Annotated in this window: 108 protein-coding genes, 1 tRNA gene and 2 riboswitches (2 of these 111 cut by a window edge); of the genes, 46 read left to right on the top strand and 63 right to left on the bottom strand. The window is 41.6% G+C overall.

The features are described from left to right. The 4 genes from NPE20_RS18820 to NPE20_RS18805 all read left to right on the top strand — a co-directional run. Positions 1-111, top strand: partial view of a UDP-glucuronic acid decarboxylase family protein gene (locus NPE20_RS18820; RefSeq protein ID WP_256540244.1) — the 3' portion only. It extends 876 nt beyond the left edge of the window; 111 of the gene's 987 nt are visible here — the last part of the coding sequence; its start codon lies beyond the left edge, outside the window; it ends in the stop codon at positions 109-111. A 77-nt stretch (positions 112-188) separates the two neighbouring features. Then, complete coding sequence (galE, locus tag NPE20_RS18815) at positions 189-1,208, top strand: UDP-glucose 4-epimerase GalE (protein WP_256540243.1); 1,020 nt, start codon at positions 189-191, stop codon at positions 1,206-1,208. Positions 1,209-1,222: 14 nt separating this feature from the next. Further along, positions 1,223-2,275 (top strand): dTDP-glucose 4,6-dehydratase, encoded by a 1,053-nt coding sequence (gene rfbB, locus NPE20_RS18810; RefSeq protein ID WP_256540242.1) that lies wholly within the window; start codon positions 1,223-1,225, stop codon positions 2,273-2,275. Positions 2,276-2,278: 3 nt separating this feature from the next. After that, positions 2,279-3,016, top strand: a complete 738-nt coding sequence (locus NPE20_RS18805) for a tyrosine-protein phosphatase (protein ID WP_256540241.1) — start codon at positions 2,279-2,281, stop codon at positions 3,014-3,016. Between the two features lie 80 nt (positions 3,017-3,096). Here NPE20_RS18805 and NPE20_RS18800 read toward each other — a convergent pair whose 3' ends face one another. Beyond that, positions 3,097-4,335, bottom strand: a complete 1,239-nt coding sequence (locus tag NPE20_RS18800; protein ID WP_256540240.1) for an ABC transporter permease — start codon at positions 4,333-4,335, stop codon at positions 3,097-3,099. A 261-nt stretch (positions 4,336-4,596) separates the two neighbouring features. Here NPE20_RS18800 and NPE20_RS18795 point away from each other — a divergent pair, with 261 nt between their 5' ends. Continuing rightward, positions 4,597-5,382, top strand: a complete 786-nt coding sequence (locus NPE20_RS18795) for a hypothetical protein (RefSeq protein WP_256540239.1) — start codon at positions 4,597-4,599, stop codon at positions 5,380-5,382. A 77-nt stretch (positions 5,383-5,459) separates the two neighbouring features. Here NPE20_RS18795 and NPE20_RS18790 read toward each other — a convergent pair whose 3' ends face one another. Next, the gene (locus NPE20_RS18790; protein ID WP_256540238.1) at positions 5,460-5,813 is read right to left on the bottom strand and encodes a HesB/IscA family protein; all 354 of its coding nucleotides are present in this window, start codon (positions 5,811-5,813) and stop codon (positions 5,460-5,462) included. A 91-nt stretch (positions 5,814-5,904) separates the two neighbouring features. Between NPE20_RS18790 and NPE20_RS18785 the strand changes: the two genes are divergently transcribed. The 5 genes from NPE20_RS18785 (at position 5,905) to NPE20_RS18765 (ending at position 11,621) form a co-directional block, all read left to right on the top strand. After that, entirely contained in the window at positions 5,905-6,435 is a 531-nt protein-coding gene (locus tag NPE20_RS18785) for a DUF7935 family protein (RefSeq protein ID WP_256540237.1), read from the top strand. A gap of 5 nt (positions 6,436-6,440) precedes the next feature. Beyond that, positions 6,441-7,988: an acyl-CoA mutase large subunit family protein gene (locus NPE20_RS18780; RefSeq protein ID WP_256540236.1), complete on the top strand. Its 1,548-nt coding sequence runs from the start codon at positions 6,441-6,443 to the stop codon at positions 7,986-7,988. 319 nt (positions 7,989-8,307) lie between these two features. Next, positions 8,308-9,732: a chromosomal replication initiator protein DnaA gene (gene dnaA / locus NPE20_RS18775; protein WP_256540235.1), complete on the top strand. Its 1,425-nt coding sequence runs from the start codon at positions 8,308-8,310 to the stop codon at positions 9,730-9,732. Positions 9,733-10,083: 351 nt separating this feature from the next. Further along, the gene (locus NPE20_RS18770; protein ID WP_256540234.1) at positions 10,084-10,539 is read left to right on the top strand and encodes a nuclear transport factor 2 family protein; all 456 of its coding nucleotides are present in this window, start codon (positions 10,084-10,086) and stop codon (positions 10,537-10,539) included. Between the two features lie 212 nt (positions 10,540-10,751). Then, a complete protein-coding gene (locus tag NPE20_RS18765) occupies positions 10,752-11,621 on the top strand; it encodes a DUF4349 domain-containing protein (protein WP_256540233.1) in 870 nt (289 codons plus the stop codon). Positions 11,622-11,856: 235 nt separating this feature from the next. Here NPE20_RS18765 and ettA read toward each other — a convergent pair whose 3' ends face one another. After that, on the bottom strand, positions 11,857-13,539 hold the full coding sequence (ettA, locus tag NPE20_RS18760) for an energy-dependent translational throttle protein EttA (RefSeq protein WP_256540232.1): 1,683 nt from the start codon (positions 13,537-13,539) through the stop codon (positions 11,857-11,859). A gap of 477 nt (positions 13,540-14,016) precedes the next feature. Here ettA and NPE20_RS18755 point away from each other — a divergent pair, with 477 nt between their 5' ends. From NPE20_RS18755 to NPE20_RS18740, 4 genes are all read left to right on the top strand, one after another. After that, positions 14,017-16,548: an ATP-dependent Clp protease ATP-binding subunit gene (locus NPE20_RS18755; protein WP_256540231.1), complete on the top strand. Its 2,532-nt coding sequence runs from the start codon at positions 14,017-14,019 to the stop codon at positions 16,546-16,548. Positions 16,549-16,685: 137 nt separating this feature from the next. Next, a complete protein-coding gene (locus NPE20_RS18750; RefSeq protein WP_256540230.1) occupies positions 16,686-16,955 on the top strand; it encodes a hypothetical protein in 270 nt (89 codons plus the stop codon). 43 nt (positions 16,956-16,998) lie between these two features. Next, on the top strand, positions 16,999-18,231 hold the full coding sequence (locus NPE20_RS18745) for a hypothetical protein (protein ID WP_256540229.1): 1,233 nt from the start codon (positions 16,999-17,001) through the stop codon (positions 18,229-18,231). Positions 18,232-18,233: 2 nt separating this feature from the next. Beyond that, positions 18,234-18,824, top strand: coding sequence for a hypothetical protein (locus NPE20_RS18740; RefSeq protein WP_256540228.1), 591 nt, complete (start codon positions 18,234-18,236; stop codon positions 18,822-18,824). Between the two features lie 32 nt (positions 18,825-18,856). Here NPE20_RS18740 and NPE20_RS18735 read toward each other — a convergent pair whose 3' ends face one another. Beyond that, the gene (locus NPE20_RS18735) at positions 18,857-19,951 is read right to left on the bottom strand and encodes a carboxypeptidase-like regulatory domain-containing protein (RefSeq protein ID WP_256540227.1); all 1,095 of its coding nucleotides are present in this window, start codon (positions 19,949-19,951) and stop codon (positions 18,857-18,859) included. Positions 19,952-20,096: 145 nt separating this feature from the next. On the opposite strand from NPE20_RS18735, the gene NPE20_RS18730 reads away from it, so the two are divergent. After that, on the top strand, positions 20,097-20,495 hold the full coding sequence (locus NPE20_RS18730) for a hypothetical protein (RefSeq protein WP_256540226.1): 399 nt from the start codon (positions 20,097-20,099) through the stop codon (positions 20,493-20,495). A 110-nt stretch (positions 20,496-20,605) separates the two neighbouring features. Here NPE20_RS18730 and NPE20_RS18725 read toward each other — a convergent pair whose 3' ends face one another. The 4 genes from NPE20_RS18725 to NPE20_RS18710 form a co-directional block, all read right to left on the bottom strand. Continuing rightward, a complete protein-coding gene (locus tag NPE20_RS18725; RefSeq protein WP_256540225.1) occupies positions 20,606-21,418 on the bottom strand; it encodes an enoyl-ACP reductase FabI in 813 nt (270 codons plus the stop codon). Positions 21,419-21,522: 104 nt separating this feature from the next. Then, positions 21,523-23,178, bottom strand: a complete 1,656-nt coding sequence (recN, locus tag NPE20_RS18720; protein WP_256540224.1) for a DNA repair protein RecN — start codon at positions 23,176-23,178, stop codon at positions 21,523-21,525. 120 nt (positions 23,179-23,298) lie between these two features. Next, positions 23,299-25,386, bottom strand: coding sequence for a M56 family metallopeptidase (locus tag NPE20_RS18715; protein ID WP_256540223.1), 2,088 nt, complete (start codon positions 25,384-25,386; stop codon positions 23,299-23,301). A gap of 60 nt (positions 25,387-25,446) precedes the next feature. Next, on the bottom strand, positions 25,447-25,821 hold the full coding sequence (locus NPE20_RS18710) for a BlaI/MecI/CopY family transcriptional regulator (RefSeq protein WP_256540222.1): 375 nt from the start codon (positions 25,819-25,821) through the stop codon (positions 25,447-25,449). 264 nt (positions 25,822-26,085) lie between these two features. On the opposite strand from NPE20_RS18710, the gene NPE20_RS18705 reads away from it, so the two are divergent. Next, positions 26,086-28,071, top strand: a complete 1,986-nt coding sequence (locus tag NPE20_RS18705) for a right-handed parallel beta-helix repeat-containing protein (protein WP_256540221.1) — start codon at positions 26,086-26,088, stop codon at positions 28,069-28,071. A gap of 88 nt (positions 28,072-28,159) precedes the next feature. Next, positions 28,160-28,930: an MBL fold metallo-hydrolase gene (locus NPE20_RS18700; protein WP_256540220.1), complete on the top strand. Its 771-nt coding sequence runs from the start codon at positions 28,160-28,162 to the stop codon at positions 28,928-28,930. Here NPE20_RS18700 and NPE20_RS18695 read toward each other — a convergent pair. Both NPE20_RS18695 and gcvP read right to left on the bottom strand, forming a co-directional pair. Then, positions 28,927-29,346 carry a response regulator gene (locus NPE20_RS18695; RefSeq protein ID WP_256540219.1) on the bottom strand — a complete coding sequence of 140 codons (420 nt, stop codon included), beginning with the start codon at positions 29,344-29,346 and terminating at the stop codon, positions 28,927-28,929. The two genes, NPE20_RS18700 and NPE20_RS18695, sit on opposite strands and share 4 nt — an antisense overlap. A 353-nt stretch (positions 29,347-29,699) precedes the next feature. Next, a complete protein-coding gene (gene gcvP, locus NPE20_RS18690) occupies positions 29,700-32,609 on the bottom strand; it encodes an aminomethyl-transferring glycine dehydrogenase (protein WP_256540218.1) in 2,910 nt (969 codons plus the stop codon). Positions 32,610-32,770: 161 nt separating this feature from the next. On the opposite strand from gcvP, the gene NPE20_RS18685 reads away from it, so the two are divergent. Next, entirely contained in the window at positions 32,771-33,229 is a 459-nt protein-coding gene (locus tag NPE20_RS18685) for an Lrp/AsnC family transcriptional regulator (protein ID WP_256540217.1), read from the top strand. An 11-nt stretch (positions 33,230-33,240) separates the two neighbouring features. Here the strand turns inward: NPE20_RS18685 and NPE20_RS18680 are convergent, their stop codons facing one another. Further along, positions 33,241-33,957, bottom strand: a complete 717-nt coding sequence (locus tag NPE20_RS18680; RefSeq protein ID WP_256540216.1) for a pyridoxine 5'-phosphate synthase — start codon at positions 33,955-33,957, stop codon at positions 33,241-33,243. Positions 33,958-34,347: 390 nt separating this feature from the next. Beyond that, positions 34,348-35,952, bottom strand: coding sequence for an aminopeptidase P N-terminal domain-containing protein (locus tag NPE20_RS18675; protein ID WP_256540215.1), 1,605 nt, complete (start codon positions 35,950-35,952; stop codon positions 34,348-34,350). Positions 35,953-36,090: 138 nt separating this feature from the next. On the opposite strand from NPE20_RS18675, the gene NPE20_RS18670 reads away from it, so the two are divergent. Then, positions 36,091-36,492, top strand: coding sequence for a DUF5655 domain-containing protein (locus tag NPE20_RS18670; protein WP_256540214.1), 402 nt, complete (start codon positions 36,091-36,093; stop codon positions 36,490-36,492). Between the two features lie 18 nt (positions 36,493-36,510). Here the strand turns inward: NPE20_RS18670 and NPE20_RS18665 are convergent, their stop codons facing one another. The 5 genes from NPE20_RS18665 to NPE20_RS18645 form a co-directional block, all read right to left on the bottom strand. After that, positions 36,511-37,131, bottom strand: a complete 621-nt coding sequence (locus tag NPE20_RS18665; RefSeq protein WP_256540213.1) for a hypothetical protein — start codon at positions 37,129-37,131, stop codon at positions 36,511-36,513. Between the two features lie 168 nt (positions 37,132-37,299). Then, a complete protein-coding gene (gene ahcY / locus NPE20_RS18660) occupies positions 37,300-38,616 on the bottom strand; it encodes an adenosylhomocysteinase (protein WP_256540212.1) in 1,317 nt (438 codons plus the stop codon). Between the two features lie 118 nt (positions 38,617-38,734). Continuing rightward, on the bottom strand, positions 38,735-39,019 hold the full coding sequence (locus NPE20_RS18655; RefSeq protein WP_256540211.1) for a hypothetical protein: 285 nt from the start codon (positions 39,017-39,019) through the stop codon (positions 38,735-38,737). Between the two features lie 95 nt (positions 39,020-39,114). Next, the gene (locus NPE20_RS18650; protein ID WP_256540210.1) at positions 39,115-39,291 is read right to left on the bottom strand and encodes a hypothetical protein; all 177 of its coding nucleotides are present in this window, start codon (positions 39,289-39,291) and stop codon (positions 39,115-39,117) included. 113 nt (positions 39,292-39,404) lie between these two features. After that, positions 39,405-40,256: a M23 family metallopeptidase gene (locus tag NPE20_RS18645; RefSeq protein WP_256540209.1), complete on the bottom strand. Its 852-nt coding sequence runs from the start codon at positions 40,254-40,256 to the stop codon at positions 39,405-39,407. A 204-nt stretch (positions 40,257-40,460) separates the two neighbouring features. On the opposite strand from NPE20_RS18645, the gene NPE20_RS18640 reads away from it, so the two are divergent. After that, positions 40,461-40,871 (top strand): BrxA/BrxB family bacilliredoxin, encoded by a 411-nt coding sequence (locus tag NPE20_RS18640; RefSeq protein WP_129876119.1) that lies wholly within the window; start codon positions 40,461-40,463, stop codon positions 40,869-40,871. 93 nt (positions 40,872-40,964) lie between these two features. Here NPE20_RS18640 and NPE20_RS18635 read toward each other — a convergent pair whose 3' ends face one another. The 7 genes from NPE20_RS18635 to NPE20_RS18605 all read right to left on the bottom strand — a co-directional run bounded on the left by NPE20_RS18635 (position 40,965) and on the right by NPE20_RS18605 (position 52,548). Beyond that, positions 40,965-42,401 carry a toll/interleukin-1 receptor domain-containing protein gene (locus NPE20_RS18635; RefSeq protein ID WP_256540208.1) on the bottom strand — a complete coding sequence of 479 codons (1,437 nt, stop codon included), beginning with the start codon at positions 42,399-42,401 and terminating at the stop codon, positions 40,965-40,967. Between the two features lie 107 nt (positions 42,402-42,508). Next, the gene (locus NPE20_RS18630; protein ID WP_256540207.1) at positions 42,509-43,141 is read right to left on the bottom strand and encodes a 3-keto-alpha-glucoside-1,2-lyase-like domain-containing protein; all 633 of its coding nucleotides are present in this window, start codon (positions 43,139-43,141) and stop codon (positions 42,509-42,511) included. A gap of 42 nt (positions 43,142-43,183) precedes the next feature. Next, complete coding sequence (locus NPE20_RS18625; protein ID WP_256540206.1) at positions 43,184-44,641, bottom strand: serine hydrolase; 1,458 nt, start codon at positions 44,639-44,641, stop codon at positions 43,184-43,186. Between the two features lie 20 nt (positions 44,642-44,661). Continuing rightward, on the bottom strand, positions 44,662-47,130 hold the full coding sequence (locus NPE20_RS18620; protein WP_256540205.1) for an ABC transporter permease: 2,469 nt from the start codon (positions 47,128-47,130) through the stop codon (positions 44,662-44,664). 25 nt (positions 47,131-47,155) lie between these two features. Then, positions 47,156-49,555, bottom strand: a complete 2,400-nt coding sequence (locus tag NPE20_RS18615; RefSeq protein ID WP_256540204.1) for an ABC transporter permease — start codon at positions 49,553-49,555, stop codon at positions 47,156-47,158. A 271-nt stretch (positions 49,556-49,826) separates the two neighbouring features. Continuing rightward, entirely contained in the window at positions 49,827-51,200 is a 1,374-nt protein-coding gene (locus NPE20_RS18610) for a 3-keto-disaccharide hydrolase (protein WP_256540203.1), read from the bottom strand. 22 nt (positions 51,201-51,222) lie between these two features. Next, positions 51,223-52,548 carry a Gfo/Idh/MocA family protein gene (locus NPE20_RS18605; RefSeq protein ID WP_256540202.1) on the bottom strand — a complete coding sequence of 442 codons (1,326 nt, stop codon included), beginning with the start codon at positions 52,546-52,548 and terminating at the stop codon, positions 51,223-51,225. A 271-nt stretch (positions 52,549-52,819) separates the two neighbouring features. Between NPE20_RS18605 and NPE20_RS18600 the strand changes: the two genes are divergently transcribed. The 3 genes from NPE20_RS18600 (at position 52,820) to NPE20_RS18590 (ending at position 56,338) form a co-directional block, all read left to right on the top strand. Beyond that, positions 52,820-55,306: a M1 family metallopeptidase gene (locus NPE20_RS18600; protein WP_256540201.1), complete on the top strand. Its 2,487-nt coding sequence runs from the start codon at positions 52,820-52,822 to the stop codon at positions 55,304-55,306. A gap of 109 nt (positions 55,307-55,415) precedes the next feature. After that, entirely contained in the window at positions 55,416-55,874 is a 459-nt protein-coding gene (locus tag NPE20_RS18595; protein WP_256540200.1) for a hypothetical protein, read from the top strand. A gap of 80 nt (positions 55,875-55,954) precedes the next feature. Beyond that, on the top strand, positions 55,955-56,338 hold the full coding sequence (locus NPE20_RS18590; protein ID WP_256540199.1) for a hypothetical protein: 384 nt from the start codon (positions 55,955-55,957) through the stop codon (positions 56,336-56,338). Positions 56,339-56,340: 2 nt separating this feature from the next. On the opposite strand, the gene cdaA is transcribed toward NPE20_RS18590, so the two are convergent. Beyond that, positions 56,341-57,132 carry a diadenylate cyclase CdaA gene (gene cdaA / locus NPE20_RS18585; protein WP_256540198.1) on the bottom strand — a complete coding sequence of 264 codons (792 nt, stop codon included), beginning with the start codon at positions 57,130-57,132 and terminating at the stop codon, positions 56,341-56,343. Between the two features lie 292 nt (positions 57,133-57,424). Next, positions 57,425-58,396 (bottom strand): polyprenyl synthetase family protein, encoded by a 972-nt coding sequence (locus tag NPE20_RS18580; RefSeq protein WP_256540197.1) that lies wholly within the window; start codon positions 58,394-58,396, stop codon positions 57,425-57,427. A 439-nt stretch (positions 58,397-58,835) separates the two neighbouring features. Here NPE20_RS18580 and NPE20_RS18575 point away from each other — a divergent pair. Then, a tRNA-Ser gene (locus NPE20_RS18575) sits at positions 58,836-58,923 on the top strand. 190 nt (positions 58,924-59,113) lie between these two features. Here the strand turns inward: NPE20_RS18575 and NPE20_RS18570 are convergent. The 12 genes from NPE20_RS18570 to NPE20_RS18515 form a co-directional block, all read right to left on the bottom strand. Next, on the bottom strand, positions 59,114-59,851 hold the full coding sequence (locus NPE20_RS18570; RefSeq protein ID WP_256540196.1) for a superoxide dismutase: 738 nt from the start codon (positions 59,849-59,851) through the stop codon (positions 59,114-59,116). Between the two features lie 32 nt (positions 59,852-59,883). After that, the gene (locus NPE20_RS18565; RefSeq protein WP_256540195.1) at positions 59,884-60,792 is read right to left on the bottom strand and encodes a DUF4397 domain-containing protein; all 909 of its coding nucleotides are present in this window, start codon (positions 60,790-60,792) and stop codon (positions 59,884-59,886) included. A gap of 20 nt (positions 60,793-60,812) precedes the next feature. After that, positions 60,813-63,584, bottom strand: a complete 2,772-nt coding sequence (locus tag NPE20_RS18560; protein WP_256540194.1) for a TonB-dependent receptor — start codon at positions 63,582-63,584, stop codon at positions 60,813-60,815. Positions 63,585-63,679: 95 nt separating this feature from the next. Next, positions 63,680-64,645 (bottom strand): cytochrome-c peroxidase, encoded by a 966-nt coding sequence (locus tag NPE20_RS18555; RefSeq protein ID WP_256540193.1) that lies wholly within the window; start codon positions 64,643-64,645, stop codon positions 63,680-63,682. Positions 64,646-64,789: 144 nt separating this feature from the next. Continuing rightward, entirely contained in the window at positions 64,790-65,455 is a 666-nt protein-coding gene (locus NPE20_RS18550; RefSeq protein ID WP_256540192.1) for a YceI family protein, read from the bottom strand. Positions 65,456-65,554: 99 nt separating this feature from the next. Beyond that, a complete protein-coding gene (locus tag NPE20_RS18545) occupies positions 65,555-66,853 on the bottom strand; it encodes a peroxiredoxin family protein (protein ID WP_256540191.1) in 1,299 nt (432 codons plus the stop codon). A 30-nt stretch (positions 66,854-66,883) separates the two neighbouring features. Next, positions 66,884-68,200 carry a peroxiredoxin family protein gene (locus tag NPE20_RS18540; RefSeq protein WP_256540190.1) on the bottom strand — a complete coding sequence of 439 codons (1,317 nt, stop codon included), beginning with the start codon at positions 68,198-68,200 and terminating at the stop codon, positions 66,884-66,886. A gap of 249 nt (positions 68,201-68,449) precedes the next feature. Continuing rightward, a riboswitch (SAM riboswitch) is annotated at positions 68,450-68,562 on the bottom strand. 465 nt (positions 68,563-69,027) lie between these two features. Continuing rightward, positions 69,028-69,474 (bottom strand): protein-disulfide reductase DsbD domain-containing protein, encoded by a 447-nt coding sequence (locus tag NPE20_RS18535; RefSeq protein ID WP_256540189.1) that lies wholly within the window; start codon positions 69,472-69,474, stop codon positions 69,028-69,030. 12 nt (positions 69,475-69,486) lie between these two features. Further along, positions 69,487-70,623: a cysteine desulfurase family protein gene (locus tag NPE20_RS18530; protein ID WP_256540188.1), complete on the bottom strand. Its 1,137-nt coding sequence runs from the start codon at positions 70,621-70,623 to the stop codon at positions 69,487-69,489. A 96-nt stretch (positions 70,624-70,719) separates the two neighbouring features. Next, positions 70,720-70,835, bottom strand: a riboswitch (SAM riboswitch). 256 nt (positions 70,836-71,091) lie between these two features. Then, positions 71,092-71,970 (bottom strand): sugar phosphate isomerase/epimerase family protein, encoded by an 879-nt coding sequence (locus NPE20_RS18525; RefSeq protein WP_256540187.1) that lies wholly within the window; start codon positions 71,968-71,970, stop codon positions 71,092-71,094. 11 nt (positions 71,971-71,981) lie between these two features. Beyond that, positions 71,982-73,709, bottom strand: coding sequence for a GMC oxidoreductase (locus NPE20_RS18520; RefSeq protein ID WP_256540186.1), 1,728 nt, complete (start codon positions 73,707-73,709; stop codon positions 71,982-71,984). Positions 73,710-73,860: 151 nt separating this feature from the next. Then, complete coding sequence (locus NPE20_RS18515) at positions 73,861-74,331, bottom strand: carboxymuconolactone decarboxylase family protein (protein ID WP_256540185.1); 471 nt, start codon at positions 74,329-74,331, stop codon at positions 73,861-73,863. 219 nt (positions 74,332-74,550) lie between these two features. Here NPE20_RS18515 and NPE20_RS18510 point away from each other — a divergent pair, with 219 nt between their 5' ends. From NPE20_RS18510 to NPE20_RS18495, 4 genes are all read left to right on the top strand, one after another. Continuing rightward, on the top strand, positions 74,551-75,039 hold the full coding sequence (locus tag NPE20_RS18510) for an anthrone oxygenase family protein (RefSeq protein ID WP_256540184.1): 489 nt from the start codon (positions 74,551-74,553) through the stop codon (positions 75,037-75,039). 137 nt (positions 75,040-75,176) lie between these two features. Then, positions 75,177-77,504, top strand: a complete 2,328-nt coding sequence (locus NPE20_RS18505) for a S9 family peptidase (protein ID WP_256540183.1) — start codon at positions 75,177-75,179, stop codon at positions 77,502-77,504. A 130-nt stretch (positions 77,505-77,634) separates the two neighbouring features. Further along, positions 77,635-78,207 carry a hypothetical protein gene (locus tag NPE20_RS18500; protein WP_256540182.1) on the top strand — a complete coding sequence of 191 codons (573 nt, stop codon included), beginning with the start codon at positions 77,635-77,637 and terminating at the stop codon, positions 78,205-78,207. Then, positions 78,204-78,557, top strand: coding sequence for a DUF1801 domain-containing protein (locus tag NPE20_RS18495; protein WP_256540181.1), 354 nt, complete (start codon positions 78,204-78,206; stop codon positions 78,555-78,557). The genes NPE20_RS18500 and NPE20_RS18495 overlap by 4 nt, the downstream gene beginning before the upstream one ends. 50 nt (positions 78,558-78,607) lie before the next feature. Here NPE20_RS18495 and NPE20_RS18490 read toward each other — a convergent pair whose 3' ends face one another. Genes NPE20_RS18490 through NPE20_RS18460 form a run of 7 tightly spaced genes read right to left on the bottom strand, consistent with a single transcriptional unit; the run spans position 78,608 to position 83,252 of the window. Next, complete coding sequence (locus tag NPE20_RS18490; RefSeq protein WP_256540180.1) at positions 78,608-79,006, bottom strand: GlcG/HbpS family heme-binding protein; 399 nt, start codon at positions 79,004-79,006, stop codon at positions 78,608-78,610. Positions 79,007-79,056: 50 nt separating this feature from the next. Next, a complete protein-coding gene (locus tag NPE20_RS18485; protein WP_256540179.1) occupies positions 79,057-79,503 on the bottom strand; it encodes a luciferase domain-containing protein in 447 nt (148 codons plus the stop codon). 1 nt (position 79,504) lies between these two features. After that, positions 79,505-80,416, bottom strand: a complete 912-nt coding sequence (locus NPE20_RS18480; RefSeq protein WP_256540178.1) for an SRPBCC family protein — start codon at positions 80,414-80,416, stop codon at positions 79,505-79,507. A 12-nt stretch (positions 80,417-80,428) separates the two neighbouring features. Continuing rightward, positions 80,429-80,926, bottom strand: a complete 498-nt coding sequence (locus NPE20_RS18475; protein WP_256540177.1) for a hypothetical protein — start codon at positions 80,924-80,926, stop codon at positions 80,429-80,431. An 11-nt stretch (positions 80,927-80,937) separates the two neighbouring features. Further along, positions 80,938-81,864, bottom strand: coding sequence for a TIGR01777 family oxidoreductase (locus NPE20_RS18470; protein WP_256540176.1), 927 nt, complete (start codon positions 81,862-81,864; stop codon positions 80,938-80,940). Between the two features lie 11 nt (positions 81,865-81,875). Continuing rightward, positions 81,876-82,691 carry a thiol-disulfide oxidoreductase DCC family protein gene (locus NPE20_RS18465; RefSeq protein ID WP_256540175.1) on the bottom strand — a complete coding sequence of 272 codons (816 nt, stop codon included), beginning with the start codon at positions 82,689-82,691 and terminating at the stop codon, positions 81,876-81,878. A 54-nt stretch (positions 82,692-82,745) separates the two neighbouring features. Then, positions 82,746-83,252: a GbsR/MarR family transcriptional regulator gene (locus tag NPE20_RS18460; protein WP_256540174.1), complete on the bottom strand. Its 507-nt coding sequence runs from the start codon at positions 83,250-83,252 to the stop codon at positions 82,746-82,748. A 181-nt stretch (positions 83,253-83,433) separates the two neighbouring features. Here NPE20_RS18460 and NPE20_RS18455 point away from each other — a divergent pair, with 181 nt between their 5' ends. Further along, positions 83,434-84,414 carry an NAD-dependent epimerase/dehydratase family protein gene (locus NPE20_RS18455; protein WP_256540173.1) on the top strand — a complete coding sequence of 327 codons (981 nt, stop codon included), beginning with the start codon at positions 83,434-83,436 and terminating at the stop codon, positions 84,412-84,414. Position 84,415: 1 nt separating this feature from the next. Then, positions 84,416-85,204: an SDR family NAD(P)-dependent oxidoreductase gene (locus NPE20_RS18450; protein WP_256540172.1), complete on the top strand. Its 789-nt coding sequence runs from the start codon at positions 84,416-84,418 to the stop codon at positions 85,202-85,204. A 110-nt stretch (positions 85,205-85,314) separates the two neighbouring features. On the opposite strand, the gene NPE20_RS18445 is transcribed toward NPE20_RS18450, so the two are convergent. Beyond that, on the bottom strand, positions 85,315-86,130 hold the full coding sequence (locus NPE20_RS18445; RefSeq protein ID WP_256540171.1) for a DUF3108 domain-containing protein: 816 nt from the start codon (positions 86,128-86,130) through the stop codon (positions 85,315-85,317). Between the two features lie 246 nt (positions 86,131-86,376). Between NPE20_RS18445 and NPE20_RS18440 the strand changes: the two genes are divergently transcribed. Both NPE20_RS18440 and NPE20_RS18435 read left to right on the top strand, forming a co-directional pair. Beyond that, positions 86,377-87,396 (top strand): sensor histidine kinase, encoded by a 1,020-nt coding sequence (locus NPE20_RS18440; RefSeq protein ID WP_256540170.1) that lies wholly within the window; start codon positions 86,377-86,379, stop codon positions 87,394-87,396. Further along, on the top strand, positions 87,393-88,103 hold the full coding sequence (locus NPE20_RS18435) for a LytR/AlgR family response regulator transcription factor (RefSeq protein ID WP_256540169.1): 711 nt from the start codon (positions 87,393-87,395) through the stop codon (positions 88,101-88,103). Before NPE20_RS18440 ends, NPE20_RS18435 begins: the two co-directional genes overlap by 4 nt. Before the next feature lie 257 nt (positions 88,104-88,360). On the opposite strand, the gene NPE20_RS18430 is transcribed toward NPE20_RS18435, so the two are convergent. The 5 genes from NPE20_RS18430 to NPE20_RS18410 all read right to left on the bottom strand — a co-directional run bounded on the left by NPE20_RS18430 (position 88,361) and on the right by NPE20_RS18410 (position 93,337). After that, on the bottom strand, positions 88,361-89,380 hold the full coding sequence (locus tag NPE20_RS18430) for an asparaginase (protein ID WP_256540168.1): 1,020 nt from the start codon (positions 89,378-89,380) through the stop codon (positions 88,361-88,363). Positions 89,381-89,412: 32 nt separating this feature from the next. Further along, entirely contained in the window at positions 89,413-90,180 is a 768-nt protein-coding gene (locus tag NPE20_RS18425; protein ID WP_256540167.1) for a TatD family hydrolase, read from the bottom strand. 47 nt (positions 90,181-90,227) lie between these two features. Beyond that, the gene (locus NPE20_RS18420; protein ID WP_256540166.1) at positions 90,228-91,223 is read right to left on the bottom strand and encodes an FKBP-type peptidyl-prolyl cis-trans isomerase; all 996 of its coding nucleotides are present in this window, start codon (positions 91,221-91,223) and stop codon (positions 90,228-90,230) included. Positions 91,224-91,337: 114 nt separating this feature from the next. Beyond that, on the bottom strand, positions 91,338-92,300 hold the full coding sequence (locus NPE20_RS18415) for an FKBP-type peptidyl-prolyl cis-trans isomerase (protein ID WP_256540165.1): 963 nt from the start codon (positions 92,298-92,300) through the stop codon (positions 91,338-91,340). A 26-nt stretch (positions 92,301-92,326) separates the two neighbouring features. Further along, positions 92,327-93,337 carry a DHH family phosphoesterase gene (locus NPE20_RS18410; protein WP_256540164.1) on the bottom strand — a complete coding sequence of 337 codons (1,011 nt, stop codon included), beginning with the start codon at positions 93,335-93,337 and terminating at the stop codon, positions 92,327-92,329. Between the two features lie 130 nt (positions 93,338-93,467). On the opposite strand from NPE20_RS18410, the gene NPE20_RS18405 reads away from it, so the two are divergent. Further along, positions 93,468-93,887 carry a nucleoside-diphosphate kinase gene (locus NPE20_RS18405; protein ID WP_256540163.1) on the top strand — a complete coding sequence of 140 codons (420 nt, stop codon included), beginning with the start codon at positions 93,468-93,470 and terminating at the stop codon, positions 93,885-93,887. Positions 93,888-94,024: 137 nt separating this feature from the next. Further along, positions 94,025-94,225 (top strand): hypothetical protein, encoded by a 201-nt coding sequence (locus tag NPE20_RS18400; RefSeq protein WP_256540162.1) that lies wholly within the window; start codon positions 94,025-94,027, stop codon positions 94,223-94,225. 2 nt (positions 94,226-94,227) lie between these two features. On the opposite strand, the gene NPE20_RS18395 is transcribed toward NPE20_RS18400, so the two are convergent. Both NPE20_RS18395 and recF read right to left on the bottom strand, forming a co-directional pair. Further along, positions 94,228-94,518 (bottom strand): DciA family protein, encoded by a 291-nt coding sequence (locus NPE20_RS18395; RefSeq protein ID WP_256540161.1) that lies wholly within the window; start codon positions 94,516-94,518, stop codon positions 94,228-94,230. After that, positions 94,511-95,611 (bottom strand): DNA replication/repair protein RecF, encoded by a 1,101-nt coding sequence (gene recF / locus NPE20_RS18390; protein WP_256540160.1) that lies wholly within the window; start codon positions 95,609-95,611, stop codon positions 94,511-94,513. The genes NPE20_RS18395 and recF overlap by 8 nt, the downstream gene beginning before the upstream one ends. Before the next feature lie 372 nt (positions 95,612-95,983). Between recF and NPE20_RS18385 the strand changes: the two genes are divergently transcribed. The 6 genes from NPE20_RS18385 to NPE20_RS18360 all read left to right on the top strand — a co-directional run bounded on the left by NPE20_RS18385 (position 95,984) and on the right by NPE20_RS18360 (position 100,421). Then, positions 95,984-96,658, top strand: coding sequence for a tetratricopeptide repeat protein (locus NPE20_RS18385; RefSeq protein ID WP_256540159.1), 675 nt, complete (start codon positions 95,984-95,986; stop codon positions 96,656-96,658). Between the two features lie 143 nt (positions 96,659-96,801). After that, the gene (gene ribH / locus NPE20_RS18380) at positions 96,802-97,299 is read left to right on the top strand and encodes a 6,7-dimethyl-8-ribityllumazine synthase (RefSeq protein WP_256540158.1); all 498 of its coding nucleotides are present in this window, start codon (positions 96,802-96,804) and stop codon (positions 97,297-97,299) included. A gap of 235 nt (positions 97,300-97,534) precedes the next feature. After that, positions 97,535-97,864: a bacillithiol system redox-active protein YtxJ gene (gene ytxJ / locus NPE20_RS18375; RefSeq protein ID WP_256540157.1), complete on the top strand. Its 330-nt coding sequence runs from the start codon at positions 97,535-97,537 to the stop codon at positions 97,862-97,864. A gap of 272 nt (positions 97,865-98,136) precedes the next feature. Next, the gene (gene lipA / locus NPE20_RS18370; RefSeq protein WP_256540156.1) at positions 98,137-99,015 is read left to right on the top strand and encodes a lipoyl synthase; all 879 of its coding nucleotides are present in this window, start codon (positions 98,137-98,139) and stop codon (positions 99,013-99,015) included. A gap of 24 nt (positions 99,016-99,039) precedes the next feature. Next, the gene (locus tag NPE20_RS18365; RefSeq protein WP_256540155.1) at positions 99,040-99,591 is read left to right on the top strand and encodes an RNA polymerase sigma factor; all 552 of its coding nucleotides are present in this window, start codon (positions 99,040-99,042) and stop codon (positions 99,589-99,591) included. Positions 99,592-99,593: 2 nt separating this feature from the next. Then, positions 99,594-100,421 (top strand): anti-sigma factor, encoded by an 828-nt coding sequence (locus NPE20_RS18360; RefSeq protein WP_256540154.1) that lies wholly within the window; start codon positions 99,594-99,596, stop codon positions 100,419-100,421. Positions 100,422-100,659: 238 nt separating this feature from the next. Here NPE20_RS18360 and NPE20_RS18355 read toward each other — a convergent pair whose 3' ends face one another. The 4 genes from NPE20_RS18355 to uvrA form a co-directional block, all read right to left on the bottom strand. Next, the gene (locus NPE20_RS18355; protein ID WP_256540152.1) at positions 100,660-102,165 is read right to left on the bottom strand and encodes an NAD(P)H-hydrate dehydratase; all 1,506 of its coding nucleotides are present in this window, start codon (positions 102,163-102,165) and stop codon (positions 100,660-100,662) included. 43 nt (positions 102,166-102,208) lie between these two features. Next, a complete protein-coding gene (locus tag NPE20_RS18350) occupies positions 102,209-102,463 on the bottom strand; it encodes a Txe/YoeB family addiction module toxin (protein ID WP_256540151.1) in 255 nt (84 codons plus the stop codon). Continuing rightward, the gene (locus NPE20_RS18345; RefSeq protein WP_256540150.1) at positions 102,460-102,711 is read right to left on the bottom strand and encodes a type II toxin-antitoxin system Phd/YefM family antitoxin; all 252 of its coding nucleotides are present in this window, start codon (positions 102,709-102,711) and stop codon (positions 102,460-102,462) included. Before NPE20_RS18345 ends, NPE20_RS18350 begins: the two co-directional genes overlap by 4 nt. A gap of 65 nt (positions 102,712-102,776) precedes the next feature. After that, positions 102,777-105,623: an excinuclease ABC subunit UvrA gene (gene uvrA / locus NPE20_RS18340; RefSeq protein WP_256540149.1), complete on the bottom strand. Its 2,847-nt coding sequence runs from the start codon at positions 105,621-105,623 to the stop codon at positions 102,777-102,779. A 514-nt stretch (positions 105,624-106,137) separates the two neighbouring features. On the opposite strand from uvrA, the gene NPE20_RS18335 reads away from it, so the two are divergent. Then, complete coding sequence (locus NPE20_RS18335) at positions 106,138-106,317, top strand: hypothetical protein (protein ID WP_256540148.1); 180 nt, start codon at positions 106,138-106,140, stop codon at positions 106,315-106,317. A 12-nt stretch (positions 106,318-106,329) separates the two neighbouring features. Here NPE20_RS18335 and NPE20_RS18330 read toward each other — a convergent pair whose 3' ends face one another. Next, the gene (locus NPE20_RS18330; protein WP_256540147.1) at positions 106,330-107,115 is read right to left on the bottom strand and encodes a lytic transglycosylase domain-containing protein; all 786 of its coding nucleotides are present in this window, start codon (positions 107,113-107,115) and stop codon (positions 106,330-106,332) included. Positions 107,116-107,336: 221 nt separating this feature from the next. On the opposite strand from NPE20_RS18330, the gene NPE20_RS18325 reads away from it, so the two are divergent. The 5 genes from NPE20_RS18325 to NPE20_RS18305 all read left to right on the top strand — a co-directional run bounded on the left by NPE20_RS18325 (position 107,337) and on the right by NPE20_RS18305 (position 112,298). Beyond that, positions 107,337-108,752, top strand: coding sequence for a pseudouridine synthase (locus NPE20_RS18325; protein ID WP_256540146.1), 1,416 nt, complete (start codon positions 107,337-107,339; stop codon positions 108,750-108,752). A 426-nt stretch (positions 108,753-109,178) separates the two neighbouring features. Next, positions 109,179-110,030 carry a 4-hydroxy-3-methylbut-2-enyl diphosphate reductase gene (locus tag NPE20_RS18320; protein ID WP_256540145.1) on the top strand — a complete coding sequence of 284 codons (852 nt, stop codon included), beginning with the start codon at positions 109,179-109,181 and terminating at the stop codon, positions 110,028-110,030. Positions 110,031-110,095: 65 nt separating this feature from the next. After that, complete coding sequence (locus NPE20_RS18315; RefSeq protein ID WP_256540144.1) at positions 110,096-110,770, top strand: fatty acid desaturase; 675 nt, start codon at positions 110,096-110,098, stop codon at positions 110,768-110,770. A 131-nt stretch (positions 110,771-110,901) separates the two neighbouring features. After that, positions 110,902-111,054, top strand: a complete 153-nt coding sequence (locus tag NPE20_RS18310) for a hypothetical protein (RefSeq protein ID WP_256540143.1) — start codon at positions 110,902-110,904, stop codon at positions 111,052-111,054. A gap of 110 nt (positions 111,055-111,164) precedes the next feature. Then, on the top strand, positions 111,165-112,298 hold the full coding sequence (locus NPE20_RS18305) for a lactonase family protein (RefSeq protein WP_256540142.1): 1,134 nt from the start codon (positions 111,165-111,167) through the stop codon (positions 112,296-112,298). 91 nt (positions 112,299-112,389) lie between these two features. On the opposite strand, the gene NPE20_RS18300 is transcribed toward NPE20_RS18305, so the two are convergent. The 5 genes from NPE20_RS18300 to NPE20_RS18280 all read right to left on the bottom strand — a co-directional run. Continuing rightward, the gene (locus tag NPE20_RS18300; protein WP_256540141.1) at positions 112,390-112,884 is read right to left on the bottom strand and encodes a lipocalin family protein; all 495 of its coding nucleotides are present in this window, start codon (positions 112,882-112,884) and stop codon (positions 112,390-112,392) included. 70 nt (positions 112,885-112,954) lie between these two features. After that, positions 112,955-114,091 carry an N-acetyl-alpha-D-glucosaminyl L-malate synthase BshA gene (gene bshA, locus NPE20_RS18295; RefSeq protein WP_256540140.1) on the bottom strand — a complete coding sequence of 379 codons (1,137 nt, stop codon included), beginning with the start codon at positions 114,089-114,091 and terminating at the stop codon, positions 112,955-112,957. 197 nt (positions 114,092-114,288) lie between these two features. After that, positions 114,289-114,699, bottom strand: coding sequence for a hypothetical protein (locus tag NPE20_RS18290; protein WP_256540139.1), 411 nt, complete (start codon positions 114,697-114,699; stop codon positions 114,289-114,291). Positions 114,700-114,797: 98 nt separating this feature from the next. Next, the gene (locus NPE20_RS18285) at positions 114,798-115,040 is read right to left on the bottom strand and encodes a hypothetical protein (protein ID WP_256540138.1); all 243 of its coding nucleotides are present in this window, start codon (positions 115,038-115,040) and stop codon (positions 114,798-114,800) included. 113 nt (positions 115,041-115,153) lie between these two features. After that, positions 115,154-115,343: the end of an SIMPL domain-containing protein gene (locus NPE20_RS18280; protein ID WP_256540137.1), read on the bottom strand. 497 nt of this gene lie beyond the right edge of the window; 190 of the gene's 687 nt are visible here — the last part of the coding sequence; its start codon lies beyond the right edge, outside the window; its stop codon occupies positions 115,154-115,156.

Here is a 115,343-nt window from a genome sequence, read left to right as displayed (position 1 = left end):
GAGCCAAAAGTACCCAGGAGCGAAGGTTTAAAGATCACATACGAATACTTTAAATCCCTGCCCGAGAAGGAAATATTACACAAGGATTTTACTTACTTTAATAAGCAATAGTAACATCCGGCACCTGTAAAGCGTTTGCTATATAGGTAGACATAAGGGCATTGTCTCTTTTAATTAACATCGTTTACATGAAGATATTAGTAACAGGCGGGTTAGGTTTTATAGGTTCGCACACAGTAGTTGAGTTAGTTAATGCCGGCTACGACCCGGTAATTATTGATGACCTATCTAACTCAAACATTAAAATATTAGACCAACTGGCCAAGATCATTGGTTATAAACCAGATTTTTACCAAATAGACCTGTGCAATGAAAAGGCTGTTAAAGATTTCGCAGCAAAAGAAACAGATATTGCCGGCATTATACATTTTGCGGCATCAAAGGCGGTTGGCGAATCGGTAAAACAACCGCTTAAATATTACCGTAATAATTTTTACTCGCTTATAAATATTTTGGGCGCGTATAATGGCAAGGCATTAAACTTTGTTTTCTCATCAAGCTGCACGGTTTACGGGCAACCCGATATTTTGCCGGTAACCGAAGATGCACCTGTTAAACCTGCCGAATCTCCTTACGGCAATACCAAGCAAATAGCCGAGGAAATATTGAAGGATGTTGTAGCAGCCGGTACTAAATACAAAGTGATAGCATTACGCTACTTTAACCCGGTAGGCGCTCATGACAGCGCTTTAATTGGCGAGCTGCCCAATGGCGTTCCGCAAAACCTGGTACCCTTTATCACGCAAACTGCAATAGGTAAGCGCGAAAAAATAACCGTTTTTGGCGATACTTACAACACCCCCGATGGCAGCTGCATCCGCGACTATATCCACGTGGTTGATTTGGCCAAGGCGCACGTTGCGGCTATTAAATTAATGGAAAGAGAAAGCTTTAACGGATACGATGTATTTAATATAGGTACCGGTACCGGCAGTTCGGTGTTAGAAGTGATAAAAGCTTTTGAAAAAGTTACAGGCGTTACGCTGAATTACGAAATAGGCCCCGCCCGTGATGGCGATGTTGAACAGGTTTGGGGCGATGTAACCAAGTCAACAAAAAAATTAAACTGGAAAGCCGATCTTGACATCAACACAATGATGGCATCGGCATGGGAATGGGAAAAATATATCGCCCAAAATCCGTTATAATTAAACCCCTGCTCATGAAAAAGATAATTATTACAGGTGGTGCCGGCTTTATTGGGTCGCACGTGGTGCGCCGTTTTGTAAAAAACTATCCCGATTATACCATTATTAACCTGGATAAACTTACTTACGCAGGTAACCTGGCCAATCTTAAAGATATTGAGAATGAATCTAACTATCGCTTTGTAAAAGGCGATATTGTTGATCTGGATTTTATAAACAACCTATTTGAGACGGAACAGCCCGATGCAATAATACACCTGGCTGCAGAATCGCACGTTGACCGCTCTATTACTAACCCGCTGGAGTTTGTAATGACCAACGTAGTGGGCACCGTTAATTTATTAAACGCCGCCAAAAACCTATGGAAAGGCCAGTACGATAAAAAACGTTTCTATCATGTATCAACCGATGAAGTGTATGGTTCTTTAGGCGATACAGATATGTTTACCGAGCATACCGCTTATGATCCGCATTCACCCTACTCGGCCTCTAAAGCAAGTTCAGATCATTTTGTAAGGGCTTACTTTGATACGTATGGTTTGGGTACCGTTATTTCTAATTGCTCAAACAATTATGGGTCCTACCACTTCCCCGAAAAACTGATCCCTCTTGCTATAAATAATATTAAACAAGGCAAAGCAGTACCCGTTTACGGCAAAGGCGAGAACGTGCGCGACTGGCTTTGGGTAGAAGACCATGCAAGGGCTATTGATGTTATATTCCACAAAGCTAAGGCCGGTACTACCTACAACATTGGCGGCCACAACGAGTGGAAAAACATCGACCTGATTAAGTTGTTATGTACAATACTGGATAAAAAACTGGGACGCAAGGAAGGTGAATCGGCAAAATTGATAACCTATGTAACAGACAGGGCCGGCCACGATCTAAGATACGCCATAGATGCTACCAAACTAAAAAATGAGCTGGGTTGGGAACCATCTATTACCTTTGAAGAAGGCCTGGAAAAAACGGTTGACTGGTATCTTGCTAACGAGCAATGGCTGAATGATGTTACAACCGGCCATTACCAGGACTATTATGATGGCCAATATACCAATCGCTAAGAAATGTTCGGATTATTTAAGAAGAGAGAAAATAAAAAAACTGTGAGCTTTGATTACAGCACAGTTGTTACAGATATGCACTCGCACGTTTTGCCCGGTATTGATGATGGGGCACAAAATGTTGAAGAATCTATATTCCTGATAAAGAAAATGATGGCGCTGGGTATTAAAAAAATAATTGCTACCCCGCACGTAATGATAGATTATTACCGAAATGATGCCGAAAGCATAGGCAACGCGCTTGCTATTCTTAAAGCTGAATTGGAAAATCAAAAAATAGACATAGATATCTCTGCAGCGGCAGAGCACTATCTTGATGAAACTTTTGAAAAACGCATTGAAGACCGTAAGGTTTTTACAATGGGCGATAACTACGTGTTGTTTGAGATCTCGTTCATCAACCAGCCACCTAATGTTATACACACTATACAAAAGTTGCATGACTCGGGCTATAAACCAATATTGGCACACCCCGAAAGATATGGTTATATGAACATTGAGCAGTTAAAAACCATCCGTAACTGGGGCTGCGATCTGCAATTAAATACAATTTCGTTAACCGGTTATTATGGTAAGCAGGCCAAAAAAATTGCGGAAGAAATGATAGATAACGAGATGGTTGATTTTATATCAAGCGATATGCACCACCCACGCCATGCCGCGGCTTTTGAAAATGCCTTAACCATGCCTTATCTGGAAAAATTACTATTTGATTATCCGTTAAAGAATGTAATGCTATAGAAGATGTGCAAATTTCAGATGTGCAGATATGCAGATGATAGGAATTTGCACATCTGCACATTCGCATATCTGCACATCCCTTATTCGTATCTCAACGCCTCCACCGGGTCAAGTTTGGCTGCTTTTTTAGCCGGATAAAACCCTGACGATAAGCCAATAAATGTACACAAGCCTATTGCCGAAAACAGCCATATCCATGGCACTATAAATGTGCCACTAATTTGCACGGCGATAAGGTTACCTATAGCCATGCCTAATATGATCCCGGCAAAACCACCTATCAGGCATATAACAATAGCTTCAATTAAAAACTGCTTACGTATTACCGATGGCGTTGCACCAATAGCTTTGCGCAAGCCAATTTCTCGGGTACGTTCTGTTACCGATACCAGCATAATATTCATTAAGCCAATAGCAGCACCAATAAGGGTTATAGCACCAATGGCAAAACCGGCTACAGTTATGCCTGTCAATTGCCCGGATAGTTGCTGTTGAATAGCATCGCTTCTTGAAAATTCAAAATTTTCGTTCTGTCCAATCCGGATACCACGGATATTCCTCATCAATGAGGTGGCCTCGCCAATGCTGGCATCAAGTACATCAGGGCTGTTAACATTTACAGTAACCCCAAAAGATGGCTTTGAAGTTGCTGCAATTTGCCTGGCCTTTTGCACCGGTATGATACAAAACTTATCGCCGCCAAAGCTATTACTCCCCTTGGGCGCCACAACACCAATTATCCTGAATTTACTGCTACCTAACAGTATCGACTTATTAATAGGGTCTTCGTTCTTAAACAGCTTTAATTTTAACTCATCGCCAATTATAACAACGTTGGCCCCATGTTCTAATTCGGACGCCGAAAAATTACGGCCCAGGGCCAACTTATGCCCTTTTATTGCCAGGTAGTTTTCGTTACTACCCGTTACCGAAATATTAGGATTGGTTTTAATACTATTATATTTGGCTATAGCAGTACCTGTTACGCTAAGATCTATACTAATGCGCGCCGGCAATTTGTAAAGCTTCGCAAACCGCTCTGCCTGGTCATAACTAATGGCCGGGTATATTTTACGGTGCCCGCCATTACCAAAGTTAAGGCCGCTACCACGGTTTTGAATAGTAAAAGAGTTTGCGCCCAAACCCGCGAATGCATCGTTTGTGAACTGCTTGATCCCTTCAATTGCTGTTAAAATACCCACCAGCGCCATAATTCCTATGGCAATAATTAAAGCGGTAAGCGAGGTACGCAACCTATTACCACTAATAGATTGTAACGCAATAGATATATTCTCTTTATAGGTGGTTTTTACCGGCATGCCATAAATATAAAAAAACTTGACGGTATGACTAAAACGCGTTACTATTTGTTACACCCGCTAAGTCAATTTATTTTATCATCGTATAAAAACATAGCTACTCCAATTCATATTAAATTTGCGGGTTATTTACATTATTCTTTTTATTTTTTATATTGCTTTATTGCAGGGCCTCCCCTAATTAAGTGCTTAATAGCTATTACAACAAGAGCAAAAGACTGCTCTACATCAATAATACTTCAGATATCTAATTCAAAAGGGATGAAAAGTTTTATATACGTTTTAATAGCAGTTGCCCTAATTGCCGCGGGATGTAAAAAAGGTAAGGTTAAGCCAGATGACAATAAGCCCCCGGTTGATGAAATTGCCGAACTAAACAAAAAAATTACCGGCAAATGGTTGTACCCCACCTTACAATCAAAAGTAGTTGATAACACAGGAACAGTTTTAGTACCCAATTTTTATATAGGCCATGCTTCGGCATTTGAATTTGATGGCAACAATACCTTCAAAGAGCACGCAAGTGTACAGATCACTAATACCAGCACCTATCTTATTCATAAAAAAAATGGATTAAACTATCTGGACTTCGGCCCCGGTAATAGTTTCAGGATACAAACCTTAAATGATACCACCCTTGAGCTAACCGATACTGTACCTGCCAACGGCATACCAAATGCTAAGCAAATATATTATTACAAGCATACTAAAATGAAAACGGCAGATACTGCTGCTAATTTTAGGGTATGGGTAAAGAGTGATTCTATTAATAGCATTTTCACTTACATTACCAATGCTGTACGCCCGGATGCCCCACTATCCATCCACAAGATAGTTGATTATAAATTTGGATTAGCGGGGCAAAGCCCCTTCTATTACGTGTATAACCATGCAATACTGCCTGGCGATAGGGTAACCTTATCGATGGATTGTTTACAACCAAAAACCTTCTGTTATATTTACTATAAGGGTGTTGTAATTTACGATTTCAGATTTACGCAAAATGGCTTGTGGAAAATAGTGAGCAATCCCATTCCACCTAATTGATCAGGATATAAAAATGCAAAAAAAAGCCCCTTGCATAAGGGGCCCTTTCAATATCTAAAAAGTGTTCTATCTAATTTTTATACCGAAAACGAGGTACCGCAACCGCAGGTACTTGCAGCATTAGGGTTGTTAAAAGTAAACCCGCGTGCATTCAGTCCGTCCTGGAAATCAATCTGCATACCGGCAAGATACAGGCCATGTGCTTTGTGCATATAGGTTTTAATACCGTCTATCAAAAATTCCTGGTCACCATCCTTCTTTTGGTCAAAGCCCAATACGTAGCTCATACCAGAACAACCGCCACCTTCAACGCCAATACGCAAACCAAAATCATCGCTCAGTTCTTGCTGGTCTTTTAATTTAAAAAGTTCTTTTACGGCACCGGGTGTAAATGTTACTGGTGCAGTTAGGGTATCAACAATCGCGCTCATCTTATTTTTAATTAACTATACAAATATAAGGTAAAATGCGGATTTTTGCAGCGACCGGTTTATTTATGACCTCTGCCTAACATTAGCAAAAATGATACTATATAATTATCTGCTCGATATTTTAAAATACACCGTTGCCGGCATTGGCATTATATATATAGCGTTTTATCTGTTTAAACCCTATCTGGATAAAGGCCAGAACTTACAGGCGCTCGAACTTAAAAAGGCTATCAGCGGCCAAACGTTGCCACTTCGTTTACAGGCGTATGAGCGTTTAATATTATTTATAGACAGAATAAACCCATCCAACCTGCTCATCCGTTTAAACGGTAACGGCTACTCGGCTGCCGAACTGCATAGTATTATAATAACTGAAGTACGCACCGAATATCAACACAATGTTACCCAGCAAATTTATGTAAGCAGCCAGGCCTGGGCCGTTGTAAAGCGTACAAAAGATGATACCATAAACCTGGTTAATAATGCTATAAAGGCTATGCCCGAAAATGCTACGGGCCTTGATTTTGGCAGGGTGCTGTTAACACATTTAAGTAAACTGGAAGAAGACCCGTACGATATAGCAACCAACCTGGTACGTAAAGATCTTGAACACATATTTTAAGCATTATGGCCGATAAAAAATTTAAAACCATTTCGGGCATCGAGCTTAAGGAGGTTTACACCGAACCATCCGGCATGAATGAACTGCCCGGGCGGTTCCCCTATACGCGCGGTATCCAAAAAGATATGTACCGGGGTAAACCCTGGACCATGCGCCAGTATGCAGGTTTTTCAACTGCCGAAGAATCAAACAAACGTTACCACTACTTATTAAGCCAGGGCACCATGGGTCTATCGGTAGCATTTGACCTGCCTACACAAATAGGGTATGACAGCGACCATGAGCTTGCCGAAGGCGAAGTTGGTAAAGTTGGTGTAGCTATAGATTCATTAAAGGATATTGAGATACTATTCGACGGCATCGAGCTAAAGAACATCACCACCTCTATGACCATTAACGCTACTGCGGCTATATTATTAGCAATGTACATCGCGTTAGCAAAAAAACAAGGGGCGGATCTTAAGCAGATCTCGGGCACTATACAAAACGACATATTAAAGGAGTACGCGGCAAGGGGTACCTATATTTATCCGCCCACGCCATCCATGCGCCTGATAACCGACATTTTTGAATATTGCAGCAAGGAAGTGCCCAAGTGGAACACTATATCTATATCCGGCTATCACATCCGCGAAGCAGGTTCAACCGCTGTGCAGGAACTGGCCTTTACTTTGGCCAATGGTAAAACTTATTTAAAAGCCGCATTAGAAAAAGGGTTGGATATAAACATATTTGCCAAACGCCTTTCCTTCTTTTTTAACTGCCATAATAACTTTTTTGAGGAGATAGCCAAGTTTCGTGCCGCGCGCCGTATGTGGGCACATATCACCAAAGAACTGGGCGCTACAGATGCGGGCGCTCAAAAACTGCGTTTCCACACCCAAACGGGGGGCTCTACACTAACGGCCCAGCAACCCATGAACAACATAGTGCGGGTAAGCATGCAGGCACTTGCCGCTGTGCTGGGCGGCACACAATCGCTTCATACAAATGGATACGACGAGGCCTTGTCGTTGCCTACCGAGGCCGCGGCCAAAATTGCCCTGCGTACCCAACAGATAATTGCGTTTGAAAGTGGCGTTACCGATACGGTTGACCCATTGGCAGGCTCCTATTTTATTGAGGCTTTAACTGATGAACTGGAAGCAGCCGCTCAAATATATATAGATAAGATAGATGCCATGGGCGGATCTGTTAAAGCTATTGAGCAGGATTATATACAACAGGAAATTGCCGCCGCTGCCTACCAGTATCAAAACGACATTGAAAGTGGCGACCAGGTACTGGTTGGCGTTAATAAGTTTACCCAACAGGAAGAAGTTGCCCAAAATGTTTTTAGGGTTGATGATGCTATCCGCAGGCAACAAATGGATAAACTTGTACGTTTAAAACAGGAACGGAATAATGTTGAAGTAAACCGGGCATTGCAAAATTTGGCAGATGCAGCAAGGGGAAAAGACAACCTTATGCCTTACATTTTAACAGCTGTTGAATGCTACGCAACACTGGGTGAAATTGCCGATACGCTGCGAAATATTTTTGGTGAACATTAACGATAATTTGTCGCTACAGTTAATAACTTAAAGGACTTTTCCGCCGAAAATTAATCCACAAAATTGATTAAAACAATGTTTGAACTTTTAAAAGCGCCATACAACAAAACTGGTGCATAAAAACACCGCCTGCATGCGAAATATAATGTTAATAACTTTAATATCCGCAATAAATAGGCCGTTTTTTTGTAAATATATTTATAAAAAAAGTTCAAATATTATTTTTTAATCCGCTTTTTTTTAGAATATTCGATGTTCCGTAGCGAGCTCAAAAACAGTGTTCGTGAAGGCTGGAAATCAAGATATTACTAATAACTATATGGAAAAAACTTGTACTAACGTTTGGAATTGCTGCCTTCAGATAATAAAAGACAACATACCTGCACAAAGCTTTAAAACTTGGTTTGAACCAATAAAAGCTTTGCGTATGGAGGGTAGCGTTTTAACGATACAGGTACCAAGTTTATTCTTTTATGAGTGGTTAGAAGAACACTATGTGGGCTTGTTGCGCAAAACAATAAAAAAACAATTAGGCGATGAAGGTCGTTTAGAGTATAACATTGTTGTAGAGCAGTCATCAAGCAAGCCATATACTACTAATATGCCCTCGAATGGAAATGGTGCTGAATCTAAAAATCAGTCTATGCCAATACCTATTTCGATAAATAAAGATATTAAAAACCCATTTGTAATACCGGGCCTTAAGAAGCTGAACGTAGATCCGCAGCTGAACCGCAATTACACCTTCGAAAACTTTGTTGAAGGCGATTGTAACCGTTTGGCGCGCTCTGCTGGTTATGCTGTTGCAGCAAAACCGGGCGGCACATCATTTAACCCCTTAATGATATATGGTGGTGTTGGTTTAGGTAAAACCCACTTAGCGCAAGCTATTGGTAACGAAATTAAACGCACCCTGCCAGATAAGCTGGTGTTGTATGTAAGCTGCGAAAAATTCACCCAACAATTTGTTGATGCCCTTAAGCATAATAACATAAATGATTTTGTGAATTTTTACCAGGCTATTGATGTGCTGATCATGGATGATGTACACAACTTTGCCGGTAAAGAAAAAACACAGGATTTCTTCTTCCATATTTTCAACCACCTGCATCAAAGCGGTAAACAATTAATTATCACATCAGATAAAGCGCCTAAAGACCTTGCGGGTTTAGAAGAACGTTTGCTATCACGTTTCAAGTGGGGCCTATCTGCCGATTTGCAGATCCCTGATCTGGAAACCCGTATGGCTATCCTAAAAAACAAGATCTATCAGGATGGTATCGAGCTATCAAACGATGTGGTGGAGTATGTGGCCCACAACATTGATAATAATGTACGTGAGCTGGAAGGCGCAATGGTATCATTACTGGCGCAATCAACCCTAAACCGTAAAGAGATTGACTTGAACCTGGCCAAGCAAATGCTGAAGAATTTTGTAAAAAATTCTGCCAAGGAAATTTCGATGGAATATATTCAAAGCCTTGTTTGCGAATACTTTGAAGTACCTATCGAGATGGTAAAATCTCAAACCCGCAAACGCGAAATTGTACAAGCCCGCCAGATCTCGATGTACCTGGCCAAAGCACATACCAAAAGCTCATTAAAATCAATAGGTAACTTCTTCGGCGGCCGCGACCACTCTACCGTTATCTACGCCTGCCAAACCGTTGAAGATTTGATTGATACCGATAAAAAATTCAAAGGCTATGTGGCCGATATCCAAAAGAAATTAAAAATGTCTTAATTGACATCTTAGATATATTTGAAAGCCCTGCAGTAAATGTGGGGCTTTTTTGGTACTAAAATTGTCGTTATGAGTGCTATAATTAGCATTTTTCTGCATATTAAATGTCATGAATAATTTGGTGACGATATTTTGTCAGTAGCTTAATTTTAAAACTCCTTATTATCAGCTATTTATGTGTTCACGATGGTGTTCACGGCCGTGAACGTGAACACTTCTCATGCCATTTACTAACAATTGCCATGAGTAGCGGTAGCGAAGGGCCTACTCGCCGATAGATGTTTCAAACGTTCAGTATGACATTTTTTTTGATTGTTTTTCGTTAAATTGCCTCAACAAATCAGCACAATTATGAAAAAATTATTCCTCGCAACTTTACTTATGGCTTTAGCCGCACCCGCCTTTTGCCAAACCGATAAAGACGATATCAAGAAAACCATCACCACTATGTTTGATGCCATGCGCAAAGGCGATAGTACCCTAATGAGGTCAACATTTGCAGATGGGATAGTTTTTCAGGGTATTAGCAGTAAAAAGGATGGCACTGTAGTGTTAAAGAACGAAAATCCCGATGCATTTATAAAAACAGTAGGTACGCCCCATAAAGAGATCTATGATGAACGCATTACCTGGGGCGATATTAAAATTGACGGCCCGCTGGCAAGTGCCTGGACGCCTTATAAATTTTACGTAGGTACAAAATTCAGCCATTGTGGTGTAGATTTTTACCAGCTTATGAAAACCAAAACAGGCTGGAAGATCATCTACATTGTTGACACCCGCCGCGCGGATAACTGCCCTGAGTAGGTAGTTTCCCACAAATCCCTTTTTACCACACAATGACGCGTTTGAGGATAAAAAGCCCGGTTGTTAACACATCCGGGCTTTCTTATATCTTGATTCTAACATCTTGGCTCTCGCCCTCTCCCCCTTTGTAACATTTTGATTATCAAAAATTAACCGGGTTACTATTGCTTTACAGTTGGTATCAATACTAAACCAATTAAATCAACTAAAGCATGAAAACAAAGATCTTTATCGCGATAGCAGGCATAGCCCTGTTCGCAGCTTGCAAAGGCAGAAATGGCCGTTACGAAATCGCCAACAATAGTAGCAGCGCAGATACAGTTGGGGTTAGCACAGCAAGCGACACAGTGGCAGATGCCAAACCCAAACTGGTAAAAACTGCCGACATAAGTTTCAAAGTTAAAAACGTGCAGCAAACCGGCGACTCTATTTCCCATATCACAGCAAAATTTAACGGCATGGTAGTACATCACCAAATGGGTTCATCAGTTGAGCGCAGCGAAGACATCAGATTAAGCAACGATTCTGTTATGCGGGTATCAGCATTTAACACCACCGCCGATATGACGGTGAAGATACCATCAGAAAAGCTGGAAAATTTCATGAACCACGTAAGCCACATGGGTATCTATGTTACCTCACGCAAAATGGATATTGAAGATAAATCGCTGGATTATCTTTCGGCGAAGCTTAAATTAAAAAATCGCCGCGAAATGGTTGCCCAGCAAAAAACGGGTAAAATTAAAATCAAAGATCCTGAAGCCGTACTTTGGTTAAAGGATGATATGATAGACGGACAAATCAACAACCAAAAAATTGACGAAGCAGTTAACTTTAGTGTGGTAAGCCTTAACTTTTACCAAAGCAATACCATTTATAAAGAACGAATAGCTAACGACGACCCATCGGCATATAAAATGCCTTTCTTTAACAGGTTGCTGATGGCACTGAGCAATGGCTGGTACTTATTTATTGAATTGATTATCGGTCTTGCCAACCTTTGGGTACTGATACTGGCGGGGATTGGTATATGGATGGCCTTTAAAGTTTATAAAAGGAAATATCCGGCGTTGAAGGTTTAATAAATTGTCATTTCGAACGAGGTACGAGGAGAACCGAACGAGGTGAGCTCATCAAAGCCTTAAAAACATAAACACTTGATAAATCTTGTTCGAATGACAGGTGGCTAACTTTACCAATTGAACAAGATTTCTCTCTGTCGTTCGAAATGACAAGATTAAACAAAGAAAAGCCCGGATATGTACACATACACATACGGGCTTTTCTTGTATCTTGATTCTTATCTCTTGACTCTATCTACACCGTCAGCTTTTTATATCTGATCCTCTTGGGTGTTACATCGCCAACACGTTTTTTATGGTTTTCTTCGTAATCACTATAGTTACCTTCAAAGAAGTAAACCTGCGAGTTACCTTCAAACGCCAGGATGTGGGTACAAACCCTATCCAGGAACCAGCGGTCGTGACTAATGATAACAGCGCAGCCACCAAAGTTTTCCAGGGCTTCCTCTAACGAACGTAAGGTGTTTACGTCGATATCATTGGTAGGCTCATCCAGCAGTAAAACATTCGAACCTTTTTTTAGGGTAATAGCCAGGTGGACACGGTTACGCTCACCACCCGATAGTACGCCAACTTTTTTCTGCTGATCGGCACCATTAAAGTTGAATTTGGATACGTAGGCACGCGAGTTTAGCGGGCGGTTACCCACCATAATGTTATCAAGGCCATCGGTAACGTTTTCCCAAACAGATTTGTTAGGGTCAAGATCATCGTGCAACTGGTCAACATAACCTAATGCAACAGTATCACCCACACGGAAGGTACCTGCATCTGGCTGATCCTGACCGGTTATCAGGCGGAACAGTGTGGTTTTACCTGCACCATTGGGGCCAATAATACCCACAATACCCGCAGGTGGTAACGAAAAGTTAAGGTTCTCGAACAATACTTTATCGCCGTAGGCTTTGGTAACATTATTAGCTTCTATAACGATATTACCCAAACGAGGGCCCGGCGGAATAAACAGCTCCAGCTTTTCTTCCCTTTCCTTTGTTTCTTCGGATGCTAATTTGTCATAGTTTGATAAACGCGCCTTTGATTTAGCATGGCGCCCCTTAGCCCCCATCCGCACCCATTCCAGCTCGCGCTCCAATGTCTTCTGGCGTTTGCTTTCGCTTTTTTCTTCCTGCGCTAAACGTTTTGATTTTTGATCCAGCCATGAAGAGTAATTTCCTTTCCACGGTAACCCTTCGCCACGGTCAAGTTCCAGGATCCAGCCGGCAACGTTATCAAGGAAATACCTATCGTGTGTTACGGCAATAACGGTCCCTTTATATTGTTTAAGGTGCTGTTCCAGCCAGTCTATTGATTCGGCATCCAGGTGGTTGGTAGGCTCATCCAGCAATAAAACATCGGGTTCCTGTAAAAGCAGGCGGCATAAAGCCACACGGCGGCGCTCACCACCCGATAGTACCGAGATTTTAGTATCCGGCTCGGGGCAACGCAGTGCATCCATAGCGCGCTCTAACTTTACGTCGAGCTCCCAGGCGTTAACCGCGTCTATTTTATCCTGCAATTCGCCCTGGCGCGCCATCAGCTTATCCATTTTATCGGCATCGCTATAATACTCTTCCAAGCCAAATTTTTCGTTTATCTCTTCGTATTCTTTTAAAAGCGCGGTGGTTTCGGCAACGCCTTCTTCTACGATCTCTTTAACTGTTTTATTAGGGTCAAGCTCGGGTTCCTGGCTAAGGTAGCCAACGGTGTAACCCGGCGAAAACACAACCTCGCCTATATTTGTCTTATCGATACCGGCAATAATTTTCAACAAGGAAGATTTACCCGAACCGTTTAAACCGATAACGCCAATTTTAGCGCCGTAAAAAAAGGACAGGTAAATATTCTTTAGTACTGTTTTTTGTGGTGGGTAAACTTTGCTTACCCCTGCCATTGAAAATATGATCTTCTCGTCTGCCATAGTATTTGTTTTTGGAGGAGACAAATATAGGATTGAAAACCAGATGGTGAATAAGTTTTCATCACAAATTCATCTTATAATTTGTATCTTTCAATGTAAATCGTTTGGTTTGCTATAGATGTATTTATATACGGCAAACCTTTCCACCCGGTATGCCGTATTGTCATAAACAATGACTATTTGCCTTGCTTGCAATAATAGATATATATAATTCGTATTTGGTTTAAACTATTTGGTGACCATTGTATCAAATAATAAAGTTTTTACCGTTTAAATATTAACAATCAGGCGTTTTGTATGTTTTAAACACATAATTCCACCTATTTGAATTTTATTTTGGCAGGCGATATATCATTAAATTGTCTGTTTCTTATAAAGCTAAAAAGTTGGCAATATTGTTGATAAATGTTCTAACAATCGTCTTGACAGATAAAAACAAATTTATAGATTAGGACGATCATAATCAGAAAGGTATATATGGAAGCTAAATTTTCGCCGCGGGTTAAGGATGTTATACAATATAGCAGGGAAGAGGCGTTACGCCTTGGGCATGATTATATTGGTACAGAGCACCTTTTACTTGGCCTGATCCGAGACGGTGATGGAGTGGCAATTAAATTATTAAAGGGGCTAACCGTTGATACCGCTAAACTACGCCGTGCTGTTGAGGATGCTGTAAAAGGAACAATTGGCACTAATGTACACATTGGCAGTATCCCGTTAACCAAACAAGCCGAAAAGGTTTTGAAGATAACTTACCTTGAAGCTAAGATTTTTAAAAGCGATGTGATAGGCACCGAGCACTTGCTGCTGTCTATTCTTCGTGACGAAGATAATATTGCTTCGCAGATACTGATGCAGTTTAATGTAAACTACGAAGTATTTAAAAGCGAGGTAGAATCGAACAAAAATGATGTTACCGACGAGATGCCGGGATCATCAACAGGTGGCGATGACGACTTTAAAGAGGAAGATTCTTTCACCCAGCCTAAAAAGGTTTCGGATATTAAATCAAAAACACCGGTACTTGACAATTTTGGCCGCGACCTTACAAAAGCTGCCGAAGAAGGAAAGCTTGACCCAATTGTAGGCCGCGAAAAAGAAATTGAACGTGTATCGCAAATATTATCGCGCCGTAAAAAAAACAACCCTATACTTATAGGTGAACCGGGCGTTGGTAAAAGTGCCATTGCCGAAGGTTTGGCATTGCGCATTGTTCAACGTAAAGTATCGCGTGTATTGTTCAACAAACGCGTGGTTACCCTTGATCTTGCTTCATTAGTGGCGGGTACAAAATACCGCGGGCAGTTTGAAGAACGGATGAAAGCCGTAATGAACGAGCTGGAAAAATCACCTGATGTTATTTTATTTATTGATGAGATCCATACTATAGTTGGTGCGGGTGGTGCTTCGGGATCGCTTGATGCATCAAACATGTTTAAGCCGGCCTTAGCGCGTGGCGAAATACAATGCATTGGCGCGACAACTTTAGATGAATATCGCCAGTATATAGAAAAAGATGGCGCTTTAGACCGTCGTTTTCAAAAGGTAATGGTTGAACCGGCTACGCCAGATGAAACCGTTGAGATACTGAACCGTATTAAAGAGAAATACGAAGAGCACCACGGTGTAACTTATACAGACGAGGCTATTAATGCTTGCGTTAGCTTAACTACCCGTTATATTACCGACAGGTTTTTACCAGACAAGGCTATTGATGCTTTGGACGAATCTGGCTCACGTGTGCACCTGACCAATATCCATGTTCCGCAGGAAATTTTGGATATCGAAGCCAAGATCGAGCAGATAAAGATCGAAAAGAACAAAGTGGTTCGCAGCCAAAAATATGAGGAAGCGGCTAAATTGCGCGATACCGAAAAACATTTGCTGGAAGAACTTGACCAGGCTAAATCTGTTTGGGAAGCCGAAACAAAATCAAAACGTTACACTGTAACTGAAGATAACGTTGCCGAAGTAGTAAGCATGATGACCGGTATACCGGTTCAACGTGTTGGCCAGGCAGATAGCGCTAAGCTATTGGCTATGTCTGATACTATTGCCAGCAAAATTATTGGCCAGGAAGAAGCTATTAAAAAGCTTACCCGTGCCATTCAGCGTACACGTGCCGGGTTAAAAGACCCTAAGAAGCCTATCGGCTCATTCATATTCCTGGGCCCTACAGGCGTAGGTAAAACCGAGTTAGCCAAAGAGCTTGCACGCTTTATGTTTGATACTGAAGACGCGCTGATACAAATTGATATGAGCGAGTACATGGAGAAATTCGCGGTATCCCGTTTAGTGGGTGCGCCTCCGGGTTATGTAGGTTATGAAGAAGGCGGACAGCTGACCGAGAAAGTACGCCGCAAACCATATGCTGTAGTATTGCTGGATGAGATCGAGAAAGCCCACCCGGATGTGTTTAACATATTACTGCAGGTATTGGATGAAGGCCAGTTAACCGACTCATTGGGACGTAAAGTTGATTTCAGGAACACCATTATCATCATGACATCTAACATTGGCGCACGCCAGTTGAAAGATTTTGGTCAGGGTGTAGGTTTCAGTACCAGCGCTAAAACAACACAGGCAGACGCGCACTCTCGTGGTGTGATAGAGAACGCTTTAAAACGCGCTTTTGCTCCTGAGTTTTTGAACCGTATTGATGATGTTATCGTATTTAACTCACTGGGTAAAGACGAGATCTTCAAAATCATTGATATCGAACTGGGCTTCCTGTTTGGCAGGGTTAACAGCCTTGGTTATAAAATTGAGCTTACTTTGGCTGCCAAAGAGTTTATTGCCGAAAAAGGTTACGACTCGCAGTTTGGTGCAAGGCCGCTTAAACGCGCCATCCAGAAATACCTGGAAGACCCAATTGCCGAAGAGATACTTAAAGGTGAACTTACTGAAGGCGATACCCTGATGGTAGACTACGACAAAGAAGCCAACGAAATAAAGGTTATCGACAAAAAGAAAGAAGCCAAACCTGAAGAAGAAGAACAAAAGTAAATTCTTATAAAGACTAATAGTTAAAGCCCGCTTGTTATGCAAGCGGGCTTTTTTTGTGTGGAAGCTATGGTAAAAAAATAAACAGAAATATATAAAGGTTATTTTTTATATTGGCATAACCTTATCTCAATCTTACCATGAAACTTTCCAATCTACAAAAACCTGTAGCTTTACTGTTATTAATTTTAACTTTCTTTATTGGCAATTCGTGTAAAAAGGTCTTAAACGACCCTTCAGCCAAGGAAGAAATTAATAGAAACTTAAATCTAAAACAATACGCCGGCGAACCCAAGGCCAGCAAAATAACATTTCAACAATTCCTTGAAGAAACCAAAGGAATAAATACTACGATACTTCAAAAACTTTCTCAAAAGAATATTAATAGCAGCAGGCAAATTTGTTTTTAGCGAACCAGATAATTTAGTTCTGTTTATTGATAGCCTAAAAAAGATGAATTTAAACGGGCATACTACATATACCTTTCCGGTTATGCGGGATGATGCTGATAATACAACATTTAAAAATGTAGTGATAGATTTATTTGAAAATAAGACAGAAGTTTTTTTATTAACCTACACACCAGATGAGTTGTTCTTATACAATTTTTCGCAAAAAATTCCTGGCGGATTTAGCGGAACGATAAAGGCCGAAACAGTAGAGCCGGCTACAAATTCTATTCAGATACAAAAGTTAAAAGATAATTTACAACAGCTATGTTCGTCGGTAGTAGTGTACACCGGCACAGTAGAAGTACTTTGTGGTTGCGAACAGCACCATGTAGGGGACATGTGTACTTGCCAGAGCAGAGCGTACTCTTATGATAATTATACCACATTAACAACCTGCTGGACAGTAGATGTGGGAGGCGGTGGAAGCGGTGGTGGCGGAACAGGTGGTGGCGGAGGTGGCACCTCTCCAATAGTACCGCCAAATTATGACCCTTGCCAACCCGGTACAGCCCCCACTTCTGTTGATGGTAAAAAAATCAATCTACTGCCTGGTGGGTGCCCGGTGACAGTACCTCCAATTATACCGCCGGATAATATTCAAATTTTAGTAAAGCCACACACCGATGAAAATGTAGGTAATGATAATATAGTTATTTTTGACCCAACGTCTTCCGTTGTATATCAAGAATATCAAAATCAACAACCGTGGCCAACAATTAATAGGATAATTCCATTTGAGACATTTGTTCCCATGCGTTTTAAATCTGATGGTAAAGCTGAGAGTTGTTTGGTTTTATCACGTGAACAATTAGCTAAAGCGGGGTATAAATGTTCAGGATATTTGCCAAACACACAAACATTTCAAATTTATACACTTGCAAATGGCGTTAATCTATCAAAAACTAAGCAAGCTATAACTTATATGATTGATGCTCTTAGCCATGGAACCCCTGTTTTAGTAGGAATTGATAGTCATCTTGGATCAGTAAATTATGATGATGCCACAGATCATTTTATTGTTATTAATGGAATGGGGACCGATGCCAATGGAAAGTATTTTCAATTTATAGATAATTCTACAAGCGATAGGGCGGCAGGTGCCAATTATGCAAACAGATTGTATTATGATTCCGTTAGTGGTAAAATTAAAGGTTCCACTCAATCGACTTATGGACATTATCCTGGATATCATGATTATATTGTAACCCAAGTCAGAAAGAGTATAAAAAATTAACAATGAAAAATTTAACTGTCATTCTGCTTCTGTTAACATTCATTACAGCCCCCGCTTTTTCACAGCAGAGGAAAGATGCTAACAAAGCCAACATTAAACAGGTTTGTATAAACTTCCTTAAGTGGTATAAAACAAACAATGAAAAACTGGCTACTACCCCTTTAGTGGTTGGTTTTAACCCTGATTCGGTAAAAAAAGATAGTATCCTCAAAATAGATATGAATTCGGTAGAAACTTACCTGGCCAATTTCAAAAAATCAGGCTATGTTTCAGATGTGTTTCTCAACAACCTTAGGCTGATTTATAAACGAGTTTCGGATACACTCGTGTTACATCCGGTTAAAGATTATTTTGGTCCTGTTCCATATCTTGAGTCTGATTTGATTTTTGGTTTCGGGAAAGACGAAATATTAGACCACATTAAAAACGCTAAGATCAGGCACTTTATGTGTATCTATAATAAGGCATTAATAGCCCTAAGATTGTCATCCACTACAGAATTGGTCTTTACACTTACAAGGGAAGGGGCTCGTTGGCAAATAGACTATATTGGATTTAATGGTGATAATAAATACAATATTGGTAGCCAGTAATTTATTATTGAGCTTCAAGTTTAAATATACAACTACTTTTCTTCGGGTGTATAATCAACCGGTAACATTTCGGCGACACGGTTTTTACCCCAATTACCCTCAAAATTAACCGCCGATGGGGTTAGTATCACGCCATTAGTATCAAACAAAGCATAAGGTTCGGTAAAAGATAATATGGTTGTTAAATAATTGGGCATGGTTAAAGACCTGTATACACCATTATCATTATCGCGTTTTTTGGTGTACATCACATACAGGCAATCGGTAAATTTTAATGCATATATGCCTTTCTTATCTGTTAGTGTAGTAAAATCTTCTACCGTTAAAGGTACATTCACCAGGGTTTGAAAGTACTTCTCGTTTAATCCGTTATAGGCCGGGTTCGGCTTCCTTATCAACCGTAATGCTTTAAAACCATAGCTACTTATATCATTCCCCACCAGCCCGCGCAAAAACTGCATAGACGAACCTTCGTAAGCCAGCTTACGATTTTTTAACCATCGCTTTTTGTCCTTTGCGCTACCTTTCATCTCTTCAAACAGGGTTGATCCCTCATAATAGAGCATATTTAGTTTTGAGTCTTTAACAAACCGGGTTAAAAGGTATTTAATGCGATAGCCCAGGGCCTTGTTCTCTATCTCTAAAAAATCAAATGATGAGCCGGTTAATTTTCGCGTAGCTTTATCAAAGTCTAGGTCAACCATTTGGGGGTTAAGTATTTTGCATTGTTTGGCTAAAGCAGACGAGCCTAAGAATTCCAGCTTAAACGTGTCATACTTCCATTCCCAGTCCGGGTCGGGTCGTATGCTCACCTCTTTTAGCTCGGTTGTTTTAGGCGTCAATAAAATATCAGGCAAACTTATGTTATCCGTACCGGCCATTACCGTTTGCCGGTAGGTTTCGTAGCCAATAACGGTTACCACCAGTTCGTACTGCCCCTGCTTTACATTACGAAGTACATAGGCGCCATCATCGTTGGTTTTATCGCCCACTGTGGCATTACTTAAAAACACACTGGCATTAGGCACCGGCTTTTTATCAGCAGTGTTCACAATTTTACCGGTGATATTTATCTGGCCAAAACAAGCTATAGGAAGTATAAAAAAGATGAATAAAAAATATTTCATTAAAATAAAGATAACTAATTTCTTAGTTAGTTAAACCTTTTCTGATAATTTTGTTCTTATAATATATTAACAGCATTATAGAAACGTTATATAGAATACTTGTAGCAGTTTTTATGATTACAAAAAACAATTTATCACATTATTTATGAAAAAATTATTATCTATTTTATGCATCGCGGTAGTTGTATTTACTGCTTCATCATGTAAAAAGGAGACTGTTGTTGCACCAAACAACAATGTTACAATTGTTAAAACTGTAAGATCATCTGATTGGGCCGTGTATAACAGTACCAGCAACACTGTTGATTTGAACATACCAGAACTGGATGAGTATACCAATGAGCATGGTGCTGTATTGGTTTATATAGCTTTTGGCGATAACGCCCCATGGGAGCAGGTGCCTGAAGTTTTTGATGGCAGTGCTTATAGCTTTACCCACAACACCGGGCATGTAACATTATATGTGCAAAATGCAAGTGGCACTGGTACTCCAATTATTCCGGACCAGGCTTATGTTAAAATTGTATTGGTAGATTCTAACTAAAATTACCAGCATTTAAACAGAAAAGGCCTGCGAATATCGCGGGCCTTTTCTGTTTATAAGGGATATTTGGGGTGTTCCATTTCCCAAAAAGTGGAACATCAAAACAGTTACTATTTTTCCATTTGCTCAATCACCGCAGCGGTTACACCCGTGAAAGAGAAACCACCATCGTGAAACAGGTTTTGCATGGTAACCATTTTGGTTAGGTCGCTAAACAAGCTTACGCAGTAATCGGCACACTGGTTAGCATCTGCATTACCCAGCGGACTCATTTTCTCGGCGTAGTTAATAAAGCCATCAAAGCCTTTAACACCGCTACCTGCAGTAGTACGTGTTGGCGATTGTGATACCGTATTGATACGCACGTGCTTTTTAACACCATACTGGTAACCAAAGTTACGTGCTATGCTTTCCAGATAAGCCTTGTTATCGGCCATATCATTATAGTCAGGAAACACACGCTGCGATGCAATGTAAGTTAACGCCAGTACAGATCCCCACTCGTTTATAGCATCCATTTTCATGGCAGTTTGCAATACACGGTGAAAACTTAATGCAGATATATCTAATCCCTTATGGGTAAATTCATAGTTGTTATCGGTGTAAGCAATGCCTTTACGCACGTTAATGCTCATACCAATCGAGTGTAATATAAAATCTACACCGCCGCCAAAATGTTCCATGCTTTTGGTGAACAAGTTGGTGATATCGTCATTACTGGTTACATCCGCCGGGATAACAGGGGCATTACATTCCTCTGCAAGTTTATTTAATTCGCCCATGCGTAATGCCAGCGGCGAATTGGTTAAAACTATTTCGGCACCTTCTTCGTGGCAGCGTTGCGCCACTTTCCAGGCTATTGATTGCTCGTTAAGCGCACCAAAAATAATTCCTTTTTTACCTTTTAATAAATTGTAAGCCATTGTTTTTAGTTTTATAAGTGGCGCAAAGTTATATTTTTTATTTACGATTGAAGAATTACGATTTTAGATTGAATACTCAAATCGTAATCCTAAAATCTAAAATCTTAAATACTCAAAAGTTCCCGTGCATTTTGCAATGCGCTTTCGCCGGGGTTATCGCCGCTTAGCATCTTGGCAATTTCTAAAACGCGTTCTTTATCATCCAGTTTTTTCATGCGGGTATAAGTGGTACTGCCGGTATCATCCTTATAAACAAAATAGTGGCTTTTACCCTTACCGGCAATTTGCGGCAGGTGGGTTATGGTAATAACCTGCAGGTTTTGCGATAGGCGCTCCATTACCTGCCCTACCTTATTGGCTACCTCGCCACTTACACCTGTATCAATCTCATCAAAAATAATGGTTGGCAGAGCAGTATACTCGGCTATAATAGATTTTATGCTGAGCATTAACCGGCTCAACTCACCACCCGATGCAACTTTGCTCATATCTGCCAATGCGTGCCCTTTGTTGGCCGAAAACATAAAGCGGATAGCGTCGGCCCCGTTCCGGGCCAGGTCTTGTAACGAGGTTTGCTCTATCTGCAATACCGAATTTGGCATTCCCATTTCGCTCAGGTTTGCCAATACTTTCTCCTGTATAAGGGGGATAGCCTTTTTGCGGTTGGCAGATAACCCTGCGGCTATACCTTCCAGTTCCTGCTTATCAGCTGCAATCTGCTTCTGCAGTTTTTCTACCGCTTCATCGCCAAAAACGGCCTGCTGTATCTTGTCCGACAGATCATTTTGGATCTCCAGCAATTCGGTATTGCTATTAACACGATGCTTTTTTTGCAGGTTATATAAAAGACTCAAGCGGGTATTCACTTCTTCTGCACGCGCCTCATTGGTGAAAGTGCGTTGCTCTATATTTTCCAGCTCGGCTGCAATATCCTTTAGCTCGATAAGGGTGCTTTTTAGGCGCTCGTGCAGGTCTTCTACATCGGGGTTATATTGTTCTATGGTTGATAGTTGCTGGCCCGCCTCGCGCAACTGTATAATGGCCGATGTTTCGCCCTCATGCATCAGGTAATGCGCCCCTAATAAGTTACGTTTAATTTCTTCGGCATTATTTAATGTGGCTAATTCCCTCTCAAGCGATTCCTGTTCATCGGCAGCAATGCCCGCTTTTTCCAGCTCATCAAACTGAAACTGGTAATAATCAAGGTCGGCCTTGGCTTTGTCGTTTTGTTCTATCAATTGCTGTACAGCAGCAAGCGATTTTTTGTATGCCCGGTATTTGGTTTGATAACCACTCAATAAATCATGGTGACCGGCAACACCATCTATCACCAGCAATTGAAATTCGGGGTCGTTTATTTCATAAGTGGCGTGCTGCGAATGAATATCTATCAGCTTTTCGCCAAGCTGTTTTAACGTGGTTAAATTAACAGGCGTATCATTCACAAACGCGCGCGATTTACCATCGGCCGAGATCTCGCGGCGCAATACGGTCTCGCCTTCATAATCCAGGTCGTTATCCTCAAAAAATGTATTCAAATGAAAATTGGCGATCCTGAAAGAGCCTTCTATCACACATTTTTTTTGCTGATTAAAAAAGTAACGGCTCTCGGCACGCTGACCTAAAATTAACGACAATGCACCTAAAATGATGGATTTACCCGCACCGGTTTCGCCGGTAAGTATGTTTAGCCCCTTATCAAAATTGATCTCGAGGTTATCAATAAGCGCGTAATTTTGTATAGTTAGCTTTTGAAGCATAAAAAAAGTATCCTCTTTTTTGAGGATACTAAATTACTAATTTTAATAGGAAATTGTTTGTGAGGATTGAATGAGTTGGTCAGATTTTTAATAAACCTAACCAAGCACATTCGGGCTTAATCAATACTTTAATTTATTAATTGGTTCAGAAGTTTCCGGTTTTTCGGGTGCCTCGGGTTTTTCCGGAGCTTCAGGCTTTTGTACATCCTCGCTATCTTTCCAACGGAAATTATTCTCCGGATGCGCTTTCCTAAACTCCGCTACTTTCTTCTTAAACTCCGGCGATTGTGTATACGCCCTTAATTTTGCAGACGCTTCACGTAATAGTTTCTGCTCCTGTTTCACATTAGCGTCACCCTGAAAATTCCGCATATTTTCACCCAGTTTGCGCATTTTTTCTTGCTTTTGTTTTATATCCGGGTTGTTAAAAGCCTCGCGCATATCAGCACCGGCCGCGCGCATTTCTTCCCGTGCTTTGCGCATGTCGGGGTTATCAAAGCGGGCGCGCATTTGTTCGCCCAGTTCGCGCATTTGTTTGGTAGTTTGTTTTATTTCCGGCGTCAGGGTCTGGTCTAATTCTGCCTGATATTTTTTGTAGTTTTCGTCCCTGTCGTCGTGGTAATCGCGATTGCTAATACCATACTTTTTCATTAATTTATCGTTCGTAGCTTTAAAATCGGCCGAGTTAAAGTATTTCTCAATTTTTTTACCCAAAGCTTCCATCTGTTTGCTTATTTGTTCGGTACCACCCTCTTTACCGGCATACAGCTTGTTAAATTGGGCGGCAGCTTTTTCCTGGGCTGCAGTTGCCTGCTTAACTTTATCGCTATCATAAAAAGCGCTTACTTCGTCACCCAGTTTACTTATTTGCTCACTTTGTGCTTTAAATTCCGGGGTATCGTAGTGTTTGCTAACGGCGTCTGCGTGTTTTTCAACTTCTTTGCTTAAGCGTTCTAACTCCGGGTCGTCCATACCTATATTGTAACGGTACGCATAATTTTTGTTGTTGTTATAATTGAACTTTGTTGCCTTTTCCTCTTTAATTTTAGCTTTTATCCTTTCGTTAGTGGCATAAATCTCTGCTTTGGTTTTAGCCTTAGCTGCTTTTTGGGCTTTTGCCGCCTTTTTAGCAGGGATAGTATCGGTTGCAATTAAATTTTTTATTATCGGGTCTATTGCTTTTACAGATATTTTGCCTTGCGCAATTTCGGGGTTAAACAGGGCTAAGCCGCAAATACTTAAGGTTAATATAAGCATAGCCACTAATGTTGGCCGTACGCTTGGGATTTGTTTTTTAGTTTTCATGATTCTTTCAATTCGGTTTAATAAATGGTACTTCTTGCCTGTTACAGCCAGCGCTAACCGTAACTCATTTTGGCGATTTTGCTCTAATTTGAATAGAGCTTTGGCATACATAACAGGGTTTTGCGTGGCATCTACAACTAAATCGTCGCAGCTATTCTCACGCTCCTCGCCTATTATTTTATTAATAAGTAACACGCACGGATTAAAAAATAACAACGTGGTTATAACTTGCTGCAGCAGGTTAATTATATAATCGTTACGTTTAATATGAGCCAGTTCGTGCATCAATATGGCTTCAATTTCTTCGGACCCCAAGTAGGTTGATAGCGTAAAAGGTAAGAGGATAACAGGCTTAAAATAGCCCACAATACATGGCACATCAACCATGTGGCTAAAGCCAACTTTTACTTTTTTGGTGATGTTAAGCTTTTTGGCAAAGTTCCCTATTTGCTGTTGTAACTGAACACCTAAACTCATGGTGCGTTTTATAGCCTGGATCTTTCTGTGAGCTAATACTACCCTTGCCACGTTCAATAGCAGGCCTAAAACGTAAACAGCGGTAACATAAGGCAAATATTCCTGTACGCTATAATAATAACGGATAGTTGAGTTGCTAAACTGTTGGATGTTTGTTGGCAGATTGAGCATCATTGGCATATTGGCCAGGTTGGCAGGTTTGGCCAACCAATTGTATAGTTGTATTTGGTTAATCAACGTGTAAGCAAACCACCCGGTAATGGCCAGCAGACTGCTTACTGCAAGCAAATATTTTTTTGACGCGGAAAGTCCTCCTGCTAACAGTAGCACTACCCTTAACAGAAAATAAATAAGCAAGCCCTGCCATAACGAATGGATAATAGTGATACCCAAAACCTGGCTGATGTTATACAATATGTTTTCCATTGTCTTAACTGTTAAATCCTAAAAATCAAATTCTAAAAACTATTCTCTATTCTCTAATCACTAATCCCTATCCTCAAACTGATCTAAAAAATTCTTTATCGCATCTATCTCATCTTTTGATGCCCGGTGCTGACCTAAAGCCTGTATCACCAGATCGGATGTTGAGCCTTTAAATACCGTCGAAATAATTTTATCTAATGCCCCCTGTTGCGCCTGCTCGCGGGTTATCACCGCCTTGTACAAATGCGTTTTGGCATTTGTATCGCGTTCAACCAATCCTTTCTCGTGCATTATCTGCATCAATTTAAGAGTGGTTGTATAGCCCGAGTCTTTATTCTTTGATAGTTCCTCGTGCACATCGCGTACGCTGCATTGTCCTTTTTTCCAAATCACCTGCAATATTTCCAGCTCGCTTTCTGTCGGTTTCAAATCCATGTTATAAAAGTTATACGAATTTCTTCGTACAAATATGTACGATAGTTTTCGTATATCAAAATTTTATTTAAAATAATTTTTTATTAGGTATAAATAATAGACGTGGCGGGTTAAGAAACGTTACAATTGGTTTAAAAATTATAATTTGTGGCTTATAAAGCCAACTGTATTATCAAGCAATCACATTTTAAAAACTATGTTTGTACAAAATGTTTGAACCTACCAGAGATGTTCATCGTATTAAACCATAAACCTACCATCTTAATGAAATTCTTATTAACCCTTTTATTATTTACGTTTTTTACAACCCTTAGCATAGCGGCTGAAAAGCCTGCCACCGATAGCCTGGTTATTAGTGTTACTTCAATTGCAGATATGCAAGCTTATGCGGGGCAATCAAAATCTGTTATTGTAAAGGATATATATAAAGGCGGGATCTTCAACAAACTACCTAAAGGCGCAATAGTACCGGACGATATAGTAACTTATTCGTCGGCCCAGGCAGATAGTATCTGGTACAGGCATTATGATAAATATAACGGCATTATGCCGCAATGGTATACCGCTATGCCAACAGATAGTACAGTAAGTGCATCCGCAGCTCTTAATTATGTTTTTAGCAAGTATAATACCGGGCTAATAAGGTTTAACCCTAATATTGTTTATTTAATTGATAGCGCGGTTAACATTGCGAATGCATCAAACCTTATTATTAATGGCAACGGCGTTAAAATAAAGGAAACGTATAATAACAAGGGTACTTTTTACTTTACAGCTCCACAAAACGTAACTATAAAAGACTTTATATTCCTGGGAAGTGAAACGTATGCATCTTTTATGATAAATAGCCCAACCCAAACACGGGCATTTATTTATATGGTAAATGGCAGCAACTGTAACATACAAAATATAACCAGCAGTGCTAAACGCACTGCTATTTATTTAGGTAAAACTACTTACAGTAACATTGAAGGATTTTTGCATACCGGCTTTTTAGACGATACCCACAAAACCAATGCTAATTATTGCCCTGCTATATCAGTTGCTAATGACAATCTGGTTAATCCGGTTACATCAGAGAACGGATATTTAAAGATCAGGAACGGGCATGCAATTAATACTGGTACAGCAATTACACTGGGAGATGTTTCAAAACATTTTTCAATTAGCGATATAACAGGGTACAATTTGTTTGATAATTGCATTTATGTTTCGTCAGGCATGTATGGCTCTGTAAGTAACTGCCATTTTAAAAAAGCTAACCAGGGAATTAAGGTACGCGGGCGCGGAATAACCATAAACGGAAATAGTATTGTAAACGCCATAGTAGGGATTGTTGCAACAGGTAACGGTAACGCCAGCAGCACTGACCCTTATGACGGTGGCCCCTACCCAGATGAAGCGGGCGGTAATGGTTTTGCCCTGGTAATTAGTAACAATATCGTAGATAGTGTAAGCCAGCGGGGTATACAAATAGCTGAGCAAGATGGGTTAGGCACGCACGGTGTTCGGTGTTATTCCAACACAGTATCGCACCACACAGCGCCTACAGATTATGCTTTCTATTTCATTGGCGTGTCAAATTTTGATGTTGAAAATAATACGGTGTTTAAATCGGCCGCAAACATTGCCATACTAATGTCTAATGGCACTAATGATAGTTTAAGGCACAGCTCTTTTATAAACAATCATTTTAAACTATGCCCCGGCATTGGCATACGGTTTTCAAAAGTTATGTTTAGTAATATATCAAATAATGATGCTGACGGGGTAACAGGCACTTTTCTTGATTTTAGAACTTGCAATAACAACACAATAGCTTTAAACAGAAGCTCGGGAGGTTTAGTTGTACAGGCAGGAGCAACGTACACCAATAAAAACAACCTGGTTATTTTTAATACCGGGCCTACAATGAATATTGATGCTACTAATAACTTTTCGTTATTTAATTCAACAAGCTTCACATTACCCATAAAATACGGTGGCACAGGTACAAAATTAATAATTGCAGCTTCATTAGATTTTTTACCAACAGCAGCCGGTACAAGTTCTGAATTAACAATTACCGTTGCAGGTGCTGCGGATGGGGATATTGTTAATCTGGGAATACCAAATGCCGCATCAAATGCAAATTCGTGTTATACGGCAAGGGTTAGCGCTGCAAATATGGTTAAAATACAGTTTAATAATTACTCATCGGCATTGATAGACCCTGCCGTTGGGACATTTAAAGTTTTAGTTTTTAAATAACATTGGACACCAACCGTATTAATGTCATTTATCACCCAACGTTCCCTTCTCAATTTTCTGCACCTTATATTTGCAGAAACATATAACTATGGAAATTTTTGCTTTGGGAGAAGGGTCGTATTCGGTTGATGCTACTAAAAAATTCATTCCCTTTAACCCCGAAACTGATAGTAAACGAGACCGCCCGGGTTCGCTATTCATACATGTTAACCCGTTTCTTATAAAAACTAATGACGACCTTATTTTACTGGATGCCGGCCTTGGTTATAAAGACACCCGCGATGAATTACTGCTTCACCAGCACATTCGCAATGCAGGTTTCGACCCGGACGACGTGACCCTGGTGTTAATGTCGCACCTGCACTATGATCACTCTGGTGGATTAGTAGTTGAGCGTAACGGCAAATTAGAGCCAAGCTTCCCGCATGCAAAACATGTTATACAACGCCAGGAATTTGAATTTGGATTGACCGGTAAATCATCATCGTACCATACAGATATTTTTGAAGCATTAAAAGATACCGCTGATATTGATTTTGTTGATGGCGACGGCGAATATAAACCAGGCATAAAATACGAGCTATCTGCAGGGCACAGCAAATTCCACCAGGTATTTTGGATAGATATAGAAGGGCAAAAAGTTTTTTATGGAGGAGATGAATTACCCGAACCCGAGCAACTAATTAGAAAGTTTGTGGCCAAATATGATTACGATGGACACAGGGCCGCAGAGCTACGCATTCAGTATGGTAAAAAAGCTGCCGCAGAGGGGGACATTTGCCTGTTTTACCATGCAAGGGCAACAGCAATTGGCAAAGTGAGTTACCAGGACGAGCAGTTTGTGGTTACACCTGTTTAGTTCTGAGATACTCCAAAAAGCTCCTTAATTTTTTCTACGTTAAGCGGTTTTGATATAAAATCTTTCACTAAGGGGTATGAGCGTGCCTTGTTAATATCATTACTAAAAACCGAGGACGATATAATATAGATCTTGCTTTTACCAAGGGGATCAAGGTTTAAACGCTTATATTCATCCAAAAATTCCCAGCCATTCATAATAGGCATATTAATATCCAGCAGAATATAATCAGGCAACTTTTCAGGATCTTTGCGCTGAATTTCAGAGAGTTGATCAATCGCATACTTTCCATTAAGGCATGCCATAATATCAGAATTGGTCAAAGCCTTCTTTATCAATTTTATAGAGATAAAGTTGTTTATTTCATCGTCGTCAACCAATAAAACACTTACTGTTTTGTCGTTACTAGGGCTCATACTTTCTTATACGGAAATGCAAATTAAAAGGTTATATTCCTATAGGTTGTAAACGTTAAACTTTTGATAAAGTTATATAATACAGCAGTTAAAATTATACTCCTGCTCAATTTAATAGCCCTTTTTTATCGTTTTTCATCTCCTTCCTGGTAGCCAGGATCTTGCACACGCAATAATTATCAGTACGGGCGTGCCGAAGTAAAGTTTAACGGTGAAGAGTTATCATAAAATTTTACCTACACGTTATTTGAATATACGCAAAAACATCAATGGACGAAACATAAGATTCGTCCATTGATGTTAAAATTATTGATATGTACATTTTTGCCTACCCGCAAATCTGCACTTTATTTTCAAGTTCCGTACTCTGGTGTGGTTACTTCACTTTCTTCAAACTCGTAATCTGTTAGTGGGGGGCATGAGCAGATGAGCGTTCTATCGCCATAAGTATCATTTACACGACCAACCGACGGCCAGAATTTATATGCCGCAACATAAGGTAGCGGATAAGCCGCTTTTTGACGGGTATACGTGTGCTCCCACTCGTTGCCTGTAATTACAGCCGCGGTGTGCGGCGCGTTTTTTAATGGGTTATCTGTTTTGTCTGAAACACCGTTCTCTACATCTTCAATTTCGTGGCGTATAGATATCATGGCATCACAGAAACGGTCAAGCTCATGCTTTGGTTCAGATTCGGTAGGCTCTATCATTACTGTACCCGCAACCGGGAAAGATACTGTTGGCGCATGGAAACCGTAATCCATTAAACGTTTGGCTATATCCGTAACTTCAACACCAAATGCTTTAAACGAACGGCAATCCAATATCATCTCATGTGCGCAACGGCCTTTGGCGCCGGTATACAACACATTGTAGTGATCTTTTAAACGCGTTTTAATGTAGTTGGCATTCAATATAGCATAACGGGTTGCATTGGTTAAACCATCAGCCCCCATCATAGCGATGTAAGCATGTGATATGATCAATATAGATGCAGAACCCCATGGAGCTGCAGATACCGCGTGAATAGCCTTACCGTTATCAATATCAACCACAGCATGGCCTGGTAAGTAGGGCACCAGGTGCTTAGCTACACCAATTGGGCCCATACCCGGGCCGCCACCACCATGTGGTATACAGAAGGTTTTATGCAGGTTAAGGTGGCAAACATCGGCACCTATATTAGCCGGACTTGTTAAGCCTACCTGTGCGTTCATATTAGCGCCATCCATGTAAACCTGTCCGCCGTTTTGGTGGATGATCTCGCAGATCTCGATGATAGACTCTTCGAATACACCATGTGTTGATGGATAAGTTACCATCAAACAAGATAATTCGTTTTTATATTGCTCGGCTTTGGCTTTCATGTCGGCAACATCAATGTTACCATTGTCATCGCATTTAACAACTACGATCTTCATGCCCGCCATAGCTGCAGATGCAGGGTTTGTACCATGTGCAGATGAGGGGATCAAAGCAATATTACGATGATGATCTCCCCTATCGTTATGATAAGCGCGGATAACCATTAAACCGGCATATTCGCCTTGCGCGCCTGCATTTGGCTGTAAGCTCATGGCTGCAAAACCAGTGATCTCGCTCAGCCATTTATTCAATTCATCAAATAACTGCATATAGCCGCCAACCTGGTCGGTTGGTGCAAAGGGGTGCATTTTACTAAACTCTGCCCAGGTAACCGGTACCATTTCGGTAGTAGCATTCAGTTTCATGGTACATGAGCCTAAGGCTATCATGGAGTGGCAAAGCGAAAGATCTTTTGCTTCTAACGATTTTATGTAGCGCAGCATTTCGTGTTCCGAGTGATGCGAGTTAAATAAACCGTGTGTTAAGTATGCGGATGTACGTTGTAATTCTGTTGGGATAATCCCTTCAACATTAGTTTTAAAATCTTCGAAATTAGAATCAGTCAAATTTTTCCCTTTAACCTTCGCAAAGAAACGTACTATCGTTTTAATATCCTCTGATGATGTAGTTTCATCAATAGAGATGGTAGCTACAGTACCTTTATAGTTAAGGTTAGCCTCGTTATTTAATGCCTCTGATTTCACCGGGCCGGCCAATACGCCAAGCTCAATTTTTAGGGTATCAAAATAGGTTTCGTTCAGTTGTTCGTAACCCAGTTCTTTTAACGAGTTAGCTAAAAGAACGGTTAACCCGTGGATCATTTCCGCAATCAGTTTTAACCCTTGCGGGCCATGGTAAACGGCATACATACCAGCCATAATAGCCAGTAATGCCTGCGCGGTACAAATATTTGAAGTTGCTTTATCCCTGCGGATATGCTGCTCGCGGGTTTGTAGGGCCATACGCAAAGCATAGTTGCCTGCGCTATCAATAGTTACACCAATGATACGGCCGGGGATAGAGCGTTTATACTCTTCTTTAGTAGCAAAAAACGCTGCATGCGGGCCACCAAAGCCCATTGGTACACCAAAACGCTGGGTAGATCCTACAACAATATCAGCACCCCATTCACCCGGAGGGGTTAACAGGATAAGGCTCATGATATCGGCAACAACGGTTAACTTAATATCTTTTCCGTGTAGCGCCGATGCAAAATCGGTATAGTTATAAACCGCGCCATTACCTGCGGGATACTGCACAATGGCACCAAACATTTCGTCGGTTAGTTCCACATTGCGGTGGTCGCCAATTTGCAGTTTTATACCATAAGGTTCGCTGCGGGTTTTTAAAATATCAATGGTTTGAGGGAATACTTCTTCAGATACAAAAAACACATTGGCTTTTTGATTTTTGCGCAGGCTATATTGCATAAACATAGCTTCGGCAGCAGCAGTACCCTCGTCAAGTAACGATGCATTTGCAATTTCCATACCGGTTAAATCAATAACCATTGTTTGGAAGTTTAACAATGCCTGTAAACGGCCTTGTGCAATTTCGGCCTGGTAAGGCGTGTATTGCGTGTACCAGCCGGGATTTTCTAAAATATTACGCTGTATAACGCCCGGAACAATTACATCATAGTATCCCTGGCCTATATATGATTTGAATACTTTATTTTTTGAAGCTGTTTGTTTAAGCGTATTCAGATAATCAAACTCGCTTTTGGCAGCGGGTAAATTCAGCGGATTTTTCAATCTTATTTTTGCAGGTACGGTCTCATCTATTAATTCATCAAGTGAATTTACACCGATGGTTTTTAACATTTTTTCGGTGTCTGCCTGGTTAGGTGCGATGTGCCTATGCTCGAATTTTTCCTGGTACTGTGTATCTAATTTCATGCTTTACTGCTTAAATATTATCCCGCCCAAATTTACGCAATAAAGAATTTTTATTTTATAAGCTTAAGTATATTGGTAAATTTTTCTGCAGAAGATGTTATTTTTATAAAAAAAATCTTAATTACACGATATTCGCCCATTTATTAAGAAAAATTATCCTAATGGAACCCATAGACGAGATTGACAAAAGCATTTTGCGTGAACTGCAAAAAAACGCCAAGATCACTACTAAAGAACTGGCCTCAAAACTAAACCTTACTATCTCACCAGTTTATGAGAGAATAAAGCGCCTGGAAAACATGGGCTTTATTAAGGAGTATGTTGCTATTCTGAATAAAGAGATGATTAGCAAGGCCTTTACCAGCTACTGCCAGGTATCCATGCGCTATCACGAAGAGTATATCGATAAATTTGAAGAAGAGATCTTAAAGCTCGATGAGGTGCAGGAATGCTATCATATAGCCGGACAAATAGATTTTTTGTTAAAAATAAATGTGGGCAGCATTGATGAATATCATGATTTCATCAGGTATAAGCTGTCAAAAATTAACAATATTGGGATCTTAAATAGCGCTTTTGTTTTAAAAGAGATTAAAAAGACCTATGCCTATAATATTTAGGCATGAAATACTTAGGCTAATTGGCGCAGGTACATTTGAATAGTATTCTCCAAACCATAATACAAAGCATCGCTGATAAGGGCATGGCCTATGCTAACTTCATCCAGTGCTGGGATATTTTGGGTAAAATACTGAAGGTTGTGCAAGTCAAGATCATGACCGGCATTAATGCCAAGTCCAAGCTTTTGGGCTACTTCTGCCGCTTTTACGTATGGGGCAATCGCCGTTTCTTTATCGGCAGCATAGTTATGGGCGTAGGCTTCGGTATATAGTTCAATACGATCGGTGCCAGTGGTTGCGGCAGCCTCTACCATGTCTACAACAGGGTCAACAAATATGGATACGCGGATACCGGCATTTTTAAACACCTTTATTATATCTTTTAAATACTGCTGATTAGCTATGGTATCCCAACCGTGATTTGAAGTTATCTGCCCTAAAACATCAGGCACCAAAGTTACCTGCTCGGGCTTGTTGGCCAGTACCAGATCAATAAACTTTTGCTCCTGGCAATTGCCTTCAATGTTAAACTCGGTAGTTACTATTTTCTTTAATGCGAAAACATCGTCATAACGAATATGCCTCTCATCCGGTCGCGGGTGCACTGTGATGCCCTGCGCGCCAAAACGTTCACAATCTTTGGCTACTTGTATCAGATCGGGGTTGTTACCACCACGCGAATTACGCAGGGTAGCTATTTTATTGATATTGACAGATAATCGCGTCATAACTTGTAGGATAATGTTGCGCAAATATCACTATTACATTAATAACTATTAAAACATTTTTATGATTGCGCTTATTTGCAAGTATTATGAAGTCCCTTCTACATTTATTGTTTTCTTTTTGTTCTGGTGAGCCTGTCGAACTAATACAAGTGTTCACGTTCACTGCCGTGAACACCCGTGAATATTCATAAATAGATGATATTAAACACTTTAAAAAATAAGCTCCTGACAAAATATCGTCACCATTATAATCACTTCTTTTTTTATTGATCAAAAAATACTTTCGTACGCCTAAAGCATAGAGGCCTCCCGCACATTAAAACTCAAATCAAAACGCTATAAAAAGAAAGCCCCAATTTGCATCGGGGCTTTCTAATATAATAAGTAATCCTATTTAAGCGGCGGGAATTTCGCACCGTCAAATATACTTTTTTCGGCGGCCATTTTTTCAACATCCTGCCATTTTCTTGGCGCATCTATTGATAAATTAGTGCCTTTTTCTTTACCAATCACTATATCATCCTCTATACGTACGCCTATGTTCCACCATTTTTTATCGCATTTGCTGCCTGCCGGGATGTAAATGCCCGGCTCAACGGTAATTACCATGTTTTCTTCCAGGTTACCTGCATACGAACCTTTATCGTGCACATCTAAACCCATGTGGTGTGATACACCGTGCGGATAGTAGGTACGCAGTTCTTTTGCATCTTTTATTATCCCCAGTTTAATAAGGCCCGCGGCTAACACTTCACCTGTTTTTGCCTCCAGCGATGCATACGGGACGCCCGCTTTGCACATCTTAAACACTTCTTCCTGCGCATCGTAAACTATCTGGTAAATAGATTTCTGCTCCTCGGTAAATTTGCCGGTTGGCGGTACGGTACGTGTAACATCAGCCGAGTAACCATGATACTCCGAACCCACGTCCAACAATACCAATTGGTTGTTAAGCACCAGATCGTTATTTTCTTCGTAGTGCAGGATACAGGCATTCGCCCCTACTCCAACTATCGGCGGATAGCCTTCACCCTCCGCACCATATTTTTTGTGCACATACATTAAAATACCTTCCAGTTCACGTTCGCTCATATTTGGTTTTACGGCACGCATCACCTCGGCATGGGCAATGCTGGATAGCTGTACCGATTTGCTTAGCAGTGCCAACTCTTCCGGTTGTTTAATTCCGCGCAGGGCTGTAGTGTATTCTGTAAATAGCGCGGTATTACCATACTCGGCTTTAATTTTTGCCTTAACACTTATTAACGTAACCGAGTCTGGTTTGGCCACCAACTCTTGTATGATAGCGCTGTTCTTGTGCGCATCATCGCTAAGGCGAGGTTTCAGAAAATTCATTATCTGCGAAATGTTTTTAGCAGTTGCGTATTTGTCAATTACATTAAAATCATTCATTAATTGTTTATCCACATCAGGCACAGCCGCCTTCGTTTTAAATATAGATATCAACCCTTTAAGATCGCCGCTGGCATCTTCAGATAAGTCATCATATATAACGGTTGTAAATTTCTTAAAGTCGATAGGGAATTTGGCAAATTCGCTGCTGTTGTAAACCCTTTTGAACCCCAATTGCCCTTTTGCGCCTTCAACGCCCAGGCGCCTGCCTGTCCATTGTTCGCGTTGTGCATCGCGTTTGCGCACAAACAGCACTTCGTTATAGCTGGTATCGCCCGAGCCTTGCACATCTTTAAATATCAATAAAGCCGCGTCCGGTTCTTTATATCCCGAGAAATAATACAGATCGGGATTAGGATGATAAACATAGTTTACATCATTTGAAAAAACCTGCTCGGGGTAAGCAAATATTACCGCTACCGAATTGGCGGGCATTAAATTACGCAATGCCTGCCTGCGGCCTGCATGAAATTCCTTGCTGAGATAATCTTTGGGGGTGTTTTGGCTTTCTTGCGAAAAAGCTATTACCGTGCCCAGGCACATAGCCACGGCCGCAATAAATGTTTTGTTGAATAGTTTCATTATTAATGAGGGTGTTAAAAACTGCATCAAGGTACAAATTAAATAAAATATATTAACACAACTAAACAAGCAGTTGTCTGCTGCCAAACACTCAAACTATAATTTAATATATTCGTTATGCCAAACTAATTAAAAGCAATGCCTTATACCTGCCCAAAATGCGACCGCGAATTGACAAGCGAAAGCCAAAGCCATTATTGTGCACGGGTGAGCCTCGACGACCTGTTTAAAGGCAAACCCGATGAACTGCTTTTACTATTTGATAAACTGCTAGCAGAAGTTGCCGACTGGCCCGATGTTTTAGTAGGCACTACCCCCAACTGCATTACGTTTGTGCATAAACAAACCTTTTTTGTTATCCGCCCCATGCAAAAAGTACTCGACCTAAAATTTTACTCGGCAACGCAATTAATAGAACCGCCCGTAATAAAAAGTATCGCTACTGCGGGTAAATTTGAGAACCACATCAGGTTAAGCAACACCATTGAGCTAAGGCCGCAATTGTTTAGCTGGATAAGGGAATCGTATGAGTTGTTGTAAGAAACGCAAGATCTGTTATCATCTTCCCAGCCAAATTTCGATATAACCGGGTTTGGCTTTTGCATCTTTGTACAAGATTGCAGCATATCCCTTATCATATTTAAATCGCATAAACTCTGCAAGTTTTTCTGCTTGTTGCTCATCCTCGGGATTAAAGTATCTTATCTCCGGGTTATTGGGTCGGCCGGGGTCTACAATAGTGCGGGCATTCATAATTTTAAACCCTGCAGAATTAAGCTGTAGTTTAAGATCATTAAAGGCAGATGTTTTATTTGCATTGCCGGCTAATATATAGATGCGGGCATTACTTATGATAGGTGCCTCGAGGGTTTGTGACGCAGCGGCCTTTACCTGCGGTATAGTTTCCGGATCCTTTTGTTTTTCGAGTATGTAATTGGTAACACTATCTCTAACATCTGATTGCTTTATTAAATTGGTATGTACCAGCAATTTTAAAGATTGCAACCGTTCATCGGGCGAGCTTGATTCCAGTGCTTTTAGTATCAGGTCCGACTGATACTTCTGCTCGGCAAGTTTAACATTCCAGTATCCCTGCACAACGCCGCCTACCACCGTGCCAAGTATGGCAAAAAATCCGGAAAGTATTAACGCCTTTACAGCCGAGCCTTTGTCTTCCATAAGATCCGATAGATTGCTATAAATATATTATTTGATTTTTCGGCTTACTATAGCTACTCATAGCTATTTAAGGAACAGCGGCCAGCTGGCACAAAAAAAGGGACATGGCTCACACCATATCCCTTTTCCTTATCTTGATTCCTGACTCTAAAAGTCTTGAATATTTTTTTAGTATCTGTAGTACTCCGGTTTAAACGGACCTTCAACAGTTACGCCAATGTACTCGGCCTGGTCCTGATCTAAAACTTCCAGTTCAACACCAATTTTTTCTAAGTGTAAACGGGCAACTTTTTCGTCAAGGTGTTTTGGCAAGGTGTAAACTTTGTTTTCGTAAGCATCACGGTTTGTCCAAAGCTCAATCTGAGCAAGGGTTTGGTTGGTGAACGAGTTACTCATTACAAAGCTTGGGTGGCCTGTAGCGCAACCTAAGTTTACCAAACGGCCTTCGGCTAATACAATAACATCTTTACCGTCGATAGTATATTTATCAACCTGTGGTTTAATTTCAATTTTCGAGCTGCCATAAGCGCCGTTTAACCAGGCCATGTCAATCTCGTTATCAAAGTGGCCAATGTTACAAACAATAGCTTTATCCTTAAGGGCACGGAAGTGCTCTTCGCGAACGATGTTTTTGTTACCCGTTGCAGTAACTACGATATCAGCTTCTTTAATAGCAGTGCCTAATTTCTTAACCTCAAAACCTTCCATAGCTGCCTGTAATGCGCAGATAGGGTCAATTTCAGTTACAATTACACGCACACCAGAGTTACGCAATGAATCTGCAGAACCTTTACCAACATCACCATAACCGCAAACAACAGCCACTTTACCGGCCATCATTACATCGGTAGCACGGCGAATAGCATCAACCAATGATTCGCGGCAACCGTATTTGTTATCAAATTTTGATTTGGTTACAGAATCGTTCACGTTAATAGCAGGCATTGGTAATGTACCGGCTTTCATACGCTCGTATAAACGATGTACACCTGTGGTGGTTTCTTCAGATAAACCTTTAATGCCATCAATCAGTTCGGGGTAGCGGTCTAAAACCATATTGGTTAAATCACCGCCATCATCCAATATCATGTTTAATGGTTTGCGGTCTTCACCAAAGAAAAGCGTTTGCTCTATACACCAATCAAACTCCTGCTCGTTCATACCTTTCCAGGCATAAACAGAGGTACCAGCGGCAGCAATAGCGGCAGCAGCATGATCTTGCGTTGAGAATATATTACAAGACGACCAGGTAACTTCGGCACCCAGCTCGATCAAGGTTTCAATCAATACCGCGGTTTGAATAGTCATGTGTAAACAACCTGCAATACGTGCGCCTTTTAATATCTTAGCAGGGCCATATTCTTTACGCAGAGCCATTAAACCGGGCATTTCTGCTTCGGCCAATTCTATTTCCTTGCGGCCCCAGGCGGCCAGCGAAGTATCCTTCACTTTACTTTTAACGTATGCAGTTTCTACTGATGACATATTATTCAATTTTGAAATGCAAAAATAGTGAATATAAATATTTTAATGAAATTGATTGCATATCATTACCATCCTATTGCATAACAGGTGTAACTTCACTGCCCTGGATGGTTGCAACTCAAGCACTTTTTATTGAGAAGTTATCGGAAGCAAATACTAAATACAAAAACATAGCTGCTACCGCATAGGCCCAAAATGCGTTATAAGCAAGTAAAAACGATTCGCTAATAACCCTTAAATCGCTGCTCATAAAAGGGTATAACATGATACACGTAAAGGATAAACAGTATACAATTGCAAAAATAATTACACGCTTTATTTTAATGGGTAATTGCCTGTCATAGTATAGAAACAGGAAAACAGCAATGGCTAAAAACTGACTGATATCTTTTAAATTACTCATTTGTATATAATACAGCCCCGGGTGGGTACCCTGTATTAAAAAGTAATAACCAATGCGAGTTAAAATAACCCAAAAACAAAGTATAACTATTTTCATTATGCACAGGCAGTAAAAGTACCGTCGTCATCGCAGGCGCCGCATCTTCCAACATGATCAGCTTCGCATCGTTCTTTGGGTGTTAGATCCGATTTCTCTTTTGCCAGGGCTGCTTCTGACACAACAATTACCTGTCCTTTTTTCTTAGACTCTTCATTTTTTAGGTTTTCTTTCATTTTGATAAAGGTTAAATTATTCGGCTAATATAATATTTATTATCACTCAAAATGCTTAGCAATCTTACCCTTAATTTTCTAAAAATAAGGTGATAAAGAACGCCGGGTAAAGCTTACATATTTAAACTCAAATACTGTTTTGGATTTACCGGGTGGCCATTCTTACGGATCTCGTAATGCAGGTGCGGGCCGGTTGAGCGCCCGGTTGAACCTACCTTACCAATCATATCCCCTACAGTTACACGCTGGCCTTCTTTAACATTTATTTTTGACAGGTGGCCATACCATGTTTCCAGGTTATTGGCATGGCGTATTTTAATGCAGTTGCCATAACCGCCTGCCCTGCCTGCAAATATAACCCTGCCGCTGGCTGTGCATTTAACGGGGTCGCCACGGTGGCCGGCAAAATCAATACCGGGATGAAATTCACTTCCGCCGAAATCAAACGGGTTGCCGCGCGAGCCAAAGAAGGACGTGAAAGAACTTAACCTTGGATACCCCATTGGGGTAAAGGCGATGTTGTTTACCAACCTATCCAGATAATTGCTAAAATCGGCATATAGCTTGGTATCGCTTTTGGGTTTATCGCCAACATTTAGCTTTCTAAATGATATTCCGCGTAAACCACGCTTGCTCATGAAATTATTTATGGTTTTTAGTTTAGCCTGAATATCTTGTATATAAGATACAGCCTTGCTGCGGTTGCCTTCTTTTTCGGCATTAACCAGCAATTCATCTTGCGATTCTTTATCTATTTGGCCTTGTAGTGCAGCCACCTGAGATTGTAGCCTGCTGTTTTCCTGCCTTTGCTGTACCGATTGCGTACTTAAGCGCACTATGGCGGTCATCAGTATCATTACTACTATTAATACAGCCGCAACAGCAAATTTAAGCGAATTAAAATGTCTTGCTTTTACCTGTACTATCCTTGGCTGGTCGTTATTTTTTTTTGTAATAATTCCCATACCTAAATCTTAAATTTTAAGTTCATTCTATAGTTTAATTAGGGGGTTAACAAACTAACGATGCAATATAATAAAAATTTCACCCTCTTCTATTCCCTCTGTTGTATTATAACCGAAACGTCAATTAATACGCATTATTCTGATGTGGGGTTGTTTTTATTTTGAATTTGGTATTTTTGTATTGAATTTAAGCGAATTAAAATTATGTACCCAGAATATTTAGTTGCCCCAATGAGGGAAGAATTAACCAAAGTTGGTTTTGAAGAGTTAAAGGATGCCCAATCTGTTGAGCAGGCTATTAAAAGTGAAGGCACTGTATTTGTTATGGTAAATTCGGTTTGTGGTTGCGCGGCAGCTAATGCACGCCCTGCAGCACGTTTTGCAGCAGCTAACGAAAAACACCCGGATCGTTTGGTAACCGTTTTTGCAGGCATGGAAACTGAAGCTGTTAACGCTGCACGTAACCTGATGCTGCCTTATCCTCCATCGTCACCATCAATGGCTTTGTTTAAAGATGGCAAACTGGTTCACATTATAGAGCGCCACCAGATAGAAGGCCGCCCGGCACAAATGATTGCCGATAATCTGATAGGTGCGTTTGAACAATACTGCTAATAAGATTCAAGACTGAAAGAGTCAAGAATCAAGAGTCAAGATACAAGACAGAAAAGCCCGACGTGAATGCATCGGGCTTTTTATTTATTTATTTTAACGACTCGATCCAATTGAATCAATATCAACCAGATTATAAATTGGTGTAACAAGGTCAAAGGAGTTACTATACCCATAATTTCTATTCACTTCTTTTAATTTAAAATCATTCAACATAATCTTAAGCTCTTCGACATTTTTGACACCAAATAACCCCTTTGTTTTTTCAAAATGTCGTTGTGAATTCAACCTACGAAATAATTCAGGTTTTCTGTCCTTTTTATAAACGTATGTTAAGGGAAACCACCTTTTACCATTTAACACCGCAACATAATGACATAATAAATCTGCATCAATGAATAAGTTTTTATCAATACTTTCAGGTATACGTTTTACGATTAAATCCGCCATTGAACTAAAAAAGTTTTTTGAAAATGTCTGTTTATAATATTCATCAAACACATCCGTGGCATTGTAAAGTTTCTCGAAACCGACAGGCTCCTTATATCTTTCATATTTATCTTGCAAGAAATATTGCGAATAGAATAAATCATCTAAAAGCAGATAATTTTCAGCTTCCAAAGACAAAGCCACCACATATAGAAATAGCTCATGTATAATAAAATGAAAAATAGCAAATTCTCTTGGCGCCCAACTTCCCCTATCATCTAACGGATCTTTCAATAAGTTAAGTCGCTCAAAAAATTTAATAACTATGTCACTATTTATCTTTAATTCTGGTTGAACTATTTTAGAGAAAAAGTAAATGAAGTCGTTCCTCAAATCGGTATACTCATTTAAATTTTCCACTACTTGTCTGCCGATATCAATCGAGTTATTTGATAGATCTTTAAGTGAAAATAACTTTAATGCTTGATAATACTCATTAAAGAAATCTTTACTAATTGTGTTAACTCTCTCTGGGTGTTTATCTAAAACATGCATCAAAGATTTATTTAAAGCAGATATTCTTGGAGTAGTAATTTTACTTTCAAAAAGATAAGTTGGCGCTGTCCCTATTTTGGGCTTTGTGTATGCCGGTCGTTGAAAAATATTTCGTAATAGTTTTTCATAATTTTCTTCAAAAAAATCTAATGACGATAAGTCTATATAAATTCGACCTTCTAAATAAGTTGGTAAAAATGGTTCGCCAATTGAGTCACGTTCAGAAACGATTGGAATAAATTTTTCCTGAGATACGTTTGAGTAAATTTGGGGACTGATAATTTGTGTCTCGGTTCCAACTCCCCCATTTCTACCATTAGCTTTTTCTGCGTACTTTTCATCTAAAATAATCAAAACCCTACTTATATCAGGCGATGTCACCATCGATTCCATAAACGAGTATTTATCTTGACCTTCTTTCAAATTCCATTTGTCAATTGTAACATCAACTCCATCTGACATTAGCCGTTCAGATAAATTAATAACCCAATCTTCATGAGTGGGTGTCGTCCAACTGTAAGAAATAAAAACTTTAGGGGAAATATCCATTTTATCAATTTATTAAACAGGGTAAATTTAATAAATGACACCGACAATTACTAATATATTTAGCTTTATGCTTTAATTTAGACTGTAATTTAAAGATATTAGAGCTTTCAATTCGCATTGGTTATTTTTAAGTTCTTCCAATCGCCGGGCGAACCGTTGCCAACCCAGTAACCAATTTTTGTGCCGCCTGTGTTTGTGAGCGGCTCAACCTCCAACATTGCTTTTTGCACTCCATTCACATACACACTTATCTTTTTTGGGGTAACAGTAATACGAGCGTGAAACCATGCATTAGGATCGGGCGCCGGAACAACCGCCTGTTCATACTTATTCGGGTATTTCTCCCTCAGCATTGGCCAGTCATATTTAGGAACGGCAATGTATTGTACCCCATGGCTTTTTCTCACAGGATCGGCCGCCAAAAAGTTAAACGGTCTAAAATACACACATTCGTAAGTGGTATCATTTAGCCCATGATAAGCTATCCCTACAAAACTACCCTGCGGTTTATCGTTGCCCTTAACATCAAACTCTATAGTGCCATATTTGAATCGCGTGTTATTCAACCATGCAATACCCGCGTTATCTACCTCATTAAGGTGCAGGCTTCCATCACCACCAAAACTTAACTGCCGGTTAACTACAGTAAAATCTGCCGCCTTTTGATGACGCTCCTGTGCAAAGCAATTCATACCGAATAAACAAGCTACCGCGAAAAATAATGCCTTATATATTTTCATGATTTTTATTGCGTTAAGACAGTTTCAATCCCTTGATAAAAATTATTCTATCCTTTTTGCATCGTTAACACCACCCTGGTATACTCTGCATGTTACAACTTTCCCCTTATCATCCTTAATAAACTCTATTTCGATAGGGGCAATTTTCAGGAAAAACTTATTCTGCGCTTCAGCAAACAGATCAAGTTTGCCCTGCCCGGTTGCCTGCCCATATAATTTATTTCCTTCACGCGTTATGGATAGGTTAAAGCCCGGCCTCATTTCATATTTCCCTACATAGCTTTGTAGAACCGCGCTATCCACAGCAACTTCTTTATAAACCTTTGAGCGGTATAACCCTTTAAAGTTGTAAACTTTAGCTACGCTGTTTATAATTTCGTTCATAATAGACCCATCATCAGAGTTTACCATAACAACTACACCGTTGCCGCCCTCAAGGCTGCCAAAATACTGGCATCTGAAACCCTCATTAGCACCGCCATGCTGAAAGTATTTTGTACCTTCAAGATCATCAATAAAAACACCCAGGGCAGCAGCTTTATCCAGGTAAGGTGTAAGCCTCAATTTTGTAGTAGCCTGATTAAGCACCTTACTTGATTTGCCCTGATAAGCCAGTTGCGTTTCAATAATATATTTAGAAAGATCGGTAGGGTTAGTCCATAGCCCGGCGGCAGCTTGTTCCGGATAAATGTTGTATTTGCCCTCTATCTCGTTGCCGTTATCACGATATGCCGTAGCCAATAGCTCAGGTTTTATATTAACCGGGGGTTGTGTGTAAGTACTGCTGGTCATCCCCATGGGCTTTAGTACCTGCTCATACATAAACTTGTCATAAGGCTGATGTGTAATATCCGTCAGTATCAATTGTGAAATGGTAATACCACCACCCGAATATTCGGACCGTAAGCCTGGCGCAAACATAGAGCGGACTGGATCTGAGTTGGCAGGTTTAGCTCCGTTAAGGATCTGTACAATGGTAGGTATGGTATCTTTATGACTATAACCACCAAAGCCATGCACGGTTAACCCCGCGGTATGGCTAAGCAGGTTTTTGGTAGTGATTATTTTATTTTTTGCTACAGTATCGTACGGGAATTTCCAGGTGGTGAGGTATTGGTTAATATCTTTATCCGGGTCAAGCTTACCATCTTGCACAAGCTTTAAAACACCAACCCCGTTTAACGATTTGCTTATAGACGCCGCCTGAAAAAGCGTTTTTTCGGTTACCGGTATTTTTTTAGCAGCATCAGCCCAGCCATAACCTTTAGCCCACTCCATTTTATAATTATGGATAACCGCTACACTAACGCCGTTTAGCCTATAATGCTTCATGCGTTCCTCAATGGTCCATAACGGCTGCCCTTCTGTTTGGATTATACCAACCAGGCTTTTCTCTACTAATTGTATTTTCTTTTGCAGGGTATCACCGGCAGATTGTGCTGTTGCATCAAACCTGCTTAGTAAAAATACTGCAAACAGGATGTATATCGTTTTCTTCATAAATTATATAAGGTTGCTTACTATTCGGCCCGCAAACTTTTTACCGGGTTTGCCACCGCCGCTTTTAGTGCCCTAAAGCTTATTGTTGTTAAAGCTATTAATAATACCGCCAACATGGGCAGCACGAAGAACCATACGCTAAACTGGATTCTAAATTGATAGTTCTGTAGCCATTGGTAGCTGCCCCAATAAGCCAATGGTAAGGCAATAACGTTTGCAATAATTATTAATCCCACAAAATCTTTTGCTATCAGTGCTAATATATTGGTGATAGATGCACCCAGTATCTTGCGGATACCAATCTCTTTTATGCGTTGTGATATGGTGATAAGTGTTAAACCAAACAGCCCCAAACAAGCCACAAAAATGGCAAAGCCCGAGAAGAGACTAAACACCTGCCCAAAATTTTGCTCCGTTTTGTATTGCTGATCAAAAAACTCATCCAGGAAGAAGTAATCGAAAGCAGCATCTGTAAAAACGCCTTTATATGTTTTTTGAACCTGTGCAATAGTGGCGGCCATATCCGCGCTGTTCACCTTCAGCTCGTAGTGGGTAATGCTCGATGGATCTATCTGCCTGAAAACGATAGGCGTAAAGGCGTCTTTCAATGATGTTTGATGGAAATTCTTTATTACCCCCACAATTTCATTCTCGAACACCCTACCTCTTCCATTTTTTGTTTGGATTATCTTCCCTACAGCGTCTTTGGCGTTCTTAAAGCCTAACGATACAACCGCGGCCTCGTTCAACATCATGGGTTGCCTGCGGGCAAAATTATCAAACTTAAAATTATCGCCGGCAATTATCTTCACCTTAAACTGATCAATAAACTTTCCGCCAATTTCAAATGTAGGTAACCGAACAGCCTTTTCTCCGGCACCTGTTGAGGGGCGACTGTACGACATCACATAATCAATATTTTGCCCCGGAATGCTTGACGATGATGTAGCGCTTTGGATGCGTGGGTTACGTAAAAGCTCAGTCTGAAAAACACTATCCTTAAGGGCGTAATTTATTGCCGCAGCATCATCGGCCCTTACACTTTGCGGTGCCAGTACAATTAGGGTTTGTTTCATATCCATGCCCTGATTAGAACTTTTCATGAAATTAACCTGCCGGTATACGATCAGTGTGCCGATCATAAATGTTATAGTAGCAGCAAATTGGAAAACTACTAATGATTTACGGAGGGTGATATTACTACCCATATTTGGGAACTTGCCTTTTAAGATCTGCACCGGTTTATAATTGGAAAGCACCAGTGCAGGGTACAATGCCGATAGTAGTATACCTGCCATTACCACACCGGTAAAGCCAATCAGAAAAACAGGATCTTTCCAAAGTATAAACTGCATTTGTACGCCACATAAAGCGCTAAACCACGGCATTGACATAATCACCACAAATACCGCTACCATAATACTGAATACATTGATCAGCATCGACTCGAACAAAAACTGTGTAACCAGCTGGATCCGTTCCGAACCCAATACCTTACGAATGCCTACCTCTTTGGCCCTTTCTATCACCTTGGCAGTAGAAAGGTTTATATAATTAATGTAAGCAATGAGCAGGATAAGCGCGGCTATTAAACCCAGGTACCACACCATTTTGCCATTGCCACCCGTGCTTATTTCTTGTGTAAGGTTTGAGTATAAATGGATGTCTTTTAGGGGCTGTAGCGTTAACCGGATATTGCCAATATTGGTTTTCCCTAAAGTAAAGCTGGAGCTTGGGTTACCATCGCTGATACGCTTATGCATAAAAGCAGGCAAACGTGCCTCAAAGGCCTGCTGGCTTGTATGTGGCGATAATAAAACGTAGGTGTAAAAATCCGGGTATAACCAGTCGCCGGCTTTCAGATCTTGCGATACCAGGAAATCAAACTGCAGGTGCGAATTGGCAGGCACATCGCGGCAGATCCCTGTAACAGCTGCGGTGATATTTGTGCCCGAGATTTGCTGCTGTATTTTAATTGTTTTGCCTACAGCATCCTGATTAGGGAAGTATTTTTTTGCTGTCGATTCTGTAATAACAACCGAGTTAGGATTATTTAAAGCAGCCGCTGCCCCCTTAACCATTGGAAAAGAAAACACTTTAAGGAACGATGCATCTACCATATACAAGCGGCGTTCATTAAAAGCGGTGATCTCACCATCTGGCTGCTGCGTACTTACCTGCCCTTCCAGTTTGGCTACCCGGGTCATCTCCCGCACATTCGGAAATTCGGCTTTTAAAGCCGGGCCAACAGCCGAATATGTTTTAGGCAGGTTTTCTGTTAAGTTACCTTCTGTATATGTTTGGTGCTTAATACGATATATGGCGGCCCCATTCTTCTGGAAATTATCGTAGCTTAACTCAAAGCTAATGTACTGTACAATAAGCAGACATGCCACCAACCCTATAGCCAGGCCTAATATATTAATCAGCGAAAATACCTTCTGATGAAGCAGTATACGCCAGGCTATCTTTAAATGATTTTTGATCATAATGTTTTTATAATCGTGTCTTATCTTATTCCGTTTTTAAACTCTTTACCGGATTTGTAAGGGCGGCCTTTATACTTTGGTAACTTACAGTAAGCACCGTGATACCAATTGCACCTACAGCAGTAAACGCGAAGATCCACCAGGAAAGCTCGGTACGGTACTTGTAATCCTGCAGCCAGCCATGCATAAAGTAATATGCAGTTGGTATAGCAATTAACAATGATATACTTACCAGGATAATAAAATCAGTCGACATTAGGCGCCACAAGCTAAATACCGATGCACCCAATACTTTACGAACACCGATCTCTTTAATGCGCTGCTCGGCCATAAACGATGCCATGCCAAAAAGACCCATACAACTGATGAAGATTGCCAATAGGGTAAAGAAACCGGCCAGCTTGCCTACACGTTCTTCATTAGCGAATTTTTTATTATACTCATCATCTGTAAACTTATAATCGAACGGGCTACCCGGGTCGTATTGTTTAAATACGGCTTCAATTTTATTTAAGGCTTCGCGGGTGCTCTTTTTGGGGTTCAGGCGAATATCCACCATATCACCGGCTCCCTTATCCAAAACAAATATGCTTGGTTTAACCGGCTCGTATGGCGATGACATCACCATATCTTTTATTACAGCGATCACTTTAAATTTATAATTCTCGCCCCACTCTATAATTTCGCCTACCGGGTGTTTAAAATTCATGAACTTTGCAGCAGACTCGTTCAATATCATAGCACTTGAATCGCTTATGTATTCACGTGAAAAATCACGCCCTTCAATAATTTTCCAATTAGCTACTTTACCAAACTCCGGTGTTAAACGGATGGTCCCAAAATCGTCCTGCAGGTCTGGCGCTTTGCCTCTCCAATTTAAACCACTGTTGTTAGAATAAACGTCTGTTAACGGACTGCCCGATTCTGCCATTTCAATTATAGCACCGCTTTGCAGCAGATCGTTACGTACGGCAGCAAAATTTTTGTGGATCTCTTCAGATTTCATGCCCATTTGCACCAAGCCAGTACGTTCGTACCCAACAGGCCGGTCTTTGGTATGCTCTACCTGCCTGAAAACGATAATAGTGCCGATAATAAGCGTGGCCGAGGTCCAAAATTGTAATACCACCAGTATCTTACGCGGCAAAGCGGCATATCTGCCTGCTTTAAACGTACCCTTTAATACCTTAACCGGTTGAAACGATGACAGGTAAAACGCCGGATAGCTGCCTGCAATTAAACCGGTAAGCAGACTAAAGCCTAAACCCATGATCCAGAAAACAGGATTGGCCCATAGCACACTCATGGTTTTATCGGCCACCTGGTTAAACCATGGCAGTATCAGTAATACAATAACTATCGAGAGCAGGAAAGCAAAGGCAGTTACCATTAACGATTCGCTGAAGAACTGGCCAATGAGTTGGCTGCGCAGCGAACCTACTGTTTTGCGGATCCCTACTTCCTTTGCCCGCTTTTCGGACCGGGCTGTACTCAAATTCATGAAATTAATGCAGGCGAGCATCAGTACAAACATGCCTATAATACCAAACATCCATACAAATTGTATAGCCCCGCCGGTATTAACGCCATCCTTAAACTCCGAATACAGGTGCCACTTATCCATAGGGTGTAAAAACACTACCGGTTTAAATGATGCACCTACTTTGTCACCCGCCAAGGCTATATTTTTCTCTTTAAGCGCTTTTATACGGGCGTTAACTTTATTAATATTGGTGTTGTCGTTTAACTGCGCGAAAATCTGGAAAGAGTTATTTCCCCATTGCGTTTGCGCGCGTTTTACCCAGGGTTGACTAACCGGGTATAAATCCCATGGTAGGATAAAGGTCAGATCCCTAAAAGATGTATTATGCGGAAGGTCTTCATATATCCCTGCAACTTTAACCAAATGTTGGTTATCCAGCTTTATGGTTTTATCCATAGGGTTTTCGCTGCCGAAAATAATTTTCGCTACATTCTGTGAAAGTAGAATGGATGAAGGATCTGTTAATGCCTTTCTACTTCCTTTTAACATTTTGAGGGAAAGCATATCCGGCGCTTCGGGTTGCATAAAACTGCCTTGCTTTGTTATCTTTTTATCGCCAAAAGCCAATATGTGTTCATAATTCCAACTGGAAAGCACCACGTATTTAAAATCGCTGCGGTAATCCTTATCAAGCATGGTACCTAAAGGGATGGGCATTGATATCTGACTACCTACTTTACCGTTAAAGGTTTGATGCTGCCATACCTGTACTATCTTTTCGTGATTTTTAAAGTATCTATCGTACGATAATTCGTCCCAAATCCAAAGACCTATAAGCATAGCTACCGCCATGCCAACCGATAAGCCGGTTACATTTATAAAAGTGTGTACCTTATTTTTTACAAGGTTACGCCATGATATTTTAAGATAATTTCTGAACATGATAAATTGTTTAATTGGCAATTAGCAAGCAAGCTTGCTATGGGATATTATATAAGATATGTGCCAATTTTATAAACAATTAATTATCAATTATTTACATTTATGTAAGTTTCACTAACCGTTCGTAAACGGACAATACAGTGTTCGGTTATAAACAGTTAATTATGTGATTGTTACAACTTGTCATCCTGAGCGATAGCGAAGGATCTGATCGCAGATATATCGCTTTGCTAATAGATGCTTCGCTATCGCTCAGCATGACAAGAGACCTCTACAAAGTTTTTATCTTGATATTCCTGTAATTCACATCAAAGCCATGGTCCTGCAACAGGATATGTCCTTGCTGCGCTTCGCCAAAATCTTTCCAAACCTTGTATTTACTTATGGCTACCAGGTCGCGGTATTCTTTTGAGCCACGATCATACTCCAGCACCTTGATACCGTTAAGATAATGTGTTACATGATTATTGGGAGATACCACAATACGCCCGGTGTTCCATGCTCCTATCGGGTGTACAAAACGTTTTTGTTTTTTGGCAGGAATAAGGTCATACAACGATGCCAGCGTACGGTTACCATCACGGCCGAGTTTGGCATCAGGGTGTACGGCATCATCCAAAACCTGGTACTCCAGCCCGATAGCCGAGCCTACAGTTTTTTCGGACAAGGTCACAAAATATTTAACTCCACTATTAGCCCCTTTAGACATTCTGAACTCAAACGACATATCAAAGGCCTTGTATTGCCCATCAGTAATAATATCACCGCCATTAGCGGCCTCGCCGCCTGCTGAACCAAGCACAGATAGTAAGCCGTTCTTCACTTCCCAGCCTTTTGCAGGGAAGGCCATTGAGTTAGCGCTTCGCCAGCCGGTATTGGTTTTACCATCAAATAACAGCTTCCAGCCATCTTGTTTTTCGTAAGCCGATAAGGTGTTTGGCTGCAGGTTTACCACGTAAACATCTTTAGCAAATGGCTGTGGTTTTAGGTTGGTGGTTTTGATGAGGATGTTTTTAAAAAACACTTTTTTACCGGCCTGCCCGGCATCATTTATAGCATGTACCTGCAAACCTATAAAACCTTTGGCATCAATAGTATCTACCACATAGGCTGTGGCAATACCGTTTATCCATGTTTTAGTGGTGTTACCAATACATTCAATTTTTATATGATTAAACTCCCCGTTCTTCCAGGCCGATTGTGCTTTGGCGTTTAGGTCCATTGGGTATAGCCAATCGCGCCGGCCTTCGTCATAAATGCCGCCTGTCCAAGCGCGCGCGCTTGGGTCTATTTCACATTGGCGGCCATAAACCAATCCCTTACCTTCGTGCCCGGCAGGGTTATAATGGCTGCGCAATTGCACGCCCGAATTGGTTATGGTGCTTTCGGTTTTGGCATCCAGCTCCAGTATAAAATCGCCGTATTCCTTTTCGGTCACTAAAAAGGTGTTGCCGCTGTTTAATACGGCGGTACCGGTTATGCCGCCGTTCTCTACTTTGTATTCGGCTTTGCCGGCCAGTATTTTCCAACCGTTTAAATCTTTGCCGTTAAACAAATTGGTGTAACCGGTTTTAGTTTGTGCCGATGCGGATTGCATACCCACGGCAATTGCTGTAGCCAGCAAATAAGTTTTTAAATTCTTCATAATATATATTCAGGCTGATGTGTTAAACTTTTAAATTCCATCCGGGTTGATATTCCCTGCCCCAAAGCTTGGCGGCCTCGGTATCGTTAAGGATGTGGCCATTGCTACTATCCAGGTTAAGTACCCGCCCTACCCGCTGGGCGATATTGCCCAATTGCGGTATCACGGTAGATTTATGCCCGTTGATGATAGTCTGGTTAAGTTTTTCGGTACCCTGTATGGCGCTGATAAAGTTTTGCAAATGCACACGATCCAGCAATTCTGTAGGGCTTACTTTGTTCCCGGCATCTACTGGTGTTTCGTCTTTAATTTCTTTTACCAGCTTATTTTCGGCATCAAACACCTGGTAGCCATTGCCGCCGCCGTAGTTAATGGTTCCATGGTCGCCATAAAATACAACGCCGCGGCCAACCCCTTCCGAGTTGTAGCCATTGCAACTGCGGCCTTCCCATGACATGGCTGTATTATTAGGGAAATTAGCCAGTATAGTTTGCGTATCGGGGGTTTCCCAATCATCTTTAAAGGCAAAACGCCCGCCAGATGAGGTAACCCTGTTTGGGAAATCTACACCCAGCCCCCAGCGCATTACATCAATTTCGTGTGTTCCATTATTGAGCGCTTCACCGGTGCCCCAGTTCCAATGCCAGTGCCAGTTATAATGTATCAGGTTATCTTTATAAGACCTGCGCGGGGCATACCCCTGCCATAGATCGTAATTTAAATTTGAGGGCACAGGCACCACTTTACCTACACCAATTGATTTTCGGTTATTTACATACCAGCCTCTTGCAAAATATGCCCGGCCAATAATGCCGCTGTGCAGCTCTGCCACCATTTTTTGTACATTATCAAACGAGCGGCGTTGGCTCCCCATTTGTACCAACCTGTTGTATTTGGCAGCGGCGGCTATAGCCATTTCTCCTTCGTGCGGGTTATGGCTGCAGGGTTTTTCTACATATACATGTTTACCTGCCTGGCAGGCCAGTATGGTTGCAGGTGCATGCCAATGATCGGGCGCGGCTATTACTAACGCGTCCAGATCTTTTTTCTCCAGCAGCTGGCGTATATCGGCAATTCCGGTTGGTTTTTTGCCGGTTCGCTTTTCAATACTGGCAATGCATTTGGCCATAGCAATGCTATCCACATCACATATATAACCTATTTCTACATCGGGCAGTGCAGCCAGTTTTTCTGCCAGAAAAGCACCCCGACTGTTAACACCCATTATACCGATCACCACTTTTTTATTGGGCGAACCTTTATAAATAGCGGCATTTGCAATACTTGAGCCTATTAAAAAACTGGTGCCTGTAACAGCCACACTTTGAATAAATTTTCTGCGTTGCATAATATATTTAGGTAGTAGTGATGTATTAGTGCAATAATTGGCAAAGGCTAATTTAGTATTTAATAGCTAAAAACCTTTTTGATAGCAATTTTATTACATAACGTTTTTAGTTAGTTCTTATAAAAGAAGTTATAAGCCCGGTAATAATAATCGCTTAAAATAAGGGTTACCTACCTGTAACATAAATATTATTTAGCCGTCTTAAATCAAATAAAAACTAATAATTTAGCTTTTATTATGCACGCATATCAAAATCCAAACTGAAATATATATGAAAACTATTTACGCTGCCGTACTGATAGGCAGCATTAGCGCCTGTGCCCTAAGCACTGCTGTAGCGCAAACCACCCCGCCGGAAGATCCTGCTTTTAAGATCTATAGGGAAACCCCAACAAAAATAAATGACCTTGTACACACTAAGCTTGATGTACGTTTCGATTATAAGAAACGCTATATGTATGGTAAGGAATGGGTTACTTTAAAGCCACATTTCTACGCTACCGATTCGTTACGTTTAGATGCGCAGGGTATGGATATAAAAAATGTATCTATTGTAAAGGCCGGCAAAAACACACCGCTTAAATTTACATACGATAGCCTTACTATTAACATTAAATTGGACAGGGTTTATCGTAACAATGAAAACTATACCGTTTATATTGATTATACATCAAAACCAAATGAGCTTAAGGCAACCGGCAGCGCTGCTATAACCGATGCCAAAGGTTTATACTTTATTAACCCCGACGGCACCGAAAAAGATAAGCCTACCCAGATCTGGACACAGGGCGAAACCCAAAGTTCATCGGCATGGTTCCCTACTATTGATAAGCCTAACCAAAAAACTACCGACGAGATCATCATGACCGTTCCTAAGAAGTATGTTACGCTATCAAACGGCCGTTTAGCTTCGCAAAAAGTTAATGCCGATGGTACCCGTACCGATACCTGGAAAATGGAACTGCCACACTCGCCATACCTGTTTATGATGGCTGTTGGTGATTTTAAAATAATTAAAGACACCTGGAAAGGTAAAGAGGTAAGCTATTACCTGGAGCCTAAATATGCCCCTTACGCTAAGGATATATTCGGTTTCACGCCAGAGGTTATTGATTTTTACTCTAAAACCTTAGGTGTTGATTATCCATGGAATAAATACTCACAAATTGTTGTTCGCGATTACGTGAGCGGTGCTATGGAAAATACCAGCGCTACCCTGCATGGCGAATATGTACAAGCTACAAAACGTGAGCTTATTGATGCTTACTTCAGCCAGGGCCGCAGCACTATTGTACACGAGCTTTTCCACCAGTGGTTTGGCGATTATGTTACTGCCGAAAGCTGGAGCAACTTAACTGTTAACGAATCATTTGCTGATTTTAGCGAAACCCTTTGGGCCGAACATAAATATGGTAAAGATGCCGGTGATGCACACATTTATGATGATAGGCAAAACTACCTGAGCCAGCCGGAGCTTAAAACTAAAGACCTGGTACGTTTCCATTATAAAGATAAAGAAGATGTGTTTGATGCAGTAACTTACCAAAAAGGTGGCAGCATATTATACATGCTGCGCAACTACCTTGGTAACGCTGCTTTCTACAAAGGCTTAAATATTTATCTAAAAGCAAACGCGCTTAAAAACGGCGAAGCACACCAATTGCGTTTAGCAATGGAAGAGGCCAGTGGCCGCGATTTAAATTGGTTCTTCAACCAATGGTATTTTGGCGCAGGTCACCCAATATTGAACATTACTTACAAATGGGATGACGCTACCAAAACCCAAACCGTTTATATGAACCAAACACAAGATGGTAATGCCTTTGTTTTACCGTTAGCAATTGATGTTTACGCTAATGGCAAAATGGATCGTCGCCAATTTTGGGTGCGTAGTAAAACAGACAGCCTGGTATTCCATTCGGCAACAAAACCAAGCCTTGTAAACGTTGATGGTGATAAAATGCTGTTAACTAAAAAAACAGATAATAAATCAATTGACGAATTTACGTTCCAATACTTTAACGCTCCATTATTCCTTGACCGTTTTGAGGCTATTACCGCTGCTGCAAAACAGCAAACAAATGCCGGTGCACGTAAGGTGATTATTGCCGCGTTAAAGGATAAATATTATGAGTTACGTATCAAGGCTATTAAAGCTGCAGATATGACCAATGATGATGTACGCAACGCTGCTGTACCTGTATTAGTTAGCCTGGCACAAACTGACGAGAACACGTTAGTAAGGGCTGCTGCTATTACTGCTTTAGGCAAACTAAAAGCAGCCGGCAATAGTAATATATTTAAGGATGCATTAAAGAGCCAATCGTACGCTATACAGGGTGCTGCTTTAACCGCGCTGGGTTTACTTAACCCTGCCGATGCATTAGCCTTAGCTAAAACCTACGAGAAAGACAGCGAAGGCGCTTTAACCCAAGCTATTTTAAATGTATACGCTACAAGTGGTGCTGACGAGCAGTACGATTATGTATACAAAGAATTTAGCGCCGGCCAGCCACAAACTCAGTTTAATATCATGAAGAAATTTGCTGATTTTACCGGCCGTATTAAAAGCTCTGAGCAAGCGCAAAAAGGTATAAAAGCAATTGCCGACTTTGGTACCAAGTACAAAAAATATGGTGTTGCCCCACAGATAATAACTATATTGGCCGGCATAAAAACCGAGCGTGCTAAACTAAACGATACAGCATCAATTGCTGCTATTGATAAAGCTACTGCCGAGCTTCAAAAAGCGGAGTAATCTATCAAAAATACAATTGGAGCCGCTCTGGTTGGAGCGGCTTTTTTTTGTCTATAAAGCCGGATATTGAATAAACAAATTACATATTTGTATTTATAAACCTTCTGATATGAGTTTGTTAGTTGATACCGCTAACCGAAAAAATCTACACGAATTATTGCTGACCCTAAACCCTGCGGCTGTACCACTTTGGGGTAAAATGACGCCTCAGCAAATGGTTGAGCATTTAATAGAGAATGTGCAATACGCCAACGGAACATTGATACCCACTTGCCGCAGAACTGCTGAGGAAGCTTATAAAGCAAAACAGGTTAGTATTTACACCGACGTGCAGATCCCCAAAAACTTATTTTTAGGTCCGCTACCCGATGAATATTGTTATGCTGACCTGCAAACAGCCATTAAACAGTTAATGACAGATCTGGAAATTTTTGACCAATACTTTAAAACTCCCGGCACCACTGCCATACACGGCGGTTTTGGCCCAATGGATTATCAGGAATGGGTTATTTGGCATAGTAAACATTTCACTCATCATTTTAAGCAGTTCGGCTTGCTTGAGGGCTAAATGTTAAATTAAACAATTTAACATTTGCGGTATTCATCGTAAATGCAATTTATTGTAACTTAGTATTAACCAAAACACTTATGAAAAAGTTACTGTTATTTATAGCCCTGTTTATTAGCGCCGGCCAATTAATGGCACAGAAAGCAACCGTAGCACCATTTGATAACACACTTGGCGGTAAATTAACTCAGCCTTTTAAAGCAGACAGCGCATGGCGCACCATCCCACCAACTATATCAACAGATAAACTTTTTAAACAACCGGATATAGATATCAATAAAATTGAATTGGATAAGAGATTCCAGGATATGTTAACTATCAATAGCGGCGGTTACAATATGCCTGTTATAAAAACAGAGGGTTACTCTAAGATGCCGGTGATAAAATTGGAAGGTAATTCAAAGATGCCTATTGTAGGCAAAAACCCCGGCAAAGACAAAACAGATGTTAAGGTGATCCCTTAGCCCTAAAAATCCTTATTCAATAATTTCTCTAACTCTGCAAAGCTGATATCCATTTTGATACGGCCTTGTTTGGCGTACGAGATCTCGCCTGTTTCTTCTGATACAATGATGGCTGTGGCATCGTTGGCTTCGGTAACACCAATACCTGCGCGGTGGCGCAAGCCGAATTGAGCGGGCAGGTCGGCCTTTTCGGTAACGGGCAGTATGCAGCTGGCCGATTTAATTTTATTCTCGGATATCACCACCGCCCCATCATGCAGCGGGCTGTTCTTTTGGAAGATGCTTTCCAGTACCCGTTTAGAGATCTTGGCATCCAGCACTTCGCAGCTGTTCTGGTAAAATTGCTCGTCGTAATATTTTGCGAAAACTATTAAAGCCCCGGTACGGGTCTGTTTCATGCTTTTGCAGGCATCTATAATAGGTTTAATACGGGCAAAGTTATTCTTCTCAGCCTCGGCTTTGCCAAAGAAATATTTCCACCAGGCCTTATTACGCTGCAAGGATGCATTCTTCCCTACCAGCAGCAAAAATCGCCTTACCTCCTGCTGAAAAACAATGATAATAGCGATAATACCAACATCAGCAAATTTACCCAGTATGCCGGTAAGCAATTGCATATGCAAGGCTTTTACCACCATATAAAGCAGGTAAATGGTTATTAACCCAATAAAGATATTAGCAGCGATTGTACCCCTGATAAGATTATATAGCTGGTAAATAATAAAAGCTACCAGCAGCACATCCAGTATATCAAATACGCCGAGTTTTAAGAAGCTGAAATCAAAGGAATGCATGTTACGAAGTTAATAAGTTTTAGGAAACATTTATTTAGCCTCTCCTAAATCCTCTCTACAAGAGAGGACTTTATTTTTTAAGTTGCTTTAGCACCTCTGCTTTTGAAGGGCCGCGATGAGGCTTTCGGCCTCCCAGAGTCTTCTGACAGGGACACTGCTACGACAGATATGGTGGCGTTGTTTTGTCACCTATGATATTATTATACATCTGATTATAAGCTATTTACGTTTTATTCACAACGTTCACGGCGGTGAACGTGAACACCTGGAGAATTTTGGAGGATGGTAAGGCCTATTTATTACGCTCGGTAGTAAAGCGCACTAATTGCTCCAGCCCGGTTTTAGCCTCACCGGCAGGGAAGGTATCCAGTATGGCAAATGCCTCTTCCTGGTATTTCTTCATTTGGGTTTCAGAATATTCAAGTCCGCCTTTTTGCTTAACAAAGTTGATGATCTCGGTTATCTTTTTAGGATCATCGTTATGGTTTTTCACCAATTGTATCATCCGTTTTTTCTCGCTGCTCTCGCTATTGTTCAATGCGTATATCAGCGGCAGCGTAACCTTCTTTTCTTTGATATCGATGCCAAGTGGCTTACCTACATCATCGGTGCCAAAATCAAACATATCATCTTTTATCTGGAAGGCTATACCTATTTTCTCGCCAAACAGTCGCATTTTTTCGATGGTTTCTTCATCCGCATTGGCCGATGCCGCGCCACATGCACAGCAGGAAGCAATTAATGAAGCTGTTTTTTGACGGATAACTTCGTAGTAAACGGTTTCGCTGATATCCATCCTGCGCACCTTTTCTATCTGCAGCAATTCGCCTTCGCTCATTTGCTTTACAGCTTCCGATACTATTTTTAGCAGCTTAAAATCGCCATTATCTATGGAAAGCAGCAAGCCTTTGCTCAGCAGGTAATCGCCCACTAAAACGGCTATTTTATTTTTCCATAAAGCGTTGATAGAGAAAAAGCCCCGGCGCTGATAAGAATTATCTACCACATCATCATGGACAAGCGTGGCGGTATGCAGCAGCTCAACAAGGGCGGCCCCACGATGGGTAGATTCGTTTATCCCCCCACAAATGGTGGCCGAAAAAAATACAAACATAGGCCTTATCTGCTTGCCTTTACGTTTTACAATATAGTGTGTAATACGATCAAGCAAGGGTACTGAGCTTTGCATAGAAGTTTTGAACTTCTCTTCAAAAACATCAATTTCTGCAGCAATAGGTCTTTTAATTTCGTTGATGTTCAGCATCTAAAACAAACCGCCATTTTATGCAATTGCCTTACCTGGCAATCAGCAGCAAACATAAGCTTTAAAAAATATATATGCATAAACACCTAATATTTTTACCGTGATTAAACCTTTGCTGCATTTTACACTCTATTATAATAAGTTAGTGATAACTGTATATAAGTTTAGTTTTTGTGAGTTAAAGTTTTCGTTTTAAAGCGGAGCCCCAAAAGGTTCCGCTTTTTTTTGCAAAAACCCTCCTAATTGCTTAATGGTTTAATTTATTCTAACAGTTGTTGAAATGATAACCCGCTCGTCTTATTTTTAGGGCTTAATCAATTCAAATCTATTTTGCTTTACCGGGAGGCGGTTATTTTACTAAATCACTTATTTAATGTAAAATGCGTTAAGCCTTCAGTAATAAAGGTTATTATTTTACATTTGCAATCCTAAAATACCCGGAGAGGTGTCTGAGTGGTCGAAAGAGCACGCCTGGAAAGTGTGTATACGCCAAAAGTGTATCGAGGGTTCGAATCCCTCCCTCTCCGCAAGAAGCGAAAAAGTGTTATTTATAAAACACCTTTTCGCTTTTTTTGTAAATACCCTTAAGTAAATTATTCAACATAAACTTGAAGTTCCATTTCGAAGAATTCCACCACTCTTTCACAAAATAATCGTCGATTAAACAAAAAATCCTAATAATTGAATAGGATTTGATACCATTAGGCAAAGATCTTTTTACCCTAACCGTTTAGCTACATTTTCCCAATTAACTACATTCCAAAAATTTGCAACGTAATCGGCTCGTTTGTTTTGGTATTTCAAATAGTAAGCATGTTCCCAAACATCAAGGCCTAAAAACGGTATCCCCTTCAGTTCCGAATTATCAAACCATGGGTTGTCCTGGTTGGCTGTTGAGCCTATTTTAAGCTTACCGCCATCATTAACCAACCACGCCCATCCCGAACCAAACCGACCAAGTGCTGCCTTGCCAAACTCCTCCTTAAACTTATCAACCGAACCAAATGCCGATGTTAGCGCATCTTTTAATTTACCATCCGGCCCGGTTGTGCCCGGCGCTTTCAGGCTTTCCCAAAAAAAGTTGTGGTTCCAGGCGCCGCCTGCATTGTTACGGGCTTTGGCAGATAGCTTTGATGCATTGGCAAAAAACTCCTTTTCTGTTGTATAGGGAATCTTTTCGGCTATAATTGCGTCGTTTACATTTTTGATATAAGCCGTATGGTGTTTTGTGTAATGGATCTCGTTAGTAAGCGCATCTATATTTGGCTCCAGGTCGGCATATTTAAATGGCAGTGGTACCTGCGTAAATTTAAAAGGCTCGGCAATGTTAAAAATTGTGTTGCCGGTTGCTGCTGATGCAGGGCTAGCATTTAATATTAATGGCGCACCTACCGCAACCGCTACGGTTGCAGTTAAGGTATTACTAATAAATTTTCTTCTGCTATTATTTTCCATGGTGATGTTTTTGTAAATGTACTCTACTATAACTAATTATGGGTTATAATTGTTGCACTAAGCGTACCCGCTGTTACCGTTCCGTTAATAAATATGGTGTAAATTTTACCGGCCTCAAATGTTACGCCATTTAAAGTGGTGCCAGCTATAGGGACAACCCCGTTTGTAGTGGAGTTTCGGATCTCGAAAGCCGCTGCCGACGTGGCATTTATCTCTTTAAACGGCCCTAAGGTTTTCCAGCTTAAACCCGGGATGGTTGCAGGGCCTTTACCTGCAGCATCATATGTCAGTACGGTTTGGTCGCCGAAGCTACCGTAGCCTACATTGGTGAATATAGCAGTGCCACCCGCCGCACTAAAATTTACATTTGGTGCATCGGGAGAGAAATTTGCAAAACGCACCTTGGCTTTGCCCGATGCAGGGGTAGTCAGATCATCATAAACTAAGATCAAGCTGTCGCGGTTACCTGGGTTTATCTTGCTGGGTTTACGTTTAGCTACCGCGAATAACGTATGGTAGAAATCGGCTATCGGTCCGTTAGGACCCGAAAATGATGATTTATCATTCTCCTGAACAAAGTTGGCGCTCCCGCCAAACACATATGATGATTTGTAGCTGGTATTGCTGCCTTCTGTTGTATTAAACTGCACTTTGCCAAATTGGGTGTCTAAATAATCGGTAGCGGCATTGTGCGTAACCAAAGCGGTATTTATTTGCCGCGTAAAATCTAAAAAGTTTAATGGCGGGGTTATGCTTAGTGCGTTTACCAGTTTTACCTTAGCGCTTAAAGGCGGCCTTTGCGAATTATCTGTATCCAGGTAATCTGTTTTTTTGCAGGACGCCGAAAGCAATACTAATCCGCTTAATGCATACGTGTACTTAAGGCGGGGTAAACTTTTTAGCCTCGCTAATTTCTTTATGATATGATCGATGATTTTCATGTGTTCTATTCTTAATTGATCTAAAATTTTGCTGATAATCTTACAAATGGTTGTATGCCTGTATTGGTTCCCGCCTGTGTTGCACCTGGGCCGGGGTTCCTGGTGATGTTACTGCCCGGTGCAGGGATGGTATAATCGCCCAGGACGTTGAACAGGTTGTTAGCGCCAATAGTGGCCGACAGGTTTTTAGATACCGCATAACTGGCCGACAGGTCGGTTATCCAAACCGGACTAAACGATTGATAGTAATAATCGGGCTTAGGAAAGTTGGCATTAAGCTGGGTAACCGAAACTACCGATCCAAAATACACCGTGCGTAACAGGAAATTCAACCTGTTAATGCCATAGGTTCCCTGTAGGGTGATCTTCTTGGATGGGATATTACTTGTTACCCGCGCTTTTTCCGATTCATCAAATATGATATAGCGGTAGGCTTCCAGGCCTTTTGGGGTATTTACTTTAGTTAGCTTGGTTTCCAGGAAGTTTGCGCCTACTAATAACGTAGCTTTCGCACCGTTTGCGAATGTGTACTTATAACTACCTGTAAGCTCTACGCCTTTGGTGCTGGTACTAAACGAATTGTAGAAAAACTTGGCTTGGACTGTGCCCGTTTGCACAAACAGTGCCCTAACATCCGCAGGTAAGTTGGTATCCGTTGCCGAGAAACGCCCGGTGTTCCCCACTCTATCGCGGATATCAATTTTATAGGCATCAACCGTTAATTCAAAGTTTGGTATAGGCGATGAGGTGATACCGGCGGTATATCCTTTAGAGCGTTCGGGTGTTAGGGTTGGGATGCCCAATGCCTTGGTAGCCGGGTTCTCGTTATTGGCGGTAACCTGGTCAATGGCCACACCGTTTTGGAAGGTAGTTGAAGTTTCCGTATAATAGAACTGCGCCAGGTCCGGCGCCCTAAAGCCTGTATTGATGGATCCCCGGACACTTAAAAAGTCGGCGAATTTGTAACGGGTTGCAGCTTTGTAGGTAAATACACTCCCAAAATCCGAGTAGTTCTCCACCCGCAATGCACCCGATAATAACCATGCAGTGGTGGCATTTACCTCAACATCGGCATAAGCTGCAGAAATGGAACGGTTTACGTTCACCTCATTGCTCGGCCTAAAACCGGCGTGTACCTGCGAGCCCGGCGACAATCCGTTTAGTGGCGTAAGGCCTAACGAAGTGGTATAAGGAATCCCGCCGGATGTGGTATCCACACCGTAGATCTGCCTAAGATCGGCTTTGGAGTAAGAGGCTTCCTCGCCTGCGGTTATCTGATAAGTTTCTACCCGATACTGGCCACCAAATGCCACGTTAACCCCCTTAAGGGCTTTATCAAAATAGCGGCTAAAATCAATACTCCCGGTATTTTGGCTGGCACTATAACTGCCTGCATCAAACTTGCGTGGTGTGCGCAAACCATAACTTGCGTTTAACGAGTTGCTGATTACGTTACCAAAACTATTGATACCATAAACGTTTGAGATATCTACATTCCAGCCGCGTACTTTGGCTTTTACCCCCACCGCAAATGATTTATCTGAAATGACGTTATCCATTGCAGGTAAAAACCCATCCGGATATATAAAAGTGTTGTTACGCTCTGTCCAGCCCGGTAAGCGGTACACGGCCGTAAATTGCGAATTACGCTGGCTTATCCCACCAAACGAGTACAGTTCAACATCCTGTTTTAAAGGCACAGCCGCATTAAAGAAAAGCAAACCATCAATAGCTTTATTGGTGCTACCGCGCTGGTCAAAATAATGACGGTCTATCCCTCTGGATTTGATAATGGCATCATCTATCTCTTTAGTATAGATCTGGTCGAAGCCACGGGTGTTAGCGCCGCCACCATATGCAGGGCCAATGTATAATCCGGATTCATCCTTCCCTACCGGTAAGGAAACCGCCTGGGTCGCGAATTCGCCCGTTATATTCAGAAAACCGCCTTTATCACCGAGCTTAACGCCGTAATTACTGCTGGTACGCGTAGTAATACCGTCCCCCCGGCGGCGACTACTGGCAGTAGAATTAAGCGTTAGCTGATCGGTGGTTTTCTTTAGTACGATATTAATCACACCTGCAATGGCATCAGAACCATATTGGGCAGCCGCACCATCGCGTAAAATTTCTATGCGTTCAATAGAACCTGTTGGGATAGAGTTTAAATCGTAACCTGTAGCACCATTCCCCAGGCCTCCCCAGCTAATGTTTGAGCTTTTGTGGCGGCGCTTACCGTTTATCAGCACAAGCAATTGGTCTACACCCAAACCACGTAGTTGCGCGGTTGAAGTTGCCGATGCCGCATCGCCCCCGCCTGATACAGATGAATGGAAGGAAGGCGATACATACTGCAGTAATTGTGTAACGCTTACCTGCGGACTGCTCTCCTGCAGGGCTTTTATATCGATAACATCAACCGGGTTGGCCGAGTTTAGCTTGGTACGGTTGGCATTACGCGAGCCGATGATCTGTACATCGCCTAACTGGTTGCCCTTTGGTTTAAGAGCTACCTCAAACTTACGGATCCCATCGATGTAGATCTCCTGCGTTTCGTACCCAACAAATGAGAATACAAGGTATTTGCCTGTGCTGATATTCAGCTCAAACGTACCATCTGTTTTGGTTACGACGCCCTCGCCGGTACCTTTTACCAGCACAGATACACCCGGCAATGGCTGGCTGTCATCCGCAGAGGTAACCACACCGGTTACCCGCCTGCCCTGCTGGGCAAACGCATGCTGCCCGTAAATGAGGCTTAAAAATAATATATAGAGTATAGATCGTTTCATGTTTTGTGAGTTAAGTTTAGACAAAGGGGTATTGCGTACAAGCTTTTTAGCCTGCATTACACTTATTAATTAAAGTTTTAGATTTTGTTACCGGGTTAGTTTTTGCTTATGTTTTTCGCGAATCTGTCATCGGTCAGTGCTTTCAGGAATTCAACTACGTCGTCAATATCCTGCGATGAAAGGTTCAATGGTTTATCTAAAGACAGGTCTCGGTTTATACCGTCGCTCACCACAGCCGATGGGTTGTTGTAATACTCCACCACGCTGCGCAGGGTTTTAAATTTACCGTTGTGCATGTATGGCGCGGTTACGGCTACGTTGCGCAGGCCCGGTATTTTAAATTCGCCCAGTACGGTACTGTCTTTTGTTATTTTGAACCTGCCGGCATCGTTCAGGTCCTTACCATTATATAAGCCAATGCTTTTAAAGCGATCTGCTGTAAAATCCTCGCCCGAGTGGCAGTTATTACAGTTGCCCTTGCCAATAAATATATTGCGGCCACGTACCGCTGCGGCAGGTAATGCATTATCGTCACCGTTTATATAGCGGTCGTAAGGGCTATTGGTTGTTTCCAGCGTCCGTTCAAAAGCAGCAAGTGCTTTCAACAAATTATCTTTATTCGGCGCTGCTTTAAATATTTTTTGAAAAGCATTTGCATAAAATTCGTTCTTGTTAAGTCGTTCAACTGCCTCCTCAATGGATAAGCCCATCTCATCAGGCGATGTAATTGGCCCAAGGGCCTGCTCCTCTAACGAGGTTGCACGGCCATCCCAAAAAAAGTGGGTACGGCCCGATAAATTTGTAAGCCCCGGCGAGTTGCGTGCGGTTAGCTTGCCACCAATGCCTTTGCTAAAAACAGCGGTATCGGCAAAAGCAAACTCCGGGTTATGGCACGATGAGCAATTGAGGGTACGGTCCTTTGATAATATATTATCAAAAAACAGTTTGCTGCCAAGCTGCTCCCTGGTCTGCACCTCGTCGTTACCCGGCATGAAGCTTACCTGCGTTATCAGTAAGAAAACAAAACCTATTAATGTAAGTATGGTGTATACCTTTTTCATGACCTTTTCTCGCTTAGCTAAATCAGCTATTGTACAATTATTTTATATGGGATGGAAAAAATTAGACAATAAAGTCCCTGTCCACCCCGAACAGGGAACTTTATTTTTCAACCTAAACCTTTATGAAAAAGGTACCTTGAGATATTATTGCGCGTTTGCTACCAACGCAACATCAATATCAAAATCGTCATAGATCACCTTGTCGCCCAGGTTTTCGAAGAAGTTTTTTGAGCGAAACTTGATATCGTACTTGGTACGGTCAATAGTAATTTTGGCATTGGCGGTCAGCTTTTTGCCGCTTACCGCAACCGTGGCCGGGAAGCTTACTTCGTTAGTAATGCCCTTAATGGTTAAGTTACCTTTTACATTGTAAGTACTGCCTGCTGCTTTGGTAGCGCTGGTTAATACAAAGTTTGCTTTAGGGTGCTTTTCCACGCTAAAAAAATCGGGGCTTTTTAAGTGAGTAACCAGTTTGCCATTTGCACCTTCATCGGCAATATCGGTATCGGTAATGCTGCGGGTGTCAATATCAAAGGAACCGGCTTTAAGCGTGTTACCCTCAACCGTAAAGCTACCGTCGCTAACTTCTACCGTACCACTGTGTTCGCCTGTTGCTTTTTTGGCCAGCCAGGTAAGTTTGCTGGTTTTGTTATCTACCTTAAATACTACGGGCTTTGCAAACTTGTTGCTTACCGTTACAATTTTGGCAGGTGCTGATTTTATTTTGTTTGATTTTGCCGGCGGAACTATGCCCGTAAACGCGGTAATTGATGCTAATGTTATTACCGATAGGCCTAATGTTAATTTCATTTTCGTTTTTGATTTAAGTTGATTAAAAACCCGGCGCGGAACCACCCGCGCCGGGGTACTGTGATTAGTTTAGTTAATTATTATATAGTCAGTTAATCTTTATCTTCCTTGTGTTGCCCTATCATCAGTGTTTACTGCTGCAGTTGCGGGTGCTTCTTCTGCTAATAGTTTATCCAGCAAGGCATTGAATTTCTTTTCGTAATCCTTATAATATTTGCCGGTTACGGTGCCGGTGTAGCCTGTGTAGATCTCGCGTACTTCGCCTTTTCTATCAATAATGATAGTTGTTGGGAACGCAACGAATTTGTTAAGCGCAGGCAATTTTTGCGATACCAGTTTTTTATCGGCCAGGCCGCCAAACAGTATGTCGTATTTAACATTGTATTTATCGCGCAGCTTACCTAAGGTGTACCGGGCATATTCAAGACTGTCCTTTTGTTCAAAGCCAATGGCCTCTACCCCACGCTGATGGTTTTTATTGAACCATGGTGACAGGAATACCGTTTGATCTGTACAGTTAGGGCACCAGGTGCCAATTATCTCTACAATAACAACTTTACCTTTGTACTTATCATCGCTTAACGATACCGGTTTGCCGTTAAGATCAGGAAAGGTAAAGTCAAGCTTCTTATAACCCTCTTTTAAAAAGGTTAGCTTGTACGGGTCTGGCAGTTCGGCTTTATCATCTTTCACCGCGTCAAACTTGGTGTTATCATAAATACCGGAACCAATTTCGCCACTTAATGTACCATCGGCATTTATTTTACCACGGTAGATCTTTGGGCTTGGGCCGGTAAAACCCGATAGTTCAAACTGGTCGCCTTGTACGGTGCCTTCCAGTTCGCGGCTGTCGCCGGTTACCTGCATAATTACACCAGTAAGTTTGTTGCCAGTTTGTTTAAGAACGGCAATCTTGTTGGGCACCTGCTCTTTCGAGTATACTTTCAGCTCCCATTTACCGGTAAGATTTGCCGCAGGGGCAACATCCTTTCCGGGCTCAACAAAACGGTAACTTTTGCCATACTCGGCAGTAAAGGGCAAGGAGTTTCCTCTAAAGCCCGGTACAAGACTGCGGTATTCCCCGCTTAGGGTGCCATTATCTTCAATTTTGGCAACCAGTGCAGCATCGTAGGTATTCATTTTTATGAACACCGAATCTTTGCCAATTTTTTGTACATGGAAATTATCGCGGCGGCTTCCGTTCAGTAAGGTAAAAACAGCATGCTCAGCATCCTTTCCCTTAAATTCAAAATTGAACGGCACCTGCGATTCGCTTACGCGGAACACCCCGCGCCATACGCCTTCTTTAATAAATTTAACCGGTTCTTTATCGCCTGCAAAGGCTGCACCGCTAAATAACAGGCCTATTAAAAGACCTTTTAAGTTGTTGTTTTTCATTTTTATAATGTCTATAAGTCAGTTTATAAATTAATTGCCCTGGCGGGTGTCGGTATCAATAACCTGTGCGGTCTCCGGCGCGGGCTCTGCTATCAGTTCATCCAGCAGTTTGTTAAATTTCTTTTCGTAATCATTGTGGTATTTGCCGGTTACCGTACCCGTGTAGCCTGTATAGATCTCGCGTACATCACCTTTCCTGTCGACAATAATGGTAGTTGGGAAAGCCACAAATTTGTTAAGCGCAGGCAGTTTTTGCGATACCAGTTTTTTATCGGCAAGGCCACCAAAGGCTATATCGTAATTGATATTGTATTTTTGTTTAAGCTTGCCTAATGTGTATTTAGCGTATTCCAGGCTATCTTTCTGTTCAAAACCAATGGCAATTGCCTCTACCCCACGCTGGCGGTTTTTGTTAAACCAAGGCGACAGGAACACGGTTTGATCGGTGCAATTTGGGCACCAGGTACCAATTACTTCAATGATAACAACCTTGCCTTTATATTTTTGATCACTTAATGAGATCTGTTTGCCATCAATCCCCGGGAAAGAGAAATCGAGTTTCTTGTAGCCCTCTTTCAGGAAGGTAAGCTTATATGGATCAGGCAGTTCAACATTGGCATTTTTAGTGGCATCAAACTTTAGGTTTTTATAGATCCCGAAGCCCTGCTCACCACTAATAGTACCATCGGCGTTAACCTTTCCTTTTACAATAAAAGGGCTTGGACCGGTAAAGCCGCTTAGCGCGAATTCATCGCCCTGTATGGTGCCTTCCAGTTCGCGGGTATCGCCCACAACAGTCATAATAACACCGGTAAGTTTATTTCCTTTTTGTTTAATAATGGCGATAGATGCAGGGACGGCTTCTTTACTATATGTTTTTATCTCCCACTTTCCGGATAGATCAGCTGCGGGTGCAACATCTTTACCTGGCTCAACAAAGCGGTAGCTTTTACCATATTCGGCCGTAAATGGCAGGGCGTTACCTCTAAAACCCGGTACCAGGCTGCGGTATTCGCCACTTATTTTTCCGTCGTCTTGTATTTTGGCGACAAGGGCGGCATCGTAAGTATTCATTTTTATATATACCGAATCTTTACCCAGGCGCTGCACATGGAAATCGTCCCGGCGGCTACCGTTGATCAGGGTAAAAACGGCATGTTCAGGATCTTTCCCCTTAAACTCGAAGTTGAACGGCACCTGCGATTCGCTTACCGTAAATACCCCTCGCCACACACCTTCTTTAATGAATTTTGCACCGGGCACTTTGTCGCCGGCCAACGCTGCACCACTCAATAAAACACCCAGCGTAAGGTATTTTGCTTTTGATAGATAGTTTTTGAAGTTCATGTTTGTAGAAATTAATTTTGTTAATGATTTTTTGCTTGCTTAATGGATATTAAGGAAGTGTAATAGAAATTTTGAGGCATAACAGTTCCATGCGCATCAACGGCGAAGCCATTAATACTTAATCCGTGTAATTAAAACTTACCTGGGATAATGCCGGAAACTACATGCACATACAACAACATCGCGGTGGGGCGGCGGCTGGTTGTCTGTTTAGTTTTGGATACTTCAAATTTTTCATAACACTTAGTTAATTTATTATCCGGTGAAATATTCCTCCGGATAAAGTAGAGCACTTATTTCAGACTGTCTGAAAAGTTGCTAAAAGATCATCGAGACTTCCTCTCCCTTTTTCTTAATAAATCAACTAATTAATGGTGGGGTTAATTAGATGCAGTAAAGGTAATAATAAATATTAAAAAAGCAAATTAAATCTATAGACTTAGTAGTATTTATTTAAATTTTTTAGTGTAATAATACATTTTTTGTATTTGTTATCGTTTTTTGATTTACATCCCGGCTACCGGAATAGAGATTTAGCTGAATGAAGTTCCACCATTGCATAAAGCCTCGTCGCTATACACAGTGCCAGGATGTTAATCTTTATAAGATCTTGTTTTATATGTCCCGGTTGCGCGCAGATACTTACAGGCAACAACAGCTTTGCATAGCAATACCAGAGCGGGTTGCTAAATGGTGGTAAAAGGCAATAAGGTGTTTAGATGCGTCAGCTTTCATTTGTTTATTATTCTTTATAAATAATAAAATCAATTGGTGGAGGATTGACTTAATATCTAATTGTGAATGTATATGTGTTTTTAAATATTGTTCTATTTTAATGCGACCGAAAACTCTACATCCTCGGGCGGTAAACATTCTTTGTTACTACAGGCCATGAAGGATATAGTGCCTTTTATAACCGGCTTATCTTTAACCAGCTTAACTTTTTGCTGAAACACAACTGTGTTTTCAAAGTAGGTTACATTCATATCAAATGCCTTCTCATATTTTTTAAGCGGCTGCGGTTCTATAGTTTTGTTCACCAGCGTATAATCGTCAGATTTATTGAAGACCAATGCTGTTTTTGCCGGGCCGCCATCTGCAACATTTTGCGAGTAAATATGCCAGCCTTTATCAATGGTTGCTTTTACCAAAACAACCGCTTCATTGTTATCTATTTTTTTGGCAGCGTAGGCCCATTTTACCGGGGTTAGTACTTGCGCGCTTGCGTAAAACCCTGATAATATAATGCCCGCGCTGATTAAATATTTCTTCATTTGTTGTCCTTATTATGCTGCTATGGCTTTATATAATGCCGATAGTTTTTCTACTGTATAATCTATCTCGGCAGCAGTATTAAACTTGCTGAACGAAAACCTGACCGTATTTCTTGACAGATCTGCCCCGATGGCTTTCAATACATGCGATGCAGAACCGGTTGAGCAGGCGCTGCCGCCTGATACCGAGATGTTGTTTTGATCAAGGTAAGTCAACAGGTCGCCGGTTGCATGGTTAACAGGCAGGCTTGCGCTTAGCACCGTGTAAAGGCTTTTCTCTGCATTGGCCGAGTTACCATTGAACCTTACATCGCCTATTTGCTCCTGCAATTTGGCGATCATCCTATTCTTTAATTTTTGAATATAAAACTGGTGCTCATCAATATCGCGGTAAGCAATTTCTAAAGCTTTTGCCAGGCCTATAATGCCGTGGATATTTTCGGTACCGGCACGTTGTTTACGTTCTTGCGCACCGCCGTATAGTAATTGCGATAGCTGTATGCCATCGCGGCAGTAAATAAACCCTACCCCTTTTGGCCCGTGAAACTTATGTGCCGATGCCGCTATAAAATGCGTTTTTAATTTTGACAAATTGTGCCTGTAGTGGCCCATGGTTTGTACTGTATCCGAGTGAAAAAGTGCGCCCCTGCTATTACAGACCTCGCCTATCAGCTCAATATTATTAAGGTTACCTATCTCGTTATTGGCATGCATTACCGATACCAGCGAACGGCTGTTGCTTTTTAACAAAATATCCAGGTGGTTAATATCCAGGTTACCATGGCTATCGGTGTTAATAAGGCTTAATTTTATTTCTCCGTTATTCTTCAGCACATCAAGGGTATGCAAAACGGCATGATGCTCGAACGGTGTGGTGATAACGTGTTTTATTTGATGAGAACGCACGCTTGACAGGATAGCCGTATTATCGGCTTCGGTGCCACCGCTGGTAAATACAATTTCATTTGGCGATGCATTTAGCAGATCGGCAATGGTAGTACGGGCACCTTCAATAGCGGTTTTCACTTCGCGCCCATGTTCATGGTGCGACGACGGATTGCCATAAAATTCCAATAAGTAAGGGGTTATTGTTTTAAATACCTCGTTATCTAGTTGTGTTGTAGCAGCGTTATCCAGGTAAATTCTCATCTTCTAAATATTTTAAAATGTTACTATAATGCTTTAGTAACTTATCTCAAAAAAAGACACAAAAGATAAAGCGCTGTAAACTTTTAATTTCTTGTCATCTTATCTTTCTCCCAATTAAATGGAGCAGGAATTAGCACCTTTTACAGGCTTAAAAGCCGGTACAGGTTGCTAAGACGTCTTCGGGCCTTTCCCTCTGTCTTTCTGGATAAGTTATTAAAGAACGATTATGATGATGCAAATATATAATAAATTCTATAATGTCTATAGTTTTTATAGAATTTATTTAGATTTTGTTTTCCCACCTGTTTTGATAGGTGTTTAAGTTATCAGAATAATGATAATTAAACTGTCTTTTGGCGATTTATTGGTGACCTGGATGGTTTTTGAAATATAAAGCACTGATGAGATGGCGCAAACCCCTGCTTCCTCCTCCTCACTAAATTTTTGATAAACAATTCAAAAACGCCTTTATTTCAAGTTAACAGATTTAAATTTAGAGACATACTGGATGCTTTGCTTTAAAGCATCGAACACATCAATGGCCGTTTTATCCAGCTCGACTACCAAATACTCAACATTTGCAGAACAAGCGTTTATAATAGCCGGGATATCCAAACTTCCTTTACCGAGCGGCGTCATCGGGTCCGGATCATCCTTGATCAGTTTTTGATTAAAAACTGCCGGGCCATCTTTCAAATGTATAAAACGCACCCTGTTCTTTAATTTTTTAAGAATAGCAGCCGGATCCTGTCCGGCAACCTTTACCCAATAGGTATCCGTTTCAAAAAAAATATCTTCATCCAATTCTTCATTCAGCACTTCGTACACCAGCTTACCGCCTACATGGTTCCTGTATTCCCACCAATGGTTATGTAAGCCAAAATGCAGTCCATTATCCTTAGCCAGTCTATTGCTTTCCTTATAGATCTTTACCAGTTGTTTAGTGCCTTCTAACGAACTGTAACGCTTATCTTCGGGCCAGCCATGCCAGATAATGTTTTTGCAATTATAGGCCTTAGCATTACTTACCAGCTTAGCAATATTTTCTTTGGTAGGGATTTCCATGTGACAGGATGATACCTTAAGTCCGAGTTCTTTTAAAGTATTAGCCGCCTGCTGGTCGTTGATCTCTTTAGGCCAAAACGCAGTTTCAACGTTTTTAAACCCGATATCGGCAAGGCGTTTTAAACTTCCCTTAAAATCTTTACTTATCGCATCGCGGATGGTATACAGTTGCACAGATAAATGATGCCCGCTCATAATTACAGGTGTTTTTAAAAAGCCGGGGGCAGCAGTAGCCATCAGCCCCATGCCTGATAGTTGAATAAATTCTCTTCTGTTAGTCATGATAATTGGTTTTAAGCGGTTCCCTTTTTAAATTCGTTAACGGCATGGTTTACCGCCCGTGCCGTGAGGGCCATAAATGTAAGCGATGGGTTTTGCACGCCGGTTGATGTCATGCAGGCGCCATCTGTTACGTATACATTTTGGCAATGATGTAAGGCATTCCATTTATTTAATAAAGATGTTTTAAGGTCGTTACCCATACGCACACCGCCAACTTCGTGTATATCAAGTCCCGGTGCCTGTTTGGTATCAAAGGTCTGGATGTTTTTACAACCTGCCGCTTCCAGCATTTCAGTGCCTGTTTTAAAAAAATCATTTAATAACTTTTCGTCGTTATCATCATAATCTACAGAAGTGATCAGCAACGGCATGCCCCATTTATCCGTTTTATCTTTACTAAGCCTAACGTGGTTAGTTTCCTTCGGGATGGTTTCACCTTGCATTGACATGGAAATCTTCCACGGGCCCGGTTCGGCAATGGCATCTTTAAAATCTGCACCTATCCCCTCTGCATCTGCCTGCGGGCGAGAGGCGCCGTAGAACACCATATATCCTCTTAAAAAATCAGTCTCCTGCTTTTGAACGTTCCTAAAATTGGGGATCATGGGTTGTGTGGGCCGGCGGCCGTAATAATATTTATCCAACGGACCATCAAAATCGGCAAATATATTACCCCGGTAATTTTGAAAAGCAATGTACTTACCCAGCAGCCCGTTATCATTCCCTAAACCGTTTGGAAATCTCGGGGAAGTAGAATTCAACAAAATGAGGTTGGTATTAAGGCAGGCGGCATTGATAAAGATAACATCTGCATAAAACTCATGCTGTTGCATGGTTTCGGCATCTATTATCCGCACGCCCGTGGCCTTTCCTAATTTTTCGTCGTATATAACAGAATGTACTACCGAATGTGGCCTTAAGGTAAGGTTACCCGTTTTTTTGGCCCATGGAATGGTGGATGAGTTAGAACTAAAATATCCGCCAAAAGGGCATCCCCTTTCGCATTGGTTCCGGGCCTGGCATTGCCCTCGGCCTTGTTGTAAATGTATAGGTTCGGGCTTGGTAAGGTGTGCACATCGCCCCTGTATTACATGCCGCCCGGGATATTTAGCCATAATACTGGAGGCAACATTTTTTTCTACCGAGTTCATTTCCCAGGGAGGAAGGAACTCTCCGTCAGGCAATATATCCAGGCCATCGCGGTTACCGCTAATGCCTACAAACTTCTCCACGTGCGAATACCAGGGAGCAAGATCATTATACCTGATGGGCCAGTCAACAGCGTATCCATCCCTTGCAGGCCCTTCAAAATCATGAGCGCTCCAGCGTTGCGTTTGGCGCCACCAAAGCAGCGATTTGCCACCAACCTGGTAGCCGCGGATCCAGTCAAATGGTTTTTCCTGTATGTAAGGGTGATCGGTATCTTTCACAAAAAAATGAGCGGTAGATTCGTCAAACGCATAACACCGGGATATAACCGGGTTATCTTTTGTTACCGATAAAGGCATTTTTAAGTGATGAGAAAAATCCCAGGGGCCTTTTAAAGGTGTTGGGTAATCCTTAAGGTGCTCTACATTTCGCCCTCTTTCCAATACCAGCGTTTTCAAGCCTTTTTCACACAGCTCTTTGGCTGCCCATCCCCCGCTGATACCAGATCCTACTACAATAGCATCGTAGGTGTTCTGTTTGCGCATTTTAACACTGCTGTTGCCGGCTTCGGCTCCATGCTCTATTATCATACCCGAATATAATTGGTGTTGTTAAATTTATATATTTTCGTGATAAATAGTGCAATTGGTGGTATCGTCCGCAAAATACTTCGGCAAAGCGTCTTCAGCAAATAACAAAGGCCACCTACCGTTAGTAGATGGCCTTTTATTAACTGAAAAATTAGTTTGCTACCGCGTGCTGGCCGGGTACGTACCCACCGGCAGTGGTACGAAATGCAACATTAAGGCGATTGTAGGTGTTAATGGCTACAACCCCCATAGTTAGATCTATCAATTCTTCTTCAGAGAAATGTGCCCTTGCCTGTTCGTAAACTTCATCACTTACACGGCTCCCAATAATATCTGTAACATCTTCGGCCCATGCAAGCGCGGCGCGTTCACGGTCGGTATAAAAAGGGGTTTCGCGCCAGGCGCTTAAACCATACAGGCGTTGTTCTGTTTCACCTTTTAAACGCAGGTCTTTTGAGTGCATATCCAGGCAATAAGCGCAGCCATTAATTTGCGATACCCTAAAATAAATTAAATTTAAAAGAGGTTGCTCTATTGCTGATTTTGCCAGATATCCGCCTAATCCATATAACGATTTTATTGCGTTGTGACCTTTTTCGAAAACATTAATTCGTTGTTCCATGGTGTTTATTTTAATTGTTATTAAATATTTGAATCACCCTTATGACGAATGGCTTTACAGAAATTGGACAAAAAAATTAAAGAAAATAAAAAAAGAGAGCACAAAGCCAGGCACAGCTGATGTATGATTGCTCACTTATGCAAAAAGTAATAATTCCTTATATTTAATTATCGAAACAACGCCTTTTTTCATTATCTGAAACTTTGTTGAAGTAATTAAATGAACAATATTATCCTGATAATAACCGCCACATCTACCGCTTTAATAGCCGGTTTGTTTTATGCTTATAGCTGTTCGGTAAATATTGGGTTAGGCCGCCTGCCCGATAGGGAATACATTGCCGCTATGCAAAATATTAACAGCGCAATACTTAACCCACTATTCTTTTTAAGCTTTATGGGTACATTGGTATTACTGCCGGTAAGCGCATGGCTCAATTATGAACAATCATTATCCGGCCGATTTTTGCTGCTGCTTATCGCCGCTATATTATATGCCATTGGGGTGTTTGGCGTAACTATGTTCGGCAACGTTCCTTTAAATAACATGCTGGCTGGCTTCGATCTTAAGTCGGCTACTGCAGCTGATATTGCCTGCCAACGCTTAAGTTTTGAGCGGCCATGGCTGCTGTTACATAACATCCGTACCGTTACCTCGGTAGTTTGTTTAGTACTCGTATTAATAGGCTGCATCTATAAATTCGACTAATTACCTGCTATTTTCATATCTAAGCCATCTCCCTACTTATGTAACAATCATTATACTTTAGGCAGTGTTACCAAACTGTTAATTTGCTTTATCTTGGTATTTTCAAATAACAAACTGAAAAACGATCTTATTGAATTATGAACAGATATTTACTAACGGTAACGGCTTTTGCATTAGCGCTTAGCGCCAATGCCCAGCAAAACGCCCCGGTAACCGCTAAAGATTACGAACATGCCGAAAGCTTTTTAAGCTACAATACCGACCCTCTTATTGACCGTGCCAGTGTTAGACCAAATTGGCTTGCCGGCGATAAGTTTTGGTACCGCGTTTCAACTGCGCAAGGCAACGAATTTATACTGGTTGATCCCGTTAAAAAAACACGCACCGCCGCTTTTGATGCTCAAAAACTTGCCGACGCGCTTTCTGCAGTTGCAGGTAAAAAGTATGACGCCAATAAACTGCCTTTCCAAAGCATCAATTATACTGTCGATGGCAAATCGGTTTTATTTACTGTCGATGGCAAAAAATGGAACTACAACCCGCAAACTAACCAGGTAACCGAAGATACATCTAAAGCAGCGGAGGTTAAACCACCTGTTCTTACCGGCCGTGCTGCCAGGGGTGGTGGTAACGAAGTGTTTTCGCCGGATGGCAAACGTGCCGCTTTCATCAAAAATTATAACCTGTGGGTGCGCGATGTTGCTACCAACAAACAAACCCAACTAACCACCGATGGCATAAAAGATTTTGGTTATGCTACTGATAACGCCGGCTGGACCACAAGCGACAGGCCTATCGTATCATGGTCGCCCGATTCTAAAAAAATTGCCACTTTTCAGCAGGACCAGCGTAATGCCAGCGATATGTACCTGGTAACTACCAATGTGGGCAAACCAAAACTCATGGCATGGAAATATCCCCTGCCGGGCGATAAAGAGATCATCACCATACAAAGGGTAATTATTGATGTGGATAATGCAAAAGTTATCCGCTTTAACATTGCACCAGATCCGCACCGAGCTACACTGAGCGATGATATATCAAGCAGCGGTACATTTGATGATGCTGATTGGAAAGAGGATGGTTCGGAGTTCGCGTTTGTATCTACCTCACGCGATCATAAGAACGAGAAATTCCGCATAGCAAATGCCCAAACCGGCGCTGTGCGTGAGGTATTTGAAGAAACTGTTAAAACACAATACGAATCTGGCTGGGGTGCTATTAACTGGCGTTACCTGCCTGCCTCAAAAGAGATCATCTGGTTCTCGGAACGCGATAACTGGGGGCACTTATACCTTTACGATGCCACAACCGGCAAGATAAAAAACCAGATCACCAAAGGCAACTGGGTAGTTACAAAACTGCTAAAGGTTGACGAAAAAACCCGCACGCTTTACTTTGTAGCAGGTGGCCGCGAGCCGGGCAATCCATACTTCTCTCACCTGTACAAAATCAACTTTAACGGCAAGGGCTTAACTTTACTTACCCCCGAAGATGGTAACCACACCATTACCTTCTCGCCCGATTACAAATACTTTGTTGACAGTTATTCGAAACCTGATATGGCACCTGTTATCGTGCTGCGCGATATGAACGGCAAATTGTTATCCCCTTTAGAAAAAACAGATATATCAAGATTGGTAGCAACAGGTTGGAAAGCCCCTATCTCTGTTAAGCTTAAAGCGCACGATGGCACCACCGATATTTATGGTTTGATGTTTACACCAACTAAAATGGATGCGAACAAGAAATACCCTGTTATCGATTACATTTACCCGGGTCCGCAGGGTGGTGGTGTTGGCAGCTGGTCATTCGCGGCATCAAGAAACGATCACCAGGCATTAGCCGAACTGGGCTTTATTGTGGTTGTGATAGAAGGCACCAGCAATCCACTGCGTTCAAAAAGCTTCCATGATATGAACTATGGCAACATGGCCGAAAACACCCTGCCCGATCAAATAACCGGCATTAAACAATTGGCTGCCCAATACCCTATCGATACTACAAAAGTGGGGATCTGGGGCCATTCGGGCGGTGGTTTTGCTACCGCGGCGGCTATGTTTCGCTATCCCGATTTCTTTAAGGTGGGGATCTCAGAATCGGGCAACCACGAGAACCGCAACTATGAGGATGATTGGGCCGAACGTTATAACGGCCTTGTAGAAAACTCAGACTACGATGCACAGGCTAATCAGAATTTCGCCAAAAACCTGAAAGGCAAACTAATGCTTGCGCACGGCATGATGGATAACAACGTGCCGCCATACAACACACTGCTGGTTGTTGAGGCATTGGAGAAAGCCAACAAAAGCTTCGACCTGGTGATATTCCCTAATAGCGCGCATGGCTATGGTGCCTATGGCCCTTATATGATGCGCCGCCGCTGGGATTATTTTGTGAAAAACCTGTTAGGTGCCGAACCACCTTACGATTACCAAATTAAACCAAGACCAAGTCAACGCTAAAACCTGCGACCAAATATTAATACCAAAGCCTGCAATGTTTATTGCAGGCTTTTTTGTTTCAGAATCTTCGGGGTCTATCAATATAATCCGGAATTAACTATCTTGTAATCAAAACATTTAAGGTAATTGCATGGAAGTTTTTACTCATATTAAATACGTTATTGGTATCACACTTAGCTTTAGCCTGGCACATTTGCTTAAGGGTACGGTTAAATTTGTTCAGCACCCAACCCGCGTAAAACCTTACATAACCCATTTATTATGGGTTTTGTACATGTTTCTTACCCTTGTACATTTTTGGTGGTGGGAGTTTAAATTAGCCGGCATTACCGAGTGGCATTTTTTCACTTACTTTTTTATTGTGCTGTATATTACCAATTACTACGTGATATGCGCGCTTTTATACCCCGATGACATTAACGATTATAAAGACTACAAGGATTATTATTTCTCCAGACGGAAATGGTTATTCAGCTTTTTAGCCATCGCTTTTATGGCCGATCTGGTAGATACAATTGTTAAAGGGCACGAATATTTAACCCATTTTGGATGGGAACTACCTGTACGCGCCCTAATCCTAATGGGGCTTTGCCTCACGGCCATAAAAGTAAAGGCCCCCCGGTTTCATCTATTATTAGCTATCCTGTTTATTTTGTATGAGCTATCCTATATAGCACGGTTCTATAATATAGAAATGAAATGATGCTTCGCCCGATAGATAACTATTTTTTGCAGCATAGCGAGCCAACACAAAGCTGCCTGCAATTTTTACGCGGCCATATCCTTAAACTGGATACCAACATCACCGAAGAATGGAAATACGGCATGCCTGTTTTTTGCTATAAGGGTAAAATGATGTGTTATCTGTGGGTTCATAAAAAGCTGCACCAACCATATTTGGGTATTGTACAAGGTAAACATATAGAACATCCCGACCTGATCATTGAGAAAAGGGCGAAAATGAAAATACTCCTGTTAGATCCAAATGAGGACCTACCCATGGATAAGATAAATACTATCTTAAGCCAGGTGCTGGCTTTTTTCACGCACTAACAAAAAATGCCACCCTGATGGGCAGCATTTCTATTTCGTTTATTTTGCATTTACAATACTTCTGCACCAGCTGATGCCACTTCATGATCCTGCTCTACCGAACCGCCAGATACACCTATAGCGCCAATGATCTTTCCGCTGCCATCCTTTAGGACAACACCACCGGGAAAGGTAATAAGTCCGCCGTTTGAATGTTCTATATTATAAAGTGGGCCGCCTGGTTGTGATAGTTTACCTATCTCACCCGTGTTCATGTCGAAGAAACGTGCGGTTTTCGCTTTTTTAATAGAAATATCCACCGAACCCAGCCAGGCATTATCCATTCGATGGAAAGATACCAGGTTAGCGCCCTCATCAACAATGGCTATATTCATAGGCACGTTGATTGCCTTTGCTTTTGCTTTAGCAGCTTCTGATAGTTTTTCTGCCTGTTCTAATGTAATGCTCATAGGGAAATAATTAAATGATGTGGGTAAAATTAAGTAATAAACAGCCCGTATTAAGGGATGTTTCGTTTATTATTCGTTTTATCCACATGTACTTGATAAACCATTTCAAACAGTTCTAATACAAATTCCTTATCACCATAAGTTTCCATATAAAAACTTAACCAGCCGGTATTCTTAAGGATATGATGATCTTGCACCCGGTTATTTAGATGCATTAATTGCTGTTTTAATTTGCGGTTCAGCAGCATATCCAACAATCCATTACTGTGAATGTGCCCTAATTCGGTTTTGCCATAATTAAACTGTAAACCGCCGTATTTGTGGGTAGTGGCAGTTGTACCCGGCCATGTTAATATTTCCTTCTCAACATCGTCAATCCAATCAAGCAATTTGGGGTTGGTTATTAATGTCCATAGTTTTAGCCATGCATCAAACAAATGAGGTAAACCGGGTATAAACTTCAGAAAACCCCAATATTTAACAACAAAGTTGAACATGTTATTTTGCTTCGCTCAGTTCTTTAATATGCTCCATTACACGCAGGTGCACATTGCGGGTAACGCTTTCGGCCCAGATATCATAATACCATACCGGGAACACATATAACCTGTACCAGCTATTACCGGTTAGCGTTGTTGTACCATCATGGTTATCTTTTAACAGGAATTGCCCACGCAGAATGTCGATATGACCCATTATCTCCGGGTCACGGGGCTGCTTGGTAATATCGAAGGTAAGATCTTTGTTTTCATCATAGGTTACTATCTTTTCATCAAACACATACCCATTGCTAAATATGCATTTACGCTTTGCGCCTAAATAATACCCTTCGGCAGTTGACTGTACCGGGCTGGGCATCCCAATGCGGAAAAGCCAGTATTTGCCCGGGGTTTCTATCCGTTTATAAGCTACTACATATTTCCAAACCTTGGCAGGCGGGGCGTTGATCACCATGGTATCGGCAACATTGTTTTCGTAATGATGAACGGATAGCGAATCGAAAATAAAGATACCGAACAGAATAACAAACACGCTTACATTAAGGGTTTGGTTGTTTTTCTTAAACATCTTATAACCTACAGAACTACCCATGATTATAAATGCCATTAATAGCGGTGCAACTATAATTAAACATATAACCCCTTCTTTTAAAATGATAGCGCTCAATAACAACGCAATAATTGTATTGTAACATGACCAGGCGGCTAACTGTCTGCTTCCAAAATTTATGTTTCGCCAAAACCATGCACTTACTATGCCCATTAAAAAAGGAACGATGACAAATTCTGAAAATATCAGTGTACCATTAAAATCTTTCATAAGCAATTTGCTTATCCCTATTGTGGCCATCCCGAAAGCATTGGAGAGTAAAAAGCCGTTATTTTTTGGTGAGAATATTTTGCCGAGCATGATAAGGTTTGTTTAAAGGTGACTATTATTTGTGATATACTCTAACTGATAGGTGTAACGACAGGCGATATATAAAGGGATTATACCTATCACTCCGAAAGAACAATCTACCAGTTGCCAAAACAGCGGGATATGCCTGATAGGCCCCGCAATAAATGCCAGCGGGAATATCAGCACGCAAGCAATCATGCCAAATTGCAATACCCAAATGTTTCTTACCGGGTCGCGCAAGGGGCCAATAAATGCTATCGCGATAACGATGTGGGCGAAGGCCAGCCAATCGGTGCCATAGCTTAGGTATGGATATTGTGCATTGGTAGTTTTCACTGCCGTATAAATGGTGTTTAACCAGTGCTGCATTTTTGGCGTAAATATATTGAGGTTATTCATCGTGATAGCCAGTTCGCTTTCTATAGGGAATGCGGTGATGCCGCTTAGTACCAGTCCGGCCATCAGGAAGATGAGCCAGCGTTTTATTTTCTTTTTTAATTGTGTTGGGGTAGGTTGCATGGTGTTTGGTTTTATATTCTGATGCTTAAAATATCTTTAATGGCATGTTCCGCCTTTTCAAACTGAAATTGAAAGCCTGCATCAAGCAAGCGTTTGGGGACAACCCAGCGGCTTTTTAATATCAACTCGGTTTCGGTACCTATGAGCATGGCCCCCATTTCCAGCATCCATGCCGGAGCGGGTAAACCAAAGGGAACGCCACAGGCATGGCGCAGCTCTTTCATCAAATCGGTATTTTTTAAAGGATTAGGAGCAGTACAGTTGAGCACACCTTTAATTTCGGGGTGTTGCAGTAACCACTCTGTACATTTTACAACGTCCTGCTCGTGTACCCATGAAACATATTGCTGCCCATCGCCCTGGTGGCCACCCATACCGGTTTTAACCAGATTAATTAGCCTTGGCAAAGCACCCTCGTTGCGGCCAAGCACAATGCTAATGCGTAAAGCGACTTTACGGGTGTTTGGCGTTTCGGTTTCAAAGAAATTTTTCTCCCAAATTTTACAAACCTCTATAGAAAAGCCATAACCAATTTCGCCGGTTTCCTCATCCTGCGGGTGGTCTTCCGCATGGCGATAGATGGTTGCAGACGCCGCGTTGATCCAAAGTTTAGGCGGGATCATCAAACCATCAACTACCTTTCCAAGCAGCGTGGTAGGTTCTACCCTTGAACTGATAATTTCTTCCTGGTTCTTTTGGGTATAACGGCAATTCACATTTTTACCGCAAAGGTTTATCAGCATATCGGCGCCTTCCAGCTCTTTTGCCCAATCGCCCATGGTACGGCCATCCCATACCAGCGTTTTTATATTGCCTTTATCTGTCTGTGGTTTTCTGCTTAATATGATGACCTCATCGGTGTCATATTTATAATGCTCAGCAAGGGCTTTACCTAATTGCCCGTTGCCGCCTGCCAATATTATTTTTTTGTATTTCATGATGATAAGGTTTAGATGAATAAGATAATCAAAAGTATTATGGCGCGGTAAATAGCCCAACTGATGGTGAGCGTCCATCCGATATTTAAAAGCTTGCTCCTGCGGATGTGTTCTAAAAACATCAGCCCGGCAATCAGCATAAAATAGCCCGCGTAAACTATTGGTTGCTCCCCTAATAATCCGCTTAACAATAACATAGGTAACAGCAGCAATGCGCCACCAAAAGATATGGTCATCATATTACCCAGGTACTCCCATTTCTTTTCGTTAAATGTCAAACCAATAATTATCCCCTGGAAAAATATTTGCCCGCCGCATATCAGGTACTCGCGATAAGCGCTACCCACCGGTACTACACCCTGCAATAAACCGGCGTAATGGGTAAGTATATAGGAAGTAACAGCCCAGGCAAATATCAGGTATGTTACCCGGTATTTTAATTTGAATGTTGGCTGTATAGTAAAAGTATCACCTATGCTTGGTATAATAACCCTGCGGTTGTATGACAAGAAGCTGTAAAGCTTACCCATTACCCAAACAAATGGCGCGAAGTTAAACAGTGGCTTAAACACCGGCATTGCGTTGCCAAAAATCTTGAATAAACTTTTTACACCATAGGTAACCTCACCTGTTTCCTGGTCTATCAATGCAATTTCATTCACCGCGCGCTGCCTGTCAACCATTGGGCAGGCTTCAGGGCTTAGTTGCTGGTATGCCTCGCGACCGCTTTTATCAAGCAAGCCGGCCTGTACAAAAGCGTTAGTGTACATTTTGCACATGGGGCATTCGGCATCGTATAATATTGTGTGGTTTTTTAAGGTTATCATTATAGTAATATTTGAATTTTCAGTAAATTATGAAATATATAAAGAAAAAAAATGCTACTTGAACATTTTAAAAATAGAACCCCAAAACCAGTTTTCCTCTGCCTTAAGCATGGTATCTAAAGTTTTATCTACGTTTTTAGCCATCTTGTTTATATCGGTTACAGATTTATTAAAGGTTGCATATTCCGGGTCTTTACTATCTCCTTTTACCTTTACCAGTTCGTCTAATATTTTCATAACCGGTTCCAGCTCGCGTTTGCGGCGCTCTTTAGCCACCTGGCGGGCAATGTTCCAGGTATTCTTATCAGCAAAAAAGTATTCCTTACGTTCGCCTGCCTTATGCAGCTTTTCAACCAGTCCCCAACCCATCAGGTCGCGCAGGGTCATGTTGGCGTTACCGCGAGATATGCTCAGGCTCTCCATGATCTCTTCGGTGGTTAACTCACCCGGGGTAACCAATAGCAAAGCATGCACCTGCGCCATGGTGCGGTTAATACCCCACTCAGAGCCTAACTTGCCCCATGCTTCAATAAACTTTTGCTTTGCTTCTGGTAATTCCATGTACAAATATAACTATCTTTTTAAACTTTCAAAACTTATTGAAAGTTTATTTTATTTTTTACTGATATATCCACCTTGCTTATCCAATCACCTCTATTGGCGCAATTTATATGGCCTCTATCAACTAACCTGTTACAAAATATTTTTCCATCTTACACCGGATAAGCCCATCTTTACCTACATGAATATTTTAGTGACCGGCGCCACCGGGTTTATTGGCCGACAACTTTGTTTTACCCTTGCAAATAAAGGGTATAACGTAAAGGCGCTTTGCCGAAACATTCATCACCCTTATTTAATTAAACATGATAATATCGAGCCTATAAAAGGTGATATATTGGATACCGATAGCCTGCTGAATGCCATGCAGGGTTGCACACAGGTATACCACACCGCAGCCATGGCCAAAATGTGGTGCCGTAACCCGGATGATTTTCTGGAAACCAATGTTACCGGCACCCGCAACGTTTTACTGGCGGCGCAAAAAGCAGGCGTGCAACGTATAGTTTATACATCTACCTGCGGGGTATGGGGGCCAACGCTAAAGTACCCGCTAACCGAAGATGAGCCCCGGATAACAGGCTTCCCCATTGCTTATGAACGTACAAAATACCTGGCCGAACTGGAAGTAAATAAGTTTGTGCAGCAAGGTATGGATGTGGTTACTGTTAACCCATCGCGCGTGTTTGGCGAGGGGCCAATAACGGATAGCAATACCGTTAGCAAAATGATAAGCGGTTATTTAAAAGGTAAATGGCGTATTATTCCTGGTGATGGCGGTCAGATCTCCAACTACTCCTATTTGGATGATGTGGTTGATGGCCACATTGCTGCCATGGAAAAAGGCCTTACCGGCAACCGCTATATTTTAGGTGGCGAAGATGTTAGCTTTAACGAGTTTTTTAGTACACTGCAGCAGGTATCAGGCGTGCAGCGCAATATGGTGAGGGTACCGCAAAAGGTCATTAAGTTTTACAGTCATATTGAGGCTTTAAAAACTAAATTAACCGGACTTACACCCGTTTTTTTACCGGAGTTCGCCGACCGTTTAAAGTTCAACCAAAAATACAGCAGCCAAAAGGCTGTTGCGCAATTAGATTACAAAATAACCCCCTTTACCGAAGCTATGCGCAAAACCGTTGATTATTTAAAAGCAAATTAATATGCCTCAACTAACCGCCATAATTACCGGTGCCAGCGAAGGTTTAGGCAAAGCATTTGCCATTGAATTAGGTAAGCGCGGTATTAATATGGTACTGATCTCCCTGCCTGATACGGGGTTAGATAACCTGGCAAAATACATCCGCAAAAATTTTGAGGTAAGGGTTGATGTGATAGAACTTGACCTGACCAATGCTGAAAGCCATCAACAAATATTTGCCTACTTAACCCAACAACAACTAACCGCATATATCCTTATCAACAATGCCGGCATAGGTAATTGGGACTGGTTTATTGACAACAGCACCGACTTTTACAAAAAACAAATTGACCTTAATATAACCACCCCCGTTTTGCTAACGCGATTGTTTTTAGGCCAGGTAGATGCCTCCGTTACTTCTTACATACTAAATGTGGGCAGTATGGGTGGCAGGTTTGTGGTACCACGCAAACAGGTTTATGGGGCAAGCAAAGCCTTTATCAATTATTTTACCCAATGCATGCAGCTGGAGCTTTTGGGTACAAACGTAAAAATGAGTTTGCTTAGTCCGGGTGGGATAAACACCAAGCCCGAGCTACTGGTGATAAACCAGCAGCTTAAAGGTATTGCCAAAGCCACCATTCTGGAGGCGGATGAAGTAGCACGTATTGCTATTGATGGCCTGTTCAAAGGCAAAAAAGAGATCATCCCCGGCGCTGCTAATAAATTGCTGGTAATATTAAATGGCATCTTGCCGGGCTTTATTAAGAGCGCCATTATTAAGGGTAAGTTGAAGGAGCATGGTAAATAACGTAGAGACGGGTTGTCATCCTAAGCGATAGCGAAGGATCTGATCGCAAACATACACATCGGCGAATAGATGCTTCACTATCGTTCAGCATGACAGCTTTGTAAGATGAATTATTTACCTGCAAACCTTGGCAGCAGATCAACTGCCGCACCGGGCATTTTGACTTTATAACGGTAGCCTCCCGGGAAACTATCCTCTTCCTTTATAAATTCGTGACCTTTTTTGCTGATCCAAAAAGTTTGGGTGTAGCGGGTTCCTTTGTTTTCGGTTTCGTTGAATAGCTTCCAGCAATCTACCTTTTGGTTGTCTAAAGTGCTTATAACTTCGCTGCCAGTAACTTTGTAAATAATGTGCTCGGGTTTGCCATAACCGGCATCATAAAAGTTAATGGCAAAAGTTTTACCGGCTGCCAAGGGCATCATCTCAAAGGTTTCGATATCCTGGTTCCAGTTAAAATTTGGCTCGGTAAAATTCAGCACAAAATCCTTTTTTGTATTTAATGCAACTGTATCTGCCCCTTTTATTTTGTCGGCATCCCAATTGTAGGCCCCTACTTTACCACCAATAGTTTCGGTATGATAAACAGGCGAAAAATCTTTCACCCTGTTTACCGAATATCCTGTTCGATAGCTAATAGTATCGCCGCCATACCAATGCTGGGTGGTAGCAAATACTTTTTCGCCGTTGCGGGTCTCTATTTTTGTATCGCGCAGCCAAAACCAAAACCTTAGTGCTTTAGGGTTTTTAGCGTTCTGAAAGTATACCAGGTACTGACGTAACCCGGGTTTTAAGGTAGCCGTGTTCAGGCGATGGTCTTTTACACGAATGGTATCTACCTGCGCCACTGCATATTTTGGCTGTGCCGATAAAAATAATGTAGTAAGGGAGGTTATTACTATTCCTGCTATTGATAATTGTACTTTCATGATATGTGCTATATGGCGTTTAAGTTTGTTGCATCAAACCTCCTGTTAATCAGTTGTTACATAAAATTATTTAAACCATATGCCCAATATATTTAGCGGGTAAAGCTTAGTTTTCAATAAGACGGCCTGCTGTCACTTATAACCGCAATACACCTATCTGTTGAAGAAACACACCTATTGATTGAATAAAAACCCGCTGTTGTTTAATGTGGTGGATATCTATCAAAAAGCTTTGTACTTTTAAGCATGTTATTGCTAAAAAGGAAGCCCAACATTGTGCAACTACAGTGGATGATCTGGGTATTTGTTTTCCTGGTGCTCACTATGTCGCTGATTGCCATGGATGGTTTGGTACAGGCTGCCACTTACGCGCTTTTAAATACAACCTTTTACGCGGCTATTATTTATGGTAACATTCTGTGGCTTTTTCCCCGTTTATATCAAAAGGGGAAAATTGTTACCTATATACTGGCGGTAATTATATTTCTGTTAGTTATTGGTGCGATAAGAGCGTCTATCGCACTCAATGTTTATAATTTACTCTTCGCCAAGCACCCCGAGCCCATGACCTTTAAGGCGATAGCTACAACTATCGTAGGTGGCATAATGATACTCTTGCTCAGCTTTATATTTCGCATTGCCATTGCTTACTTTGCCCTGAAACAACAATCCGAAGATATTATCGCCCAAAAAACACAGGCCGAATTAAACCTGCTAAAATCGCAGGTGCAGCCGCATTTCCTGTTTAATACGCTGAATAATATTTATTACGAGGCCTATCTGGAAGCTCCCCGAACGGCAGCATTAATAGAGCGCCTGTCAGATATTATGCGCTATTTTGTTGACGAAAGCCCAAAGCAGGAAGTGAACCTGGGTACCGAGATCCAGTTTCTCGAAAACTACATCGCGCTGGAAACCATCCGGATCCGCTATGAGATTGATATTACGTTCACCAAGAATTGCGACACCGCTTTAAGTTTGCCGCCAATGTTGCTCATGACCTTTATTGAGAACATTTTTAAGCATGGTATAGATAAAAGCAGCAGCCATAATAAAATAGAGATCTCCTTATTGCAGCAAAACGGGCGTTTGGTATTTACTACCAGCAATACCGTTCCTACTAACCCTTTAAATACGCCATCAACCGGGTTTGGGATTCAGAACCTGCGTAAGCGCTTAGTGCTTTTGTATAAAGCTGATTTCGATTTACAGGTTGAAAATAAAGGCGATATTTATGTAGCACAACTAAACATCCCGCTGGCATGAATTTAAGGTGTATTATTATCGACGATGAGCCCAATGCGGTTAGCCTGCTGGAAGTGCTGATTGGCCAAACCACGCAATGGCAACTTTTAGGCAAATGCTATAACGCTTTAGAGGCTATAGATTTTTTGAAAGCCCATACCGTAGATTTTATTTTTCTGGACATCAATATGCCCCACTTAACCGGCATGGAACTGGCCGGCCTGCTGCCTAAAGAAACCAAAATTGTGTTTACCACAGCCTACACAGAACATGCTGCCGAAAGCTATGCCTTCCAAACTATAGATTACCTGCTAAAGCCCATAACCCTGAAACGTTTCCTGGCTGCCACACAAAAAATTGAGTCCGCTTTTGGGAAGCAAATAATTATTGAAAAGACAGAAAGCAAGGCCGATGATGCCTATTTCTTTGTAAAATCAGGCAAGACCTTACGCAAGATATTATTGGATGAGGTGTTATATTTTGAAGGCGAAAAGGAATACGTGCGCCTGGTTACCGGCGCCGAAGAGTTGTTGATCTATCGCCGTTTAAAAGAAATTGAAGAGCAGTTGCAGCGCCCCTTTGTTCGTGTGCACAACTCTTATATTGTTAACACCAAACTCCTAAGCAAAATTCAGGATAACCATATTTATATTGGCAATAAACAGATCCCCGTAAGCGAAAAGTTCAGGGAGGGTTTTATGGCGATGATAAGGCGGAGGATGTTTTAGGGGGGCTAACCTCTTGTACTTGTCATGCTGAACGATATTGAAGCATCTATTCGCCGCCATACAATTCGCCATGCAAAGTTCGCTAACAGATCCTTCGCTATCGCTCAGGATGACAGGTCTGTTTGGAGTTTTCGCTGCCGCGGGATTAGCGCAGCATATCTCGTGGTATATCCTGGCATAAGCTTTCAGCTTGTGTCAGCTGAAAGCTTACCTTGTGCGGCACCACGGGCTGAAAGCCCGCGGCAGCGCTTATTATTTTACGATTCCGTCAACTCTCCCCTTAAATCCTTCTCCAGGCAGCGTTTTACTTCCTGCGGATCATCTATCTCGCCAAGCAGGTACATCATTTTGGTAACAGCGGCTTCGTAGGTCATATCGTAACCGTTGGCAACACCTATATCTTTCAGTTGCTTGCTGGTTTCGTATCGCCCAAGCTCAACGGTGCCTACTTTACATTGCGAGATATCCAGGATCACTTTACCGCTATCGATAGCGTTTTTAAGCAGATCAATAAACCACTGGTCGGTTGTGGTATTACCGGCGCCAAATGTTTCCATTACAATACCACGTACATCGGCACCTAAAATGGTTTCAACCACCTTCGGACTAATCCCCGGATACAGCTTCAACACGGCAACATCGCTCACCAGTTTATTATGAATTTTCAACGGACCTTCGCCCGGCTCACGAATATCATTTATGCTGAAACGCAGGTGTACGCCAGACTCGGCCAGTATGGGATAATTAGGCGAGCGGAAAGCTTCGAATTTTGATGAATTATATTTGAATGCACGGTTACCACGGAAAAGCTTATAATCAAAATAGATACAAACTTCAGGCACACGCGATCTGTCATTCTTCTTTGCCTTGGCAATTTCAATGGCCGTCATCAGGTTTTCCTTAGCATCGGTACGTACCGCGCTAATGGGCAGCTGCGACCCGGTAAAAATCACCGGTTTATCCAAATTTTGCAGCATAAAACTTAATGCCGATGCCGTAAAGGCCATGGTATCTGAACCATGTAGTATCACAAAGCCATCAACTGTATCATAGTTGGCTTCTATCAGTGCTGCAAGTTCGCCCCATATAACGGGGTTCATATTTGATGAATCGATGATCTGCTCGAATGAATGTACCTTAATTTTGCAATTAAGCTTCTCCAGTTCGGGCACATTATCCATAATCTGCTCAAAGTTGATAGGTACCAACGTTTTTGTAACAGGATCGCTCATCATACCTATTGTCCCTCCGGTATAGATGATCAGTATCTGGCTCATTTAGATCAGGTTTATGCTGTAAATATTAAATATTATATACCAAATATCCTTTTTGAATTCTCTGTGGTGATATTAGCCACATGTTCAACAGATGTTTGATATAGCTCCGCAACCTTTTGGGCTACATAAGTTAAATAAGAGCTTTCGTTAGGTTTACCACGGTACGGAACGGGCGTAAGGTACGGAGAATCGGTTTCTAAAACCACATACCCCAGGTCAATTTGCGGTAAGATTTTATCTAACCCCGCATTTTTATAAGTTACAACCCCGCCAATACCTAAATAAAAGCCCAAACTGGTAATTTTATTGGCTTGTTCAAGCGTTCCGGTAAAACAATGAAATATCCCCCTTAGATTTTTGTCGTGTTCGTCCTGCAATACCTGGTAAACCTCATCAAAAGCATCCCTACAATGAATTACTATTGGTAATTTCAATGTTTTAGCCCACTTTATCTGCAGTTTAAAGGCTTGTATTTGTTCGGTTAAAAAGGTTTTATCCCAGTAAAGATCAATTCCAATTTCGCCAACGGCATATATTTTATGCTGATGCAGCGCAGGCACAATTGCAGCCAGCTCTTCCTCCCAGTTCTCTTTTACCGAACAGGGGTGCAAGCCGAGCATAGGATAACAATTATCGGGGTAGGCCGTCAATAAATCAAACATCAGCGGTACCGATGCCGCATCAACGTTAGGCAAAAATAAGCGGTCGATGTTATTATCGCGACAGCGCTGCATAAGCTCCGTACGCCTGGCCTCATCAGTTTCGTAGTATAGATGAGTATGTGTATCGGTTAATACCATGGCACAAAATTAAAAAAGCCTTCTTTGCAGAAGGCCTTTTTGATGAATTAATTTTTCTTTTTAGCTACCGCTCGTTTTTTAAGCGGTGCTTTTTTCTTTAAAGGCGCTTTGGCAGCAGGTTTTACAACATTGTGTTTAACCCTTACTACTTTCACCAGCTCTACATCAAATATCAATGAAGCGTATGGTTTAATAGCACCCGAACCATATTCGCCATAGCCCAACACTGATGGGATAATAAGTTTTGCTTTCGAGCCTTCGTTCATTAGCAGGAAAGCTTCGTCCCAACCTTTTATTACCCTGGCTGTACCTAATGCAAAGCTAATAGGCTCGTAAGTGCGGCCGGGCTGGTTTAAACCCGCTGCTTTTGCATCAGCTTCAATGCTGGTGTCAAAAACTTTACCATCAAGCGATCGGCCGGTATAATTTACATATATGGTATCGCCATTTAGCGGCTTTGGTTTTGTGCCTGCCGTTTTAATAATATACCTTAAACCCGATGGAGTTGCCTTTGCAACGAGGTTATTGCTTTTAATATAGTTTTCTAATGTGGCACCTTCGGCTACCTTTAATTTTTCGCCTTCGGCTTTCATTTTTGCCATAGCAGCGTTACGCTCGGCCATGGCTTCTTCCAATGATTGTGCCTGCTGAATTTTTAGGTTGAAAACAATATTACCTCCTTTTTTAAAAAAGGGTGGCATTTCTGCCTCGTGGCCTTTAAATACAGAATCAACGGGCACTTTAATAATGGCACTATCATTAACCGATAACAGGGGGAATATATCCATCAGATCAGCAATATTGGTTGATGGGCGCAACTGGGCTTTTATCGGCTGTCCTTGTTTATAGGTACTAAACAATACCGAATCATTTTCGGTGCGTTGTACCGCGTTAAAGGTGACCACATCGTTCTGTTTTAATTTAGCACCGGGATTGTTGCTGATGATCTGGTATTGCACGCCCCTATCGGTACGCTTAAACTGCGCATTGGCAGTGGCACCAAGCAGGCAAAATATCAAGCTTAAATAAAAAGTATTTTTCATCAGGATAATTTTTAATGGAGATGAAGCTATCATAAGCTGTATTTCATGATAGTTTCAGTTTAATAAAAAAGCCTTCCGGGTAAACTCCGGAAGGCTGTATAAGGTTAATTTAAACTATCTAACTTGCGGCATTGTCGGTTGTACCGGTTTTGGCGCGTTAGGGTTTGCTTTAATAATATTTACTACTTCAACATCAAAAGTAACCGGTGAAAAAGCGCCGATCATTGGTGGAGCACCTTGCTCACCCCATCCAAGTTCTGATGGTATTACAAAGGTTGCTTTAGCGCCTTTATTTAAAAGCAACAAGCCTTCGTCCCAACCTTTAATTACACCACCTGCACCAACAGCAACCTTAATAGGCTCATATTTACGGCGTGGGTCAAGAGGTTTTTTCTCTTTCATCGCTTCTTCTTTTACGCTGGTATCAAACAATTTACCGCTTAATAACCTACCGGTGTAATTTACTACAGCTGTATCGCCGTTAACCAAATTAGCTCCCGAACCCGGTTTTGTAATTTGGTATTGCAAACCAGATGCAGTGGTAGTAGTAGTAAGTTTTTTCTCGTCAACATATTTCTTGATCTTAGCCGGCTCTTGTTTTTTAATAAGATCTGCCTGTGCTTTAAAGTAATCGGTAACGTGTGCCTGGAAAACCGGCTCGGTAGTGTTGCCTCTTGGAATTACTTTTTCAATTTTAACTTCATAAATAAGGTATTTACCTTTAATGCCCGGTGGCTTAGGCTGGCCTTTTTTAAACATCGAATCGATATTTAACTTGATAGTAGCGCTATCACCTTCGCTTAGCAATAAAAACGCTGATGAGATATCACCTTTACGTGGCGATTTCTCTATTATTTGCGGAACCGGGCGGCCCAGTTCATAAGTGCTTCCCAATACAGAGTCGCCTTCAGTTTTTAATATCAGGTTAAGGCTAACAAAGTCGCCTGCTTTAATGGTCGCTCCTGCTTTATCCGTGCGGATGTTGTATAACAAACCGCCCTCGGCTTGTTTAAATCCACCTTTGCAACTTGCAAGCCCTAATGCTGCAACTGCTATGATCATTAAGTTTTTTCTCATCTTTCGTTTTAGTTCTTACTGTAGTTTTATTGTATTAATAGTGTTTTATACTCTGGTAATATTGATTTAAATTTATTGATAGTTGCTTCAAGCGGTTCATCTGACTGGCCGCCTGCCGCATTACGGTGACCACCACCATTGAAATACTTTTTACATATTTCGTTAGCCGGAAACTCCCCTTTAGAGCGCAAAGATAGTTTAACCTTATCATTACGTTGAACTATAAAAGCTGCCAAACGTACCGTAGCAATTGATAAAGCATAGTTCACAATGCCTTCGGTATCGCCGGTATTTACATTAAACCGGGCTATATCAGTTTTATTAACGGATATTATGGCGGTATTGTATTCGGGCAGTATTTCCAGGCAATTGGCCAGGCAATGCCCTAAGAAGCGTAAACGGTTTTCTGATGCGCTGTTGTAAACCAGATCGTGGATGCGGGCGTTATTTGCGCCGGCATCAATCAGCTCGGCTACTATGCGGTGTACTGTTGATGTTGTATTTGGCAAACGGAACGATGCAGAATCGGTCATGATACCTGTATATAAGCAGGTAGCCACATCTTTATTGATCAATTCTTTATGCTTCAGTTGATCTACAATAAAGGTATATACCAACTGTGCGGCAGCGCATGCGTTGATATCCCAATGGCGGTAATCGTCAAAATCTTCGGGCTCCAGATGATGGTCTATCATCACTTTGTAGGCAGCACTTTTGCCAACCAGCACACCCATCTCGTTTATACGGCTAAGGCTGTTAAAATCGGTACAAAAAATAATTTCTGCATCGGCAATAAGTGTTGCAGATAGTTCGGTATTTTCTGTGTAGATGATCACCTCTCCGTTACCCGGCATCCAGTTTAAAAAATCAGGATAATCTGTTGGGGTAATTACTTTCGCATGGTGGCCTTGCTGTATAAGATAGTTATATAGCCCTAAAGACGAGCCCATAGCATCACCATCTGGCTTGTGATGGGTAGTAATTACTATTTTACGGGGCTGATCTAAAAGTTCAGTAAGCGAAGCTAAATCCAACATCAATTTTAAAAGAGTTGCAAAGCTAAGTAAATTAATTAAATACGTATAGCATATTTATAGCAAATACTTTAAGATTCAGTTATAAAACGCTACTTTTGCGCCTCTTTGATTTATAAAGCATAATACTATAATGGCAAATAACAGAACTTTTACAATGATAAAGCCCGATGCAGTTGCTAACGGCCACATTGGTGCTATTTTAGACCAGATAACTAAAGCTGGTTTTAAAATAATAGCACTTAAATACACATCATTAAGCCCGGAAAAAGCCGGCGAATTTTACGCGGTACACGCAGAGCGCGGTTTCTTTAAAGACCTTGTTGGCTTTATGTCATCAGGCCCTATCGTAGCGGCTATATTAGAAAAAGATAACGCTATCGAAGATTTTCGTAAGCTAATTGGCGCTACAGACCCGGCTAAAGCTGATAAAGGAACTATCCGTAACTTATTTGCAAAATCAATTGATGCAAACGCGGTACACGGTTCAGATTCTGACGAGAACGCTGCCATTGAAGGCAACTTCTTTTTCTCGGCTTTCGAGAGATTTTAAAGGATTAACTTTCAATTAAAAGGCGACTGTAAAACATCATTTTCAGTCGCCTTTTTTAGTTTTCCCTTGCTTTGTAAATATAACTATGTATCTTTACTCACCGAGGTGATTTAACATCTAATAATAAACGAATTACAATGAAGTCATTATTAAAATACCTTATCTATTCTATAGTTATCGTAGCTATTATTGTTACTTCAATGGATGTTTTCAGGAGCCATCCCGAGGCACAATTCGTGTTTATATTCCCCGGTATTTTCTTGCTTGCCTTCTCACATATAATGGACGATAGCTTCCGTAAGGTTAGCCATCGGATACGCCTGTCTCGCGGAAGATAGTATTACAGAAATACGATATCTGCCACCAACTCCGTTTTAGCATCGTCATTTATTTTTTTGATTATTTGCTGGCGCATCATAACCAGTTCGTTTTTTATTACCGACGATTCTATCCGCAGAAATAACTTCTTATCTTTTATAAATAACTCTTTAGTACGGTTTGCTACCGATTTGCCCACCAGATCCGGCCAGGCAGATACAATAGCGGTTTCATCGTAACGGCGTTTTATTTTGTACACATTAAGCATTTGCTCAATAGCTTCTTTCAGCGATTTATCGTTGGCTTTACGCATCTATATTGCCCTCCGTTACTTTAAATAATTTCACCCCAACATTTATCTTCTCAAATACCCCCTCAACCCTGCTCATACTGGTATCTGTAATAAACACCTGGCCAAAATCATTATTGGATACCATTTGCATTAATTTGGTAACACGGTTATCATCCAGCTTATCAAAAATATCATCGAGCAACAGCAAAGGCTTAAAACCGTTCTTTTGCGTAAGAAAAGTATACTGCGCCAGCTTCAGCGCTATCAAAAAAGACTTTTGCTGTCCCTGCGATCCAAACTTTTTCATGGGCATGCCATGGATATTAAACTGCAGGTCATCTTTATGGATGCCGGTTGTGGTACGCTCCAGCACTCTATCGCGTTCCATGCTTTTCTTTAGCAGGCCGGCAAATTCATCCTGCAATAATTGCGATTCGTATATCAGTTCTACCTGCTCGGCATCTTCGCTAATAAACTGGTAATGCTTATTAAATATCCCCGTAAATATCTCCATAAAGTTACGGCGCTTTTGGAATATTCGCGTGCCCGATGCTATCAATTGTTCGTCGAAAACAGCCAATAACTCCGGGTCATATCTACCGGTATCTGCAATTTGCCTTAACAGCGCGTTACGGTTTGTTAATACCTTATTATAAGCAATCAGTTCGTCAAGGTAATTATGGTCGGTTTGCGAAATTACGTTATCAATAAATTTGCGTCGCTCTTCGCTGCCTTCTATAATAATGCTGATATCATAAGGCGATATCATTACCAGCGGCAGCAATCCAATATGATCTGCCAGGCGCTGATAATCTTTTTTATTTCGCTTAAATTGTTTCTTCTGATTCCGCTTAACCCCGCAGGCAACCACTTCCTTATTACCGTTTTTTTCGAACACCCCATTTATCATGAAAAAATCGGCGCCTTGCTTTATTTGCTGACTATCAATGGGGTTAAAATAACTTTTACAAAGCGACAGGTAATGCACTGCATCCAGCAGGTTGGTTTTGCCTGCCCCGTTGTTACCAACAAAGGCATTCACACCCTCTGAAAGCGAAATTTCGGCTTCAGCGTAGTTTTTAAAATTGAGAAATGAGAGTTGCTGCAGATACATAATGCGGAGGACAAATTTAGTGTTTTTAACGGTTTAGTTTATTTGTTCATTGGTTTATTTGTTCACAGTTCACGGTCTGTGGGGAGACGCGAAGTATCGCGTCTCTACGTAGAAAGGTTAATTTGCGTTAGGGGGTGCAGCGGATACCGGCCTTGTGGCTAAGGCCTGTGCAGTATGAGCGGAAAACCCGGGCCGCAGGCAACGCCATAATCCATTCTCTTCAAACCCTCATTATTACAATATTTACCAACTAAACACACCTCGACCCAACCATGCTTACAATCAACATAAACAAGCAATTAACTATACGAAATTTAAATTTGTTAAAAGGATTGAAAACCGTATTTTTGCAAACTTAATTTTTAAATACAGATGTCAGCAACCGAGGTGAATACCAAAACTACAGCAGATAAAAACAATGTTGTAAAGAGCGGTAGTTTTGTTCAGGAGAACCAAAAAAGCTTATTATTTATTGCAGCAGCTATTGTTGTAATGATAGTTATTTACGTAGCGTACCTTAAACTTTACCTTGCACCAAGGGAAGTTACCGCGGCAAACCAAATGCACGTGGCACAAGATTTTTGGGCTAAAAAAGACTGGGACAAAGCCATTAACGGCGATGCAGGTTACCCTGGTTTCAAAAAAATAATTACAGATTACAGTAATACCAAAGTTGCTAACCTTGCTTACTTTTATTTAGGTACTGCTTATTTAAATAAAGGCGAATACCGCCAGGCAATTGATAACTTAACAAACTATCGTGGTGATGACAATATGGTTGCTGCCGAAGCTTTAGGTAGCACCGGCGATGCTTATGTTGAATTGAAAGATTACGACAAAGCTGAAACCTATTTCAAAAAAGCGGTTGATAAAGCCAGCAACAAATTCCTTTCTCCATTTTACTTAAAAAAATTGGGTTTGGTTTACGAAGCAAAAAAAGACAACAAATCTGCAGCTGATACTTACAAAAAGATCAAAACTGATTACCCTGAAAGCGCAGAAGCACAAAACATTGACGAATACATAGCCCGCGCAGAGGCTAAATAGTAATATTAGCTTTATAAAACATTGTAATGCCTGCTTATTCAGCAGGCATTATTTATTTAAAACGATTTCTATCTTTACCTGAATTATTTACGGCACTAAGTTTCTTACAATCTAAAATCGTAAATCATAATTCTAAAATAAAAATGGCTACTCAATTAAAAAACCTGTCAGATTTTTCAACCGCCAGCGAAATACCATCGGCTGTAAATTATAGCTTTGGTATAGTGGTTGCCGAATGGAACGCCGAAATAACAAATGCCCTTTACCAGGGTGCTTATGATAGCCTTATTAAATACGGCGCCAAGCCCGAAAACATACACTCGTACCCGGTACCCGGAAGCTTCGAGTTAACCAGCGGTGCGGAATTATTACTAAAAAATAAAGAGCTTGACGCCGTTATAACCCTGGGTTGTGTGATACAGGGCGAAACCCGCCATTTTGATTTTATTTGCGCCGCAGTTGCAAATGGAGTAAGTAATGTTGCCATAAAATATTCAAAACCTGTTATATTTGGTGTATTAACTACTGATAACCAGCAACAGGCTATTGACAGGGCGGGCGGCAAACATGGCAATAAAGGCGATGAAGCTGCAGTAACTGCCATTAAAATGGCTAAGCTGAACGAAACTTTAATTGGTTAAACCCGTATAAATACTAAGTTTAAAAAACACATGAAGAAGATTTTATACATCGCCATTTTAGCATTGGCATTAGGCAGCATGGCTTCATGCTCAAACAAATTATGCCCTGCATACGGTTCGTACCCTAACCACCGCTAACACAGTCATTTGTCATTTTTTTACCATTAGCCCAAAACCAAACTCAGTTTTACACTGTTTTTACCTTTAAACGGGCGCATTACATTATTTTTGTTTTATGGAATGGATATTGTTGGAAACGGCTGATCAGATAGATAATATTAAACAGCAACAGGGTTATAGCTTAATTTTTAAACACAGCACCCGTTGCTCTATCAGCATGATGGCAAAAAGGCGCTTTGAAATGGACTGGGAAAACCTGCCTGCTGATATGTCTCTTTACTTTTTAGATCTTATTAAACACCGCGATCTATCTAACAAGGTAGCACAAGATTTTTTGGTGTATCACGAATCGCCGCAGTTATTGCTCATAAAAGATGGCGAATGCATCCTTGACCAATCGCACGGCGGTATTTCGGTTGATGAGACCATGAGCGTACTGGCGTAATAAGAGAATCAAGATTAGATATTTGATCCGCAGCGGTTTTTCCTGCGGATTTTTTATGTTTTATATCCTCGCGTCATTGCGAGGTACGAAGCAATCTCTTTAGGACAATTGTACAGCCTGCATAAAGGATTTGCTCAAAGAGATTGCTTCGTACCTCGCAATGACGGTAGCGTACATTAATCATTTAATCTTAGCCCAAGATTTTATCGTTTCTGCGTAATATTCGTTTACAAGCCGGATGCACGTACTTTATTTTTAACTAATTTTGTAGCATGATAGATTTGCCTGTAGTACCCGCCAACCAACCACAGCGTAAGCCCGATTGGTTACGGGTTAGGCTTCCGGTAGGGAAGGAATATGCCCACGTACGTGGCCTGGTTGATGAACATAAACTGCATACTATTTGCGAAAGCGGTAATTGCCCTAACATGGGCGAGTGCTGGGGAGCAGGTACAGCCACCTTTATGATATTAGGTAATATTTGTACCCGTTCATGTTCTTTCTGCGCTGTTGCAACCGGCAGGCCTTTAGCTGTTGATACAGATGAGCCTAACCGTGTAGCCAATTCGGTTAAGTTAATGCAGGTTAAACACTGCGTTATTACTTCGGTTGACCGCGACGACCTGAAAGATGGTGGTTCTATCATCTGGGCTGAAACTATTAATGCCATCCGCCGCGAAAGCCCGGATACAACCCTTGAAACTTTACTACCCGACTTTAGGGGTATTTGGGATAACCTTGACCGCGTGCTGGAAACCCGCCCCGAAGTAGTATCACATAACTTAGAAACCGTGCGCCGCTTAACCCGCGAAGTACGTATACAAGCCAAATACGACCGCAGTTTGGAAGCTTTAAAAAGAACATCGGCAACCGGCTTACGCACCAAATCGGGCATTATGCTTGGCCTGGGCGAACGCGAAGAAGATGTTTTAGAGGCAATGGATGATTTGCTGGAAGCCGGTGTACACATCCTAACCTTAGGCCAGTACTTACAGCCAACCCGCAACCACCACCCGGTTATTGATTGGATCCACCCCGATCAGTTTGCCAGTTACAAAGAATGGGGATTAAAAAAAGGATTCAGGTATGTAGAAAGCGGCCCGCTGGTACGCTCATCTTACCATGCCGAAAAACATTTGTTTGAAATGTAAGTTATCCTTTATATCTTCAGCAAGTTGAGCCCCAAACATAAAATAACGTTATCAGAGGATGAATTAATTTTGGCCCTGCGCAACCGTGAGAAGATAGCGGTTGAAGCGTTATATGATATGTATTCGGCATCTTTATTTGGTGTTATCTCCAGGATAATTGCCGACGAGGCCCTTGCCGAAGATGTTTTACAAGAAACTTTCGTAAAGATCTGGCATTCGTTTTCGGGCTATAGCAGTGAAAAGGGTCGCCTGTTTACCTGGATGGTAAACATAGCCCGCAACTTGGCAATTGACAAGGTTAGGTCAAAAGACTTTAAGAATCAAAGCAAAAACCATGACCTTGAAAATAACGTAGCTTTTATTGACGAACAAAGGAATACAGTTTACAAGCCCGAGTTGTTGGGTATCAGGGATTTGGTATCTACCCTAAAACCTGAGCAAAAGTCGATCCTTGATCTGGTTTATTTTAAAGGTTATACCCACGTGGAAGCTGCTGATGAACTTGGCGTACCACTTGGTACAATAAAAACACGACTAAGAATGGCAATAATTCAACTCAGAAAACATTTTAATTAATAGTGGAAGACATTAAGGCATATATCGAATCTGGAATTTTGGAACTTTATGTTCTGGGCGACGTTAGCGCAGAAGAAAAGTTGCAGGTGGAAGATATGGCCGCGAAATACCCTGCCGTGAAAGCAGAAATTGCTGAGATTGAAAAATCTATGGAGCTTTATGCGGAAGCAAATGCCGTTGAACCATCAGAACATTTGCGTAACCGCGTTTTAAGCAGCCTGGTTGTTAATTTGGGCGATGATAACAACTTTTCGAAAGCGGTTACCCATGATGATGACGATAATATAACCCGATTACCCGTTACCCGGATAAATAGCTTTTATAAATACGCGTTTGCCGCCTGCCTTGCTTTGTTATTAGTAAGCATTTATGGATTGGTGAACTTATACAGCAAACTGCAGGATTCAAACACCCAGCTTACCGCCTTACAACAGGATAAACAACGCTTTGCCAACCAGGTTAACCTAATGGATAGCCAACTGGATATGTACCGCGATACTACTTATAAAGTACTTAGGCTAAAAGGCATGCCAAAAGCCCCAACCGCCGCTATGATACTGGCCTGGAACGCTGTAAGTAAAAAGGTTATGGTTGATATGCAAAGCATAAAATTACCAAAACACGATACCCAACACCAATATCAGTTATGGGCCCTGGTTAAAGGTAAGCCTGTAGATATGGGGGTGTTTAATGCCCCTGCCACGGATACTGCCGGCGTAAAAGAAATGAAATCGATCGCATCGGCCGATGGCTTTGCTGTAACCTTAGAACCTATGGGTGGCAGTATTAACCCAACAATGGACCAGATGGTGGTTATTGGAACATTTTAGATAAACTATTTAACATTTAAGAAGCCGTTTTGCCAAGCAGAGCGGCTTTTTGCTTTTTAAATGTTAAATTTTTGTTAAAAACGTCTTTTTTTATAAAACAAAAAAATAATTAGCGTTGTTAGTGTAACTAATACATGACTCAAACGTCATATATTAAAGTTAGTTAGAAGTATATAGTTCTTTATAAGATCAGTTAATAGTTTAAAAGCGAATGTTTGATACTGACATTCGCTTTTTTTTATGCCTTTAATTTTGCCATGGTTATTGGCAATTGCGAAATGATCTTTCCGGGCAGTACAACATGCATCCGGCTTGGCAATGCCAGTTCATCCCCGGCCTTACCATGAACATAAACTCCTAATATACAGGCATCCTGCGACGAATATTTTTGCGCCAATAATGATGTGATAACACCTGTAAGCACATCGCCCATCCCCCCCGTTGCCATAGCCGCATTACCTGTCGAATTAAAATACAGTTGCTCATCCGGCGTAGCCGTAATGGTATAATCGTTTTTAAGAATGATGTAAATACCAAACTCTTTAGCCTTTGCTTTGGCCGTTTGCAATCGTTGCCACCAACTGTTATGCCCGCCAAACAAGCGGTCAAACTCCTTCATATGGGGCGTTAAAATACTGCCCACCGGGATCTTTTTTAACAAAGCCGGATTCTCTGCCAGCACATTCAAGGCATCCGCATCAATTACAACGGGCTTTTTATAATTTTTAAAGATGGCTTTCAGCAGTTTCAAAGTGTTCTTTTCTTTCCCTAAACCCGGGCCAATACCAATTGTACTAAACTTGTCCCATTCAATATCCGGGACACTATCCACATTACGCATTATGGCCATAATTTCGGGCATGGAGCTGTTCAGGGCCACCAATCCGCTTTGCGGGATACAAGCTGTGGTTAACCCCGCCCCCGTATGCGCACAAGCCGATGCGGACAGCAAAGCCGCCCCCATGGTTTCATCCTTGCCTGCTATTATTAGCGCATGCCCGTAAGTACCTTTATTACTAAAGCGTTTACGCGGCCTAATCAGCTTCCGCGCATCTTTCTCTTCCACGTAAAAATATGGGGTATCAACAGAATTGATAAAATTTTCATCCAGCCCTATCTTCACCACCTCGCAGCAATTTATATAAGCGCCAGATTCGGGCAGCAGGAAGTTTATTTTGGGTTGCTGAAAGGTAATCACCAGATCGGTTTTTAATACGGTTGCATCTTTGGGGGTCTCGCCATCAGTATAAAATCCGGTTGGAACATCAACAGCAACAATAGTTTTTTGAAGGCTGTTCAGGTATTCAACCAGCGTTTTATAATCGCCTGTGAGGGGTTTATTCAGGCCACTGCCCAACATGGCATCAATGATCAATTCAGCTTTTTCTGCGGATGGTTTAGTGCCGTTTTTTATCTCTTTCAGGGCGATTTTAGTCGTTTTTAAACGCTTTAAATTCTCGATAAAGTCATCGCTGGCCTTATCACTAAAGCGGGTAATTTTAACAGCAATATTGCAGTAGCCATGATCGCACAATATGCGTGCGATGGCCAGTCCGTCGCCCCCATTGTTGCCGGTGCCGCAATAAACGGTAATGGTCAATTTTTTATCCGGGAAATGGTTAATGAACCAGCCCACAAAAGCTTTAGAAGCCCGCTCCATCAGGTCGACAGAACTTATAGGCTCATGGGCTATAGTATAAGCATCAGCTTCGCGAATTTGCTTTGATACGAGTAAAGGCAGCATATATCCTAAAGATAGGATTTATAGGTTTTGTTTTGGGAAGAATTTAATAATGATAACTGCACTGCAATATTACAACAGCATCACCATCTATTTTATAAACCAATCTATGCTCTAATGTAATTCTTCTGGACCACCAGCCGGCCAGGTTATGTTTTAATGGTTCAGGCTTACCATTGCCTTCAAAAGGCAATCTTTCAATTTCCTTAACTAATGCATTTATCTTTTTCAGGGTAGCTTTATCCGTGCCCTGCCAGTATAGATAATCTTCCCATGCCTGGTCAAGAAAAATTATTTTCATTCTTCGATCAGGCTTCTTTCTGTACCTGATCCTTTTTCATAATCCTCGATACCTTGTAATAATCGGGCAGCGTTTTTTGGATTTTTAAGTAAATAGAACGTTTCTTCCATACTTTCGTAATCAGATTTAGAAAGCACAACTACATCCTCGCCGTTAGCACTGGTTACAAAAAGAGGGGAATGACTGCTCCGTACCTTATCTAAATAAGATTTTAACTGCTGCCTGAAATCTGTGTAAGTGGTAATCATACAAGTCCAATTTTAATAAAGATAGCAAGAATAAAATACATGTACAAGTTTCTGTACATGTATTTTTACTTTATCCCCATCTCTTTCTTCAAAAACTGGCCGGTAAAACTGTCCTTTACCTTGCACAAGCCTTCGGGTGTGCCGCTGAACAGTATTTTACCGCCACCCGAGCCACCTTCGGGACCCAAATCGATAACATGGTCAACAACCTTAATAACATCCAGGTTGTGTTCTATAACCAGCACGGTGTTGCCTTTATCTACCAATTGGTATAACACACCAAGCAATACGTTAATATCCTCGAAGTGCAAGCCGGTTGTAGGCTCATCCAGTATGTAGAAAGTATTGCCGGTATCTTTTTTAGAAAGCTCGGTAGCCAGTTTTACACGCTGTGCTTCACCACCCGATAATGTGGTTGATGACTGCCCCAATGTGATATAACCCAGGCCCACATCAAACAAGGTTTTTACCTTGCGATATATAGATGGAATATGTTCAAAAAATGGCGTTGCATCCTCAATGCTCATATCCAGCACATCGCTGATAGATTTACCACGATAGCGTACTTCCAGTGTTTCGCGGTTGTACCTGCGGCCACCGCATTCCTCGCAGGGTACCTGTACATCCGGCAGGAAATTCATTTCGATAACCTTTTGCCCTGCACCCTGGCAGGTTTCACAACGGCCGCCTTTTACGTTGAATGAGAAACGGCCCGGTTTGTAACCACGAATTCTTGACTCGGGCAGCGCCACAAACAGGTTACGGATATCCGAGAACACACCTGTATAAGTAGCCGGATTTGACCTTGGTGTACGGCCTATCGGCGTTTGGTCTATCTCAATAACTTTATCAATATTCTCCAGCCCCTCAATTTTCTCGTAAGGCAGCGGGTGTTTTTTCGCGCGGAAGAAGTGGTGATTTAGTATAGGGTACAAAGTTTCGGTAATTAAACTTGACTTACCACTCCCCGATACACCGGTTACCCCTATCAGCTTACCCAAAGGAAAATCAACCGATACCTTTTTTAGATTATGCCCTGTAGCTTTCTTTAACGACAATATTTTACCATTACCCTCGCGGCGTTCCTTAGGTATAGCTATCTCGCGCTCGCCGTTAATGTACGATGTGGTTAGCGTATGTTTGGCCATCAGTTCGGCCGGGGTGCCTTGTGCAACTATTTCGCCGCCATGTACACCTGCTGCCGGGCCCATGTCAATTACGTGGTCGGCTTCCAGTATCATGTCCTTATCATGCTCAACAACCAATACGGTATTACCCAGGTCGCGCAGGTTTTTAAGGGCGTTTATAAGTCGTTCGTTATCACGCTGGTGTAAACCGATGCTTGGTTCATCCAAAATGTACATCACATTCATTAGCTGTGAGCCTATCTGCGTGGCCAGCCTGATACGCTGCGCCTCGCCACCTGATAAAGTTTTGGCGGTACGATCTAATGTTAAATAGCTTAAGCCCACATCCAGCAAAAAGCCAATGCGCGCACGTATCTCTTTTAATATCTCTTTGGCAATAACGTTCTGGCGTTCGCTTAACCTGTCCTCCAGGCCGGTATACCACTTATCAAGCGATGTAATATCCATACAAGCCAGTTCGAAGATATTCTTCTGGTCAACCTTAAAGTGCAGCGATTCTTTCTTTAACCTTGCGCCATCGCAAACCGGGCAGGTACGCAGTACACGATAGTTTTCCATATCGTCCATACCTTCGTCGTTGCGGCGTTCCTGTTGCTCTTCCAGCATACGGATGATACCATCAAATGTTATCTGGTAGCTTTGAACGTTCCACTTGTTATATTCAACAGCAACGGTGATCATATCCGGCGAACCATTCAATATCAGGTCCAGCTGCTCGCGGGTTAGTTTTTCTATTGGGGTGCTTAAAGAGAACTCATATTTTTTGGCCAGTGCCTTTAGCACCTGGAAGATCCATGTTTCGCGGTACTCGCCTATTGGGGCCAATCCGCCGTTAAGAATGCTTAGCTTAGGGTTGGGCACTACCGATGCTTCATCCACCTCGAAAATATAACCCAATCCGTTACACTTTTCACAAGCGCCATAGGGTGAGTTAAACGAGAAAGTATTTGGCTGCGGTTCATCATACGAGATGCCCGAAACCGGGTCCATCAAAAATTTACTAAAGTAGAATACATTGTTATCCTTATCGGCAATACGGATGATGCCTTTGGCAGTTTTCAGGGCCGACTGTACCGAAGTGTATAAACGTTTACTGTCTGCTTCGCTTACCACCAGGCGGTCAACCACTATGTCAATATCGTGGATCTTGTAGCGATCTACCTGCATTTTTGGTTCTACATCGGCAATAGCGCCATCAATGTAAACTTTTAGGTAACCCTGTTTACGTATCTGCTCAAAAAGTTCGCGGTAGTGGCCTTTACGGGCTTTTACTACTGGTGCCAAAATGTTCACCGGCTGCCCATCAAACTTCTCGAAAATGGTTTTCAGGATCTGCTCCTCGCTCATGCGCTCCATTTTCTCACCCGTGGTGTAGCTGTAGGCATCACCTGCGCGGGCAAAAAGCAAGCGCATAAAATCGTATATCTCGGTAATGGTACCAACGGTACTGCGGGGGTTTTTGCTGGTGGTTTTTTGTTCAATAGCAATAACAGGACTAAGACCCGATACCTTATCAACATCCGGCCGCTCCATACCGCCCATAAACTGGCGCGAATAGGCCGAAAATGTTTCCATATAACGGCGCTGCCCCTCGGCGTAAATGGTATCAAACGCCAACGATGACTTGCCGCTGCCACTAAGCCCGGTTATAACAACCAGCTTATTGCGTGGAAAGGAAACATCAATATTTTTTAAATTATGTACCCGGGCACCATAAACTTCAACTTCACTTTGCTCGCCCAGATCTAAGGTTTTTTTGCTCATATATTCTTCAGAAAACAAGACAGATACGGCTTGGTTTGCACCTGCCGCGTTAATACTAAAAAAGTTCGCAAATATACGTAAAAACGCCGGTGATTTATAGTAAAGCACTGGGGCAGAATATAGTGTTTGTGTAAAATTATGGGTGTGATAGTTGACACTCAGCCTTCAACGCGCCATTGCGAAGAACGAAGCAATTTCCAGAGAGGCTGGTCGCAGATATGCTGACCATCTTCGGGCTGAACCACGGGCTGGAATCTTTTACCCACCGGCGTTCCCTCTTAGTCCCTAGCTTCTGCAAAATTCCCTATGCCCTTGCCACGCGCAAGGCCATCATTGTTCTGCCCGTTTTCGCCCGAAGCTGTTTTGCCGGCGAGGAAAGGAAAAAGAAATCCGGCCATCCCATCACTTCTTTTTAACTTGTCATCCTGAGCGATAGCGAAGGATCTATTAGCGACCTTTGCCTATCGAAATTGCATATTGGCGATTAGATGCTTCACGATGTTCAGCATGACAAATGAATAATTCCGCGTTAGGGATAGGAGCGGATACCGGCCCGTGGTTAATGCCTGTGCAGTATGAGCGGAAAGCCTGGGCCGCAGGCAACGCCCAAATGGCTATGCCCGCAAACCTTACCCCACAAAAAAAGCCGCCCCAACTGTGGGACGGCTTTTTAAATGTGCTCCGTAATAATTAAATATTACTTTATTTAATTGTATACCAAAAATGGTAGTGGTTTTTGCATATAGCTATAAAAGTTTTTATAACCATATTTTTCAGGATTATTGATGATTTCTTTCATGGCAATAATCTTGTAAACGTACGACCCTGTTTCGCGGTTAAGGCTCATGCGGAAATAGTTATCCTCATTTTGCCTGTTCATTGCGCGTTCCAGTTTAATTGAACCGTTGTTGTAAGCCGCAGCGGCCAATGTCCAGCTGTTAAATTCGCCGTACAGTTCTTTAATGTACTTACAGGCGGCTATGGTTGATTTACGCAAATTTAAGCGCTCGTCTTTACCCTTGCCAACCTTTAAACCATAAGTGCGTGCGGTGCCGGGCATAAACTGCCAAACCCCACGTGCGCCCTTTGGCGATGTACCTTCGTGTAAACCCGTTTCTACCAATGGTATAAATTTAAAATCTTCGGGAATACCGTAGGCTTTTAAGATAGGCTCAATGACAGGGAACATTTTGTCTGCTTTTGAATGTAAAACATTCGACTGGATGTTCCGGTACCTGTTTTTTGCTATTGATTTTTTTAGTTTAAAATCTACTTTTTTGTCATTCACCGGCAGCGCCTCGTTTGCAAAACTATATGCCTCTTCAGCTTCTTCGGCAGGCTTGCTGAAGAGCAAATTTGAAGGTGCGTAAGCGATACGTTTTACAGGGAAAACCGGGTTTGTACTGAAAATGTTAACACTGGAAATGATAACCAGCACCAAGATTACGGAGCACGTAATTAAGTGTTTTTTAGTCATTTCAATTTTACTCATTAATTATACATTTTGGTATGATGTACTGCAAAGATAGGCTTTATAAATCAGATTATCAAACACTTACTATAGGCTTAGTGTTTTGAGTTTTTTTAAACACGCTAAAAATCAGCGTTTAAAGCGGTTTAAACGTACTATTTTGGCCTCGTTAAAAAGTTGTTTTTTTGGTTAATTTGTTGTACTTTTGACCCTCACGCTGCGAAAGCGCAAAACAAAAAATTATGGTATTTAAAAGACCAGCAGGTAGTCGCGACGACAGGCCCAACAAATCACAAAGCCGCTCAAAAAGTGGTGGTGAAAACACAAAAAGACCATCATCTTCCTCTACAGGAAAACCCTTCGGCGCAGGCCGCACAGATGGCAAAAAAAACTTCTCGGTAGATAAAAGAGGATCTACCTACTCCAAACCAAATACAGGTAAACCAGATTCTGAAGGCAGCGAAAGGCCAAAGAAAAGTTATGGTTCTGCTTCGTCATTTAGCGGCGGCGAGAACAAAGCATTTGTACCAAAAGGAAGGCCATATAGTGGCAGACCGGCAGATGCCGATCGCCCGAAACGCAGCTTCGGTGATGCGCCACAAGGCGAACGCAAAAACTTTACCCCACGTGATAAACCATATAGTGGCCGCCCGCAATCAGGAGATGGCGAAACCAGCTACAAAAAACCAGGCTTAGGCCCTGCATCATACGGTGCACGCAAAAACCCTGTTGCCAGCGATAAACCGTTTAACAGGCGCCCTGCCGGTACCGACGGACCAAAGAAAAGCTTTGACGGCGATAAAAAATTTAGTGGCACCCGTGGTGGCAAAAAAGATTTCCCAAGTACATCAACAGGTTTCAGGAAACGCGAAGGCGACGATGCTCCGTCAAAACCTACCATGCGCGGCCGCAAAAACCCGGTTGTTAAAACTAAAGACGACGGCCTTATACGCCTTAACCGTTATATTGCCAATGCAGGTATCTGTAGTCGCCGTAAGGCCGATGAGCTGATCGCTGCAGGTGTGGTATCGGTAAATGGCGAGGTAATATCTGAACTGGGCCACAAGGTTGACCCGCTTAAAGATCTGGTACGTTACAACGGCGAGGCTTTAAAACGCGAGAAAAACGTTTATGTACTGCTTAATAAACCAAAAGATTATATCACCACTACGGATGACCCGCAAGAGCGCCGTACCGTTATGCACCTGGTAGAAAAAGCCAGTCGCGAACGTATATACCCTGTTGGCCGCCTTGACCGTAATACTACCGGTTTAATATTAATGACCAACGATGGCGACCTGGCCGATAAGCTATCGCACCCACGTAACAGCGTTACTAAATTATATATGGTTGAACTGAACAAAGCACTTAGCCAGGGCGACTTAAATAAAATTGAGTTTGGCGTGGAGCTGGAAGATGGTTTGATAAAACCGGATAGTGTATCGTACGTAGCCGGTGCTTCTAAAAAAGAAATAGGTATACAGATCCACAGTGGCAAAAACCGCGTTGTACGCCGTATCTTCGAATCGTTGGGTTACGATGTTGTAAAGCTCGACCGTTCGGTTTACGCCAATCTTACCAAGAAAGATTTGCCACGCGGCAGATGGAGATACCTTGACGAAAAGGAAGTGATACAATTGAAACATTTGATAAAATAATTACCTGAATCAGAATTATCAGGATTTTAAAATTTTCAGAATAAAGGAAGGCGTCGTAATGGCGCCTTTTTTGTTGGAATAGGTTTTGACAACGTTGTAGTTTACTCACATCGCGATTGCTTCCGTACTGAGCCTACGGCAGCTCGCATTAAGAATGGTTGAGGCTGTTCTTTATACTGATGGTGAAAAACACAATTAAAGCCCGGGTAAGCCCGGTCGTAAATCAGTAGCACATCCGGTTCGTAAGCGGCCGGTGGCTTAGGTTATACAGTATAAGCGTAAAACCCGCCGAAGGCAATGCCCTAATTGACAAAAAATAAAGGATAAAAGAAAAACCACGTTTTTGCGGGAAAATTATTTATCACAAATAGACCCCTAAACCTTTTTACTTTCCGCTTAAATTTTAATATGTAAATTTGCACCACAATGGGTGATTATCAGCTACAGGTTACTATCGACCAGGACTCGGGCTTTTGCTTTGGGGTGGTTTACGCTATTGATATGGCCGAAGAGATACTAGCCGAAGATGGCTACCTATACTGCCTTGGCGATATAGTGCACAACGATGAAGAAGTGGAACGCCTGAAAGCAATGGGTTTGCGTATTATAGACCATACCGAACTGGCAAGCCTGCAAAACGAAAAAGTGCTGATACGTGCACATGGCGAAGCGCCCGAAACTTATAAAGTAGCTTTAGAGAATAACATTACACTGATAGATGCATCGTGCCCGGTGGTTTTAAAACTGCAGAACCGCATAAAAACATCATACGATAATAACGAAAAGATCCTGATTTTTGGCAAGCACGGCCATGCCGAAGTTGTGGGCCTGCAAGGGCAAACTAATGGCGATGCCATGGTTTTCCAGGATATTACAGAATTGGACGATGCCGACCTACCAGCCAGCTTTACGCTGTACAGCCAGACCACTAAAAGCATGGAGAAGTTCTACAATGTTAAAGAACAGTTGCTGTCGCGTGGTTATGAAGTAAAGGCTAATGATACCATTTGCCGCCAGGTAAGTAATCGCGATAAGGATTTGCCTGCATTTGCTGCTAAATTCAACAAGGTGGTGTTTGTGTCAGGTAAAAAATCATCAAATGGAAAGGTGCTTTATGAGGTTTGTCGCAAGCATAATCCTAATACTTATTTTGTATCATCGCTAAGCGAACTGGAAAGATCTATGTTTGAACCGGGTGATAAGGTAGGCATTGCCGGTGCAACATCAACTCCCATGTGGTTAATGCAGCAGGTAAAAGCCGAGCTGGAAAGCTATTAATAGCACGCTTATTGCTTATGCATAAAGTCTCCTCTTTTGGAGGAGATTTAGAGGAGGCCATCATCTTGCAGAAATCACCCTCATATACCGGTTTATTTATTGCCTTGCTTGTATTAGGCAGTTGGGTAACCTCAACCGTGCTTTTGGTGCAATGGCAGGTAGATTTTAAAAATCCGCTGTTGTATCTGCTCATATTAGTGCAGATGCACCTGTACACCGGACTGTTCATTACCGCGCACGATGCCATGCACGGCACTATAGCACCCAATAAGCCTGTGAATGATTTAATAGGTTTTATCTGCACGTTCCTATACGCCTCGTTTTGGTACCCTAAATTATATACCAAACACCATCAGCACCATAACCATGTACATACCCATGATGACCCCGATTACCATAACGGAAGTTTCATTAGCTGGTATGTACAGTTTATTCGCAATTATTTATCCATCTGGCAAATTATAGTGATGGCTATACTGTTTAATATTTTAAAAATCTGGATACCGCAGCCTAACCTGGTTTTATTCTGGGTAATACCATCCTTGCTAAGCACCCTGCAACTGTTTTATTTTGGCACCTATTTACCGCACAAAGGCGAACATGACAATAAGCACCAGTCGCGTAGTTTGCCGCGCAATCACTTATTCGCTTTTTTCTCCTGTTACTTTTTTGGCTACCACTATGAACATCATGATGCACCATGGGTGCCCTGGTGGAAGCTGTGGACGGTGAAAGGGTGATGGCGTTGCGTGCGGCCCGGGCTTTCCGCTCAACTGCACAGGCATTAGGCGTGGGCCGGACATGCAATTTCGATAAGCAAAGTTCGCTAATAGATCCTTCGCTATCGCTCAGGATGACAAGTTAAAAAGAGATGCCGGGTGATTTTACAGGATTCCTTCTTTCCTTCCCCATCGGCAAAACAGCTTCGGGCGAAAGCGGGCAGAACGATGGTGGCCATGAGCGTGTTTTAAAAGCGAGTCCCCTGTTTAACAGGGAAGTTTCAACCTTTTTCCAACCCGGGTAAAAGCTTTTTGGTAAATCCTTTACCGAACAACAGTGAAATAAATTCGGCATGACGGGCGAGCCTTCTTTAATCATTTTATTAACTTGCACCTACAAACCAATAATACACCGATGAAAAAAATTCTGATATTTGTTGCTATGCTTTCACCCGTGCTGGGTATAGCGCAGAAAAAACTGGTATACCCAAAAAGTTTCGATCTTATTGTTGGTGCTTACACCAGCGGGAATAGCAAAGGTATTGCCGTATATCGTTTTTATACCGAAACCGGCAGACTGGCCTATTTAAGCCAGATTGATAATGTAAGTAACCCATCGTACCTTGCTGTATCCAGCAATAACAAGTTTGTTTACGCTGTTAACGAGAATGATAACGGTGAGGTAAGCTCCTTTTCCTTCGAGCCAAAAACCGGTCAATTAACTTTTATTAATAAAGTATCTACCCTTGGCGGCTCGCCTTGCTATATATCGGTTGATAAAAACCAGAAAAACCTTTTTGTAGCCAATTACTCAGGGGGTAACATTGCGGTGCTGCCACTTAATGAAGATGGTTCAATTGCACCAGCTTCCATGACTTTAAAAGATAATGGCCATGGTATTAATAAAGAGCGCCAGGAAAAAGCACACGTACATACCGCTGTATTATCTCCGGATGAGAAATATGTGCTATATACTGATCTGGGTACCGATAAAATAAATATCACCAAGTACAAAGGCGGCAAAAATAACCAGATAGTACCTGCAACCCCAGCGTTTGTTAGTGTTAAACCGGGCTACGGCCCCCGTCATTTAGCATTCTCTAATGATAAGAAGTATTTATACCTGATAACCGAAATGGGAAGCTCTGTTATCGTATTTGATTATAACAATGGCAAGCCAAAACAAAAGCAGGATATCTCTTTATTGCCCGATGGTTTTAAAGGCGCTACCGGTGCTGCGGATATCCACATCTCTCCAAATGGAAAATTCTTATACGCTACTAACCGCGGCGATGCTAATGATATCTCTGTATTTTCTATCAACCCCGAAAATGGCGAGCTTACCTTTATAGACCGAAAATCTACCGGAGGCAAAGGCCCGCGTAATTTTGTTATAGACCCTACTGGCAAATACTTATTAGTGGCTAATCAAAACAGCGATAACATTTATGTATTCCAAATAGATGAGGCTACAGGAAAATTAATACGGGTGGTTAGCAGGATTGAAGTTGGCAACCCCGTATGCTTAAAGTTTGCCCCCGCTATGTAAGCGCGAAACAACAGCAGTAAAAGAAAAGCTCAAAGCTTAGTAGTAAACCTACTATCGCTTTGAGCTTTTTTCGTTAAGTTTTAACCTAAACTTACTGCGCTTTAGCAAACGAATATATAATATAACCGTTACTGTTGCCTATTGCAACCGGCGAGCGCAAGGTCATGTTGGTATTGTTGATAACACCAATATCTAAACGATATCCTTCCTGTACGTTTTTAGCTTTATCGCCTTCGTACAGTTTTTTAAACTGAAACTGTGTGCCTGTTGTACCACCATTAAACACCGACCAGAAAATGGTTTGCGATGTACCATTGGTTAAGGTATATGTACCGTTACCGCTGTTAGTGAATTTCCAGGTGCTACCTACAAAAGCCTCGGGCGATGCCTGGTCAAATACATTTTGTACAGCTCCCTGTACCAATCCGTCGTAAGCTACGTTGGTTAACGTCCAGGTGCCTACAAATTTACCACGTGATACATTTGATGATGTTGTACCCGAATTAGCATTTTGTGGTGTTGAACAAGCCGAAAAAATAAAGGTTAGGGCTAAAATTGCAATTGATGTTTGTAATATCTTTTTCATGATTGATCCTATATAATTTATGTTATTTGTCTATTAACATAAATCAAGCCAAAAGGTTATTAATAATATATTATTGTTGTTTACTGGCTTCTATAACTTCTCTATAATAGCTTTCATACAGCGGCATTATATTAGCCAGTTCCAGTTCTTTAGCGCGGGCAAGTGCATTCTCTTTAAATTGATTTAACCTTGCCTCGTCTTCCAGTATATAAATAGCTCTTTCGGCCATGCCATCAACATCACCTATATCCTTTAAAAAGCCCGTTACACCTTCAATGTTTAGTTCGGGTAAGCCACCCGCATTGCTGCTTATTACAGGCACTTTGCAGGCCATTGCTTCCAATGCTGCCAAGCCAAAACTTTCAGATTGTGATGGCATCAGGAACAGGTCAGATACCGAAAGGATCTCTTCAATAGCATCCTGCTTGCCTAAAAAACGTACATGCTCGGATATACCTAAATCGCGGCTTAATTGCTCGCATACCGATCGCTCGCCGCCATCACCAACCATTAACAGTTTGGATGGGATCTTTTCTATCACCTTGGCAAACATCTTTACCACATCTTCGGTACGTTTTACCTTACGGAAGTTGGAAGTATGCACCAAAACTTTTTCGCCATTGGGGGCAATAGCTTTCTTGAAGTGGTCTTTCGCCTTAAGGCTGAAACGAGTGAGGTCGATAAAATTAGGGATCACCCTGATGTCTTTTTCTATATCGAAATACTTATAAGTATCCTGTTTTAAATGTTCTGATACCGCGGTTACCCCGTCAGATTTATTGATAGAGAAAGTTACAACCGGCTTGTAAGTACTATCCTGCCCAACCAGGGTGATATCGGTACCATGCAGGGTGGTTATAAAAGGGATAGAAATACCATAAGTTGCCAGTATTTGCTTAGCCATAAACGCCGCCGAAGCATGCGGGATGGCATAATGTACGTGCAACAGGTCCAGTTGCTCAAACCTTACCACATCAACTAAACGGCTGGCCAATGCCAGTTCATAAGGCGGGTAATCAAACAATGGATATTGCGATACCGATACTTCGTGATAAAAAAGGTTTTCTGAAAAAAAATCGAGTCGGGCCGGCTGGTTGTAGGTAACAAAATGAATTTGGTGGCCCCTATCTGCAAGGGCTTTACCTAATTCTGTAGCAACAACTCCGCTTCCGCCAAAGGTGGGATAACAAACTATTCCTATTTTCATTTATGTGATACGCTTTAAGCCTAATCAATGTTAACTTATTGAACACTGATAATAAGCATACAAGTTTAACAGGTATTTATTGTAAAAGTGTTACCTGTGTGTAAAATGATTAACGCCTAAGGCGCAGCATGAAAAGATGATAGACAAGGGACAATAGCCCTACAGATGGCGAATTTAACTAATACGCAGAAATTTAACTATGCTACCCCTGCTACCCACCTAACAAGGGAAGCATTAATAAGGTTATTTATGGTGTTAAGCGTGGTATTGCTCTTTGATTCTTTTTGCAGGTCTTCCTGGTATATCATATGATGTACTCCTAAAACCTTAAGCGTTGCATCGGCTTTAATGCTCTCGGTTTTTTTATAGCAACAAATTTTAATATGCTTGTAAAAAGGGTTGCTTTGCAAACGGCGAAGTACCCTTTCCAGGTTATTAGCCATGTGTGCATGGTCAAAAAGAATAACTTCGGGCTTTAATTCATGTATGGATGGGAATATAGCAGTAGCTATTGAAATGTGCTTCACATTGTTGTACTCGGCCAGTAATTGGTCAGGGAAAGCGTTTGCAGCCACCAAAAGCACTCTCTTAGATCGGGTACGTATCATGTGATTAAACCAGTTAGGGACGTAAATATAAAATCAATATTTTATAATACCAACCGTTTTAATCAAAAAACAAATATTAATTATATGTTAATTACGTATTAATGAACTGGTCGCGAATCCAAGGTATCGCTTGCCCCACGGCCGGTCGGGTCGGCATTACCTTTATTTAAGCTATCCGTTTTTGCAGAATCTGCCGCATGGGTATTATTCGGGTCACCTGTACCTGCTTTAGCAACGGTATCTTTTGTGCCGCCTAAAGTGGCTTTGCTGCGGTCGCCGGTGCAGGCTGTTATTGATGCTGATAAAAGGATCAGTGCTGCTATATATCTTAATGCTTTCATGGTTGTAAATATTATCTATTTAACTAACATACCCATAAATCAAATGTTTGCCATAGCCCTAAAACAAAACAGCCCCGACAAGTCGGGGCTGTTGATTATATATAGCTGTTTAATTATTTTATCTCAAAAACGGCCTGGATCTGGAAACTCAGTTTTATCTTTTTAACGTCAATGTCTGATTCCGGCGCTATATCAGCCGATGCTGCTTTATATTGTACTGCATACATTCTGGGCTGCGGGAAACTGCTGTTATCACTTTCGGTAATATTTAGTACACTGCCCAATTTATCGCCAAGACCGTTA

The organism is Mucilaginibacter aquariorum (genome assembly GCF_024498135.1).
Lineage (GTDB): Bacteria > Bacteroidota > Bacteroidia > Sphingobacteriales > Sphingobacteriaceae > Mucilaginibacter > Mucilaginibacter aquariorum.
This window is presented reverse-complemented; position numbering and strand designations above follow the sequence as displayed.

Coding starts and splice junctions, on each gene's coding strand:
- NPE20_RS18765 (WP_256540233.1), top strand. CDS start 10,752: ATGAAAACAAAGATCTTTATCGCGATAGCAGGCATAGCCCTGTTCGCA.
- NPE20_RS18805 (WP_256540241.1), top strand. CDS start 2,279: ATGTTCGGATTATTTAAGAAGAGAGAAAATAAAAAAACTGTGAGCTTT.
- NPE20_RS18630 (WP_256540207.1), bottom strand. CDS start 43,141: ATGAAAATATATAAGGCATTATTTTTCGCGGTAGCTTGTTTATTCGGT.
- NPE20_RS18790 (WP_256540238.1), bottom strand. CDS start 5,813: ATGAGCGCGATTGTTGATACCCTAACTGCACCAGTAACATTTACACCC.
- NPE20_RS18435 (WP_256540169.1), top strand. CDS start 87,393: ATGAATTTAAGGTGTATTATTATCGACGATGAGCCCAATGCGGTTAGC.
- NPE20_RS18485 (WP_256540179.1), bottom strand. CDS start 79,503: ATGTTCAACTTTGTTGTTAAATATTGGGGTTTTCTGAAGTTTATACCC.
- NPE20_RS18535 (WP_256540189.1), bottom strand. CDS start 69,474: ATGAAGAAATATTTAATCAGCGCGGGCATTATATTATCAGGGTTTTAC.
- NPE20_RS18335 (WP_256540148.1), top strand. CDS start 106,138: ATGAATAATTCCGCGTTAGGGATAGGAGCGGATACCGGCCCGTGGTTA.
- NPE20_RS18385 (WP_256540159.1), top strand. CDS start 95,984: ATGTCAGCAACCGAGGTGAATACCAAAACTACAGCAGATAAAAACAAT.
- NPE20_RS18700 (WP_256540220.1), top strand. CDS start 28,160: ATGGAAATTTTTGCTTTGGGAGAAGGGTCGTATTCGGTTGATGCTACT.
- NPE20_RS18725 (WP_256540225.1), bottom strand. CDS start 21,418: ATGGCTTACAATTTATTAAAAGGTAAAAAAGGAATTATTTTTGGTGCG.
- NPE20_RS18545 (WP_256540191.1), bottom strand. CDS start 66,853: ATGAAAAACAACAACTTAAAAGGTCTTTTAATAGGCCTGTTATTTAGC.
- NPE20_RS18665 (WP_256540213.1), bottom strand. CDS start 37,131: ATGGAAGACAAAGGCTCGGCTGTAAAGGCGTTAATACTTTCCGGATTT.
- NPE20_RS18455 (WP_256540173.1), top strand. CDS start 83,434: ATGAATATTTTAGTGACCGGCGCCACCGGGTTTATTGGCCGACAACTT.
- NPE20_RS18430 (WP_256540168.1), bottom strand. CDS start 89,380: ATGAGCCAGATACTGATCATCTATACCGGAGGGACAATAGGTATGATG.
- NPE20_RS18740 (WP_256540228.1), top strand. CDS start 18,234: ATGAAAAATTTAACTGTCATTCTGCTTCTGTTAACATTCATTACAGCC.
- NPE20_RS18460 (WP_256540174.1), bottom strand. CDS start 83,252: ATGGAATTACCAGAAGCAAAGCAAAAGTTTATTGAAGCATGGGGCAAG.
- NPE20_RS18520 (WP_256540186.1), bottom strand. CDS start 73,709: ATGATAATAGAGCATGGAGCCGAAGCCGGCAACAGCAGTGTTAAAATG.
- NPE20_RS18685 (WP_256540217.1), top strand. CDS start 32,771: ATGGAACCCATAGACGAGATTGACAAAAGCATTTTGCGTGAACTGCAA.
- NPE20_RS18505 (WP_256540183.1), top strand. CDS start 75,177: ATGAACAGATATTTACTAACGGTAACGGCTTTTGCATTAGCGCTTAGC.
- ribH (WP_256540158.1), top strand. CDS start 96,802: ATGGCTACTCAATTAAAAAACCTGTCAGATTTTTCAACCGCCAGCGAA.
- NPE20_RS18590 (WP_256540199.1), top strand. CDS start 55,955: ATGAAAAAGTTACTGTTATTTATAGCCCTGTTTATTAGCGCCGGCCAA.
- NPE20_RS18785 (WP_256540237.1), top strand. CDS start 5,905: ATGATACTATATAATTATCTGCTCGATATTTTAAAATACACCGTTGCC.
- NPE20_RS18490 (WP_256540180.1), bottom strand. CDS start 79,006: ATGAGCATTACATTAGAACAGGCAGAAAAACTATCAGAAGCTGCTAAA.
- NPE20_RS18735 (WP_256540227.1), bottom strand. CDS start 19,951: ATGAAATATTTTTTATTCATCTTTTTTATACTTCCTATAGCTTGTTTT.
- NPE20_RS18395 (WP_256540161.1), bottom strand. CDS start 94,518: ATGCGTAAAGCCAACGATAAATCGCTGAAAGAAGCTATTGAGCAAATG.
- NPE20_RS18705 (WP_256540221.1), top strand. CDS start 26,086: ATGAAATTCTTATTAACCCTTTTATTATTTACGTTTTTTACAACCCTT.
- NPE20_RS18445 (WP_256540171.1), bottom strand. CDS start 86,130: ATGAAAGTACAATTATCAATAGCAGGAATAGTAATAACCTCCCTTACT.
- NPE20_RS18285 (WP_256540138.1), bottom strand. CDS start 115,040: ATGAAAGCATTAAGATATATAGCAGCACTGATCCTTTTATCAGCATCA.
- NPE20_RS18355 (WP_256540152.1), bottom strand. CDS start 102,165: ATGCTGCCTTTACTCGTATCAAAGCAAATTCGCGAAGCTGATGCTTAT.
- NPE20_RS18580 (WP_256540197.1), bottom strand. CDS start 58,396: ATGCTGAACATCAACGAAATTAAAAGACCTATTGCTGCAGAAATTGAT.
- NPE20_RS18530 (WP_256540188.1), bottom strand. CDS start 70,623: ATGAGAATTTACCTGGATAACGCTGCTACAACACAACTAGATAACGAG.
- ettA (WP_256540232.1), bottom strand. CDS start 13,539: ATGGCAGACGAGAAGATCATATTTTCAATGGCAGGGGTAAGCAAAGTT.
- NPE20_RS18745 (WP_256540229.1), top strand. CDS start 16,999: ATGAATTTAAACGGGCATACTACATATACCTTTCCGGTTATGCGGGAT.
- NPE20_RS18480 (WP_256540178.1), bottom strand. CDS start 80,416: ATGCTCGGCAAAATATTCTCACCAAAAAATAACGGCTTTTTACTCTCC.
- NPE20_RS18560 (WP_256540194.1), bottom strand. CDS start 63,584: ATGAAACGATCTATACTCTATATATTATTTTTAAGCCTCATTTACGGG.
- NPE20_RS18600 (WP_256540201.1), top strand. CDS start 52,820: ATGAAAACTATTTACGCTGCCGTACTGATAGGCAGCATTAGCGCCTGT.
- NPE20_RS18635 (WP_256540208.1), bottom strand. CDS start 42,401: ATGGATATTTCCCCTAAAGTTTTTATTTCTTACAGTTGGACGACACCC.
- NPE20_RS18750 (WP_256540230.1), top strand. CDS start 16,686: ATGAAACTTTCCAATCTACAAAAACCTGTAGCTTTACTGTTATTAATT.
- NPE20_RS18350 (WP_256540151.1), bottom strand. CDS start 102,463: ATGAAAATAATTTTTCTTGACCAGGCATGGGAAGATTATCTATACTGG.
- NPE20_RS18405 (WP_256540163.1), top strand. CDS start 93,468: ATGGCAAATAACAGAACTTTTACAATGATAAAGCCCGATGCAGTTGCT.
- NPE20_RS18300 (WP_256540141.1), bottom strand. CDS start 112,884: ATGAAAAAGATATTACAAACATCAATTGCAATTTTAGCCCTAACCTTT.
- NPE20_RS18420 (WP_256540166.1), bottom strand. CDS start 91,223: ATGAAAAATACTTTTTATTTAAGCTTGATATTTTGCCTGCTTGGTGCC.
- NPE20_RS18620 (WP_256540205.1), bottom strand. CDS start 47,130: ATGATCAAAAATCATTTAAAGATAGCCTGGCGTATACTGCTTCATCAG.
- NPE20_RS18605 (WP_256540202.1), bottom strand. CDS start 52,548: ATGCAACGCAGAAAATTTATTCAAAGTGTGGCTGTTACAGGCACCAGT.
- ahcY (WP_256540212.1), bottom strand. CDS start 38,616: ATGTCATCAGTAGAAACTGCATACGTTAAAAGTAAAGTGAAGGATACT.
- lipA (WP_256540156.1), top strand. CDS start 98,137: ATGATAGATTTGCCTGTAGTACCCGCCAACCAACCACAGCGTAAGCCC.
- NPE20_RS18730 (WP_256540226.1), top strand. CDS start 20,097: ATGAAAAAATTATTATCTATTTTATGCATCGCGGTAGTTGTATTTACT.
- NPE20_RS18325 (WP_256540146.1), top strand. CDS start 107,337: ATGGTATTTAAAAGACCAGCAGGTAGTCGCGACGACAGGCCCAACAAA.
- NPE20_RS18770 (WP_256540234.1), top strand. CDS start 10,084: ATGAAAAAATTATTCCTCGCAACTTTACTTATGGCTTTAGCCGCACCC.
- NPE20_RS18610 (WP_256540203.1), bottom strand. CDS start 51,200: ATGAAGAATTTAAAAACTTATTTGCTGGCTACAGCAATTGCCGTGGGT.
- NPE20_RS18290 (WP_256540139.1), bottom strand. CDS start 114,699: ATGATACGTACCCGATCTAAGAGAGTGCTTTTGGTGGCTGCAAACGCT.
- NPE20_RS18715 (WP_256540223.1), bottom strand. CDS start 25,386: ATGGAAAACATATTGTATAACATCAGCCAGGTTTTGGGTATCACTATT.
- uvrA (WP_256540149.1), bottom strand. CDS start 105,623: ATGAGCAAAAAAACCTTAGATCTGGGCGAGCAAAGTGAAGTTGAAGTT.
- NPE20_RS18310 (WP_256540143.1), top strand. CDS start 110,902: ATGCCGGGTGATTTTACAGGATTCCTTCTTTCCTTCCCCATCGGCAAA.
- NPE20_RS18710 (WP_256540222.1), bottom strand. CDS start 25,821: ATGGATTTGAAACCGACAGAAAGCGAGCTGGAAATATTGCAGGTGATT.
- NPE20_RS18415 (WP_256540165.1), bottom strand. CDS start 92,300: ATGAGAAAAAACTTAATGATCATAGCAGTTGCAGCATTAGGGCTTGCA.
- NPE20_RS18625 (WP_256540206.1), bottom strand. CDS start 44,641: ATGAAGAAAACGATATACATCCTGTTTGCAGTATTTTTACTAAGCAGG.
- NPE20_RS18510 (WP_256540184.1), top strand. CDS start 74,551: ATGAACAATATTATCCTGATAATAACCGCCACATCTACCGCTTTAATA.
- NPE20_RS18550 (WP_256540192.1), bottom strand. CDS start 65,455: ATGAAATTAACATTAGGCCTATCGGTAATAACATTAGCATCAATTACC.
- NPE20_RS18540 (WP_256540190.1), bottom strand. CDS start 68,200: ATGAACTTCAAAAACTATCTATCAAAAGCAAAATACCTTACGCTGGGT.
- NPE20_RS18680 (WP_256540216.1), bottom strand. CDS start 33,957: ATGACGCGATTATCTGTCAATATCAATAAAATAGCTACCCTGCGTAAT.
- NPE20_RS18800 (WP_256540240.1), bottom strand. CDS start 4,335: ATGCCGGTAAAAACCACCTATAAAGAGAATATATCTATTGCGTTACAA.
- NPE20_RS18650 (WP_256540210.1), bottom strand. CDS start 39,291: ATGAAAGAAAACCTAAAAAATGAAGAGTCTAAGAAAAAAGGACAGGTA.
- NPE20_RS18755 (WP_256540231.1), top strand. CDS start 14,017: ATGGAAGCTAAATTTTCGCCGCGGGTTAAGGATGTTATACAATATAGC.
- cdaA (WP_256540198.1), bottom strand. CDS start 57,132: ATGCATTCCTTTGATTTCAGCTTCTTAAAACTCGGCGTATTTGATATA.
- NPE20_RS18465 (WP_256540175.1), bottom strand. CDS start 82,691: ATGATAACCTTAAAAAACCACACAATATTATACGATGCCGAATGCCCC.
- galE (WP_256540243.1), top strand. CDS start 189: ATGAAGATATTAGTAACAGGCGGGTTAGGTTTTATAGGTTCGCACACA.
- gcvP (WP_256540218.1), bottom strand. CDS start 32,609: ATGAAATTAGATACACAGTACCAGGAAAAATTCGAGCATAGGCACATC.
- NPE20_RS18525 (WP_256540187.1), bottom strand. CDS start 71,970: ATGACTAACAGAAGAGAATTTATTCAACTATCAGGCATGGGGCTGATG.
- NPE20_RS18515 (WP_256540185.1), bottom strand. CDS start 74,331: ATGGAACAACGAATTAATGTTTTCGAAAAAGGTCACAACGCAATAAAA.
- NPE20_RS18475 (WP_256540177.1), bottom strand. CDS start 80,926: ATGCAACCTACCCCAACACAATTAAAAAAGAAAATAAAACGCTGGCTC.
- NPE20_RS18645 (WP_256540209.1), bottom strand. CDS start 40,256: ATGGGAATTATTACAAAAAAAAATAACGACCAGCCAAGGATAGTACAG.
- recF (WP_256540160.1), bottom strand. CDS start 95,611: ATGTATCTGCAGCAACTCTCATTTCTCAATTTTAAAAACTACGCTGAA.
- NPE20_RS18400 (WP_256540162.1), top strand. CDS start 94,025: ATGAAGTCATTATTAAAATACCTTATCTATTCTATAGTTATCGTAGCT.
- NPE20_RS18675 (WP_256540215.1), bottom strand. CDS start 35,952: ATGAAACTATTCAACAAAACATTTATTGCGGCCGTGGCTATGTGCCTG.
- NPE20_RS18440 (WP_256540170.1), top strand. CDS start 86,377: ATGTTATTGCTAAAAAGGAAGCCCAACATTGTGCAACTACAGTGGATG.
- NPE20_RS18670 (WP_256540214.1), top strand. CDS start 36,091: ATGCCTTATACCTGCCCAAAATGCGACCGCGAATTGACAAGCGAAAGC.
- NPE20_RS18615 (WP_256540204.1), bottom strand. CDS start 49,555: ATGTTCAGAAATTATCTTAAAATATCATGGCGTAACCTTGTAAAAAAT.
- NPE20_RS18500 (WP_256540182.1), top strand. CDS start 77,635: ATGGAAGTTTTTACTCATATTAAATACGTTATTGGTATCACACTTAGC.
- NPE20_RS18425 (WP_256540167.1), bottom strand. CDS start 90,180: ATGGTATTAACCGATACACATACTCATCTATACTACGAAACTGATGAG.
- recN (WP_256540224.1), bottom strand. CDS start 23,178: ATGCTTCAAAAGCTAACTATACAAAATTACGCGCTTATTGATAACCTC.
- NPE20_RS18695 (WP_256540219.1), bottom strand. CDS start 29,346: ATGAGCCCTAGTAACGACAAAACAGTAAGTGTTTTATTGGTTGACGAC.
- NPE20_RS18655 (WP_256540211.1), bottom strand. CDS start 39,019: ATGAGTAATTTAAAAGATATCAGTCAGTTTTTAGCCATTGCTGTTTTC.
- NPE20_RS18595 (WP_256540200.1), top strand. CDS start 55,416: ATGAGTTTGTTAGTTGATACCGCTAACCGAAAAAATCTACACGAATTA.
- NPE20_RS18345 (WP_256540150.1), bottom strand. CDS start 102,711: ATGATTACCACTTACACAGATTTCAGGCAGCAGTTAAAATCTTATTTA.
- bshA (WP_256540140.1), bottom strand. CDS start 114,091: ATGAAAATAGGAATAGTTTGTTATCCCACCTTTGGCGGAAGCGGAGTT.
- NPE20_RS18410 (WP_256540164.1), bottom strand. CDS start 93,337: ATGTTGGATTTAGCTTCGCTTACTGAACTTTTAGATCAGCCCCGTAAA.
- dnaA (WP_256540235.1), top strand. CDS start 8,308: ATGGAAAAAACTTGTACTAACGTTTGGAATTGCTGCCTTCAGATAATA.
- NPE20_RS18470 (WP_256540176.1), bottom strand. CDS start 81,864: ATGAAATACAAAAAAATAATATTGGCAGGCGGCAACGGGCAATTAGGT.
- NPE20_RS18555 (WP_256540193.1), bottom strand. CDS start 64,645: ATGAAAAAGGTATACACCATACTTACATTAATAGGTTTTGTTTTCTTA.
- NPE20_RS18495 (WP_256540181.1), top strand. CDS start 78,204: ATGATGCTTCGCCCGATAGATAACTATTTTTTGCAGCATAGCGAGCCA.
- NPE20_RS18320 (WP_256540145.1), top strand. CDS start 109,179: ATGGGTGATTATCAGCTACAGGTTACTATCGACCAGGACTCGGGCTTT.
- NPE20_RS18570 (WP_256540196.1), bottom strand. CDS start 59,851: ATGGAAAATAATAGCAGAAGAAAATTTATTAGTAATACCTTAACTGCA.
- rfbB (WP_256540242.1), top strand. CDS start 1,223: ATGAAAAAGATAATTATTACAGGTGGTGCCGGCTTTATTGGGTCGCAC.
- NPE20_RS18450 (WP_256540172.1), top strand. CDS start 84,416: ATGCCTCAACTAACCGCCATAATTACCGGTGCCAGCGAAGGTTTAGGC.
- NPE20_RS18780 (WP_256540236.1), top strand. CDS start 6,441: ATGGCCGATAAAAAATTTAAAACCATTTCGGGCATCGAGCTTAAGGAG.
- NPE20_RS18305 (WP_256540142.1), top strand. CDS start 111,165: ATGAAAAAAATTCTGATATTTGTTGCTATGCTTTCACCCGTGCTGGGT.
- NPE20_RS18640 (WP_129876119.1), top strand. CDS start 40,461: ATGTACCCAGAATATTTAGTTGCCCCAATGAGGGAAGAATTAACCAAA.
- NPE20_RS18565 (WP_256540195.1), bottom strand. CDS start 60,792: ATGAAAATCATCGATCATATCATAAAGAAATTAGCGAGGCTAAAAAGT.
- NPE20_RS18330 (WP_256540147.1), bottom strand. CDS start 107,115: ATGAGTAAAATTGAAATGACTAAAAAACACTTAATTACGTGCTCCGTA.
- ytxJ (WP_256540157.1), top strand. CDS start 97,535: ATGGAATGGATATTGTTGGAAACGGCTGATCAGATAGATAATATTAAA.
- NPE20_RS18795 (WP_256540239.1), top strand. CDS start 4,597: ATGAAAAGTTTTATATACGTTTTAATAGCAGTTGCCCTAATTGCCGCG.